The 115,343-nt window shown below is 66.4% G+C and carries 103 protein-coding genes (1 of these 103 running past the window's edge); 76 read left to right on the forward strand and 27 right to left on the reverse strand.

Features of this window, described 5'->3' with window-relative positions; genetic code table 11:
- The first annotated feature begins 153 nt into the window (after positions 1–153).
- The 17 genes from ACX1D1_RS15725 to ACX1D1_RS15805 all read left to right on the forward strand — a co-directional run bounded on the left by ACX1D1_RS15725 (position 154) and on the right by ACX1D1_RS15805 (position 15,076).
- On the forward strand, positions 154–1,089 hold the full coding sequence (locus ACX1D1_RS15725) for a ParA family protein (RefSeq protein ID WP_459056617.1): 936 nt from the start codon (positions 154–156) through the stop codon (positions 1,087–1,089).
- Positions 1,090–1,304: 215 nt separating this feature from the next.
- Positions 1,305–1,577, forward strand: coding sequence for a hypothetical protein (locus ACX1D1_RS15730; protein ID WP_459056618.1), 273 nt, complete (start codon positions 1,305–1,307; stop codon positions 1,575–1,577).
- A 285-nt stretch (positions 1,578–1,862) separates the two neighbouring features.
- Complete coding sequence (locus ACX1D1_RS15735) at positions 1,863–2,159, forward strand: hypothetical protein (RefSeq protein ID WP_459056619.1); 297 nt, start codon at positions 1,863–1,865, stop codon at positions 2,157–2,159.
- A 1-nt stretch (position 2,160) separates the two neighbouring features.
- Positions 2,161–3,981 (forward strand): hypothetical protein, encoded by a 1,821-nt coding sequence (locus tag ACX1D1_RS15740; protein WP_459056620.1) that lies wholly within the window; start codon positions 2,161–2,163, stop codon positions 3,979–3,981.
- A gap of 22 nt (positions 3,982–4,003) precedes the next feature.
- The gene (locus ACX1D1_RS15745; protein ID WP_459056621.1) at positions 4,004–4,366 is read left to right on the forward strand and encodes a helix-turn-helix domain-containing protein; all 363 of its coding nucleotides are present in this window, start codon (positions 4,004–4,006) and stop codon (positions 4,364–4,366) included.
- An 88-nt stretch (positions 4,367–4,454) separates the two neighbouring features.
- The gene (locus tag ACX1D1_RS15750) at positions 4,455–5,165 is read left to right on the forward strand and encodes an SAF domain-containing protein (protein ID WP_459056622.1); all 711 of its coding nucleotides are present in this window, start codon (positions 4,455–4,457) and stop codon (positions 5,163–5,165) included.
- A gap of 3 nt (positions 5,166–5,168) precedes the next feature.
- The gene (locus ACX1D1_RS15755) at positions 5,169–5,900 is read left to right on the forward strand and encodes a CpaE/TadZ family protein (RefSeq protein ID WP_459056623.1); all 732 of its coding nucleotides are present in this window, start codon (positions 5,169–5,171) and stop codon (positions 5,898–5,900) included.
- Positions 5,897–7,423 carry a TadA family conjugal transfer-associated ATPase gene (locus tag ACX1D1_RS15760; protein ID WP_459056624.1) on the forward strand — a complete coding sequence of 509 codons (1,527 nt, stop codon included), beginning with the start codon at positions 5,897–5,899 and terminating at the stop codon, positions 7,421–7,423. Before ACX1D1_RS15755 ends, ACX1D1_RS15760 begins: the two co-directional genes overlap by 4 nt.
- Positions 7,420–8,301, forward strand: coding sequence for a type II secretion system F family protein (locus ACX1D1_RS15765; protein WP_459056625.1), 882 nt, complete (start codon positions 7,420–7,422; stop codon positions 8,299–8,301). The genes ACX1D1_RS15760 and ACX1D1_RS15765 overlap by 4 nt, the downstream gene beginning before the upstream one ends.
- Entirely contained in the window at positions 8,298–9,185 is an 888-nt protein-coding gene (locus ACX1D1_RS15770) for a type II secretion system F family protein (RefSeq protein ID WP_459056626.1), read from the forward strand. The genes ACX1D1_RS15765 and ACX1D1_RS15770 overlap by 4 nt, the downstream gene beginning before the upstream one ends.
- 19 nt (positions 9,186–9,204) lie before the next feature.
- The gene (locus ACX1D1_RS15775; protein WP_175558290.1) at positions 9,205–9,381 is read left to right on the forward strand and encodes a hypothetical protein; all 177 of its coding nucleotides are present in this window, start codon (positions 9,205–9,207) and stop codon (positions 9,379–9,381) included.
- Positions 9,356–9,745: a TadE/TadG family type IV pilus assembly protein gene (locus ACX1D1_RS15780; RefSeq protein WP_459056627.1), complete on the forward strand. Its 390-nt coding sequence runs from the start codon at positions 9,356–9,358 to the stop codon at positions 9,743–9,745. The genes ACX1D1_RS15775 and ACX1D1_RS15780 overlap by 26 nt, the downstream gene beginning before the upstream one ends.
- 13 nt (positions 9,746–9,758) lie before the next feature.
- Positions 9,759–10,349 (forward strand): hypothetical protein, encoded by a 591-nt coding sequence (locus ACX1D1_RS15785; RefSeq protein ID WP_459056628.1) that lies wholly within the window; start codon positions 9,759–9,761, stop codon positions 10,347–10,349.
- Positions 10,343–11,263, forward strand: a complete 921-nt coding sequence (locus ACX1D1_RS15790) for a hypothetical protein (RefSeq protein ID WP_459056629.1) — start codon at positions 10,343–10,345, stop codon at positions 11,261–11,263. Before ACX1D1_RS15785 ends, ACX1D1_RS15790 begins: the two co-directional genes overlap by 7 nt.
- Before the next feature lie 5 nt (positions 11,264–11,268).
- Positions 11,269–11,694, forward strand: coding sequence for a TadE/TadG family type IV pilus assembly protein (locus ACX1D1_RS15795; RefSeq protein ID WP_459056630.1), 426 nt, complete (start codon positions 11,269–11,271; stop codon positions 11,692–11,694).
- Positions 11,695–11,765: 71 nt separating this feature from the next.
- Positions 11,766–12,149 carry a pilus assembly protein TadG-related protein gene (locus tag ACX1D1_RS15800; RefSeq protein ID WP_459056631.1) on the forward strand — a complete coding sequence of 128 codons (384 nt, stop codon included), beginning with the start codon at positions 11,766–11,768 and terminating at the stop codon, positions 12,147–12,149.
- A complete protein-coding gene (locus tag ACX1D1_RS15805; RefSeq protein ID WP_459056632.1) occupies positions 12,146–15,076 on the forward strand; it encodes a hypothetical protein in 2,931 nt (976 codons plus the stop codon). Before ACX1D1_RS15800 ends, ACX1D1_RS15805 begins: the two co-directional genes overlap by 4 nt.
- A 94-nt stretch (positions 15,077–15,170) precedes the next feature.
- On the opposite strand, the gene ACX1D1_RS15810 is transcribed toward ACX1D1_RS15805, so the two are convergent.
- The 4 genes from ACX1D1_RS15810 to ACX1D1_RS15825 all read right to left on the reverse strand — a co-directional run bounded on the left by ACX1D1_RS15810 (position 15,171) and on the right by ACX1D1_RS15825 (position 20,146).
- Positions 15,171–17,723, reverse strand: coding sequence for an NAD-dependent deacylase (locus ACX1D1_RS15810; RefSeq protein ID WP_459056633.1), 2,553 nt, complete (start codon positions 17,721–17,723; stop codon positions 15,171–15,173).
- Positions 17,720–18,838, reverse strand: a complete 1,119-nt coding sequence (locus ACX1D1_RS15815) for a hypothetical protein (RefSeq protein ID WP_459056634.1) — start codon at positions 18,836–18,838, stop codon at positions 17,720–17,722. The genes ACX1D1_RS15810 and ACX1D1_RS15815 overlap by 4 nt, the downstream gene beginning before the upstream one ends.
- 241 nt (positions 18,839–19,079) lie before the next feature.
- Complete coding sequence (locus ACX1D1_RS15820; RefSeq protein ID WP_459056635.1) at positions 19,080–19,295, reverse strand: hypothetical protein; 216 nt, start codon at positions 19,293–19,295, stop codon at positions 19,080–19,082.
- Between the two features lie 137 nt (positions 19,296–19,432).
- On the reverse strand, positions 19,433–20,146 hold the full coding sequence (locus ACX1D1_RS15825; RefSeq protein WP_459056773.1) for an HNH endonuclease: 714 nt from the start codon (positions 20,144–20,146) through the stop codon (positions 19,433–19,435).
- Here ACX1D1_RS15825 and ACX1D1_RS15830 point away from each other — a divergent pair.
- Positions 20,120–20,950, forward strand: a complete 831-nt coding sequence (locus ACX1D1_RS15830; RefSeq protein WP_459056775.1) for an FHA domain-containing protein — start codon at positions 20,120–20,122, stop codon at positions 20,948–20,950. The genes ACX1D1_RS15825 and ACX1D1_RS15830 overlap by 27 nt on opposite strands.
- 74 nt (positions 20,951–21,024) lie before the next feature.
- Positions 21,025–22,137 carry a dual specificity protein phosphatase family protein gene (locus tag ACX1D1_RS15835; protein ID WP_459056636.1) on the forward strand — a complete coding sequence of 371 codons (1,113 nt, stop codon included), beginning with the start codon at positions 21,025–21,027 and terminating at the stop codon, positions 22,135–22,137.
- Between the two features lie 67 nt (positions 22,138–22,204).
- Here the strand turns inward: ACX1D1_RS15835 and ACX1D1_RS15840 are convergent, their stop codons facing one another.
- Positions 22,205–22,594: a hypothetical protein gene (locus ACX1D1_RS15840; protein ID WP_459056637.1), complete on the reverse strand. Its 390-nt coding sequence runs from the start codon at positions 22,592–22,594 to the stop codon at positions 22,205–22,207.
- A 105-nt stretch (positions 22,595–22,699) separates the two neighbouring features.
- Between ACX1D1_RS15840 and ACX1D1_RS15845 the strand changes: the two genes are divergently transcribed.
- From ACX1D1_RS15845 to ACX1D1_RS15875, 7 genes are all read left to right on the forward strand, one after another.
- Positions 22,700–22,942, forward strand: coding sequence for a hypothetical protein (locus ACX1D1_RS15845; RefSeq protein ID WP_459056638.1), 243 nt, complete (start codon positions 22,700–22,702; stop codon positions 22,940–22,942).
- Between the two features lie 920 nt (positions 22,943–23,862).
- A complete protein-coding gene (locus tag ACX1D1_RS15850; RefSeq protein ID WP_459056639.1) occupies positions 23,863–24,291 on the forward strand; it encodes a hypothetical protein in 429 nt (142 codons plus the stop codon).
- A 311-nt stretch (positions 24,292–24,602) separates the two neighbouring features.
- The gene (locus tag ACX1D1_RS15855) at positions 24,603–24,761 is read left to right on the forward strand and encodes a hypothetical protein (protein ID WP_459056640.1); all 159 of its coding nucleotides are present in this window, start codon (positions 24,603–24,605) and stop codon (positions 24,759–24,761) included.
- Positions 24,762–25,153: 392 nt separating this feature from the next.
- Positions 25,154–25,711, forward strand: a complete 558-nt coding sequence (locus ACX1D1_RS15860; protein ID WP_459056641.1) for a type IV toxin-antitoxin system AbiEi family antitoxin domain-containing protein — start codon at positions 25,154–25,156, stop codon at positions 25,709–25,711.
- The gene (locus tag ACX1D1_RS15865) at positions 25,708–26,571 is read left to right on the forward strand and encodes a nucleotidyl transferase AbiEii/AbiGii toxin family protein (RefSeq protein ID WP_459056642.1); all 864 of its coding nucleotides are present in this window, start codon (positions 25,708–25,710) and stop codon (positions 26,569–26,571) included. Before ACX1D1_RS15860 ends, ACX1D1_RS15865 begins: the two co-directional genes overlap by 4 nt.
- Positions 26,572–26,606: 35 nt before the next feature.
- Positions 26,607–27,224 (forward strand): MucR family transcriptional regulator, encoded by a 618-nt coding sequence (locus ACX1D1_RS15870; RefSeq protein ID WP_459056643.1) that lies wholly within the window; start codon positions 26,607–26,609, stop codon positions 27,222–27,224.
- Positions 27,225–27,536: 312 nt separating this feature from the next.
- Positions 27,537–28,313, forward strand: a complete 777-nt coding sequence (locus ACX1D1_RS15875; protein WP_459056644.1) for a hypothetical protein — start codon at positions 27,537–27,539, stop codon at positions 28,311–28,313.
- Positions 28,314–28,745: 432 nt separating this feature from the next.
- Here the strand turns inward: ACX1D1_RS15875 and ACX1D1_RS15880 are convergent, their stop codons facing one another.
- Positions 28,746–29,180, reverse strand: coding sequence for a hypothetical protein (locus ACX1D1_RS15880; RefSeq protein WP_459056645.1), 435 nt, complete (start codon positions 29,178–29,180; stop codon positions 28,746–28,748).
- Positions 29,181–29,300: 120 nt separating this feature from the next.
- Between ACX1D1_RS15880 and ACX1D1_RS15885 the strand changes: the two genes are divergently transcribed.
- The 14 genes from ACX1D1_RS15885 (at position 29,301) to ACX1D1_RS15950 (ending at position 41,714) form a co-directional block, all read left to right on the forward strand.
- Complete coding sequence (locus ACX1D1_RS15885) at positions 29,301–29,465, forward strand: hypothetical protein (protein ID WP_459056646.1); 165 nt, start codon at positions 29,301–29,303, stop codon at positions 29,463–29,465.
- Positions 29,466–29,938: 473 nt separating this feature from the next.
- Positions 29,939–30,109, forward strand: a complete 171-nt coding sequence (locus ACX1D1_RS15890; RefSeq protein WP_458996601.1) for a hypothetical protein — start codon at positions 29,939–29,941, stop codon at positions 30,107–30,109.
- Positions 30,106–30,840, forward strand: coding sequence for a hypothetical protein (locus ACX1D1_RS15895; protein WP_459056647.1), 735 nt, complete (start codon positions 30,106–30,108; stop codon positions 30,838–30,840). Before ACX1D1_RS15890 ends, ACX1D1_RS15895 begins: the two co-directional genes overlap by 4 nt.
- Positions 30,837–31,169: a hypothetical protein gene (locus ACX1D1_RS15900; RefSeq protein WP_459056648.1), complete on the forward strand. Its 333-nt coding sequence runs from the start codon at positions 30,837–30,839 to the stop codon at positions 31,167–31,169. The genes ACX1D1_RS15895 and ACX1D1_RS15900 overlap by 4 nt, the downstream gene beginning before the upstream one ends.
- A gap of 2 nt (positions 31,170–31,171) precedes the next feature.
- Entirely contained in the window at positions 31,172–31,963 is a 792-nt protein-coding gene (locus ACX1D1_RS15905) for a hypothetical protein (RefSeq protein ID WP_459056649.1), read from the forward strand.
- A 3-nt stretch (positions 31,964–31,966) separates the two neighbouring features.
- A complete protein-coding gene (locus ACX1D1_RS15910; RefSeq protein ID WP_459056650.1) occupies positions 31,967–33,454 on the forward strand; it encodes a hypothetical protein in 1,488 nt (495 codons plus the stop codon).
- Positions 33,435–34,940: an SCO6880 family protein gene (locus tag ACX1D1_RS15915; protein ID WP_459056651.1), complete on the forward strand. Its 1,506-nt coding sequence runs from the start codon at positions 33,435–33,437 to the stop codon at positions 34,938–34,940. The genes ACX1D1_RS15910 and ACX1D1_RS15915 overlap by 20 nt, the downstream gene beginning before the upstream one ends.
- Entirely contained in the window at positions 34,940–36,424 is a 1,485-nt protein-coding gene (locus ACX1D1_RS15920; protein WP_459056652.1) for a putative type IV secretion/conjugal transfer ATPase, read from the forward strand. The genes ACX1D1_RS15915 and ACX1D1_RS15920 overlap by 1 nt, the downstream gene beginning before the upstream one ends.
- Positions 36,424–37,887, forward strand: coding sequence for a M23 family metallopeptidase (locus tag ACX1D1_RS15925; RefSeq protein WP_459056653.1), 1,464 nt, complete (start codon positions 36,424–36,426; stop codon positions 37,885–37,887). Before ACX1D1_RS15920 ends, ACX1D1_RS15925 begins: the two co-directional genes overlap by 1 nt.
- Positions 37,884–38,420, forward strand: coding sequence for a hypothetical protein (locus tag ACX1D1_RS15930; RefSeq protein WP_459056654.1), 537 nt, complete (start codon positions 37,884–37,886; stop codon positions 38,418–38,420). The genes ACX1D1_RS15925 and ACX1D1_RS15930 overlap by 4 nt, the downstream gene beginning before the upstream one ends.
- A 261-nt stretch (positions 38,421–38,681) precedes the next feature.
- Positions 38,682–39,122, forward strand: a complete 441-nt coding sequence (locus tag ACX1D1_RS15935) for a hypothetical protein (protein ID WP_459056655.1) — start codon at positions 38,682–38,684, stop codon at positions 39,120–39,122.
- Complete coding sequence (locus ACX1D1_RS15940) at positions 39,119–40,552, forward strand: type IV secretory system conjugative DNA transfer family protein (protein WP_459056656.1); 1,434 nt, start codon at positions 39,119–39,121, stop codon at positions 40,550–40,552. The genes ACX1D1_RS15935 and ACX1D1_RS15940 overlap by 4 nt, the downstream gene beginning before the upstream one ends.
- Before the next feature lie 15 nt (positions 40,553–40,567).
- Complete coding sequence (locus ACX1D1_RS15945; protein ID WP_459056657.1) at positions 40,568–41,125, forward strand: hypothetical protein; 558 nt, start codon at positions 40,568–40,570, stop codon at positions 41,123–41,125.
- 448 nt (positions 41,126–41,573) lie between these two features.
- Positions 41,574–41,714 (forward strand): hypothetical protein, encoded by a 141-nt coding sequence (locus tag ACX1D1_RS15950; RefSeq protein ID WP_459056658.1) that lies wholly within the window; start codon positions 41,574–41,576, stop codon positions 41,712–41,714.
- 284 nt (positions 41,715–41,998) lie between these two features.
- Here ACX1D1_RS15950 and ACX1D1_RS15955 read toward each other — a convergent pair whose 3' ends face one another.
- Positions 41,999–42,622 (reverse strand): hypothetical protein, encoded by a 624-nt coding sequence (locus ACX1D1_RS15955; protein WP_459056659.1) that lies wholly within the window; start codon positions 42,620–42,622, stop codon positions 41,999–42,001.
- Positions 42,623–43,496: 874 nt separating this feature from the next.
- Here ACX1D1_RS15955 and ACX1D1_RS15960 point away from each other — a divergent pair.
- Together ACX1D1_RS15960 and ACX1D1_RS15965 are read left to right on the forward strand one after the other, a co-directional pair.
- Positions 43,497–43,673: a hypothetical protein gene (locus ACX1D1_RS15960; RefSeq protein ID WP_459056660.1), complete on the forward strand. Its 177-nt coding sequence runs from the start codon at positions 43,497–43,499 to the stop codon at positions 43,671–43,673.
- A 168-nt stretch (positions 43,674–43,841) separates the two neighbouring features.
- Positions 43,842–44,879: a TY-Chap2 family putative peptide chaperone gene (locus ACX1D1_RS15965; RefSeq protein ID WP_459056661.1), complete on the forward strand. Its 1,038-nt coding sequence runs from the start codon at positions 43,842–43,844 to the stop codon at positions 44,877–44,879.
- An 88-nt stretch (positions 44,880–44,967) separates the two neighbouring features.
- On the opposite strand, the gene ACX1D1_RS15970 is transcribed toward ACX1D1_RS15965, so the two are convergent.
- Positions 44,968–45,963, reverse strand: a complete 996-nt coding sequence (locus tag ACX1D1_RS15970) for an SAM-dependent methyltransferase (protein WP_459056662.1) — start codon at positions 45,961–45,963, stop codon at positions 44,968–44,970.
- Positions 45,964–46,345: 382 nt separating this feature from the next.
- On the opposite strand from ACX1D1_RS15970, the gene ACX1D1_RS15975 reads away from it, so the two are divergent.
- Positions 46,346–48,106 (forward strand): BspA family leucine-rich repeat surface protein, encoded by a 1,761-nt coding sequence (locus tag ACX1D1_RS15975; protein WP_459056663.1) that lies wholly within the window; start codon positions 46,346–46,348, stop codon positions 48,104–48,106.
- Between the two features lie 684 nt (positions 48,107–48,790).
- The gene (locus tag ACX1D1_RS15980) at positions 48,791–49,684 is read left to right on the forward strand and encodes a hypothetical protein (RefSeq protein ID WP_459056664.1); all 894 of its coding nucleotides are present in this window, start codon (positions 48,791–48,793) and stop codon (positions 49,682–49,684) included.
- 612 nt (positions 49,685–50,296) lie between these two features.
- On the opposite strand, the gene ACX1D1_RS15985 is transcribed toward ACX1D1_RS15980, so the two are convergent.
- From ACX1D1_RS15985 to ACX1D1_RS16005, 5 genes are all read right to left on the reverse strand, one after another.
- The gene (locus ACX1D1_RS15985; protein WP_459056665.1) at positions 50,297–52,558 is read right to left on the reverse strand and encodes a hypothetical protein; all 2,262 of its coding nucleotides are present in this window, start codon (positions 52,556–52,558) and stop codon (positions 50,297–50,299) included.
- A 68-nt stretch (positions 52,559–52,626) separates the two neighbouring features.
- Positions 52,627–55,035: an RCC1 domain-containing protein gene (locus ACX1D1_RS15990; RefSeq protein WP_459056666.1), complete on the reverse strand. Its 2,409-nt coding sequence runs from the start codon at positions 55,033–55,035 to the stop codon at positions 52,627–52,629.
- 396 nt (positions 55,036–55,431) lie between these two features.
- Positions 55,432–55,779, reverse strand: a complete 348-nt coding sequence (locus tag ACX1D1_RS15995; RefSeq protein ID WP_459056667.1) for a hypothetical protein — start codon at positions 55,777–55,779, stop codon at positions 55,432–55,434.
- Between the two features lie 468 nt (positions 55,780–56,247).
- Positions 56,248–56,658 carry a hypothetical protein gene (locus tag ACX1D1_RS16000; RefSeq protein WP_459056668.1) on the reverse strand — a complete coding sequence of 137 codons (411 nt, stop codon included), beginning with the start codon at positions 56,656–56,658 and terminating at the stop codon, positions 56,248–56,250.
- Positions 56,659–56,764: 106 nt separating this feature from the next.
- Positions 56,765–57,397 carry a hypothetical protein gene (locus ACX1D1_RS16005; RefSeq protein ID WP_459056669.1) on the reverse strand — a complete coding sequence of 211 codons (633 nt, stop codon included), beginning with the start codon at positions 57,395–57,397 and terminating at the stop codon, positions 56,765–56,767.
- 210 nt (positions 57,398–57,607) lie between these two features.
- Here ACX1D1_RS16005 and ACX1D1_RS16010 point away from each other — a divergent pair, with 210 nt between their 5' ends.
- Entirely contained in the window at positions 57,608–58,618 is a 1,011-nt protein-coding gene (locus ACX1D1_RS16010) for a coiled-coil domain-containing protein (protein WP_459056670.1), read from the forward strand.
- Positions 58,619–58,640: 22 nt separating this feature from the next.
- Here ACX1D1_RS16010 and ACX1D1_RS16015 read toward each other — a convergent pair whose 3' ends face one another.
- Positions 58,641–59,642, reverse strand: coding sequence for a hypothetical protein (locus ACX1D1_RS16015; RefSeq protein WP_459056671.1), 1,002 nt, complete (start codon positions 59,640–59,642; stop codon positions 58,641–58,643).
- 39 nt (positions 59,643–59,681) lie between these two features.
- Here ACX1D1_RS16015 and ACX1D1_RS16020 point away from each other — a divergent pair, with 39 nt between their 5' ends.
- Complete coding sequence (locus ACX1D1_RS16020; RefSeq protein ID WP_459056672.1) at positions 59,682–61,082, forward strand: RNA polymerase sigma factor; 1,401 nt, start codon at positions 59,682–59,684, stop codon at positions 61,080–61,082.
- A 214-nt stretch (positions 61,083–61,296) separates the two neighbouring features.
- Here ACX1D1_RS16020 and ACX1D1_RS16025 read toward each other — a convergent pair whose 3' ends face one another.
- Positions 61,297–63,588: an AAA family ATPase gene (locus tag ACX1D1_RS16025; RefSeq protein WP_459056673.1), complete on the reverse strand. Its 2,292-nt coding sequence runs from the start codon at positions 63,586–63,588 to the stop codon at positions 61,297–61,299.
- Positions 63,589–63,902: 314 nt separating this feature from the next.
- Between ACX1D1_RS16025 and ACX1D1_RS16030 the strand changes: the two genes are divergently transcribed.
- Positions 63,903–64,517: a GIY-YIG nuclease family protein gene (locus ACX1D1_RS16030; protein ID WP_459056674.1), complete on the forward strand. Its 615-nt coding sequence runs from the start codon at positions 63,903–63,905 to the stop codon at positions 64,515–64,517.
- A gap of 34 nt (positions 64,518–64,551) precedes the next feature.
- On the opposite strand, the gene ACX1D1_RS16035 is transcribed toward ACX1D1_RS16030, so the two are convergent.
- From ACX1D1_RS16035 to mobF, 9 genes are all read right to left on the reverse strand, one after another.
- Entirely contained in the window at positions 64,552–65,457 is a 906-nt protein-coding gene (locus ACX1D1_RS16035) for a GIY-YIG nuclease family protein (RefSeq protein WP_459056675.1), read from the reverse strand.
- 147 nt (positions 65,458–65,604) lie between these two features.
- Entirely contained in the window at positions 65,605–66,528 is a 924-nt protein-coding gene (locus ACX1D1_RS16040; RefSeq protein WP_459056676.1) for a hypothetical protein, read from the reverse strand.
- Complete coding sequence (locus ACX1D1_RS16045; protein ID WP_459056677.1) at positions 66,518–68,569, reverse strand: N-6 DNA methylase; 2,052 nt, start codon at positions 68,567–68,569, stop codon at positions 66,518–66,520. Before ACX1D1_RS16045 ends, ACX1D1_RS16040 begins: the two co-directional genes overlap by 11 nt.
- On the reverse strand, positions 68,566–69,111 hold the full coding sequence (locus ACX1D1_RS16050; protein WP_459056678.1) for an NYN domain-containing protein: 546 nt from the start codon (positions 69,109–69,111) through the stop codon (positions 68,566–68,568). Before ACX1D1_RS16050 ends, ACX1D1_RS16045 begins: the two co-directional genes overlap by 4 nt.
- 542 nt (positions 69,112–69,653) lie before the next feature.
- Positions 69,654–70,442: a TY-Chap domain-containing protein gene (locus tag ACX1D1_RS16055; RefSeq protein WP_459056679.1), complete on the reverse strand. Its 789-nt coding sequence runs from the start codon at positions 70,440–70,442 to the stop codon at positions 69,654–69,656.
- A complete protein-coding gene (locus tag ACX1D1_RS16060) occupies positions 70,439–71,110 on the reverse strand; it encodes a hypothetical protein (RefSeq protein WP_459056680.1) in 672 nt (223 codons plus the stop codon). The genes ACX1D1_RS16055 and ACX1D1_RS16060 overlap by 4 nt, the downstream gene beginning before the upstream one ends.
- Before the next feature lie 108 nt (positions 71,111–71,218).
- On the reverse strand, positions 71,219–76,375 hold the full coding sequence (locus ACX1D1_RS16065) for a helicase-like domain-containing protein (protein WP_459056681.1): 5,157 nt from the start codon (positions 76,373–76,375) through the stop codon (positions 71,219–71,221).
- A gap of 77 nt (positions 76,376–76,452) precedes the next feature.
- Positions 76,453–76,833 carry a TnpV protein gene (locus ACX1D1_RS16070; RefSeq protein WP_459056682.1) on the reverse strand — a complete coding sequence of 127 codons (381 nt, stop codon included), beginning with the start codon at positions 76,831–76,833 and terminating at the stop codon, positions 76,453–76,455.
- Between the two features lie 103 nt (positions 76,834–76,936).
- A complete protein-coding gene (gene mobF, locus ACX1D1_RS16075; RefSeq protein WP_459056683.1) occupies positions 76,937–82,618 on the reverse strand; it encodes a MobF family relaxase in 5,682 nt (1,893 codons plus the stop codon).
- A gap of 117 nt (positions 82,619–82,735) precedes the next feature.
- On the opposite strand from mobF, the gene ACX1D1_RS16080 reads away from it, so the two are divergent.
- Positions 82,736–83,119 carry a hypothetical protein gene (locus tag ACX1D1_RS16080; protein ID WP_459056684.1) on the forward strand — a complete coding sequence of 128 codons (384 nt, stop codon included), beginning with the start codon at positions 82,736–82,738 and terminating at the stop codon, positions 83,117–83,119.
- Between the two features lie 433 nt (positions 83,120–83,552).
- Here the strand turns inward: ACX1D1_RS16080 and ACX1D1_RS16085 are convergent, their stop codons facing one another.
- Positions 83,553–84,614: a hypothetical protein gene (locus ACX1D1_RS16085; protein WP_459056685.1), complete on the reverse strand. Its 1,062-nt coding sequence runs from the start codon at positions 84,612–84,614 to the stop codon at positions 83,553–83,555.
- 123 nt (positions 84,615–84,737) lie between these two features.
- Between ACX1D1_RS16085 and ACX1D1_RS16090 the strand changes: the two genes are divergently transcribed.
- From ACX1D1_RS16090 to brxL, 7 genes are all read left to right on the forward strand, one after another.
- Complete coding sequence (locus ACX1D1_RS16090; protein ID WP_459056686.1) at positions 84,738–84,881, forward strand: hypothetical protein; 144 nt, start codon at positions 84,738–84,740, stop codon at positions 84,879–84,881.
- 269 nt (positions 84,882–85,150) lie between these two features.
- Complete coding sequence (locus tag ACX1D1_RS16095; RefSeq protein ID WP_459056687.1) at positions 85,151–85,786, forward strand: DUF1819 family protein; 636 nt, start codon at positions 85,151–85,153, stop codon at positions 85,784–85,786.
- A gap of 68 nt (positions 85,787–85,854) precedes the next feature.
- A complete protein-coding gene (locus ACX1D1_RS16100) occupies positions 85,855–86,382 on the forward strand; it encodes a DUF1788 domain-containing protein (protein ID WP_459056688.1) in 528 nt (175 codons plus the stop codon).
- Positions 86,383–86,386: 4 nt separating this feature from the next.
- Positions 86,387–89,863 (forward strand): BREX system P-loop protein BrxC, encoded by a 3,477-nt coding sequence (gene brxC, locus ACX1D1_RS16105; protein ID WP_459056774.1) that lies wholly within the window; start codon positions 86,387–86,389, stop codon positions 89,861–89,863.
- Positions 89,863–93,261: a BREX-1 system adenine-specific DNA-methyltransferase PglX gene (gene pglX / locus ACX1D1_RS16110; protein ID WP_459056689.1), complete on the forward strand. Its 3,399-nt coding sequence runs from the start codon at positions 89,863–89,865 to the stop codon at positions 93,259–93,261. Before brxC ends, pglX begins: the two co-directional genes overlap by 1 nt.
- Positions 93,254–95,749: a BREX-1 system phosphatase PglZ type A gene (pglZ, locus tag ACX1D1_RS16115; RefSeq protein WP_459056690.1), complete on the forward strand. Its 2,496-nt coding sequence runs from the start codon at positions 93,254–93,256 to the stop codon at positions 95,747–95,749. The genes pglX and pglZ overlap by 8 nt, the downstream gene beginning before the upstream one ends.
- A gap of 11 nt (positions 95,750–95,760) precedes the next feature.
- A complete protein-coding gene (gene brxL / locus ACX1D1_RS16120; RefSeq protein ID WP_459056691.1) occupies positions 95,761–97,899 on the forward strand; it encodes a BREX system Lon protease-like protein BrxL in 2,139 nt (712 codons plus the stop codon).
- 138 nt (positions 97,900–98,037) lie between these two features.
- On the opposite strand, the gene ACX1D1_RS16125 is transcribed toward brxL, so the two are convergent.
- Both ACX1D1_RS16125 and ACX1D1_RS16130 read right to left on the reverse strand, forming a co-directional pair.
- On the reverse strand, positions 98,038–98,505 hold the full coding sequence (locus tag ACX1D1_RS16125) for a substrate-binding domain-containing protein (RefSeq protein WP_459056692.1): 468 nt from the start codon (positions 98,503–98,505) through the stop codon (positions 98,038–98,040).
- A 55-nt stretch (positions 98,506–98,560) separates the two neighbouring features.
- Complete coding sequence (locus tag ACX1D1_RS16130) at positions 98,561–99,136, reverse strand: YbjQ family protein (RefSeq protein ID WP_459056693.1); 576 nt, start codon at positions 99,134–99,136, stop codon at positions 98,561–98,563.
- 196 nt (positions 99,137–99,332) lie between these two features.
- Between ACX1D1_RS16130 and ACX1D1_RS16135 the strand changes: the two genes are divergently transcribed.
- From ACX1D1_RS16135 to ACX1D1_RS16235, 21 genes are all read left to right on the forward strand, one after another.
- Positions 99,333–99,665 carry a hypothetical protein gene (locus tag ACX1D1_RS16135; protein WP_459056694.1) on the forward strand — a complete coding sequence of 111 codons (333 nt, stop codon included), beginning with the start codon at positions 99,333–99,335 and terminating at the stop codon, positions 99,663–99,665.
- Between the two features lie 15 nt (positions 99,666–99,680).
- Positions 99,681–100,154 carry a hypothetical protein gene (locus tag ACX1D1_RS16140; protein ID WP_459056695.1) on the forward strand — a complete coding sequence of 158 codons (474 nt, stop codon included), beginning with the start codon at positions 99,681–99,683 and terminating at the stop codon, positions 100,152–100,154.
- Positions 100,155–100,225: 71 nt separating this feature from the next.
- Positions 100,226–100,465: a hypothetical protein gene (locus ACX1D1_RS16145; RefSeq protein ID WP_459056696.1), complete on the forward strand. Its 240-nt coding sequence runs from the start codon at positions 100,226–100,228 to the stop codon at positions 100,463–100,465.
- A gap of 191 nt (positions 100,466–100,656) precedes the next feature.
- A complete protein-coding gene (locus ACX1D1_RS16150; protein ID WP_459056697.1) occupies positions 100,657–102,456 on the forward strand; it encodes a hypothetical protein in 1,800 nt (599 codons plus the stop codon).
- A gap of 469 nt (positions 102,457–102,925) precedes the next feature.
- Positions 102,926–103,861, forward strand: coding sequence for a ParA family protein (locus tag ACX1D1_RS16155; RefSeq protein ID WP_459056617.1), 936 nt, complete (start codon positions 102,926–102,928; stop codon positions 103,859–103,861).
- Positions 103,862–104,076: 215 nt separating this feature from the next.
- A complete protein-coding gene (locus ACX1D1_RS16160; RefSeq protein WP_459056618.1) occupies positions 104,077–104,349 on the forward strand; it encodes a hypothetical protein in 273 nt (90 codons plus the stop codon).
- Between the two features lie 285 nt (positions 104,350–104,634).
- On the forward strand, positions 104,635–104,931 hold the full coding sequence (locus ACX1D1_RS16165; protein WP_459056619.1) for a hypothetical protein: 297 nt from the start codon (positions 104,635–104,637) through the stop codon (positions 104,929–104,931).
- 1 nt (position 104,932) lies between these two features.
- Positions 104,933–106,753 (forward strand): hypothetical protein, encoded by a 1,821-nt coding sequence (locus ACX1D1_RS16170; protein ID WP_459056620.1) that lies wholly within the window; start codon positions 104,933–104,935, stop codon positions 106,751–106,753.
- A 22-nt stretch (positions 106,754–106,775) separates the two neighbouring features.
- Positions 106,776–107,138 carry a helix-turn-helix domain-containing protein gene (locus ACX1D1_RS16175; RefSeq protein ID WP_459056621.1) on the forward strand — a complete coding sequence of 121 codons (363 nt, stop codon included), beginning with the start codon at positions 106,776–106,778 and terminating at the stop codon, positions 107,136–107,138.
- Positions 107,139–107,226: 88 nt separating this feature from the next.
- On the forward strand, positions 107,227–107,937 hold the full coding sequence (locus ACX1D1_RS16180; RefSeq protein WP_459056622.1) for an SAF domain-containing protein: 711 nt from the start codon (positions 107,227–107,229) through the stop codon (positions 107,935–107,937).
- A 3-nt stretch (positions 107,938–107,940) separates the two neighbouring features.
- A complete protein-coding gene (locus ACX1D1_RS16185; protein ID WP_459056623.1) occupies positions 107,941–108,672 on the forward strand; it encodes a CpaE/TadZ family protein in 732 nt (243 codons plus the stop codon).
- A complete protein-coding gene (locus tag ACX1D1_RS16190; RefSeq protein ID WP_459056624.1) occupies positions 108,669–110,195 on the forward strand; it encodes a TadA family conjugal transfer-associated ATPase in 1,527 nt (508 codons plus the stop codon). The genes ACX1D1_RS16185 and ACX1D1_RS16190 overlap by 4 nt, the downstream gene beginning before the upstream one ends.
- Positions 110,192–111,073 (forward strand): type II secretion system F family protein, encoded by an 882-nt coding sequence (locus ACX1D1_RS16195; protein WP_459056625.1) that lies wholly within the window; start codon positions 110,192–110,194, stop codon positions 111,071–111,073. The genes ACX1D1_RS16190 and ACX1D1_RS16195 overlap by 4 nt, the downstream gene beginning before the upstream one ends.
- Entirely contained in the window at positions 111,070–111,957 is an 888-nt protein-coding gene (locus tag ACX1D1_RS16200; RefSeq protein ID WP_459056626.1) for a type II secretion system F family protein, read from the forward strand. Before ACX1D1_RS16195 ends, ACX1D1_RS16200 begins: the two co-directional genes overlap by 4 nt.
- A gap of 19 nt (positions 111,958–111,976) precedes the next feature.
- Positions 111,977–112,153 (forward strand): hypothetical protein, encoded by a 177-nt coding sequence (locus tag ACX1D1_RS16205; protein ID WP_175558290.1) that lies wholly within the window; start codon positions 111,977–111,979, stop codon positions 112,151–112,153.
- The gene (locus tag ACX1D1_RS16210; RefSeq protein WP_459056627.1) at positions 112,128–112,517 is read left to right on the forward strand and encodes a TadE/TadG family type IV pilus assembly protein; all 390 of its coding nucleotides are present in this window, start codon (positions 112,128–112,130) and stop codon (positions 112,515–112,517) included. Before ACX1D1_RS16205 ends, ACX1D1_RS16210 begins: the two co-directional genes overlap by 26 nt.
- Positions 112,518–112,530: 13 nt before the next feature.
- Positions 112,531–113,121: a hypothetical protein gene (locus tag ACX1D1_RS16215; protein WP_459056628.1), complete on the forward strand. Its 591-nt coding sequence runs from the start codon at positions 112,531–112,533 to the stop codon at positions 113,119–113,121.
- Positions 113,115–114,035 (forward strand): hypothetical protein, encoded by a 921-nt coding sequence (locus ACX1D1_RS16220; protein WP_459056629.1) that lies wholly within the window; start codon positions 113,115–113,117, stop codon positions 114,033–114,035. Before ACX1D1_RS16215 ends, ACX1D1_RS16220 begins: the two co-directional genes overlap by 7 nt.
- A 5-nt stretch (positions 114,036–114,040) precedes the next feature.
- On the forward strand, positions 114,041–114,466 hold the full coding sequence (locus tag ACX1D1_RS16225; RefSeq protein WP_459056630.1) for a TadE/TadG family type IV pilus assembly protein: 426 nt from the start codon (positions 114,041–114,043) through the stop codon (positions 114,464–114,466).
- Positions 114,467–114,537: 71 nt separating this feature from the next.
- Entirely contained in the window at positions 114,538–114,921 is a 384-nt protein-coding gene (locus ACX1D1_RS16230) for a pilus assembly protein TadG-related protein (protein WP_459056631.1), read from the forward strand.
- Positions 114,918–115,343: the 5' portion of a tetratricopeptide repeat protein gene (locus tag ACX1D1_RS16235; RefSeq protein WP_459056698.1), read on the forward strand. 2,535 nt of this gene lie beyond the right edge of the window; only the first 426 of its 2,961 coding nucleotides appear in the window; its start codon is at positions 114,918–114,920; its stop codon lies off the right edge, out of view. Before ACX1D1_RS16230 ends, ACX1D1_RS16235 begins: the two co-directional genes overlap by 4 nt.

Here is a 115,343-nt window from a genome sequence, read left to right on the forward strand (position 1 = left end):
GGACCCCACGGAGAGCTAATAGAACTAAAAGAACTAATAGTACTCAGGCGACACGCTGGCGCGGTTCGAGCTAGCAGACTCGATACCCCCTAGGCTGCGGTAGAACCATTGGAACTATTGGAACCATTAGAACTAGGCGTGAGGGGGTGCCCGATGGGCGTTGGACTCGAACGTGTTGTCGCGGTCGTCAACGGCAAGGGGGGAGTCGGGAAGACGACTGTCACAGCGAACCTTGGCGGAATGCTCGCTGTCAGCGGCTACCGAGTGCTGCTGGTCGACATGGACCCCCAGGGCAATCTGGCGGAGGAACTCGGTTACACGAGCAGCGACATCAACGATGACGGGCTGGCGCTGGCACAAGCGCTGACGTTCTCAGGTGTCGCCCAGCCAGTCAAAGGGATCCGAGAGAACCTTGATGTCCTGATCGGGGGACCCCACCTCGACATGGCGGCGGCCGGTCTGACTATGAAAGCGCAGAAGGATCCCACGGCGGCGAAGCTTGCCCTTGCGGTGGCGCTGACGCCGTTGGCTGCAGACTACGATCTGATCTTCATCGACTGTCCACCGGGGCAGGAGACCCTGCAACAGGCGGCACTGGCGGCGGCCCGTTGGGCACTCATACCGGTCAAGACTGATGCGTCATCTCGAAAGGGACTGCGTGACGTGGCACGCCGTCTCGACGCTGTCGTGGGGCTGAACCCGGATCTCGACCTGCTGGGCGTCGTGCTTTTTGGGGTCAACAGGTCAGCGAAGAGAGTCTCGGAGACGGCGCGCCAGGGAATCAGGGACGACCTGGGTGACGGGGCGCCGATCTTCGAGACTGCCATCCGTCACGCCGAGGCCGCAGCCCAGGAGAGTCGAGAGCGGGGACTCCTCGCGTTCGAGCTTGAAGAGGCTGTTCTCTCTGCCCCGAAGTGGTGGGAGATTCGCCGGGACCACGCGTTGCAGCAGGATGGCCCGCGTTCGCGTAGTGCGGTCGGGTTGGCGGAAGACTTCCAGTTGCTTGGCGAGGAAGTCGTGAAGCGAATCACCGAGAGTGAAGCGAGCCAGGTGGTTGCTGTTGCGGGAGCAGGGGAGGGGCTCCGATGACGGGGGAGGCGAGGCGCCAGCTGACAGGACTTCCACCGAGGCCGGCGCATCAGCCACCGGTCAATTCGCGCTTGATCAGGAAGAACCGGTCCGCCGGCGATGCTGTGACAACGCCCATGGTCCAGTCCGGCCCAGTCGCAGAGGTTGAAGAGCAACAGACTCCATCCGTATCCAGCTTCACCGAGCCTGCGACAAGAGTGTCTGAGGCCAACACCATGGCACGGACCACAGCCAAACCCGCGAAGAAGCCGGCTAGCAAGGTCAAGGTCGGGTTCTACATAGACGTCAACGATGCGGCCCGTTTGCGCGGTGCGGCGAGGTTCATTCCCAACGAGCTGCGGGCCGAGGGTGTCGACGGGTTCTCAGCCATGGCAGCCAAGCTCCTCATGGACGGACTGGCACAGCTTGAGCGCACCTACAACAACGGCGAACCTTGGCCGAGCATGCCACCGGGCGAGGAACTGCCACGGGGACGTACGGTCCAGTAGAACGCTGGTCCATCCGCTTCAGCTACGAGCCATCTCACCCGCGTCGCGCGAATCTCTAGGGGGAGTGCCTTCGACTCCGCTCTGCGCTGCTGGTTAGTACTAAAAGTACTAATCGCGTCCGCTCGTCTATCCCCACACAGCTCAAAGTCGATTACGCCAGCGCCCGCTTAGTCCGGGGTTCATATGTGTGGAGGTTTGCAGACAGGGCCTGTGGATAACGGGAAAAGTGGTCTGCCCTTTCCGATCAAGGGGTCAGCGGCGCAGGCGAAGCGAAGGGACGAAGAGATGATTGATGGCTCGTACGAGGTGTTCGTGTTGGTCGACGAGGCGTGCAACCTGATGGTGCACGACGACACGGTCACGGGGCTCACGGCGCTCGACATCGCCGCATGCCGTGCGATGGTCGTGGAGTTCGCGCAGGGCGCCACAGAGGTGGCCGTTGATGTGCCGGGCTCGGTGGCACAGTGCATTGACCAGGCCGCCCGACGGGCCGCGCTGTGGGATCCGGCCCAGCTCACGACCGAGGCCCTCCGCCTGGTGCTGTTGCTCTCAGACGTCAGCCGCGACCTGAACAGGGCATGACGTGGCCAGGTTCCACCAGGCCGTTCAAGAAGCAGCAGCCCACCTCGCCGGCGATCCCGTCTCCTTGGCCACCTGGGCCCACACGGTTCGCCGATGCGACCAGCTCCTGGCCGGTACCGACCCGGCGATGCGCAGCGCCGCGGCCCTCACCCCAGTCCTGACGACCGGGGACGCAGGCCTTCGACGGCAGGGTTTGATACTGGCGCTGGACGGCGATCCGGGACTGCCGGTGAGTGCGGGAGACAGGCAGGAGCTGCGTGTCGTGGCGCTGTACGTCACCCGCGCGGCGTCCCGCGAGGCAGATCCCTCCCAGCGACTGCTTCTGGCAGGGATCGAGCGGCGCCTGCTGGGAGGCAGTCCGGCCCGGGGGAGCTTCGAGGCGAGCCTGCGCGGCTGGAGTCATGCAGTGGCTGAGGCATCCGAGGCGATGGACCCTGTGGCGGCGCTGGCCGTGAGCAGAATCCAACGCACCCTCCTCGATGCGGGCGTCGAGGCGATGAACCGACTGGAAGTCGCCGACGGCGTCGGCCACGAACGCCTCCTCGCTGCTGTCGAAACCAGCAGGGACGCCTGGGCAAGGGCATACGACGCATGGTTGGAGATTGTCCCGAGAAAGGCTCTGTACATCGAAGGCCTCGACAGGGCCACCGTGGGCGTGCAATTGGCCGCGCGGGACGCCAGTGACATCGACAAGCTTCGAGGACTCTTGGTTACGGGGTTTGGTGGGAATCTGGCGGCCGCGATGGCGGTGACGCCTGCTGATATGCGGGTGGATTCTGATCTGGTGGCGCGTGCTGTGACGCTGGAGCAGCGCAGTGATCTGGCCGCAGCGATCCAGCCTCGGGAGTTCCGCGAGCCTGAACCTGTTGCGGTCCCGGTGGAGCCGAGTGTTGGCCCGGCGGTGAGGTTCACCACGTCGAGCGAGGCGGCTTCTTCGCCTCGCCCCGCGATGTTACGGCAGGGGCTGGAGGTGGAGACCGTCAATTTCGGGGAACGCGGCCGGTTGGAGGAACTCGCCGGTGAGAGGGATGCGGGGGTGATCGCTGGGGCGGCCCGTGCGGGTGTGGTGGAGGCGGTGGCGTTGGTGGGTGGTGCGACGGTCGCGGAGTTGAGTCGGCTGGTGGAGCGGGGGGAGCGGGCCCAGGCGGCGATCGCCGCCTCGGCGTTGCCGATTGTCTACTCCTGGAGTCGACGGTTCGCACCCGAGTTTCGACAGGAGTTCGTGTCGCGGGCGTCGCTGCAGTTGGCGGAGGTCGCTTCCAAGTGGGACCCTCGCGTGGCCGGGTGGTCGACGTTTGCCTATACCGTCGTCGACTACGCCTACCGCGGCGAGGCGCGCCGGCTGGGGACGTCTCGGGAGGTGACCAGCGAGGACGTGGGGCGGTGGGCGGGGGAGTCACCGTCACGCTCGACGGTGACCGTTGCGAGGTCTCCGGAGGCGGAGGCGCTGTGGGGGGCGGAGCGGGACCAGGTGGCCCGGTTGCTGGACCAGTTGCCGGATCGCATGCGTGTGGTGATGGAGGGCCGACTGGGATTGGCGGGGTCGGTGAAGACTTTCGCTGCTCTGGCGGAGGAGACGGGGGTATCGCCGTGGATCGTGTCGCGCGATGCGAGGGTGGGGACGCGGTTGCTGCGGGAACACCACCTGGCAGCGAAAGCCACGGAAGAGAACCCTTCTCCGGATTCGGCTCCGGTGACGTTGCGGCATCTGGCCCAGGTCCTGCAGCCTCCGAAGGAGGACAGGTCGCGGACATCGACCTCGGCGAGGCCGGAACACCGCTCGGGGCGACCTTCGAGGGACGTGCGGGGGGTGTCGCGGTGATTCAGGCCCTTATCCTGTGGGCATGTCAGTGGCAGAGCGGCTCCGTGAGGCGAGGCTGGCCGCGGGCCTTACCCAGGCGCAGCTGGCCCAGCGGATTGGTGTTGCTGACGGCACGAGGGTCGCGGCGTGGGAGCACGGACGCTCAACGCCTCATCCGGCGACCTGGGCCGCGGTGTGTTCACTGCTTGGGATCGACGTGGAGGAGGCGGGGGTGGTGACCCTGCGTTCTCTTAGACTGCGGCGAGGGTTGACTCCTGACGACGTGGCTGCGGAGCTGGGGGTTGCTGCTGGCACGGTGCGGCGGTGGGAGTCGGGGGCTCACAGGCCGCGGGCGAAGCACGCGGATCGGCTGGCGGAGCTCTACGGAGTCCCCACCCTCCCATAAGTGACCAAAAGTCACTAGTGATAGAAATACGTATCGGTTAGGTTTGCGCCATGGGACCACTGTGCCCGGGTTGATAGAGAGTGTGACCATGACTATGGCTCCAACAGGAGACGAACCAACCACCGCGAGGCCGCCGATCGTGGCGGCGCCGGCCGCCAGGACGCAGCGGCGGCCGTTGTTCGCGGTGTTAGCGGGGCTGCTGATCCTGCTCGGCGCGGCCGGGGGAGCATTGGTGTTCTGGTCGACCGGCTCCACCGTGGAGGCGGTCGCGGCCCGCGTCCCCGTGGCCCGGGGTGAGGTGATGACGGCGGAGATGTTCACCACCGTTCAGATCGCCCCCAACCAGCAGCTGAGTTACCTGGACGCCGACGAGCTGCCCGCCCTGTTGGGGAAACGCGCCGCCCATGATGTGGCGGCCGGGTCGCTGGTTGGCCCCACCGCCGGTGTCGAGGCCATGGTCCCGTCGTCGGGTCGCACAGTCGTCGGATTGTCTCTTCCGCCTGGTGCGGAGCCGGCGGTCCCGTTGCAGGTCGGGGACCGGGTCCGGGTGATCCTCACCGAACCGGCTTATGCCTGTGCGGCGGGGGAGTCCGGCACCATCGACACCCCTGAGGGCGCCATCGCCGCGCAGTGCACCGTCAACGTGGTGATCCCGGCCGTGGTGGTGGCCACCGCCCGCGATGAGGCCTCCGGCCAGGTCTCCGTCTCGGTGGACGTCGCCGAGGATGATGCACCGCGTACGGCGGCCGCTGCCGCTTTGGGTCGCGCGGCCCTGGTCCTCGACAGCCGGGACGCCTGACCAATGGCCGTTTACGCGCTCACCTCTGCCGCGGGTTCCCCTGGGGTGACCACCACCGCGCTGGGTCTGGCGTTGGAGTGGCCGAACCAGGTGCTGCTGGTCGACGCCGACCCCGTGGGCGGGTCGGCGATCCTGGCCGGCTACTACCGCGGCACCGTCGGGCATCCCGGCACCCTGGTCGAACTCTGGTCCGCCCACCGCCAAGGCGGGCTCGAGGACGCGGTCCGCGAGTTGCCGCTGCGGCTGTCGGAGACCGCCTCCCTGATCCCCGGCCCCGCCGGCGCCGCCCAGGCCGGCGGCCTGGTGGATCTGTGGCCGGCGCTGGCCGCGCAACTCAGGGTGCTGTCTCAGTTTGGCGTTGACGTCCTGATCGATCTGGGGCGTCTCGGTCACACGCATTTCGCGACCCCCCTGGCCAGGGCCGCCGACGAGCTCCTGCTGGTCATGCGTAGCGATCTGCCGTCGGTCGCGGCCGTCTCAGCCGCAGAGGTGCCTTCGGAGGCCCCGGTCCGCGGGCTGCTGATCGGCCCCAACCGGCCCTACACCGCCCACGCTGTGGCGTCGGTGATCAAACGCGAGATCGGCGTGACGTTGCCGTGGGCGCCGGAGGAGGCCGAGGTCCTCAGCCACGGCCAGCCCGAGCCGAAGCGTGGCCTCAAGCTCCGCAAGGCGCTGCGGCAGGCCGGCGAGGAGCTCCACACCACATCCATCACCGCCCTGGGGGTTTCAGCATGAGCGACGCACTGCAGGCCGCTGCCGAGATCGACCCGGCCACGCTGGCCCTGTTCACCCAACCGGCACCGCCGGCGGGCCGTACCCGTGGCAGCTTCCGGATGCTCACCGCGGAGGAGCCACGTCGCCAAGCCGCACGACACGAGCCCGCAACGCCGCCGGAGCTGGCGCGGCCGGTGCTGACGCCTAGGGTGCAGCGTCGCCTGGCGGGGGAGATCGACTGGGATCTGGTCGACACGCTCCGCGAACGGGTCTCGACGGAACTCTCGGAGCGCGACCCCGACCCCTCGACGCGCGAGGACATCGGCCGCGAGATCATCGCCGCGGTCCTGGAGGAGGAATCCCGCGCCTCCACCGTCCGCGGCCAACTCACCTGGACCCTCGACCACCAGGACCAACTCGCCCAAGCCCTGTTCGATGCCGTCTTCCGCCTCGGCCGGCTGCAGCCCTATCTGGACGATGACGCGGTGGAGAATGTGATCATCTCCGGCTTCGACAACGTGCTGGTGGAGAACAGCGACGGCGAGCTGGTCCCCGCGCCGCCGGTCGCGTCGAGCGATGAGCAGCTGATCGAGTACCTGACGTTCATGGCCGCCCACCAGCCGAAGCCGCGGGAGTTCTCCGAGGCGGCGACGAAGCTGCACCTGGCGCTGCCGAACCGGGCGAGGCTGTTCGCCTCGGCGTGGGTGACGTCACGGCCGACGGTGATCATCCGCCGCAACCGCCTCATCGACGCCGGCCTCCACGAACTCGTCGCCCTGGGTTCCTTGTCCTCGGTGGCGGCGTCGTTCTTGTCGGCGGTGGTGCAGGCCCGTATGTCGCTGGTGGTCTCCGGTGATCAGGGCACGGGGAAGACCACGATGCTGCGCGCGTTGGCCCACGAGTTGCCGGCACACGTGCAGATCGGCACCATCGAAACCGAGTACGAGCTGTACCTCAAAGACACCGGCGACCACCAGGTCGTCCACGAGTGGCAGGCCAACCCCGGCTCCGGGGAGATCGGTCTCAACGGCCGCCGCGCCGGCGAGTACACCGTCCGCGAGGCCCTCGAAGACTCCCTGCGAGCCAACTTGAGTTACACGATCGTCGGCGAGGTCCGCGGCTCGGAGATCGTGACCATGTTCAAGTGCATGCAGTCCGGCTCCGGCTCCATGTCCACCACGCATGCGAGGACTGCCGAGGGGGCGATCCGGAAGCTTGTCACCTGCGCGACGCAGGAGGGCGCCAACATCACCCGCGAATACGCGCTCAACGTGATCGCCGAGGACATCGACGTGATCGTCCAGCTCCAGGTCGAATCCGTCCAACAGCCTGATGGCACCTGGCGGAAACGCCGCTGGGTGTCCGAGATCATCGCCGTCGAACCCGGCGAGGACGCCAAGGGCTACGCCACCACCACCATCTTCGCCGCCGAACCGGGCAGCCACCGCGCCACCGCCCGCATCCTGCCACCGAGGTTCCGGATGCTGGAGCGGTTCGGGTTCGACCTGGCTGGCTTCAACGCCGAGCGGGGAACCCGCGCATGACTGTCCTGGCAGCATTGTCTGGTGCGTTGATCGTCGCCGGCATCCTCGGCCTGATCTACGCACTGACCCCCCACCCCGTCACCCCCGCGAAGGCGCCGCGGATCCGGCGGCGCCGCCGGCTGTCGAAGGTCCGGGTCGTCGCTCTCGCCGGGCTGGCCGCCGGCGCCCTGATCGCGGTGGTGACCGGCTGGCTCGTCGCCCTCGTCATCGCACCAGCCGCCTCGGTGATGATCTACAAGATGGTCACCGGTCGGGCGACGAACCGCATCGAGCGGCTCAACGCCCTGGCGGACTTCGCCCGCGCCCTCGGCGGCGTCCTGACCGTCGGCCGCGGCCTGGAGCAGGCGATCCTGCACGCCGCCCGCTCCGCCCCGGCCGCGCTGGCCCCCGAAATCGGCAGATTGGCTGCACGGGTCCGCGCGAACGTCGCCACCGCCACCGCGCTGCGCCTGTTTGCTGATGAGTTGGATGATGCGACCGGGGACCTGTTCGCCGCCACCCTGATCCTGGCCGCGGAACGCCGCGGCCCCGGTGTCGCGTCCGCGATGCAGGGCCTGGCCGAATCCATCGACGAGGACGTCAAGGCCCGCCGCCAGGTCGAAACCGAGCAGCAGAAGGCCCGCACCGCCGCCCGCATGATCACCATCATCTCCGCACTGCTGCTCGGGGGCCTGTTCCTGGCCGGCAGCTACGTCGAGCCCTACCGCACCCCCCTGGGGCAGGTCCTGCTGACCGTGTTCATGTCCCTGTACCTGGCCGCGTTGGTGTGGATGGGCCGCATCTCCGCCACCAAACCCCTGCCACGCTTCATCGGCACCGCCATCACCGCACAACCCGCCACCGACATCGTCGCCGCGAGGCAGGGTGGTGTGCGATGACCGCGCTGCAGCTGGCCATGCTCTCGGGCGCCACGATCACCGCCGGCCTCGTCCTGCTGGTGGCCGGCCTCGTGCCGGCCCCGACCAATCTGAAGGACGCCATCGGCCGCCTGCAACCTCGCATCACCCTCGACACCCCCACCGGGCCGAGCGTGGATTCGGAGGTGCGGCTCGGCCGGTGGGCCGAACGCCACCTTCCCGCGGTCATCTGGGGCGCAGCACCGGAGAAGGATCTCGCGCTCCTGGGTCGCACGAAGGCCGCGTTCTACGGCTCCAAACTGATCTCCGGCGTCCTCGGCCTCCTCGTCGTGCCCGTGATCAGCGCCGCCACGATGATGCTCAGGCTCCCGATCCCTGTCGCGGTTCCCGTCCTCGGCTCGATCGGGTTCGCGGCGATCATGTGGTTCCTGCCCAACAACGAGCTCCGCGACCAAGCCCGGAAGGCCCGCGACGAGTTCAGCTACGCCCTGGTGGCGTTCGTGGAAATGGTGGCCCTCGAGCGGCTCTCCGGCGCCACCGTTCCCGAAGCCTTGCTCCGCGCCGCCGACACCGGCGACTCCTGGGTGTTCCAACGCCTGGCCACCGTGCTGCGCCGCACCCAGTACACCGGCCAGAACCCGTGGGACGCGCTGGCAGACATGGGCCACCACTACGACCTGCCCGATCTGGTCGACCTGGCCGACATCATGCGCCTGGCCGGCGCCGACGGCACCCGCATCTACTCCTCACTACGCGCCCGCGGCGCCGCCATGCGCAACGCCACCCTCAACCAACAAATCAGCCGCGCCAACGCCGACGGGGAACGCATCGCCATCCCCGTCACCCTGCTCGTCCTCGTCCTGGCGATCACCCTGGTCGTCCCCGCAGTCCTCCGCATGATCTAACCCGAAAGGAAACACCGCCATGCTTGCCCTCTACAGCTACCTCACCGCCACCCTCCACACCCGTGTCCGGGTGCGGGATCAGCGGGGTCTGTCCCAGTCCACCGAGAACGCGATCCTCCTCGCAGGGGCCGTTGGGATCGCCGTCCTGATCATCTCCGCGATCACCGCATATGTGCAGGCCAACCTCCCCTCCTGACCAGGACCAACGGGGCCTCAGCTCCTCCGTCCTGGCCACCATCCTCTTCCCGCTCGTCCTCAGCTCCCTGTGGCTGACGATGCAGTGGGCCATGCTCACCTGGGCACAAGCAACAGCACAGGCAGCAGCACAAGACGGAGCCAGAGCCGCAGCAGCCCTCAACGCCACCGGAACACACGGTCAGGCCACAGCCACCCGAGCCGCCGACAACGGATCCATCGACAACCTCCACGTCACCGCCCAACGCGCCGCCCGACTCACCACAGTCACCATCACCGGCACAGCCCTACAAGTCATCCCCGGCTTCCCCGTCACCATCCAGGTCACGGCCACCTCACCCACCCAACGACTCACCCCATCCTGACGGAGACGAAGAGATGACGATCACACGACTCGCACCCGCAGCACTGGCCGCACTACTCCTCCTCGGCGCCTGCACCCCAGACCCCGCCGAGACCCCCACGCCTGTCCCGAGTGCTTCAACTGCGTCCCCGTCACCCACGCCCTCGTCGGCACCTTCGCCGAGCGCGTCGCCGACCCCGACCAGCACCCTGTCACCTGAACAGGAGGCGGCCCAGGCGGGGGCGGTGGAGTACTTCCGGGCGGTCAACGCCGTCCGTAGCGATCCCGACGCAGACTTCCAGCAGGTAGCCAACGCCACCACCGGAACCCATACCTCGGCCGAGGCGCAGCTCATCGGCGAGTACCGCAGCCAGGGCGTTGTCCAGACCGGCGAGAACGTCTACACCTACAAGGGCGTCGGGCCCGTCGTGGAGGCCGGGGGAGTGCGCTCGGTCGAGGTCCGTGTCTGCAGCGACAGCCGAGGCAGCGACATGGTCGACGCCAACGGCAACTCCGTCCTCGACCCTGCCCGGCTCCGTTTCGTCGACTTCAGGCTGGACATGGTCCAGGTGGGCAACAGTTGGCGAGTGAACGGCGGCCAGAGCGAGGCGGTCGAATCATGCTGAAGCGCCTCTACCCAATGGTGATGCTCGCCGCCCTACTCGTCGGCGTAGCAGTCCCCACGGCCTCAGCTGAAGGCACCGGCGGTGCCTTCCTCAACGAGCACACCATCATCGTGAGTGTCCAGGTCCCCGGCTCATCGGGGGGTGGTGGCCGCGGGCAGGGGAGTGCTGGTGGCGGCGGTTCGGCCCCGTCGGGTTGCTACACCGGTGGCGGTGCGGAGTTGCCCTGCACCCAGTGGGGACTGGTCTGGCGGCCCGACCTCGAGTGCTACGCCCGCGTCAAGCCATACCAGCCTCCGTTGACTGACCCAGTGTGGGAGGGCAACACGACCGGGACGATCATCGAGTGCCGGATCGGCACTGAGGGTGGGTGGAGCAACACCTGGGACCTGTGGGCGGCGTCGGCGCAGTTGGCTGCTCCGCCGGATCCAGCGGTCCTCGCGCAGAGGGCGGTGGAGCGGATGCAGCTCGAAGCGATCAGGATGGGCACCTTCCCCGAACAGGCCGAACGAGCCCCCCGGGATCTCGGCTACGTCGGGTGGAACTCGTGGATGTGGGTGTCGAACCCGTCGCCGTCGACGTGGGGCCCGATCACCCGATCCGTGTCTGAGGCCGGCTACACCGTCACCGCCACCGGCCAGGTCGACAAGGTCGTGTGGGACATGGGCGACGGCACCACCATCACCTGCGGCCAAGGCAAGCCCTGGCGCTCCATCTGGGTCCACAACGAGCCCTCCCCCGACTGCGGCCACATGTACGCCAAGGACGGCGAGTACACGATCACCGCCACCTCCCACTGGGTGGTCAACTGGTCCGGCATCGGCCAGAGCGGCACCATCACCACGCAGCTGACCGACACCGCCACCCTGCGGATCGCCGAAGTCCAGGTCGTCAACGTCGTCACCCCCGAAAGCTGACGACGATGAGGCGTGATGGGGAACGGGGGATGATGGTGGCCGTCGAAACCGCCATCATCCTGCCCGTCCTGCTGGCCATGGTCGGTCTGCTGGTCGTGCTGGCCACAGGAGCATTGGCGCAGATGACGGTGAACTCCGCCGCCTCCCAGGCCGCCCGCGCCGCCTCCCTCGAACGCGACACCGCAACCGCCACCGCCACCGCACGCCAGGTGGCCGCCTCCACCTTGACCGAGTCCGGCACCACCTGCCGCACCTCCAACGTCGCCGTGAACGCCGCCGGCCTCCGCGCCCCCCTCGGCACGCCGGCCGTCGTGTCGGTGACCGTGACCTGCACCGTCGACCTCCAGGTCGGCCTGCCCGGCTTCCCCGCCACCCGCACCCTCACCGCCACGAAGACCTCACCGGTCGACACCTACCGGAGCAGACGATGAACCCCCGTCACGCGCTGACCCGCCCCGGTCGGGGTTCTACTGGGCATGGGAAGCAGCGTGGGGAGCGGGGAATGGTGTCGGTGTGGGTGTCGGTGGCTTTGGTGGCGTTCATCGTGACCATCGGCATCGGGATCGACTTCGCCGGCCACGCCGGCGCCGCCCAGCACGCGCGCGCCGTCGCCGACGAAGCAGCACGCGCCGGCGGACAACACCTGACCCTCGACTCCGGCCGGGCCCGCCCCGATGTGCACACCGCCATCGCGGCCGCCAACACCTACGTCGCCGCCTCCCCCTACACCGGCTCCACGGCGATCCGCGGCGGCGACACGATCACCGTCACCGTGCGAGGGTCCTACGACTGCCAGTTCCTCTCCATCATCGGCATCACCACCCTGCGCGTCGAAGAAACCGGAACCGCGACCGTGAAATCCGTCCTCGGAGGAACCGAACAATGACCCGCACCCTCCGCACCCTCCGCACCCTCCGCAGCCTCGCCGCCATCCTCGCCATCGCCGGCATCGTCGCCGGCGCCCCCTGGCTGCTGATCCAACTCGGCCAACTCCCCGGCTTCCTCCCGAGCTGGGATCGCCTCGCGGGGATGCTGCTTGCCCCCGACTCCGGCCGCTTCCTGCTGGTCCTGGTCTGGGCCGCCGCCTGCGTCCTGTGGGCCTGGCTCACCATCCTCATCCTCATTGAGGCTGTGGCGTTGCTGCGCGGGGTGAAAGCGCCGCGTCTGCCGGCCGCGTCGATGCCGCAAGGCCTGGCCCGGGCCCTGGTCGTCGCGGCCGCCGCCGCGTTCATCGCCACCCCCCTAAACGCCGGCGCAGCCCAACCAGACACCCCCACAGTCGCCGTCCCGGCGCCGGCTGCGGTGCCGGCGGCGGTGGCGCTGCCCAGCCAGGACCCCCGCCCCACACCCCCACCCGACGTGGCCCCGGCAGAGTCGGTCACGGTCGAGGAGGGCGACACCCTGTGGGATCTCGCCGAGGAGCACCTCGGCGACCCTGGTCGGTGGCCCGAGCTCTACGACGCCAACAAAGGCCACCCGCAGCCCACCGGGCACGTCCTTCAGGACCCCGACCAGATCGACGTCGGCTGGACCCTCACCCTCCCCGGCCAACCAGCCCGAGCAGCTGCAGCCGAACCACCGCTCGAGACCGAGCCCGAGACGACTCCTCGCCGCGAAGCCGCCATCGCACTGCTCCCCGCCGAAGACACCGCCCCCGTTGAGTCGCCGCCCGCCGCCACCCCGTCGACAGCACCTTCGGTCTCCACCTCCGCCACGCCGTCCGCCGCCACGCCTACGGCGATCTCCTCTGAGGCGACGGTGACCCCGCTCCGCGCAGAAGCCACCGCCGTGGACATCGCCGACAGGGTCGAAGCCCCGATGTATGCGTGGGAGGTCGCAGGGCTCCTCGGCGCCGGCACGTTCCTCGGCGTCGGGATCTCCACCCTGCTCGCCGCAGCGCGGAGGGAACAGTTCCGCACCCGCCGACCGGGGAGGATGATCGCCACCCCCGACCCGGTGGTGGCCCCGATCGAGCAGACCGCGCAGCTGGCCACGAGCCTCTCAGGCCTCCTGGTGGCCCGCCTCGACCAGGTGCTGCGCCGCCTCGACCCCCACACCACCCTCACCGCAGCCGTCGTCGCCCGCGACGCTTCGATCGTCGTGCACACCCCCGACCAGCTCCCCGCCCCCTGGATCCACGACCGGGACGGGTGGCTGCTGCCCAACACCGCCCCCGTGGAGACGGTCGGGGACCTGGTCCCGGACCGGCCGTGCCCCTGGCCGCTGCTGGCCACCATCGGCGCCGACACCTCCGACCGGGTCGTGCTCCTCAACCTCGAACACGCCGGCCTCGTCACGGTGTCCGGGGATCCGGTGATGAGCGCCGACTTCACCCGCTACCTCGCCGCCGAACTCGCCATCAACCCGTGGTCTGACAGGGTCCGGATCGCCTGCGCGGGTCCCGCCACCCAGGTCATCGGCATGTCCCCCGAACGCCTCGACGCCGACCTCGACGAGATCCTCACCATCGCCACCACCAACGCTGAACGCGCCGCAGACAACGCGGTGTCCGCCTCTGAGGCCCGCGCCGTGCAGGCCGGCGACGAAACCTGGCCGGCGGCCGCCGTCATCACCGGCAAGCCATCAGAGGATCTCGAGGAGCTCGCCGCGCTCATCACGAACCACCCCCACCAGACCGGCACCGCCCTCCTCACCCTCACACCCAGTGGAGGGGACCTGGCGCTAACACCAGCCGGACGCATCCGCGGTTTCGGGTTCGAGCTCACAGCTGTCGGGCTCACCGAAGACGAAGCGGCCGGCTGCGCCGACCTCCTCGCCGCCGCCACCCGCCCCGACACCCACCCGGCGCCGGCCGATCAGCTCGTCGACGTCACCGGCAACCTACTCCCCGAGCATCGCGCTGACCGCGACAACGACGACACCGACACGGTCGAGTCGGTACTCCCCGAACCCGACCAGGACTACATCGAAGCCGCCGCCGTCACCGCCGATGACCTGATCACGGTGGCACCAAGGGTGCCCGAGCCGGTCGCCGAGGCGCTGCAGGAGCGGGATCCGGACCTTGATGCGCAGGTGCGGGCCTGGTTCTCGCCGCGCTGCCCCTACCCCCGCCTGTCCCTCCTCGGTCCCGTGACCGCTCGCTGCCACGGCAAGCCGCTGGCCAAGCAGAAGGCCTACTACACCGAAGCCCTGGCCTACCTCGCCCTCCACCCGCACGGGGTGACCGGAGACCAGGTCGCCGCAGCCCTCGGCGTCACCGTCGAACGGGCCCGCACCGTCATCTCCACCCTGCGCCTGTGGGTCGGCACCAACCCCGCCACGGGCACCCCCCACCTCCCCGACGCCAAGAGCTCCCCACAGGCCAAAGCCAGGGGAGTAGGTCTCTACCTCGTCGAAGACCTCCTCGTCGACGCCGACCTCTTCCGCCGCCTCCGAGCCCGCGGCCTCGCCCGCGGCCGAAATGGCATCGCAGACCTCGAAACCGCGCTGCAGCTGGTCACAGGCCGACCGTTCGACCAGCTCCGCGCCGCTGGCTGGACCTGGCTCATCGACGGCGACCGCGTCGACCACCACATGATCTGCGCCGTCACCGACGTCGCCCACATCCTCGTCACACACCACCTCCAGTCAGGTGACCTCGACGCCGGGAAACACGCCGCCACCATCGCCCTGACAGCAGACCCCGACTCCGAAACCGCACGCCTCGATCTCGCCGGCATCATGGTCCTAGACGGCCACACCGGCTCCGCGCGCCAAATCCTCGCCGACGCCCTCGGCGACAACGCCGAGCTTGATCTGAGCGAGCGTGCCACCGGCATCCTCAACGGCAAAGACTGGCTGAAAACCGGGTGAGAGATCCGAGGAGGGTGCTCGTCACAGACGGTGGTTCGGCAAACTGGCCGCCGGGCAGGTCACTCCCATGCCCTGCGGGCGGGGTCAGCCTCCGCTAGTCACGATTCTGGAGGTAGGTCACCATGGCGTTCCAGTTGGGGAACTCCGGCGTGCCGAGTGCGATGATCTGGCGCCCGTTCCCGCTCGTCCTCAGCTCCCTGTGGCTCTTCGGTGCGACGACGAGCAGGTCCCAGCCTTGGAGCTTGCTTCTGGACCAGTTCATCATGAGCTGGTCTGGCCACAGGCCCTCATCTGAGCCGAAATACTGCACATACCAGCGCCAGAACGTTGGCGCGTGGCCGTCGAGTGGCATCCCTTCGGGGGCCAACAGGACGACGTTGTAGTCGAGATGATGCAGTTCGGACACAGCTTCCCAGGCGCCTGGGAGCAGGCCCGGAACTTCGTCTCTCGATTCTGGAGACCAGACGGAGAAGGATGCATCTGCGAGTGCTTCGGTGGATATGTAGAGGTTCTCCAGCCGTCCGGCCCGGTTGAGTCGAGCGGCGCGATGCTCGTCCCGCTGCTTAGCAAGAGTCTGTTCGAGTGCGTGCTCTTTGACCCGGATCTGCTCCTCGACTTTCGCCTGTTGTTCGTAGCGAGCCAGGTCGTCCAGGGATAGCGCTTCCAGTTCTAGGCGGAAGCGACGTGAACTCTTGACCTGCAACGCGGCGTCCGCGAGAAGCAATTCGGGGGGCTCCCCGTCGTAATCCCAGTCCCAGTCCGAGTCGCGATGCTCATGGGTGTAGGTGGTGCGCAGCTTCTGTCGCAGCGACCCGATCTGGCTTCTCCATTTGTGCCTCAAGGGGGTAGGGAGTTCTGCGAGCAGATCGTCGAACGCTGCGAGTTCGTCCCTGAAGAGCTGTTCGACCAGTTGGGGCACGCCAACCGATGCCGTGTCGAGCGTCACCTGGTCGTACCCCGTGGGGTCGTTGGGCTCGTCGAGGTTGATCAGTTTCGTGTTGGCGCCGTTGGCGCGGGCCCTAGCCGCAAGACCCGCTGCGGGAGACACTGTGCCTGAGGTGCCGACCACGACGAACAGTTCGCATTGGTCGGCGGCCTTCTGGATTTCTTCCCACCGGTACACGGGCTCCCCGAACCAGACGATGTCGGGTCGAAGTGCCTGCCTTCCGCATGTTGGGCAGGGTGGGTTGTCAGCGAGGTCTGCTGTCCAGCGATGGCGGGTGCCGCAATCGGTACACCAGGCGTTGTTCAGTTCACCGTGCATGTGAATGACGTTGGTGGAGCCCGAGCGTTCATGCAGGTCGTCCACGTTCTGGGTGATGATCAGGACGTTGTTTCCTTCGATCTCCTCTAGGAGGGAGAGTGCACGATGTGCGGCGTTGGGTTCTGCTGCGAGCGCGGCCCGCCGCCGGATGTCGTAGAAGTGGTGGACGAGTTCCGGGTTGTTGGCGAATCCGTGGGGGGAGGCGACCTCCTCGATGCGGTGGTTCCGCCAGAGCCCGTTGGTGTCTCTGAAGGTCGAGAGGCCTGACTCTGCCGAGATCCCGGCTCCGGTGAGCAGGACGATCGCGGGCGCCGCTCGCTGTCCTTCTCGGGACTGGCTGTGTCGGGTTGGGTGAAGGGTCGGGGTCTTGTCGGTATCCGGAGAGCGCTTCTCCATGCGATGAGTTCCTTGTCCTTCTGTGGGAGCGGGATCTGGGTGCTCCCATGTGCGGGCTGGGTGGGCGCCCTCTTCGATGAGGTGTGTTGGGTGGGCTGCACCGTCAAGGTAGTGACTTCCGCCACTCGTCGTCGGGAAGGCGGTACGGGTCGGTGTGGAGGGCGCGCCGCTACCCAACGCCGTGCCGGGCTCAGGATCGGTGAGGCTGTGTTCTGGCTTCACTACACTCAGGGTGTCGACGGGCCCGAGTCGTAGATAGCGGGCGAGCTCGGCGATGGAGCCGCCGACGCGCGGTAGTGCATCGAGGATCTCGAAGCTGTGTGGATCCTCGATGCCGCCGAGGTCTGCGGCGGCCGCCAGGAGTTCGATGGCTTCGATCAAGGTTGCGAAGGTCAGATGGACGCGGCCGGCCTCGTCGAGCACTACGCGAGGCACACCGTCTCTACTGATCAGCCAGAGCGGCTCGTGCCACACCGATCCCTCGCCCCAAGAGATGCCCGAGATTTGGTCGACGTACCACCCGACGGTGGTCGCGAGCGACGGGAAGTCTTTGGTCAGGCTGAACGCTGAGAAGGTTGCATCGGCGTCATCATCGGTCTCGAGCAGCAGCTTCGCGGGACGAGCGGACCAGGAGTTCTCGGTGTCGTCCTGCAGGTGCGCGATCAGCTCGTAGATCGCTGCCTTCTCTGTCAGTTGCTCTCTTTCAGCAGGTGCGCCCCAGCACTCGAGCCAGTCCGTGACTCCAAGTAGTCTCGCGCTTCCTGACTCGGTGACGTCGTCCCAGTCGATCTCACGAATCGGCGCAGACCGAGGTTCCCATGTGGGTCCCTGATCGTCGTCGAAATGGAGGGCCGCCCCGTGAGGGCCGTCGTGGACGACTAGGTGGCCTCCGTCGCCTGGGTCGACCCAAGAGATGTCCAGCCATGGGCGGGAGCCGACGATGTGACTGGCGACATGCCACGCCTGGCGAACGGTCTGGCGATTCACGTTGGGTTACCGTCGTCGTTGTGTGCCTCGGCCCACCTACGGAGTTGCGTGACGGGGGGTCGAATGATGTCTCCGTGGGAACGGTAGACCCAGTGCCTGGGCATTTGGCCTTCAGGGCCGCGATACCCGCGGTAGTACACACCCCAGGCCGTGCCCTCGCAGATGAGTTCCTCACGGAAATCGGGGTGCCAAGCGCTGAGAGAGCCGTTGTCCTCGAGCCGGGCGACGATCTTGGCGATCTCGAGATCGCCCGAGGGCTCTGTACTCGACCACCGTGACGCCTCCACGTAGACCTCGAAGCGGCCGTGGGGGTCGCTCAGATCGTCGTCGCGGACGATCCCGAACAGTCGCCAGTCTGTTCCCTGCGACTCGACCCGGGTGAGGGTTACGGTACGACGGTCGAAATCGTATTCAGAGACCCAGGTGCCGACACCGCATCCGGCGGAGCCAGTCTCATCTCTGTCGGCCTGCGTGGCACGGTCAAGCCCCATCGGAGGGTCCTGCGCTTGCGAGGTGTCAGCGGTCTGCGGCCCTGCGTCGGTCCACTCTGCGTTGCGCGGTCCTCTCCGTCGCCATCCGGAGAAGGCGGCCTCGGCCTCCGCTCTGGTGAAGAGATGCACTCCCGTCCTGCCGGGGAGTGTCATGGCCGGCACGATCTTCCCGGCGGCCAGCCACCGCATCACGGTCTTGCGGCCGACCCCGTGAGTGTCGACGATCTCGCTGATTGAGATGAGGTCTGGGGCCGGTGGCCGGCTGTCTTCTTCGAGGGAGAGTAGCGCAGGGTCGTTGTCAGCCTGGTTGAACTCCCGCCAGTGAAACTGCTTGTCCGCCGGAATCAACCCATTCGACCCGGCCACGACCAGCCCGTTGTCCTTTCGCGCCAAGAAGCCCACGTGCTGCCCTCCGGCAAGCATGGCAACCTGGGATGCGGTCGCCCAAGGAGTCACGCGAAGCTGGTCTCGGCCGCAAATGACGTCGAGGTCATCGTCGGAACCTTCGCGGGTCGGGAACACTCCCGTGGGCACGGCGTCGGGGCCGTCCGCTTCGATCTCGAACGAGGCGCGCGCCGAACCGCCACCCCCGTAACCATCGAAGTGGATGGCCAGAAACCTCATCGTGACTCACTCCCCAGCGCAACGATGGCGAGAGGGGCGTGTGCCGGCTCTGCTCGTGCCCATCTAGTATCGCCTCCGTGTCGCGCACCCGATCCCTGCGTGGCTCATTGGCACCGTCCACGGCATTGCGGCCCCGCCGCCGGGCTGCTTCTCACAGGCTGGCCTTGACATTGAGGAACCTTTTTCGTGCTGTGGACTGTGACGGCGCTGACCGCGCTTGTGGCCCGGTGCGAGAGGCGGGCTAGACGCTGGCGATGTACGAGATGTGCCCCGTGATCTGCACTGCCTGACCGAAGGAGTCGTGAGCGGAGATGTCCATCGGTCTGCCGACGCTCATGCCGCCTAGATCCTGGGCCAACTTCAGGAGCTGTGGATACGCCGGGACACCGAAGTCGTCGTCGTCTCGCGGCATGATTGTCACCATGGCGGTCTCGCGGAGGTCGAAGACGTAGGTCACCCCCGATGCCTGGACTAACCACTGTCCGACGCACTGCCCGCAGAAGCCGACTACCCCTGTGTGTTCACAGACGGCGCCTGCTCCCCTTTGGGGTGAGCTGGATGTCTGCCGCCGGGCATGGTCATTGCGACGGTTGTTCACGTCGACGGCCTTTCGGTTGTCGTCGGCTTCGCATGGAGCCCCCCGCTCACGGGAGCGCTGGCTGGCGGGAGGGCCTGGTTCGAAGGACTAGGCGCGAGCCTGGCGGGGTCGGTTGCGATCAGCTGGGCCGACACGCGGACGTCGGTTCCCTGCGGGAAGTAGGCCCGGCGCCGCCTTTCCAGGGACAACAGGTACCACCACGGCGGCCTGGCGGCTCCCTTGTTCCGGTTGTGTTGGCCGCACAGTGCCTGGCCGTTGCTGGGGACAGTGGGTCCACCGCGTGACCAGGGGTACACGTGGTCGGCCTCTGTCGCGGCGGCGCTGCACCGCCCCCAAACCAAGAAGGCGGCGCCTTCACACCTATGGCCCGCGCGTGACATCACAACTCGCCGCGAAGCATGCTTAAACCCGCGCCGATCGTCCCTGCGTTGGAAGAAGCGGGGGCCTCTTCCCGGCAACGGGCAGCTCACCACCAGCATCAAGACCGTGATCGCAGCGAAGTGCGGCAGTAGTGGGATGAACACCGTGAGCGCTGTCGCGAGCACCGTCTCCCACTCCACGTCCGACACCCCCTCAAGGTCAATTGCGTGACACACTAACCGGCCAGTTGGTCTTCCGCCTGTAGAGGTCGACGTATCGGCCAAGCCCTCGGCGGGACGCCAACGTCGAGCATGATGGGTGCCGTGTCCCCTTCCACTCCTCCCAGCCATATGAACCTTCCCCTCAACGCCGGGATGACGTTGACCGTGTTGATCGATGACGCTCCGACGGCTCACGTTGCACTTCCTTTGGGGCGATACATCGTGGGGCGCCACGCCGACTCATGCGTCCTGCTCGACGAAGCGTGGGTCTCGCGGACACAGGCAGAGATCCTGGTGCTCGAGACCGGGTGGGTCGTGACCAACGGGTTCCGCACCCGCATGAAGGCTGAGTCCAACCTGATCAAGGCCGAGGCCGGGATGGGGGGCGCCGTGTGGGTCCCGACCAGGGGCACCATGAGGCTGTGGTGGCCGGAGCTGCCCCACGAACTGGTCCTACAGGTCAACGCGCCGGTGGAACAAGCTGCCGCTCTTCCACTTCGGCCAGGGGTTCGCGTACCCAAACTGGCCGGCGTGGGCACCGTGATGCCGCAGCGCGTCCGGCCGGTGCAGGGAGCCGGCCTCCAGGCGCGCCTTCGTGAGCGTCTCCAGGGGCTCGATGGGGAGCCGGCGCCAGGCGATCAACTCGCCGAGCGGCCGTTCGAGCTGTTTCAGAAGCAGCGGTTGGCTGTGCTGTTTCGCCACGAGATCCTCGGAAACGCCCGCCCGAGGAACCTGTACGCGGTGGCCGCCACCTCTCTGGGGGTGTCGCAGGCGTCTCTGAAGCAGCTGGTCCATCGGACGTTGCAGCGTTTGAACAGCGGCAGGGCGGTCCCCTTGGTCAGCGTCCATGCCCTCGGGCACTACCTGGTCCACACCGCCGAAGAACTGACCGCAGACGATCTCCCCGACAGTGACTCCGCGTTACCCAGGTAACGCCGAAACTGGGCCTTGACAAGGTAGAAGAGCAGACTGGAGGTATCGGTTCACCACCTGATCGGGAGCACCTCATGGACACCTTCACCACCGCCAACGCCACCTACATCGACCCCCGTCTCGCGGTCGGCGGTGACCTCGATGAGATCAGCCGCCATCGTGCTCGTGCTCAGCTCGACGAGCTCGTCGGTCACGGCATCACGCACATCCTCGACCTGCGCATCGAGTACAGCGACGAGGAGCTGGTGGCGGACCTCGCCCCGAGCATCTCCTACCTGCATCTGGGTGTCGACGACGCAGGCCAGAGACTGCCGGGGGAGTGGTTCGACGCTGGCGTCCGGTGGCTGAATGAGGCAATGGCCCATCCCGACACCAAGGCTCTCGTGCACTGCCACATGGGGATCAACCGCGCCCCCTCGATGGCGTTCGCCTACCTGCTCAACCAAAGCCGCGGCGTCCGGGACGCGCTCGACACCATCCGTCGCGCGCGCAGTATTGCTGTGATCGATTACGCCGCCGACGCGCTCGACTGGCACCACACGCGCACCGGGGCCTCCGCTTCACGCCGCGCCAGCGACCAGGCCGCACTCGACGCGTGGCGCGCCGACAATCTGATCGACATGGAGCAGACCATTCGCGGTGTCCGGGGCGATGAAGTGCGCCGGTCGACCTCGGCCGAGCTTGCCCGGATGTTCACCAAGTTCGGCAACGACGACCAGGCCGACGGGTATCGGACATGGCTGTTCCAGATGAACAAGGACTATGCCGAGGACGCGCGCGCCGACGCCGAGGCCGGAGTTGACAGGTGGATCATGCCCATCGGCCGGCACGAGGATCAGGTGCTGCCCGGCGACCTGGTGCTGCTCTGGGAAATGGGCCCCAAGGCCACGGCCGGCCTGTTTGGGTGCGGCCTCGTTTACGAGGTGGGCGTCGATGCCCTCCGACCGCGCGACTGGGAGAACCGGACGGGACCGGAGGAATCCTCAGAGGCGGTCGAGATCGATTTCCTGGCAGTGGTGCCTGGGCTGCTGCTGACACGACCGCAACTGAAGGAGACCAAGGAGTTCTCCGACGGCTCGTTCGACCTGTTCAAAATGGCGCAACGCGCCAACCCGTTCCCGGTCGAAGGCGCACACCTTGCCCGGATGGGCGAACTGCTGGCAGTCAAGGCAGGGACAAGATCCTGAAATCACGCGGGAGACTGGTGGGCTGCAGGTATAGAGGCCTGCCACGGCGCAACGGTGCGGAACGTCCTCATGTCGCTCCTTCGAGGAGCCTCATGATCCGGAGTTGGCCGAGCGCGTTCATCAATGCCTTGGCCTGTTCCTCGGGGGTCATGGCCCACAGCTGACTGCCGCCGGGTGCAGGATCCTGCCCTTGGCTCCATGGGCCGATGTACTCCGCAGTCTCCTCCGTGAGCGCGGAACTGGCGAGTTCGCTCATCGTCAACGGGAACTCCAGTTCCGTGCCCAGCGCACCCTGGTCGCCGTGCACGATGACCTCGATGCAGCCGGGGGAGCCGTCCTGCGGGTAGGTCAGATCCACCGGTCGCCGGAACAGCAACATCAGCAGATCCTCGAGGTCCTCGACGCCATCGAGATCGAGGACGTCCAGCAACTGCTGCACGTCCGCGCACTGCCTCACGAACCTTGTATCTCCTGTCAACACCAGGTCTGCCCTTCCCTCAGATCACAGTAGACACCGTGACCAGTTGCCCGGATGGAGAAGAGGGGTGGAAAGGTTGGCCAGGTGATGTATCTCAACACCGCTGTGGCCCGCGAAATCAGCACAGAACTCGCACGCCAGGAGATGAAACCGAAGGTCCTCACGTTCTGGCTGGGGGTCAGCGACAAGAAGGCCGCGGCACTGTGCAAGGGCAACGCTGTGTGGACCATGGCCGACCTGGAAGCTGCCGCCGAAGGACTAGGCATCGATCTCTCCGAAATGGTGACGCGCTGCGCCACCCGGCTCAAGCAGGAACACCCCCACTGAAACGACCAAACACCGCCCCCCTGTCGGCCACCCAGGAAGGCCTGCCGGCTGAGGCCTCGGTGCGGACTGGGATTGGATCGAGGCGGTCACCCCCCGCAGGCGAGGATCTGTCGGTCTTCGACGCTGTCGCGCCACGCACCGACTGCTGCCATTCCGGCACTGCGACCGACCTCAGGGTCGGGGGGTCGGGAGTGGTTGACCGCACCGCGGATCGAAACCGCGCGCCGGGATCATGGTCCACGAAGGCCAACCACCTCCGCCCGCCCCAATAGTCGGCACCCTCGGCGACGACGCCGACTCCGACCCGACACCACAGCTACCCCGCGGACGCCGTGGCCGCAGCTCCGAACCACGAGAAAGTTCTAGGCCGTCGGTTACGCGCTGGCTGATGCGGGTCCGGGTTCTAAGAGCAGGACCAGCAAAAGACAAAGGGAGAAGGGGTGAGCGTGCCGTGTCGAATGCGCAGCAGCTGATTGTGACCGCGAAGAGCGGGGCGGAGGTTCGTGCCCAGTTGGTGTTCTGGACCCGCCAGTTACAACGCGCCTTGGACGCGCGCCGCCGCCTGCTGGGAGTTGCCGCCGCTGGAGTTGAAGGCCGCGCTAGAGGAGCAGCGATGACCGCCAGGTCGGAATCTGACGAGGGGACGTCGGTGGATCTCGGCACCTGGACTCCCCAGGCCCCGTCCGATAGTCCGCTGGTGGTGGCGCCGTGTTCGGTGCCGCGGCGGGTGGCGACCGGGGTTCCGGGCCGGTCCCTGCCGCGCCAGGGTGGCTGGCGCGGCGGGTCGCCACGCACCGGCGGTGTGTGTTGGTCGTCCCGGAGACTCCGGCGCTTCGCCTCGCCGGGCTTACCGCTCAGCCGCTTCCTCGGCTGCTGCACACCGCAGAGGCTCCCGTCACTGATCTTCTGGAGGACTTCTCATGATCCGTATCTCGCTGTGTTTCGAGCCCGCCCGCAAGGGTGATGGTCCGGTCCGCCCGATCGCTCCGCTCTCGGCCACGGCCGTGAGGGAGCTGACGCAGCTCCTGAACCATGAACTGAACCTGACACCGAGGTATCGCAGCTTCGCCCTCCGGGAGGATCCCCGGGTCCGGCTCCTGCTAGAGCCGATCGGACCGTCGGCGGCCCCCGACGCGCCGGTCGTCAGCCATCCACCCGAGTACGTCGACGAACTCGTCGAGACCCTGCTGACGGAGCTCCTGCCCGTCCTCTCCGCCCAGGATCCCGGTCTCCCGCTGCTCGCACCAGATCTGTGGATGCGCCGTTTCGTACCAGTCGACCCAACTCCGGACCTCGAGCCCGCCACGCTCAGAAGTGCGTCACGGCCTCGACGGTCACCGCCGGTGTAGCGCGTTGGCCGTGCAGGGCCGAGGGGGTCGACGGATGGGCGGAGACCGGGGCCCGAGCCGGCGTCGACGTCCGAGGGCTTCCGTAGGCTCGAGGTATGACCCTCACGCACGTCGCATCTGGCCGGGACTCGCCCCCCTTGTGGCGAGTTCGGGGGGACGCGGGTCGATTCGAGCCGATGGCCCATGGGTGGGATCGGTGCTTCCACACGATCCAGAGGACATGCCTGGCGTCGCCGCGAACGTCAACAGCGGCTGCGGCATCGACATATCCACGCCGCCTCCATGACATTCATCAGAAGGGAAGACATCACATGCCCACCGAGAAGAAGAGCAAGCCCCGAAAGCGTAAGACGCCGCTGCTGGCCGATGGCCGCGAGGAGATCTTCATGCCGGAGTGGCTGAAGACAGGCAGCTACAACCTGGTGCGCGTCGCAGACGAGAAGCCTCCGTCGAAGCCGTTGGCGAAATGACTCTCGCCCTCCGTGGGGCACGGGGCGGTCGGCGCAGTGCGCCATGGAGGGTTTGCGCTCGGGGGTGGGGTGGATGGTGACCGCCGCGGGCTGCTGGTGTGCGCAAGCCCGGCTATCCCCTATATAGGGCCCTATGTAGCGCCTATATAGGGCGCAGTATGGCCCCCTATATAGCGGTCGGCTCCAAGACGGATCGACAAGCTCTCGGCTCAGAGGAGGGCAGTGGCGAGCTCGGAAAGGGCGGACCGTCCAGGAGGTGTGCGCCGGTCCCGGATGGATTACTCCTGCTCTGACGAGCGGCCCGGGTCCCGTTCTGCACACCAGCACAGTGAGCTGATCTGTCATCAGGTAGCATTAGCTGTCTACGGATCGTTTCAAGGGGGGTGAGTGGGGTGGGGGCACTGACACCGGCTACGGCGCACCAGGAAGGGCTGTCTCGGAGTGGTTTGTATCGGGCTGCCCGGGATGGGCGGTACGAGCGGATCGCGCGGGGGATCTACGTGCCGGTTGATGACGCAGGCGTGGACTGGGACCTGGTCGAGGCCGCGAGGCGGCGTCCGGATGCGACGGTCTGTCTTGCCTCGGCGCTGGCCCATCATGAACTCACTGACGAGATTCCGGCCGGGTTGGATGTGGCGATCCCTCGCGGGTCGAGGATCCCTGCCGGCAGCGGTTCCATCGTGTGGCATTCCTTTGACCGTGACACGTTCGGTGTGGGACGCGAGGAGGTGCCCATTCCGGGGTCGGATCTGCGGATCGGGTTGTACTCGGCCGAGCGGTCGATCGTGGACGCGTTCCGGCTCCGCGGCGCGGTGGGCTACGAGCTGGCACGGGACGCGTTGAAGGAATGGCTGCGGCAGGGCGGGACACCGGCCCGTCTGGTGGAGCTGGCCCTCGTGTTGCCGCGTGCGAAGGCGCCGACGTTGGCGGCGTTGGAGGCGTTGACGTGAGCACGGGGGAGGAGGTGTTCCGACGTTTGCAGGCGGCGGCGCGGTCGACGGCGTCGAAGACCGGGAGCCCGGCGCCGACTCAGGAGTATCTGACCCGGCATGTCCTGGAGTCGTTCCTCGACCGGCTGACACGCAGCCGCCATGGCGATGCTTTCGTGATCAAGGGAGGGATCCTGCTGGCCTCGTACGGGTGGCGGCGAGCCACCAAGGATGTCGATGTGAACACGATCTCTGCGGATGTGACGCCAGCACATCTGGCCGAGGTGGTGCGGGACCTGGCCGCGATGGAGCTCGACGATGGGGTTGCCTTCGACGTGGGCAGCATCGAGGTGGCCGAGATCCGCGAGGAGGCTGACTATCCCGGGTTCCGGGTGCGGGTCGGGGCCAGGCTCGGGGTGTGGCACGGTGTCGCGGCGTGGGATGTCTCCACCGGGGATCCGATCGTCCCGCCACCGAGGATGGTGCGCATCGACCGTGTAGACGGGGATCCGATCGAGGTGCTCGGCTATGCAGCTGAGACCAGCATCGCGGAGAAGGGGGTGACGATCCTGGAGCGCGGGATTACGAGCACCCGCTGGCGCGACTACGTCGACATCGTCCAGCTGGATGGTCAGGGAATCAACCGCGACGATCTGCGCCTGGCCGCGGAGGCGGTGGCTGCCCACCGGGGTGTGCTCCTCCAACCGGTCAGCCGCGTGCTGGCGGGCTACGGGCAGGTTGCCCAGGCCAAGTGGGCCGCGTGGCGCCGCAAGGAACGACTCGAGGCCGTCACGGACGAGCTCCTCGACGACCAGATCGCGCGGGTGGCCGCTGTCCTCGACCCGATCTTCAGCCCTCCGAGCACCCAGGAGGATCCGTGACCGGGGGCGTGTCGCGGTGTGGGGCGTTCGGATGCATGACGCAGACACCTGATCCGCTGTGTGTTTTCCACGCGAGGAGGGTCAAGCGGGGTTTGGGGCTGCCGACCGCGGCCGATCTGAGGGTTGGGGACCCGAGTGGTCACGGCTTCTGGGGGGTGGTGGACCGCACCGCCGATGGGGTCTTGTGTCATGAGTGTGGGCAGCGGTTCGCCAGTCTCGGTATCCATCTGGCCCGTGCCCATGAGCTCACGGTCCGGGTGTATCGGGATCGGCACGGGATCGCCGACGAGGAGTCGTTGGCGGTCGTGTCGGCGGGGCGGCCGCGGCGTCGTCCGCATCCGTGTGGCCGGTGCGGCACGATCCTGACGGTGCCGGGGAAGCTGTGTGACGACTGCCGCGCCGCGCGCCTAACCGAGCTCGAGAACCGCCAGACGGCTTTGGCGGAGCCGACACCGGCCAAGGCGCGGTGGCGGCGCCTGACCGGCGAAGAACGCGACGAGCTGTTGCGTGCGGCGCCCGAGCAAACACCGTCGTTGATCGCGTCGCTGCAGCGGAGCCGGGTCACATCGGCCGAGATCGCCGCAGTCCTGGGCCGTAGTCAGAAATGGATGGCGCGCACTCATCCCCGCCCCGACTGGGGAACCTCGAACTGAGGGACCGTAACCCGTGTTGTGCACATTGTTGTCCACCGCGGTGGGTGAAACGATCACAACGCCCCGGGGGCCCCGGGAAGTGGGCGTCGGCGCGGCTGAGAGCCCCCCGAAGCACGTGGCACCACCCCTAGCTGCATGCCTCGGTGAGTGGCTGTCCAGCGGCCTGGTGGAGTTTCGGGGGTAGGTTCATCGCCCCTAGCCAGACGCTGAATTGGGGTCGCGTACCCCTCGTGGGGCGGGTTCTGGGGGTAGGGAACGGGAGAGGTGCCCGCGGGAGGTTCATCGCGAACCAACCGCGAAAGGACACCTGCGATGAGCGTGCGCGCCGCCCTTCATCTCGACAACCTTCTTCAGGCCGCCGACGACACCTGGCCGCAGTGGACCAGGACCGAGCCGCTGCTGGCCCGGTTCGCCTCGCACCGGGAGGTCGCGCAGTGGCGGATCGATGATGTCGACTGGCAGGAGGACCGGGAGATGTTCCTCGCGTTGGGCCGGCTGACGTTGGTGGAAGAGTCAAGGGTCGCCGCGACAGCGGTGCTGGTGTTCCTGGTGCTGCCCGCCTGTGAGGCCACCGTCATGCGGCGGGCCTCCCTGACCACTGACGTGAGGCACCTGGAGGATGTGGCGGCTGGCTATCTGTGGACCGAGGTGGCGCAGTATCCGTGGGACGATCCGATGAAGGGCTGGATCCCGCAGGGGGTCGCCCGCCGGGTCGGTCGGGCGATCGACCGCGACTTCGGCTGGGGAGAGACGGCGGAGCGGATCTGGCGGGATCGGGCCACGCTGGACTTCGAAGCGGTGGAGCGCCTCAATCATCGCGGGGCCTACACGAGGCCACTGCACACCACCGACCTGTACTGGTGGGCGCTGACCGAGGCGGGGCTCAGCAGGGAAGACATGGATCTGCTGGTCGCGCTGGCGGTCACCGCCCACGAGGACGGGATCACGTCACGGTCCAGCGCGGGAATCACCGCCCGCTCCGCCTGCGTGCAGCTGGTCCAGCCCGGACAAACCGTCGACCAGCTGCAGTACCGCGCCAGGAAAGCCCTGACGGTCCTCCGCGAAGCAGCCCGCAGCACCGCCGCCTGACCCTCCGTTTTCGTCCGGCTTGCTCGCGCACACTGAGCGGCTGCACCTCTTTGACCTCCACGGTCACCGTGGGCGCCCGAATTGGTGAGGCGAGTCGGTGTTCGGCTTGTTGGAGATGATCTAGACCATGAACCCACGTCGTGCAGCGGTAGTAGCCGGAGCCATGACCGCCACTTGCGCGGTCCTCGCCGGCTGTTCGCCTGGCACTCAACCTGCCGGCAGCCCCGTCCACGTCCCCGACGATGGTGACAACCAGCGCTGCGCCGGCCTCACCCTCCACGACGCCGAGCCCATCCCCGGCGCAAAGTGGACCAAAACCCCCGACCAGATTCTTCACCGAATCGACCGGAAACGTAAACATGTCTCAACGACGGGCCACTAGCGGGAGTGGGGACCTATGGGTCTAAATATCGACCTGATCCGCTCCAGAGGTCAGTTAACGACGTAGTTTTCCAAAACCTGGTCGTGCGTCATCTCACCAGCTGCAATGGGCTCAAAGTCAGGGCGCGTGAACTCGGTACCGTCAGGCTCTCCAGTCCAGTAAGAATCGGGGTTCAGCGACTGCCACAGGAACTCATCGTCCTCATCAAGATCTCCTGTCGAGGAGCGGAACACGACCATGTCGTCGTCCTTGCGGGCCAGCATGCCAACGTTACCGGATCCGGTAATGGTAGCGATCACGTGTGCGGTGATATCTGGATCAGTCTGAAGCAAGTGGCGAGCGTCCCTGATGACGATCTGAGACACCCCTGCGATTGGGTACACTGCCTCCACACGGGACTGTGGATCAGCTGCCTCAATCTCGAAGGAGGGGCTGACGATACCCTCTCCGAGGTAACCGTCGTAGTGGATGGCCAGAAACCGCATGGGTAGTCTCCTAGTTGTGTCGAAGGTGTCTCAAGTTTAGTTAGCACGGGTCAGGAAGCCACCGATTCGGTCGCTGTACTCGTTCGGCTTCGGAACAACAACCTGATCCGCAAGGGGTATGTGATCTTCCGTGACGCGGTGATCGCTGAGCCGACCACTGAGACCGATGGAGTCACCACCTCGGAAATCAACTACTGCTTCGACCCCGCACACTTGCAGACCGTCGATATCGACACCGGCCAGCCCGGCGAGAGCGTCATCCAGCCCGATCAGGTCAGACGATGAAGGTCATGGTCCTCATGGAGCAGATGCCCGACGGGAGTTGGCGGGCGGCGCTGTCCGAGACTGAGTTGGCTCCGTGCTGAGAGCCTTCGATCACGGGCGGCTTCTTCCTACACTGCTGCTGGCATGACGCCAGGGGTGTGGACGACGCTCGAAAAGGGGTCACCAGATTGTTCCTAGCGTGTTCGTGATGGAGTGCCCGCCTCGGGTCGGTGCTTGACGCCGGCTCGCCGTCATTGCTGCTGTGGACACTCCGGCCCGCACTGGCTTGTCACACCCACCCGGCCCTTCTCCATGGAGAACCCTGCCTGCACCTCCCACGGTCAAGCAGCCGCTGGTTAGCCGGCCTTCCTTCCCTGCCCCGCACGTGGTCTCTGTCTGCGTGGAGTCGCTGGAACTTGTTTACGCGCTGGCCGGGATTGGTCCGGGTTCATAGGGGGCAGGACAGCACGAGGACAGCGAAAGGGGCCACGGAGATGTCGGATGAGGAGACGCAGCAGCTGATCGTTGCTGCGAAGGGCGAGGCGGAGGCCTGCGACCAGTTGGTGTTCTGGACCCAGCAGCTGCAGCACGCTCTGGATGCCCGCCGGCAGCTGCTGGACGTTCCCCCGGAGGAACTGAAGGCCGCCCTGGAGGCGCAGCGATGACCACCGCCACGTTCTCGCTGGCTGAGCTGCGCGCCGCCTACACCGCCCTCCACGCCGGAGCCTTCACCACCGACACGACCCCCCAACCCGAAACGGCCGCCGCCGCGACGGCGGAGCTGCCGGCCGCGGCTGAGGCGGTGGTGGGTGTGGTCGGTGTCTCGGGTGGGGTGGGGACCACCACGGTGGCGTTGGCGATCGCCGAGGCCCTCGGCGCCGGCCGCCTGGTCGAGCTCAGCGTGCCGCACACCTCTGGCTTGGCGGTGGCGTCGACGGCCGAGCTCGGCACCCAGGACGGCTGGAGCGTCGGGTCCCGCGACGGGCTGCGGCTGGAGCGCCGCGCCGACCCCGACGCCACGATCCTCCCCGACACCGCCGCTGGGCTCACGGTTCTTGACCTCGGCACCTGGACCGAGCCTCAGCCGGCGGTGTCTGTGTTGGTGGTGGTGGCTGCGTGTTCGGTGCCGAGTGTGCGGCGTCTCAACGCACGCCTCGACACCCTCGACGGCCTGCGGGTCGTGCCGGTGATCACCGGGGTCCCGGGTCGGGCACTGCCCAAACCGGTCGGTTCGGTGTGCGGCCCGAGGCTGCCTGCCGCAGCAACGGCCGGGCGGCTGCTGCTGGTGCCGGAATGCGCGTCTCTTCGGGTCGGTGGGGTTACTGCCGATCCGCTTCCTCGTCGGCTGCAGTCCGCGGTCGACGTCATCAAGTCGTGTGTGGAGGAAATCTCATGATCATTCAGTTCGTAGCCGAGGCCATGGCGTTGGGTGTGGTGGTGCCGTTGGAGGGGAGGGGGATGGTGTGTCCGGTGGCGCCGGCGGGGGCGCAGGTCCTGGTCGATGAGTTCCTGGGCTGGTTCTCGTGGGCGTTGGTGTGGGTGGCCTTCCCGGCGGGAATCCTGGCCGCGGTCGCGGCGGTGATCATGGGCAAGGTGTTCTCGATGCCGCACGTGTCGAAGGGCGGCCTGATCGGGGTGTTCGTCGTCCTCGGCGCCGCCCTGCTCTACCTCGTGATTCCGGGGATCCTGTCGGGGTTCCTCGGCGACGGCTGCGTCACCCGCTAACCATGATCCGACCCGATCGCGCGCACCTGACCCTGCTGGCCGCCGTCACCTCGGTGGCATTGCTGCTGCTCTCCGGCCTCGGGTTCGCCGTCTACTTCGCCATCGCCGACGACCCCACCACCCCCACGACGGCGAGGGTCGTCGAGACGCTGCCGGCCGGCGGCGCCTCGGTCCGCGATGAGATCGCCGCCGACCCGATGCTGGCGGTGGCGCCGTCGGATGCCACCGGCGGCACCCCAGCGATTGGCCCGTTGCCGACGATCGACATCCCCATGGGGGACCAGATCGGCGCGGAAGGGATCCCGACCGGCTACCCGCAGACGCCGGAGGGGGCGATAGGGCAGTTGGGGGAGATCCTGGTCTCCGTCCTGAGCTCCATGGATCTGGCCCATGCGCAGCGGGTGCAGCAGACCTGGTTCGAGGACCCCACGAGCTCGACGGACTCGGCGGGCTCGTCGGGGTCGTGGCCGGTGCTGGGGTTGATTCAGTCGTTCCTGACCGCCGGCAAGATGCCGGCAGGTCTGCAACCCGGCGCGTCGCTGACCGTGATCCCCTCGGCAGCCCAGGTGAAGGGCTCCGATAGCGACGGTTGGCATGTGGTGTGTGTGTTGGTGGAGATCACCTACACGTTCCGCGACCAGGCCCGCCTCGCCTATGGACACTGCGAACGCATGACCTGGCAAGAAGACCGCTGGCTGATCGCGGAGGGGGCGCATCCGGTGCCGGGGCCGTCGACGTGGCCGGGCACCGAACTCGCCGTCAAAGCTGGCTGGCTCACCTGGCGGGACGCCTGAGCCATGTGGGAGCAGATCGGGGAGTTGTTCGGTGATCTGGCCGCCGCCGGGGGCCAGATTGTGGTGGACGCGTGGGTGGCGATCTGCATGGCGGTGTGGGGCGCCGGGTTGTGGGTGATGCGCGCGATCCTGCAGCTGGGGGACTGGTTCCTCACCCCCAACCTCAACCCCGACGGGTCCGCCTCGGCGCTGTGGTCGGTCTACGGCCTCACCCTCTGGCTCGGCCAGTCCCTGGCCCTGATCCTGCTGATCGTGCAACTGGTCGGCACCGTCCTCCGCCGAGACGCCCTCTCCCTCGCCGGTGCGGTGTGGGGGGCGGTGAAGTTCCTGCTGGTATGCACCCTCTGGTACACCTACGGCGCCGCCCTGGTGACCGCCGTCGAAGGGCTCAACACCGCGCTGCGGATCCAGTTGCTGGGCACAGCGGATCTGGCCGAGTGGGAACCTGCCGGGTTGGACTTCACCGAGGGCGTGATGACCGGCACCACCGCCACCGTGCTCATGTTGCTGGGGTTGGTGTTGTGGCTGGCCGCGTTGGCGCATCTGGTGGTGATGCTGGGCCGGGCGGTGTCGCTGATCGTGATCGCCGCCACCGCACCGATCGCCGCGGCCGGACTGATGTACAAGCCGTTCGAATCGTGGTTTTGGAAGGCGTTTCGCTGGTTCCATGCCGCCGCCATCGCGCCCTTGTTGATGACGCTGATGCTCGGGTTGGGGGTACAGCTGGCCACCGGCGTCTCGCTCGGATTGGAGGACTCCGGCCAGGAGGCCGTCGCCTTGGCGTTGCCGTCGGTGGTGATGATCGCGGTGGCCGCCCTGTCGCCGGTGGCTCTGTTCCGGTTGTTGGCGTTCGTGGATCCGGGCACCACCAGCGGCGCCTCGTTCCGCGCCGGCCTCGCCGGCACCACCGGCGCCTCCTCGGCCGCCGACTACGCCCACACCGCCGTGACCCGCAGCAGCGGAGGCTCTGGGGGTGGGGGAGTTGCTGGTGCGGGCGAGTCAGCCACGGCGAGCCGTGCCGCGGCGGCGCAGAGCTCCAGCCTCAGCCCCGCCGCAGCGGGCGCCGGCGGCGGCGGAGCCGGTGGAGCCGCCGGGGGAGCCGCGGGCGGCTCCGCTGGTGCTGCTGGGGGAGCTGCAGCCGGCGCGGGTGCTGCGGCTGGTGGGGGAGCGGCCGGCGGTGCTGCTGCTGGTGTGGGTGCGGTGGCGGGTCCGGTGGGTGTGGTGGCGGCCGGGGTGATCCTCGGCGCGAAGAAGCTCGTCGACGGTTTCCAGCAGGTCGGCGCCCGCGCCACCGGCCTGGTCAACGACACCACCTCCGGCATGGGGGCCGGCGACCCGTCCTACCCGTACGACCCGGCCGGCGACATCCGCCGCGCTCCTCATCCGGCGCAGGTCGCCACCACGACGACATCGACCCAGCCGCAGCGTGCGGCGCAGCCTCCTGTGGCTGTGAGAGAAGCGGAGGACCACAATGGCGGCCAGAACCTTTGACGCGTTCACCACCCCGAAGGCCGGCGTGATCTGGGGCCTGACCGTCCCCCAACTGCTGTTCCTATCGGTGGCGACGTTCCCGGCGTGGATGGCGATCAGCTCCCAACGCTGGCTGGCCGGGATCATGTGGGTGCCGGTGTGGCTGCTGCTGCTGTTCCTCACCGTCGTCCCCCTCGGCGGCCGCCCCGCCGTCGGCTGGCTCGCCGCCGCTACGGCGTTCGCTATCGCCGGCCTCGCCGGGTGGCTCACCTTCCGGTCGAAGGCTGCCACCGGAACCCTGCGGGACCTCGGCGAGCTGGACATGCCAGGCTCCCTGACCGGGGTCGAGGTCCTCGACGGCCCACCTGTCGGACTCGCCCAGCGGCGGGTGGCGGTGATCAAACATGCTGCGGCCAGGACGTGGGCGATCACCGCCCGGATCGAGCATGACGGGATCGCGATGGCCACCGACGCCCTGTGCAACCGGTACGCCGACGGCCTGACCGAACTGCTGGACACCGCGGCCCGGGGGGAGTTGATCTCCGAGATCCACCTGATGGTGCGCACCACACCGGATGATTGCACGGAGCGGGAACTGTGGCTGCGCGCCAACACCGTCGCCGATGCGCCGGTGACGTCGGTGGCCACGCAGATCGAGCACCTGCGCTGGTCCCAGGCAGGGGTCCGCACCGAAGCCTTCATCACCCTCGTCATCCCCGACAACCGCCTCAGCCGAGAGGCGCGCCACATGGGCGGCGCCACGGATGGGCGGATGAACACCCTCCTCTCGCTGGCGGCCGAGATCGGGGCAGTGGTCACCGGCCCTATGGGCGCACGCGACATCGAATGGCTCACCTCCCCAGAGTTGGCGCAGGTCGTGCGGCTCGGGTTCGCCCCCGGCGACCGCGCCGGCCTCGTCGCCGCCGCCCACGACGCAGCCACCGATCCGACGATGTGCGCCTCGGTGCCGTGGAGCTTGGCGGGACCCTCGCAGGCGTATGCGGCGGTGAGGCACTATGCGCATGATGCGTGGGCGACGGTCACCTCGACGGTGAAGCTGCCCGAGCGCGGTGCGACCATGGGCGGCTGGGGACACGTCCTGGCCCCCAGTGAAGCCGTGGAGCGGCGCAGCGTGGCGATCGTGTTCCCGATCGAGAAGCAATCCGCTGCGGATCGGAAGGCGGCGCAGCAGGAGTTCGGTCAGAGCCTCGGCCAGGGGTTGAAGGACCGGCTCGGGGTCCGCACCGGCGCCAAGGACCACCGCCGGCAGGCGAAACTGGACCGGGTCGAGGTGCAGCTCGCGATGGGCGCCACCATGAGTCACCCCTACGCCCTCTGCTCGGTCACCGTCCCCGCGACGGCTCCGGTGGCTGAGTTCGGCCGCCGGTTGGATGCGGCGATCCGCCGCGGCGGCATGGCCCCTCAGCGACTCGACATGTCCCAGGACCTGGCCTTCGTCACCGCCACCCTCCCACTCGGCATCAGCCTCACCACCAGGCACCAGTGATGGCCCGCAGCATCAACCGCCTCCTCGCCGACTTCGGCCACGACCTCCCCACCAAACCAGCCACCGTGGATGAGCGGCCGGCCCGCGAGTTCACCACCGCCCCGCCGTGGCGCGGCCGACCAGTGAAGGGGGCGGGGTGGGTGGCGGCGCGGCCTGCAGTGAAGCGGTACCAGATGACCTCCGACCAGGCCGGCGTGTTCTGGCCCTTCCTCACCGCCAGCCCTCTGCCGCCGACCGGGGCCCCGATGGGCACCGACATGAGCAACGGCGCCACCTTCTACGTCGACCCCCACGGCTGGGTCCTCAACGACTCCATCCCGGTCACCAACCCGAACATCTTCGTGTTCGGGAAACCCGGCCGCGGGAAGTCCGCGTGGGTGAAAGCGTTCCTCAACCGAATGTTCGCCTTCGGGTACCAGGCCCTGATTCTGGGAGATCCGAAGGACGAGTACGAGCTGATGTGCCGCCACTTCGGCGTCGAACCCTTCGCCATCGGCCCCGGCATGCCCACCCGCCTCAACCCCCTCGACCCCGGACCGCTGGCCACAGGCTGGGGCCAGTTGGACCGGGTGGAGCAGGAGCGGCGTTCGGCGGTGATCTTCGGACGCTGGCTCGTCCTCCTCCGGTCGCTGATCGGCTCCCAGAGTGTGGGCGACAGGAAGGTGGCGGTGGGACCGACGGAGGAACAGGTCCTCAAAGCCGTGCTCCACGAACTCACCCACACCGATGCGGACAGCCGAGCGTTGCGGCCGATCGTGATCCCGCAGGTCTGGCAACAGTTGCACTCACCCAGCGACCAGCTGATCGCCGAACTGCGCTACCCGGACCGGCACACCTTCCTCGACGACACCCGCCTCCTGCGCGACGCGGTCGCGCAACTCATCTCCGGTGTCTTCGCCGGGATCTTCGACGCCCCCACCACCGTCACCATCGACTGGAACGCGCCGATCCAATCCCTATCGCTGTCCCGACTGATGCCGTTGGGTGACGACGCCGTCGGGATGGCGCTGATGTGTCTCAACTCCTGGGGCACCGCCATGCGCCAAGTCAGTGGCCGGCGGCGGATCAACGTCCGCGACGAAGTCTGGCGACAACTCCGCCTCGGCACAGGCGCGGTCTCCTCCTTCGACGCCGATCTGCGCCTGTCACGCTCGCACGGCGATATTGAGATCGCCAACGCCCACAAACCCTCCGACTACCTGGGGGCGGGGCATGCCGGGTCGCAGGCGCAGCAGATCGCCAAAGACCTCCTCCACCTCGGCGACATCAAGGTCCTCTTCGGCCAGGACGCCGAGGTCGCAGACGACCTGGAACAGCTCCTCGACCTCGGCCCGGTCGCCCGCGACATCGTCACCGGCTGGGCCATGGGCGGCAAGGGCCGAGCCCTCATCGCGGTGGGTCCACGCCTCCACAAGGTCGCGCTGACCCTCCACGCGGATCTCGAGCTGCCCTTGACCGACACCAACCAGAAACTCCTGACCTGATGTGGAAGGCCTTGGCCGTCATCGCAGCGGCGTTGACGGTTCCGCTGGCGCCGATCCTGGTGTTCGCCGGGGCGCTGACGGGGCCGCAGGTTCAGACGCAGACCGTCAGCGCCACGTGCGCAGGCTGGGCCGGTGACACACCCGCCAGCATCGAGTTGGATGCGTCGCAGATGAACCGCGCCGCCCTCATCTACGCCGCCGCGCTCGACACCGGTGTCGGTCCCGCGGGCGCGGTGGTCGGGATCGCAACCGCCATGCAGGAATCCGCCCTCGGCGCCCACCCCGCCAGTCGCACCCCCAACTCCGATGGCGACGTCGGCCTGTTCCAGCAACGCTCCCTGGTCGGCTGGTACGCCGACGGCACCACCCAGGCCGAGAACCTCCGCATCTTGGCCGACGACGCCTACCAGGCCCGCACCTTCTACCAAGGCCACACCACCACCACCGGCTGGCACATCCCCGGACTCACAGACATCGACGGCTGGCAACAACTCACCGTCGCCCAGGCCGCGCAGAAGGTCCAGGTATCGGCCTACCCCGACGCTTACGCCCAACACGAAGGCCTCGCCCGCACACTCGTCGCCCTCTTCGCCGGTCAGCCCGCAGGTCTCGCCAACTGCGGAACTCTCGACGGAGACCTGGACTGTGCGCCGACGGGAATGCCGTCTGAGCAGGGCCAAACCCCCGACGCCCTGCGCGTGATGCGCTGCATCCACAGCCGCTGGCCCCAGATCCGGTCACTGCTCGGCGTCCGCCCCGGCGACCCGAAAGATCACGGTTCCGGCCGCGCCGTCGATGTCATGATCCCCAACTACTTCTCCCCAGCCGGCATCGCTCTCGGCACCGAGATCGCGGAATGGGCCCGCACCAACGCCACCGCCTTTGGGGTCACCTATGTGATCTGGCGCGAACACCTCTGGTCCGTCGCCCGCGCCGACGAAGGGTGGCGACGCTGCGGTCAGGCCGCGTCCTGCTACACCGGCCCCAACCCGGCGGCCGCGCACCTGGACCACGTCCACATCTCCGTCCACGGCACCCAAGGAACCGGCACCACCACCCTCGGATCAGGTTCGGTGGTGTTGCCCGTCGACCAGTACCGCCTCACCTCCCGCTTCGGCGACACAGGACCCCGGTGGAAGAAGGCCCACACCGGCCTCGACTTCGCCGCCCCCACCGGCACCCCCATCAAAGCCGTCACCGACGGCACCATCACCCGCGCCAGCGTCGCCGGCGCCTACGGCAACCTCACCACCCTCACAAACTCGGACGGCACCGTCATCTATTACGCCCACCAATCCGCCATCCACGTCGCCGTCGGACAACGCGTCACCGCCGGCACCGTCATCGGCAGGGTCGGCGCCACTGGCAACGTGACCGGACCCCACCTCCACCTCGAAGTCCGCGTCGGCAGTATCCCCACCGACCCTGACCGCTGGTTCCGCACCCGAGGACTCACCCCATGACCCCACACCCAGCCGCCCGCCTCCTCACCGTCACCGTGCTCATCGCGCTGCTCGTCGGCTGCAGCTCCACACCGAACCAGATACCCACCCCGGTCGAGACCACCGCAGTTCGGGTTCCCTCGCCCGTGGTGGTGGGGGAGAGCGGCCCGGCCGAGGGCTGGGTGGGCGGCGACGAACTCGACGCCACCACGCCGATGGCCGACGCGCATCCCCACGACCCGCCCGAGGATGCCCAGATCGTCGCCGCAGTCACCGCGGCCGGCGAGTTCGTCGCCGGCTGGTTGACCGTCGACCAGCAGCTGAGGCGTGAGCGCCTCGAGGGTGTGGCGGCGGAGGCGCTGATCGCCGCCTTCGACGACCCCCGCTTCACCCCCGCCCCCGGCACCCAGCACGGCCCAGCCCATGTCGTCGAAGCCGATCCGATGCAGATCACCACCCGCCACCGCCTCGACACCGGCGACGTTGTCGACGTCACCCTGATCCTCGACCCCGACAGCACGCATGGCTGGATCGCTATCGCCATCACCACCTGACAAGCACACCCAGTCCCGGAGCTGCGCAGGGTCGGGCGGTGCGCTCGAATGGCAGCCGATGGTAGGTATCCACGATTTGCCCCAGCGGGGTAGTGTCCGGAGCCACACCCAAAGCGGTGTCGACGTCCATCGACACCATCCAGCGGAAGCCTCCAGCGACCCCCCATCGCCGGAGGCTTCCGTGCACTCCAGCCCACGAACAATCCTTCCTGTCTGTTGTGCTCACGCTGTGGACCGGTCTCGTCCGGGTTCTTCAGGGGTATGACAGATTCGCAGCACGACGACGGCTACGCCTGGACATGGGAACCCGCCGTCGGCGCCCTCACCACCGTCGCCCTCCTCGGGGTGGTCGCCGTCCAGGCGGGCCGCAGCCTCACCCTCGCCGCTGCTGGCGCGGGCTGGCACTGGCCCCCCTCCACCGCACTGGTCACCAGCAGCTGGGGCATCCTCACCGGCGACCTCCACGCCGGCCTCGCCACCCACGGCACTGCCGCCGTCTGGGTGGCGTGGGCGATCGCCGCGGCACTGTTCATCGCCGGCCTCACCGCCGCCATCGTCCTTGCGTTGCGGGTCACGGCCGGCCGCCGCTTCAAGGGCATGGCGACCACGGGGCAGGCGGAACAGCTCCTCGGCCTGGGCCGGCTCCGCGCGCACCGGGCCGTGATCCGCCCTGACCTGTACCGCAAGGGCCACCGGCGATGAGAAGGCGGTTTGAGCCCACTGCGGTGGGGTGGCGGATCGGGACCAGCAAGGTGCCTGTCGGGGTGGCGTTGTGGCAGCCGTGGGACCGCACCGCCGGCGTCATCGGACCCCAAGGCTCCGGCAAGACCCTCGACATCCTCACCCCCGCCCTCCTCCAGGCCCCCGGCGCCGCCCTCGTCACCCTCACCAAACCCGACGACCTGCTGCTGACCCTCGTCGCCCGCCAAGCCAAGGGCCCGGTGGCGGTGCTGGATCCGTTCGGCGCCGCACCAGGGTTACCGGAGTTGATCTGGGACCCGATCGACGGCTGCGTCGACGCCACCGTGGCCGAGAAGCGCGCCAAAGCGTTCTGCGCCGGCACCCTCGGCAGTGGTGGAGACGGTGCCGACTCGGCCGCCCGCTTCTACGCGGCCGAAGCCGCGAAAGTCATCCAGTGCTACCTCCACGCCGCCGCACTGGCCGGCTACACGTTGAACGACGTCCTCGGATGGTCCGCCAACCCCCGCACCGCCACCCTGCCCTCGGAGATCCTGCGCTCGCACCCGATGGCCGAACCGAACTGGTCCGGACTCCTCGCCGGCGCCGTCAGCAACACCGACGAACGCACCGCCGGCAACACCAAATCCACCGTCGACCAAGCCCTCGCCCTCTTCGCCACCCGAGACCGACGCGAACGCTGCGTGCCTACTGAAGGCCGGCCCGCCGTCGACATCGCCGACCTCATCCGCAGAAACGGCACCATCTACCTGCTCGGCCGCGAAGACCCCTACGTGTCAGCCTCCCCGCTGATGACCGCCGTCGCCGAACACGTCCTCGACACCGCGCTCCTGTTGGCGAATGAGAGTGGGTTCGGCAGGTTGTGTCCGCCGATGCTGGCCTGCCTCGACGAGCTGCCCTCCACCGCACCGCTGCCCACCTTGGCGACCAGGATGGCCAACGAACGGGCGTTGGGGATCTCGTTCATCTGGGCCTCCCAAACCTGGGCCCAACTGACACGCATCTTCGGGGAACAGCAGGCCCGTGCGATCAAGGACCTCACCAACTCTCTGATCATCTTCGGCGGCTCCAAAGACGCCGGCTTCAACCGCGAGATCAGCGACCTCCTCGGCACCAGGCGCATCACCCGCCGCAACCAGCAACACGGCGGCCACGGCTCGATCTCCACCCACGGCGAAGACACCCCCGTCATCCGCCCCGAACAACTCCGCGAACTCCCCACCCGCACCGCGCTGGTCGTGGCCGAGAACGGAAAGCCGATCATCGCCACCCTCCACCGGGCCATCGACGGCAAACCCGGCAAACGCCTCCTGGCCCAGCAGCAGGAGGCCCGCCACCTCATCGCCACAGAGACGGATGTCCATCTTATGAGTGCGGGGGAGAGGACCGCCATGGCGCACTCCTACGCCCGCCAACTCGGTCTCACCGACTGAAAGACCTGAATCGCTATGAGTCAGCTACTGCCATTTCCCGACCTCACGCAACGGATGCTCGCCGCCTACATCGACCTCGCCGCGTTCGCCCGCGGGGGAGAGGCCGCCGAGGAGATCATGGCCACAGGTGAGATCCTGCCCAGGACCTGGGACATCACTTCGATCGCCGACGCGGATCTGCGCTGGGACTGCTGGACCTGGCTCGAGGCGTTCGTCGTCTGGCTCAACTCCCAGCACGCCTGGTACAGCGCCGACCACACGCCGGGCTGCTGGCCTGAACACCCACCCCTGGTCCGGGAACTCGGCACTCTCGCCTTCCTGCGGTTCCAGGCCGGCGAAGCCACCGGACCGATGCCGCTGGAAGAGTGGCACCGCTACGCCCTGCCCGGCTACCTCGACCGGACCCGGGATCAGCGGCGTGCGTGCGAGGAGAAGCACCAACCCTGGCCCGGCCGAGCAGCCCACACCCGCCACACCAACGACGACGCAGCGGCCCGGCGCCTTCGCGTCTTCAGCGCCGATGTCGACAGCACCCCTGTCGTGGAGCAGAAGGTCCACCTGCAGCCTCTGTAGGTGCGAGACGAAAATGGGGGCCGTCAATGCCTCGACGGTGCTGGCCTACAAGAAGGGCAGCACCGCGCCGTGTTCCTCGGCGAACTCGGCGTGGTCAACTGGCTGGAGCTGAAGGGAGCCGACCGGTTCCCGCCCGCTGCTGGTGGTCGTCGATGAGGTGACGGGGCTGCTGATCCTGCTCGGCGCGGCCCGGGGGAGCATCCGCTGGTCGTGGAGGTGCTGGAGAAGAACCTGGCGAAGATGCGTATCTCGTCGTTCATGGCGAAGATCATCTCCGAGATGCGGTTCGTTGGTCTGCGGGTGCTTCTGTCGACCCAGGTGTCGAACCAGGCCACCGGCATCCCGCCGTCGCTGAAGGCGCGGATGGGCAACTTTTCGTGTTGCAGGGCACCAACCCGTCGAAGCCTGCCCGGATGCAGACGGTCAACTGCACCGGGAGGACCCTGCTGTGTCGTCGCCGGACGGGGCGCAGCAGTGGTATCGCGGCGGGAGGCTGCACCGCGAGGATGGGCCAGCGTTGACGTTCCACGACGGGGCCCAGTTGTTCTACCGCGGCGGCGGCTGCACCGCGAGGACGGGCCTGCTGTGACGCACCCTTCAGGCCGTCGGGCGTTCTGGCTGAATGGGGAGGTGGTAGCAGGGCAGCAGTTCGCACTTCTGCACCCGAGGTGTTTCAGACGCGCTGTGCCCAGTGCGGGCGGGTCATCCGCGGGATGCCGCAGTACGCGATGGTGCGCGAGGGCACCGGCTGGTGACGTTGGACGACCTCGCGGTGTGCATCGAACGCCCGAACTGGCTGGGGCGGGGGCGCCGGAGACTGCCCGGGCACGGGTTAGGTGCGGGCGGCGAATTAGTTCGAACTAGTTCTGGTCTTCAGCCGGCTGTGGCCTCCTTGTGCTGCGTGTCCAGCAGCCTTTTCACCGAGGTGGGGGTTTCGCCCTCCCGCAGGCGTTTCGCAACTGTCCAGCCGTACAAGCTGGTCCCCAGGTCGGGCGGGGTCAAGCCGGCGTTGCGAAGGGCGGCTGCTCGCTTGGCTTGGCCCTTTCGGAGCCCGTGGTCGATCCACACGTCTCGCTCGATGTCGCTGAAACCGTAGAGCTTCCACTCCTGTTCGTCCCAGGGGGCCTTGGCGTCGAGCCTTGGGTTGTCCAGCCCGAGGGACCGGTCGGGGGGGCCGAACTGGCCCGATGTCGGCGTGGAGCCGCGACGATCGAGGCGCGGTTGGCGACGCAGAGTGTCGCTGGGCTGCGTGTCGAGGATCTCCCACTTTCCCTTTGGATGTGGCGGGTCTGCGGGAAGTTGAAGGCCCAGGTGCTCGGCTACCCGTTTGGCGACGGGCTCGACGATGGACTTCATGGCGGGGGAGTCGACGTACTCGCCGATCTCCTGAAGGGCTTCCAGGATGGCGGGGGTTGTTGCGCCGAGTTCTTTGGCGAGTTGCTGCGAGCTTCGCAGGGTGTTGCTTGATGGTGTGGACAGCTTCTTCTTGAAGACCACGCGGTTCCTATCGGTCGAGGGACCTCCCCGCATGAACGTCTTGAGGAATATCGCACATTGCGCGGAGTGTTGCCGGGCTCGACCATATAGATCGGCGTCGACGATTGGAAGGCGCTTGTGGGATATCGCACGCCTGCAACACGGGCCCGTCGGTCCCGCCGTGTGGCCCGCAGGCGTCTCTGACGCTGATCGCATCCACGCTCACCCGCGGCGCCCTGAAGTCGGCACCCGCGCTACCACCCAAGCGCCGCCGGGCCGACCCGGGACGGCAATGCTGCTCCTGTCGAACGCAAGACAGGAGTGCTCCTGCTCAACATGGCTCATGGGGACTGCCCCAGAGGAACATCGGCCCCGCACCTCCCCGGAAGTTCTCCTGGTCGGGGGACTCGTCAAGGAAGAGCTACTGCATGAAGATGTTGAACCCCACGGTGGCGAATCCAGGCGTAGACAGCGTGACGAAGAACGTGATGTTCTGACCAACGGCAACCCGGGACGATCGACCTGAATGGGTTGTCGCTACGGGAGCCGCCAGCAGCTACCGGGTGGGCGGCGCTGAAGGGCGGTGCTAGCTCCGCCCTTCATCGCGGCAGCGAGACGTTGAGCGTCGCAGGCAGGCCACCAGGAGGTCTTGGAAATGACGTTCTCCTGTCGCGAGGCCGCCAGCAGGGCGTGGTGACCGCGAGTCGCTCCATGACTCGGACCGTACGCGGGGGCGCCGGAGTCGTTCATGTGATGGACTGCCCCGTGGACGTGGATCGCCCCACGGCGCTTGACCGGATCATGCTGCGCCGAGCAGAGGTCACAGACCTGCTCTCGGGCCACGGCCTTCCACAACGCACGGGTGGTCGGCTGGGCTGGAGGCGACGGCGGGACCGTGGCCGGCGTTCCGGCCGAGATAGAGGTCGACCTGCCCTCCCGACGGATGACCGGCGGCGATCTGGCCCGACTCGGCAACGAGTTGACGGCGTTGATCGGCTTGGAGGTGGTCGTCTGGGCCGTGCCCGTCGGGCTGGCGCGGGTGCCACCAGGAGAGAAGATCCGCTGCCTGTGAGCTGCGACGACCTTCGGGTGCGCCGCACGTCTTCGGCCGCCGACACGCCAGCCGTCGGATCCACGCTCACCCCACGCTCAGGTCAGGTGGCCGAACGTGGCTGAGTCGGTTTCATGCAGCGGGCGCGCAGCTGCGTGATGATGTGGTCATGACCTGTGGGGCTATCGGATGACAGCACGTGACGAGATACTCGAGGCTGCCGAATCGTTGGCTGCCTCCAGTCCCGACGGGACATTCAGCCCGGCAGACGTCATTGAGTGGCTCCAGCGGCGCGGCACCAAATTGATGGAGAGCACGATCCGGACGCACGTTGTGTCGCGGATGTGCGCCAATGCGCCAGTCCACCACACCGTGGTGTACACCGACCTCGAGCGGGTGAGCCACGGCAGGTACCGGCTGTCAGCCGGTTCTGCAGACATCGCGGGGAGACAGCGGGTGTGGCATGACGCCCGCATCCACGAGGTGGGCGAGAGCACTTTCGTGCCGACCTTCGCCCTGCGCCAGGCACTTGCCTGGTGGGTCGGAGCCGAACTCGTGCGCCGACATCCTGACTCGATTCGCCTCATCGAGGTGTTCCCGCACCAGTACGGACCGGCTCTCACAGTGTGGGAGAAGAGCGACGACGCTCACGCACCTGGACGCGGTCTCGCGTTCCTCACACTTGGCGAGAGCTTCCACGTCCAACCCCTGCTGGAGCCGGCGCTGGACGGCCGGCTCAACTGGCTCGACGTCCTGCTCGCGCCGAATCGTCGCCATGACGTCGTCGAACGGCTGGAAGCTCAACTCCAGCTCACACCGCCCACATCAACCCCCTCCGCCACGGATTCCAGCATCGGACCGCGTGTGATCGCAGCGTTCCTTCAGCGGACGGCCTTGGACCAAGACCGCTGGGTGATGACCAACGGCGCATACGAGGACGACGACGGCGCGGGTGTCAGCGACCGACTGTTCGAGTCGATGCCGGAGGTGGCGCTGGATGCAACTCGGCACCTACCCGAGCTGCATCCCCTCGGGCTTTCGCAGTCGCGCTACTGGTTCCTTTGCCCGATCAAGAACGGCGAGGCCGGTCCACCGGTGCGAGCCGTGGATACCACCGCCGGGGTTGTCTGGCTGGAGGGAGAGCGCGTCTCCATGATGGACGAGTTCCGTGCCTGCGACCGGAGTCTGGATCGCCTGGTCTCGTCCCTCATGCCGCCAGCTCTGTAGCAGGTACCTCAGGGTGATAACGAGTGGTGCGAAGGGCCGAAGCCGTTGGCTGCTCTGATCTGACTGGCCGTTGGGCTGGAAGGGGTCGTCAGTGGTCTTCGACGGGTTTGGTGACGGAGTAGACGCAGTAGACGCCGTCGGTGGGACGTTTCGCGGTCACCGGGCCGTCTATGCCTGCGGCGGCGAGGAGATGGAGCATCTCGTCGATGCTTCGGGGTTGGATGTGTGGCCACTGAATGACGTTGAGCGTGAATGCCAGTTGGGGGTGCGTGTCGAGCATGTTGCCGACCACCAGCACTCCGCCAGGCCTGACCAGGTCATACGCGTTCCGCAGGAACGTGACTGCGCCCGCCATCGCCGAGGAGGTCCGGATCAATCGTCCGTAGGTGTAGACCCAGTCGTGTGGTTTGAGGTACTCGAGGATCCCGATCGCGTCCACCACGTCGAACGAGGCGCGGCGTAGTCGCAGTCCCAGCAAGCCAGTCAGCCCCCGCGGATGCAGGATGTTTCCTCGTCGAAGCCGTACCTTGTCGGCGATGCCGAGGGTATTGGCGTAGGCGTCTGCCAGTCTGAGCGCGCGCGGATCGATGTCTACCAGCGTGACCTTGGGTGCCAACGCACCGCGCCGTGCGGCGGCTTGAAGAACTGGTTGAGCGGCTCCGCAAGCCAGACTGAGCCAGTCCCGAGAATCCGCGTGAGCGTCAAGAATTGAAGCCAACGCAGCCGCTCGACTACGAATTCCGCGCGCGTCGGCGCAATTCCTAGTCCACCGGCGGAACCGAGATCCAATCGGAGTGCCATCCGGCAGGTCTTCGGCGAGGGGCTCATAGAAGGGGTGGAGAGCTGCGGCGGTGGGGACCATGTCCAGCCAGGCACCCGAGGCTGGCACCGCACTTAGCAGCGCCTGGGTGGCAGGATTCGTGCGATCGATATTCCCGGGCCGCTTGCGCGCGAGATCGACTCTGGCGTCGCCGTGGAACCCCATGAAGGACAGCTCCTCGATCTCGGCGGTCACCTGTTCCAGGTGATCGTCGACAAATGGGTCATCGAAGCTGAAGTCCTGCACGTCGATCTTGGCGTTCATGGACATGCTTGAACTGGCCAACGGATATCCCCCGATCGTGCCGTTGCTGCCCACCTGCTGGGCCCACTGTGGGCTCTTCGCAGATGTTGAGGGCACGCTAGCAGGGACGACGGTGCCGTTTCAGGCGGGGGGTTAGTGAGGTCACTGGTCCGAGCGCACCTGCACGTTTCGAATGCGAGTCGGGTTGACCAAGTTGCGGTGCTGATTGCGCGCATGTACCGGATGGCAACGCACGGACATTCGGGCACGTTGCTGTTGTGCTTTTATCCATAAGATAAGGCTGCCCTTGCCCAGTGATCCCAAGATCTCACAGCGCCGGTGAGGCAGCTCCGAAAGGCATAGGGTTCTGGATGACGATGAAGTCGCTACCTTGGGGGTTCTCATGCACGTTGCCATTAGGGCGCTCGCGCGCGCTCTCGCTTGTCTGCTGATCGGGCTGCTGCCGGTCTTGTTCGCGTCCACGGCTCAAGCGGCTGAGCCGTACTCCGGCTTGGCCGGCGGAGTTCGTGCTGCGGCAAGCAAGGCGACACTCGAACCGGGGCAGGTCACGATTGAGCAGAGCGGCGATGTTCTGAGGGCGATCGAGGGTGCATGGACTCCGACCCCGGCCTCATTCACCTACCAGTGGTTCCTGTCCGGCATCAAGATCCGGAAGGCGACCTCTCAGACCTATGGGCCGGACGCTCCGGGGCAATACACCGTCACAGTCACCGGCACGCTCCCCAGGTACGCCAAGACTTCTGCGAGCTCGAGTCCCTACGACTTCCCAGCCCCCTTGGCCCCAGCCCTGAACTCGCTGGCTCCCTCGGCGGGGCCAACTTCGGGCGGCACAGAAGTCACGGTGACGGGGTCCAACCTCTTGGGCGCCACCGGCGTGTCCTTCGGCGCGGCGCCTGGGACGAACATGGTGGTCGATAGCGACACATCCCTCCGAGTTCTGACCCCAGCGCATGCGGCTGGAGTCGTCGACGTGACCGTGACAACATTAGACGGAACAGCCACGCTGGCCAGCGCGTTCACCTTCACCCAAACCGTGCCGCCGCCGGGAGAATGTGCGGATCCGATGGTCCTCACCATCGACACCACGGCCCCAGACGCCACGACGTCGATCCGATTCATGGTCGAGGGAGGAACCAGCCCCGTCAGCATCGACTGGGGCGGAGCGGGCACACCCAGCAACACCAGCGGTGGCCCCGGCCAGTTGCAGACCTTCCCCACCTCCCCAGGCGAAGTCACCTACACCTACTCCGCCAACGGCACATACAAGGTCAAGCTGTGCGGTTCCGTCCCTCACTTCATGACCAACGACAACCCCAACGGGCTCGACAAGGATGAGACGGGCCTCCTACGGTTCTTCTACACCTCGCTGGTCGCCGTCGACAGCTTCGGGTCGGTCGGACTGAACGACCTCAGCTATGGGTTCACCAACGCGACCAATCTGGCCAGCGTGCCCACCATCCTCCCCAGCGCCGTCACCAGCCTCAGCGCGGCCTTCCAGCGCTCCAGTTTCAACAGCCCGAACATCACCACCTGGAACACCGCCAACGTCACCGACATGGGGGCGATGTTTGAGATGAATCATGCCTTCAATCAGCCCATCGGTAGCTGGAACACGGCCAACGTCACCCACATGCAATCTATGTTCAACGGAGCTTCAGCGTTCGACCAGCCGATCGGCAGCTGGAACACCGCGAATGTGATACTGATGTTCGAGATGTTCAGCGGGGCGTACGCGTTCAACCAACCACTCGGCGGTTGGAACACCTCCAACGTCCTCAATATGAGCAAAATGTTCAGCTCTGCGTCGTCGTTCAACCAACCGCTCGACACCTGGAACACCGCCAATGTGAAATTCATGGGCTATATGTTCCAGGTGGCGTCGTCGTTCAACCAGCCGCTGGGTGCATGGAACGTGACCGGAGTGGTGGACGATCCCTTCTTTGGAATGTCAGAATTGTTGTGCGGGTCAGGCATGTCGACAACTAACTATGACTCGACGCTCATCGGATGGGCAGCCCAGCCGGTCCAGAGCATGGTCAGCTTGGACGCGTGCACGATCAAGTACTCGTCGGCCAGCGCTGCCGCCAGACAATCACTGATCACCAATCACCAATGGGTGATCACCGACGGCGGCCAAGCCTAACTACGAGGGAGCCCTGCGGACATGCCAGGTGTCCGCGGGGCCTTGCCACCGGTGAAGCCGTCAACGGTCACTATGGAGCGCTCGCCGCCACACGGAACGGGCTCGCCAACGGCCACCGTAAAGTCTCGTAGGCGCTCTTTATTACATCGGATTATCCAGAGAATCCGATGCAATAACTCCTTGGCCCTTGACACCGTCTCCGCAGCCGATCGCCGACTGCGACGGCTGCTGGCGTCGCCTAGTTCATGAGCCACGACCGCCGCGGCCCAAGTTCCGCGATGGGGAGCCTGCGTGTGGGCAGGGTCAGACTGATTCGTGACGGACTCGGGTCGTTACCCGCGGGTGGCGAGTAGCATCCGTGTCGTTACTACTACCCGTCGGGGGCGGGGCCGGGTGCTGCACATTGAAGCTGGCGTGCACCGGGGTGAGGGAGGCGCGATGTCCGAACGTAAAGATGGAGACTGGGAAGAGTTCCTTCGCTGGAAATCCGAGCAGCAACACAACGCTGAAGCCGCACCCGGCACGTCTGGCCAGTCCGTGGGAGAGCCGACTAGTGAGCCTAGACCCGTGGATTATGCGCCGCCTCACAGCCAAAGGCCTATACAACCGAGCCCCGCTGCAGACACATCGCTGCCCGGCGGCGCAAAGACAAGGTGGTTGACCCCAGCCGCCATCGTCCTGAGCGTGTTGCTGCTCGCAGTCGGAGGTGGGGTCTGGGTTGTTCACAGTCAGAGAGAGCAGGCCCAGGCAATCGAAGCGGTGGAGGCATCCATCCTGACCATCGGAGCTGTCACAGTCCAAGACGCAGACGTGATCGCATCTGCGAATGAAGCGTACGAAGCCCTAGATCCTGACTTGGCGACGAGGGTGACGAACGCCAGCGTGCTCGGCGACGCTATCGACGAACTGAGGCTTCAACTGGAGGACGTCTCGGCCGTCCAGGAAGCTATAGACAGGGTGGTCACTAGCTCCAACTGCTCCAATGTGCTCTTCGCCGTACCGAAGTATGAACGGCTGGATGATGCCCAGAAGGACATGCTCCGAGGCGCAGATTCGGTCCTCGACGCGGCGGCTAAGTGCGAGGAGGAGTCAGATGCCGTGGCGGTCTCGGAGCCAAGCGGGCAGCCGCCGCAGACGTCGACGGGTGTGCTCCTGGCGAGGGCAGAAGAGGCGGAGCGCAAGCGGAATCTGCTTCGGCTCGAGGGGGAATGGTGGGAGGGGCCAGAAGAGACGTCCGCTGGGCAGTGTGAGCACTGGATCTACCCAGACTTCACCAATCTGTCGGAAGATTCCATGCAATACGTGGAGTTCAGTGTGAGCCTTCTCGACGAGGCTGGTGTCGTCCAGAAAGACGTCAACGATGTTCAGGAGCACACACTCCGGGTCGTCGGACCGATCGGTCCTGGCGCACGCTATCGCCAAGCTGGTAGCGGATTCGCGTTCACTTACGATTGCCTTGAGTTATCCGGCCTTCGACTGAACTCTGTCATCATTCAATGGGCGAGCGGTTCGCGCGACACAATCGGTGATGGAAACGTGAGATGCGCCAAGTCGTGGGGCGGGGACTGCGAGGGGTAACCAGACCGAAGTAGCGCGTGCGGGTGTATGGCTTGCGCGTTCGATACGCCCATGCACGCTGCCCCAAGCCAATGTGACCGGCTAGTCGAGGGACCGCTAGTCTCTGCTTGTGGATTCTTCACAGTCGACCCGATCTCCGCTCCGGAGACCGGGATTCTGGGTCGCTGGGGCTGTCATCGGTGCCGTCGTCCTTGGCAATGCCACCGCATTTCCCGCTGGCCGATACGAGTGCTCGTGGAGCGGGGCACGACCGAGTGATGAGCTCGCAGGGGACCTTGTGGTGACAGTCGGAACCTGGCCAGGGACGTATCCGTTGAAGGCCAGGATCCACACGTTGGCGGGCCCTGTCACCATCGACTACTGGACTCATGTCCACTCTGCGTGGGCACGAGAGCTCCATGCCACCATTCCGATCGGATCTCACGACTACCAGGCGCTCTGTGAGTTGATGTGAGCCGTCCGGAGCGTTTCCACCGCCTTGGGGTGCGTACTCGAATGGTCGCCCCGGCTGATCGGCGAAACGGCCGAGATCTCGGCTTTCGTCATTGACCGATAACCTTGATTATGTCAGTTCAGGCGAGACGAAATGTGTTGAGTGCACCACGGTGCCTGTCAACCTGAGAACTCCCACACAGCGCTCTCCCCCACAGAGTTGGCGTAGGTCAGCCGCGCGGACCGCTCGGTGCGGGTGGCTGGGAAGTCGAGGAATCCTGAGGCGCAGTCGCCAACGTTGAGCCGAGCCTCGGCCGGGTAGGGGGTGTATTGGGTACTGGGTTGAGCCTGGAGTGTTCGTCCTTCGGTGGTGACCAGCTTCCAAGGGTTGGGAGAGACTCGTGTGGTGCCGTCGTCGTCGGGGTCGGCCGGCTTCAACAGGCAGACTTCGACATCGAAAGTGGGTCGAACTGCATATTCCACCGACTCGGGCTTCAGTTCCACGGTGAAGTGGTCGAAGACGACCTTTCCCGAGACGCCGTAGATCACGACATGCTTGGGCTGATTAGAAGCCTCAGACCCTGCCGGGTTTGGCTTGGGGACACTGCCCGGGGTGCTTGATGTCCCCAATGAGGCTAGGAGCGCAGTGGCGACTCGTCGCGCCTCGTCGCTCGCTCCTCGGCGCAGCCCGAGTTCCTGTCCGGACGCGTAGTACGAGGATATGAGTTCCCCGCGGCGAACGATCAGAGACTCGCTGCCCCATGGCTGGAGATCTGAATCTTGAACGACATAGGTACCTACCGCCTCATCCCAAGGTCCGACCGGGCGGTCGGTTGTGGCGGTTGTCTCGGCGTAGGGCCCAACGCCGCTCGTGCATGCTGTTGCAGCGTTCGCGACACCGCTCATGTACTGTTTCGCGGCTTCGTCATCGGGGAAGACAATAACCGCCTCAGCGACGTAGTGCTCGTCGCCCTCCTCTCCGTAGCCGCCTCCACTCTCACCGGCGCGGCTTGCCACTCGACGCTCGTATCCCCGTAGCGGGAGCGGCTGTCCCCAGCACACCTTGAACGGCTCGAGACGGCCGTTGTCGGTTGCTTCCCTGTTGACCACGATCCACCGGAAGTCGGCGGGAAACGCCCCAACTGGACTGGCTTCGTCGGCGTCGCTCGTGACGTGCATCAGGACCTCGTTCGACTGGGTGAGCTCTCCGATGATCCCCCAGACCTGAGTGACCAAGAGGCCGATGAGGGACGTGATGATCCCCACCGCCACGCCCACCACAGCACCCGCGGCGCCACCCACGATGGCTCCGAAGAGGGTCCCAGAGCAAGCGAGAACGGTGTTGCCGATCGCCCCCAGCCGACCACTGATGTCAAGGGATCCTTCGATCACTCCAGCCAGGCATTCCCCGGCGTGCCGAATCGCATCGGCGTTTTCCGCCTTCGTCAGCGCTGCGTCTAGCCAAGTTGCCGGGGTCTGGCCTGATGCCATTGCAGCCGCTGTGTCAATGGCTGCGACGAGTACCGCGATCAGTCCAAGGCCAGGATCCACCCGCGCCCCCGTCCACGCATCTTCCATCCCGGCGGTCAGCTCTATCGACGCGTTCCCGCCGGGGACGAGCACTGTTTCTGCTCGGAAGTCATTCTCGTGGGCTGAGTTGTAGGCGAGGAGCGTCAATATTGATGCCAAGTCCGGCGCGGGCTCCCCCGCGCGACCGGTGCCGTGGCCGCTTTGAGGGCGGTACCTCCAAACAAAAGGCGAGTCGCTGTAGATGGATGTGACCACCTTTCCTTCAGATCCATCGACGCAAGCGAACACGCCACCCTTCGCGGAGACGTTGAAAGTCCTGCCGCCAACATGTGCTGGCTCTCCGACGCAGGCGGGCTTCGGAAATCCGACCTTCAGAAACTGTCTGACGTGGTCAACGAACCACTTGCCGATCTCGTCACCCCAGCCGAACCATCCTCCGCTGAAGTGTGGGAGCCTCACTGAGGCTGTGTTCCCGGTGACGGTGACGGGCAGGCCTTCCCATGCCCCCGTGTCGCTGCGCTGGGTCACGAAGAAGAGCGTCTCGAAGTTTCGAGTAATACCTGAGAGGTCCAGTTCCACCGTCACCGGAACAAGTGGTTGGGATCCATCCTCGAACGCGACATCAAAGGCCGCCTCAAGCTCGACACCCTGGACTTCCTTGAGCGGGTCGTCCTTACGCGCCTCAAGGCGCACCTCGGTCCCATCCGGTGCCACACCGGAAGGCCCGGTTATCGTCACGCGGTCAAGGTCGACCACGAAGCCATCATGCTTCACGGTCGCCTCCGGCCCAGCCACGCGTAGTGGACCCACGGAACACCCCTGCGTGACCAGCGCAACTACCGCTACTACCGCAAGCAACCAACGACAGTGATGCCTCAAGACTCCCACGTTCCGCCCCCTCTCGACGGTCACGGCACCGACACTAGACAACCTAGACCGAATCTGAGACCGCGGGTGCCAGCGGCTCGGTGGGAGGTGGTTCAGGGTTCGCGGGCCACTTTGATGACGAGTCTCCCGTCGTCGTCCAGCCCCTCAAAGCTGATCGTCACGTTGAACCAGCGCAGCAGGACCGCACCAGGATTGGGACTGCTGTTCCGTGTGACGACCGCCAGGCTGCCCGAGTAGTTGATGGCGTTCTTCGGGACGATCTGCCTTGTGTTGGCGTCTGGGTCGAGGCGGAGTTCAACTGATCCTCCTCTGGCTGAGAGATAGAAGACGTCCTCACCCTCCCCTTTCCCCAGGGGGAGGACGAGGAGTTTCGTGCCGTCGCCAGTCAGGTTCGCGAGATGGAACTCGGCCGTCCCAGGGGCAACCTCTGCTGTTTCGACCTCGTCCTTGGATAGCAACCCCAACTGGTTCAGCTCTGGCGCCGTGAAGGTGTCTGTCTGGGTGTAGGCCATGACTGACGACGAGTCTTGGGTATCGACGAACTCGCAGCCGGCGAGCGTCACGGGATCTTCACAGGAGACCTCTCCTGCGTGCTTCAGTCCACGATCGTGTCCGTACTCGTGAACGATCACGTGCACCAGATCCGCCGCACTCGCCAGGGCTGACCATCCGACGACCGGCATCGTCTCAGCAGTGTCGTATCCTCCGATCGGCGATTCGTCGTTGCGGCACATCGCGACCTGCGCGATCACCACGTTGATGGCGCTCTCAACCTGCTGCGGCGTGGCCGCGTCCTCGATGAGCTGCGGGTTCTCGTAGTAGTCGCTGCACTTCTCGGAGGATGTCAGCGGTGTGGTCGCGATCGACACCTGCACCCGCGTGTCGAGCCTGCCCCAGGTGCTTCCCTGGATCCCGACGCGGATTGCGTCCAATAGCGTCGTGTCGCTGGCCATGAGTTGCTCGGCGATGGCTGCCTGGTTCGCCTGTACGACCGGGTCCACTCCGCTGGTGACGTCGGCATCTGACTTCAGGATGATCAGATTGAGCCTGGCTGTCTGGGGTGTGGAGGCTGACGGGCTGGGCCACCGGACATCGACGACGGGGACCCCAGTGGTCTCTGTGGCCACCCCGCCCAGCTGGTCGGCACCGTTCTGGCCCCAGCATCGGACCGCGCCCTCGACGCTGAGCGCGCAGGTGTGCCCACTCCCGACGGTGACCGCGACTGCCCGCAGCCCCACCCCGGCCACACTGAGCGGTGCTCCACTTCGAGTAATCCCGGAGCGTAGGACACCGGAGTCGTCGAAAGTGGGAAGGGCGCTCTGCCCCAGCTGGCCCCCAGTGTTTTCCCCCCAGCAGCTCACCTCGCCGGAGGTCGCCCAAGCGCAGGTGTGCTGGCCCTGGCCAGCCGTCACCCCGACCATCGGCGTATCGAGCCCGACCACATCCAACGGCACGTCGCTGAACGCGACGCCCGCCACGAGGCGCCCGTTCCAGTCATGGCGCGGCACGGCCCCGACCCCCAATTCGCCGAAGGTGTTGGCGCCCCAGCACTTGACGCCGCCGGCAGTCATCACTGCGCAGGTGTGAGTGTTGCCGGCCGACACAGACGCTGCCCCAGAGCCGAGGCCCACGACTTCCGACGGAGTCACCCTGCCCCGATCGAGGCCGTCGTCCGCAGGCTCCTGCCCGTCCTCGGTGGCACCCTCGTCAAGAGTGAGAGGCGTTCCGTCGCCCAACTGGCCGGATGCATTGTCACCCCAACACTTGACGTCGCCACCATCCGTCACCGCACACGTGTAGCCCGAGCCGGCCGACAGCCCAACCACACCCGTGGACAGACCCGTCACCGCCACTGGAACGGTGCGGTCGACCCTGGTCCCGTCTCCGAGCTGGCCGCTGGCGTTCAACCCCCAACATTTCACGGCGCCGGTGCTGGTGAGAGCGCACGTGTGGCCACCCCCCGCCGAGACCGCCGCCACACCAGTGCCCAGGCCGATCACCCCGACCGGCACGACGCTGTCGAGCCTGGTGTCATCACCGAGTTGGCCGTTGCCGTTCCTGCCCCAGCACTTCACCCCACCCTCCGACGTGACGGCGCAGGTGTGAGCACCCCCGCTCGAGACCCCCAGCACTCCGGAACCCAGACCCGCCACTTCCACGGGTTCCACGTAAGGCGAGCGGATGCCCGCACCGAGTTGCGCGGCCGAGTTCTCGCCCCAGCACACGACCTGACCGGCCGGTCGCACCACACAAGTCGTGACTCCCCCACTGGACAAGCGCGGACCAACGACGCTGGCGACGGCCCCCGATGAGCCTGGCGACGACACCGAGCCCGGCGTCGAACTCGCCCCTTGCCCCGGCCCGCTGTAGTCGATTCCACACCCCCCGGTACCTACGACGAGAGCAATGAGGACCGCAAGCGCCTGCTGCCGACACCCAGCGGCGCCTTCCCGGAACGCATGCCTCACCAGGCCACCCCCTCGACCGGACCAGCGGGGCACCTCAGTAAGTCCCGCAGCGGTCTTCTATTCCGCACACTATGGCAAGCGACAGCTCGCGAGGTTCGTCTTTCGAAAGATCTCCCTCGCGTGACCCCATAACCGCGCCGCCGGGTGAGTAGTCGACATGGTGACTCTTCGAGCTCCTCGCGCAACGTCGCGTTATTGCCGAGCCTTTCAAGACCTGTCGCTCGTCGTCGCATGCCGAATGATCAAACGATCAGCTACCGCTGTGCGGTATCGACATGAAACCCTGAGGGGAACCGATATGTCGAAGGTGCCTCTCGCTTTTACGGACATGTCACTTTCACAAGCAACATCATCCGCAGCCAGAGGCACCTTCCACGTCATCCCGTTACGGACCAGGGGGCACCCGTCAATGAGAGCGAGGGGCTCTAGCTAGCGGTAGCAGCGCCAGGCGTCCCAACTGTCGCTGACTCGGCCGGAGTAGGCGTTGCTGCTCCACCAGTAGGGCTTGGGGTACTGCTGGCGGCAGGCGAGGTTCATGTCGACGCTGACCAGCACACCGTTGATCTTGGCGCAGCGCCAACCGTCCCATCGGTTGTTGATGTTGACGGCCTTGCTAGCGACGTAGGGGTTCCCCGACGGCACGTTGACTTGGCAGTAGCGCGCGACGCTGACCCCTCCCAAGAGGGTTGCTGCCGACGCAGGTGGTGCGGCTACGGCGCTAGTCAACAGCAATGCCGCGGTTGCGATCGCAACCTTCTTGAATGCAACTCGGATCATCTCTACAAATCCCCCTTCAGTGATGCGGCAAGACCCCCCTGCCCCATGGTCCCTACAGATATCACTTCGACTCATCACGGGAGGATCGGGACAAAAAACTTTAGCTAGTTGGCTAGACCTATGGCTGCCCTATCCATGGTGTTCTCGCAAGAGGGCTACAGACAGATAGGCCATGGCCCATTCAGCTCAGGACAACGTCCATGAGAAGCTGGCCTAGCCACGCTGAAGCGGTGACCCAGTAGGGAAGTATCCACTGGTTCGCGGCTTGGGCGACCGGCATGAGCCATCCGCCGAAGATTCCAAACAGCAGGAGCGCAGCCATCCCCGTCGTGGCGCTGTGACCTCGCGATCGAGTCATTTCATCTCTTCTCTGTCGATTCCCACGGTGTGCCGCGAGCCGCGGAACCCAGGTAGTCCCGCAGACTGGGACTATACCCGTTCTAGGCGTCCTAGTCCAGCAGTCCGGGACTATGGTCGGTTGGGTTCCTCCTCTGCATCAACGGCGCCTGCCTGAACCGCGCTGTCCACGACTGCGTTGAGGTTGATGGTTACTCCAGGGAGCTGAAAGCTGTCGGGGTGAGTTCCGAATGCTGTCCGGAAGAGGGAGATGCGTCGATAGATCGCTGAGCGGCTCATCCCCAGTTGAGACTGCAGCCCCTCGAAACCACCGCAGGTATGCCACGCGATCCAGAAGCCGATGGAGTCGAAGGTCGCGCCGCGCGCCAATGGCGTGATGATCGGAGACAACGGCTTGGCGAGAGCCTTGGAGATGGGGAGCCCCACGGCCGAGACGTAGCCGTCCCATGCTTGCTGCAGACGCCCTCGTGCGATTCCTTCGCCGTCGGGTGACGGGCTTCGCTGCTGACGATAATCCGGCACGTGTGCCACCTCCTAGTCCCAGGTAGACAGACTAGTGCCCTCGCGTCTCCGCAGCGCGCTAGAGACCTCGCCGAGGAGAATCGGGGATGTTCTGCGACGCCGCCAACTACTCGACAGGTACGGCGAGATAGCGGAACCGGCCGCGCGTTCCGGGCAGCTCGGAGTAGTCCCGCCAGGCCAGCGTGTACATGCCCGCCAGGTCGATGGGTGTGGTGCGGCTAGCGCTTGTCCCTGGTCCGGTTCTCGGGCCCCAGGCGCGCGCGCCGGTGAGAGTCAGCCCGTCGTGGAGACGAAACGCGTCTGCATTCGTGACGCGATCGTGTGTCGGGGCTCGCCAGTACGAAGGGTCGTTGGCGAGAACGAGCACGAGGCCGGCCTTCGCGTATCCAGCGGCCATGAGCTTCTCGACGCGGGCGATGTCCTTGACGCAGTCGTAACCGCGAATGTCCTGGGCTGACTGCCGCAGCAGGGCGAACTGTTCCCCATCGACTTCGCCCTCCCACTTGTCGGTGAGGTACTTCAACTCGATCGCGAGGGACCCGCCGTCGGTCGGATCAGTGACAAGTAGATCGAGGTGGGTGCCCTTCACCGGCCGGGTCTCCAGCCGCACACGAAGGCCGGGATGCGCCACGTGGATCGCCCACGCCAGCGCCTGCTGGAAATCGGCTTCGGAGTGGAAGACGGGACGCTCCCCCGCGAGGCCGGGCAGTAGCGCGATCACATCATCGGCACGGAACATAGACCCTTCCTACACCCGTACCGGCCTCCAAGCGCACAAACCGGGGTCGATGCCGCCTGGGGGCGCATCGTTCCACCCGGGTCGCCAAGTGCCAGCTCCGGTCGGCAACGCCGGGCAGGGTACGCCGGCCAGGCATCGTCCTTCCTCACTCCGGCTTTAGTTACGTTGCGTTACGTCATTACGTTACGTGCCGCGTGGTATGGTGACGTTATGACGCAGCAGACTGATCAGCGGATGTGCCGCTTCCCGGGGTGTGAGCAGTCGGCGGTGCCGTCCGATGGCACGGGCCGTCCGCCGGAGTATTGCGACGACCCTGGTCACACTCGGGCGGCTGCGTGGCGTGCGCGGCAGAAGTTGGCGGAGGGGCCTCGACAGGTTGAGGCGTATCCGGTCGACGCGGCGCGGCAGCGGGCGAGCATGATCACCGGCCAGGTCACGGGGATGATCGAGCACCTGGGCCAGCAGCTCAGCGTCCTGGTCGACGAGCTCCGCACCGTCGGGGACCCGGAAGTCGTCGAAGCGCAGCTCGAAGCGGTCTCCAGCGAGGCCGCCGAGCAGGTCGCCAGCGCCAACGCCCGCGCCACCCGGGCCGAACAGACCCAGCGACGCGCCGAAGCGGAGAAGGCCGAAGCGGACGCCGCCGCCACCGAGGCCACAGTGGCTCTCGAGCAGCTCACAGCCACCCTCGACCAGGTACGCCTCGACCTCACGGAGACGACCCGGGCCCGTGACCAGCTGTCCGGTGACCTCGCCGCTTTGCGTGCCGCGATGGACGCCGAGCAGGAAGCAGCCCGGGAGGTCCAGGCCCAGTTACGCAGCGACCTTGCGGCTGCCCAGGCCGAATTGCGGCACACCGTCGAGCAGCGCGACGCTGCCATCGTCCGCGCCGACGAGACGCAACGCGCTCTCATGGCGGCCGAGTCACGCGTCGAGTCGGTGACCGCTGAGGCGGAGACCCTCCGGTCAACGGTGGGTGAGCTGCACGGTGTGGTGGCGGGGTTGACTGCGGAACGTGACGCTGCGCGCGGGGAAGCGCAGCGCGAACGTGTCCATTCCGACCAGCGCGTGGCGGACCTCCAGGTCGCGTTCGAGGCGCAGCTCAGTCATCGCCAGGCCGAGATCAATCAGGCCAGGGAAGAGGCGCAGGCTCATCTTGAGCGAGCCATCCGCGCGGAAGCACGCGGGACCGCGTCCAAACGTCGTCAGGGTCCTTCGACCTGAGAAGCGGCCTGACCGAGCCGAGTCATCGCCACTGTTCGTCGATGGGCTGAACGCCGTTGGCCGCGGCCCGGTGGAGATCGCGGGCTGCGAAGAACAGGCGGCGCCGGGCCTCGTCGGTCCTGTCTGTCACCAGCGCGGTCCACAGGGCGGTCATCTGGGGGTGCTGGACCAACGCGCACCGCCACGGGTCGAACACCCACACGCTGGATCCGCGAGCTTGGGTGTGTTCGACATGGAAGAGCCGTCGGGCATTGCCTGCGTCATCGGGGCGGGCCAGCTTGCCGGCCACGATTTCGCCCAGTCGCATGACGAAGCAGACCGCTGCCAGGTCGATGAGCGAACTCTCCTGCCATGGCAGCGTCTCCTCTTCGATGAGTAGTGAGGCGGCCTTGGCTGCGGCAGCCACCGTCGCCACATTTCCCTGCCGTCGAACACGGATGCCGTCCGGGGCGCCGCGGCGGATCTCGTCCGGGAGGGTGTCCCACGTGGAGTAGGTGATCGACCCGGAGTGGGTTGCCAGGTAGCCGTCGCCGTCTGTCAACCGCACCTCGGTGAGGGTGTCCCACTTCGGCAGGAGGGCATCGGGGAGGCGGGCGCCGAGCAGCGCGGCCATCCTGTTGGCGGTGGTCTTGGCTTTGACGATGCCGCGCAGCGTCTGGGCCCGCACAGCCAACTCCCTCGCGTGGGTCACCAGGTCTGTCGCGGAGGTGGTGGTGGGGTCGACGAAGGCGGAGAGGCCGGTGACGAGCATGCTGCCCCCGAGGCCGGGGATGTCGCGGAAGTCGTCACTGGTGGCGAACCCTGCTTCGATGAGCGCCGATCGCCGCCCGGGATGCAGACGTGTCGGCACCGCCAGCCACGGCCGGTCGGACTGAGGGTCATGACCATGACCGGGCTGTACTCCGGTGGCGATCCACCCGGGGACACCGCCCATCCGCCAGTAGTTGCCGAGGCGGTCAGCCCCGGCCAACTTCAGCAGCTCCCCCAAGGGGTCGGTGATTCGCCAATCCTTCAGTGGAAACATGTCCCGCTCCATCATCTGGCTCCATTTCGATCCGTCTACTTGTTTCGACGCACGGGCACCGGGATTGTTAACGAACATCTAGATTCATGGAGCATGGGGGGCACGGACGAGACCGACGGTGACCCGTTTGCGCGCTGGTCAGCCGATGCGCATCGGATCGCCGCGCGACTCATCATGGATCGTGGGCTGGCCGAGGATTTGGCGCAGAGTGCCCTCAAAAGGCTGTGGGGACTCGAGGAGGTTCCCAGGAACGTTCCGGCGTGGTTGACCACCACCATCCGCAACCTCGCGATCGACCGTCACCGCCGCGACCTGTTGCGTCCAGGAATCCCCGATGACGGGTTGGCTGACATGGCGGCATCGAGGACCGTTTCCGGTGGCGTTGTTGAGCGCGCCTACATCCAGCAGGTGTTGGACGCTCTCCCCCACCAGCACCGCGATGCGCTGCTGCTGTCAGCTGCAGGGTTCACCAACGCCGAGATCGCCGAGGAACTGGGGCTCGCTTCCGCGGCCAGCGTCGCCGCGATCCTGTCACGGCTGCGCCGGCACCTCCGCGAGGAACGCGACCAGGCCGCGACAAGCCACACCCCCTCCCCCGGGCCCCGTCCCAGGGCCGCTGTAGCGTCAAGGAATCATCACCCCGGCAACGAGGCAGGAGTATCAATGAACCAGGTTCCCGTCGAGGTAGCGGAGCGGATCCGCCAAGCACCCGTGGATGATCACTTCGTGATCCCCGGTGCGACACCGGTGCCCTTCTTCGGGAACCAACCCGGTGCCCGTGTCGCGACGGTGGGCATCAACCCCAGCAGCCGCGAACTCCTCACCGACCAGGGTGTCGAACTCGACGGTCCCCGCCGACGTTTCGAGACCCGACAGAGCCTCGGCCTGTCGGACCCAGCCGCTGAGTTGAGCGACGACCAGGTCGCGGCGGTCTATCAACGCTGCCTGGACTACTTCAACGACACCAACGTCGCCTACTGGACCTGGTTCAAGCAGCTCGAGTCGATCATCGGCCCACTCACCAGCGCCAGTTACCTTGATGGAACCGCCTGCCACCTCGATCTGGTTCAGTGGCCCACCAAGCCAGTCTGGAACGGCATCACGGACGTGCGAGTGCGGGAGGCGTTGGCCGAAAGAGACCTCGAGTTCCTCCTGGGACAGCTGAGCGCGCCACAGCTGGAGATCGCCTACCTCAACGGCTCACAGGTCCACAAGGTCCTCAGCACCCTGATCCCCCTCGAAACGAGGAAGGCAACCTTCCGCGAGGGGATGACCCGCACGTTCTACCGCGGGCGATACGGACACACCGCCATCGTCGGATGCTCAGCCTTCATCCAGAACGCACACATCCGAACAGAGGAAAGGCCCGGCTTCGTCGCATGGATCGTCGCCGAATGCCGCAAGGACCTGCGCGGCCTCGGGAGAGAAACCGACGCGTGAGCCGCGGCCAACCAGCGGCAACACGCACGTCAGCGCACCGTGTGCTTGGCGTGAGTGTGGACAACACTTGGGCAGCTGAGTATTCGCAGCACTGCAGGCTCTCTGGCGAGCTCGGGAAGGCAGACGGACACCGCAGCCTGGCTGCGCAGTGACCGCATCACGTCTCCCTTCTCAACCGGTCGTGCCGGCTCGGTTGCCCGATCTGACCTCGCGGTCAGGGCCGGCGGGAAGCGACCTCTCGTAGCCTGTAGCCGAGTTTCTGGAACTCGGCGGGGACGTCGGTGACGGTGGCCGCTGCTGCACGTATCGCCTGAGGGCTGACGTCGGCGCCGTAGGTGCGGGTCAGCCAAGTCTTGAAGTCGTGCAGGCCCTTCGAGCGGTCCAGGCCAGGCCTGGCTGCGTCATGCTCAGCGCGTAACTCAACCCACGACTTGTGCGCTTTCGGCACGATGGCCTCGGCCGGCAGGTACTCGACGATGTCTCGTGCGGCCAGTCCATATGGGAGGAGTCTCTCGCTGATGCCCTTCTTCAACGCTCTGGCCAACCAATGGGAGATCCACTGGTACTCCTCGCCTTTCCGGCCCCGCATCTGGCCGGTGAGGTAGTCGATGGCTAGGTCGGCATCCCCGCTCAGGTAGCGTTCTTGAGCCTCCTGCCAGGTTGCGTCGATCTCGCTGGCCGCCACGTTGTCCAGCAGCGCGACGACATGCGCGGTGGTCATGTCGAACAACAACTGGCTCTCGACAGTTGAGGGAAGCTTGGCTCCTCCGCGCATCGCGACGATCTTGACTCTCGACGATTCGATTACATCTGGCAAGAGTGCGCGGACCACAATCTCGTCGTGTTCGCCCTCGACCAACAGGAAGATCCGGTACATGCCGATAAGGTCCGAGGGGAGGAGACCCAGCTCAGCGTAGGACTCCTCGAGGTCGAACTTGGGCATCTGGCTGGCCGAAGTGGGCCCCCCTCGGTGACGGTGGACGTGGATCAGGCTGACCTCGGGCCGGTTCAGGATCTCGGGCGAGTGGGTGGCTACAACGACTTGAGGACCGGCGACGGTCAGGCCGTCCAGGCCGTGGGCCATGTGCCGCTCTGCCGCCCGATGCAACGCCGCTTCCGGCTCGTCAATGATCACCAGATCCGCTGGCCGGAACCGCTGCTCCAACCAATCCCAGTTGGGTGCCGGCACGTGACCTTCATCTTCGTTGGGAGATGGGATGGGGACGCGGTCAAGTGCTCGGCGTATGGCGATGCGTGCCCAACGGCTCTCAGCGGTGGACAGATCGGCGATCGGTACAGCTTTCTCCCACGCGGCGTCGGGGGTCTCCAGTTCGCGGTCCTTCAGTAGGGGCAGTGTGGCAGGGCTCGTCCAGACTAGGGGTGAAGAGGTGAGCCATTTGTGTGGTGGGGCTAGCGTGAGTCGCAGCTCGGGCCCATCCTGGAGCAGGCTGGTGAGGATCTGGTTGGCTTCTTTGGACAGGGCTGTTACCCAATCCCGCATTCGGGGTTCCAGGGTGAACGAGTCGGGTGAGGAGTCCCAGCCTTGGACGAATCGCCACTGGTTCAGCACGATCGAGAATCGCTGTGCTGTGAACGCATCGAGGTCCTGGTCGATGGTTTCGTCTTGGAGTACCCAGGGGATGTGGTCTACTTCCGCGATTCGAGCCATCGGGATGGGGAGCCCGTCGTTCACCATCTTGGTGAGTCGCTCATGACTGTCCAAACCCAGCAGTGTGTCATCTGTGAAGATCCAATCACGATCCCATTGCCAGGAGGCGACTGGAAGGTTCAGCCAGTATCGAGTCAGACCGTCAGAGGCCCAGGGGATCAGGTTCCCCTCGTGGGTGTTCCACCAGTGGTCGGCCGTGACGGCGCCGCTCACCCATTCGGCCACAGCTAACTCGATGGCATAGTCTTCCCGGATCGGCGGCCGGTCGGCCACCTCTCTGAGAAATCTCCTCACCAATCCCACCAACAGCTCGACCTGGACAGCACTGGGTGTGCCGGTGGGGGTGTCGTCTGCGGAAAAGATTGCTTTGATGAGAGGGCGTCCTGCTAGAGCGATCCGATCGAACTGCTCGATGGCTTCTGCTGTCACGGGGGCGCTCGAGGAAAGGTCCGCGCCTGGTGCGGCGCAGACCCACACGTCCCACCTCGCCTCCGTGATACCGGTCGGCACCAGCGCCAAGTATCCTGACCGCGCGAGTTCCTGAACCAGTTCTTCCGGGACCTCAAGTCGCTCGCTCGCAGGGGGCCGGTAGTGACGACCACCCTGCACGAACCACCGCCGGATAGCCTCACCTAGGGCGTCCTTGCTCCACCAGTTCTCGCGCTGAGTCCGATCGCCTTGATCCAGCCAACGGACCCGGGCGTCGTTGATGATGATGTGAGTGCCAGGAGATGCTCGACCGGACAGCGCGTCACGAAGAGCCGCCAAGATCTGGGACTTGCCGGCTCCGTTGCGTCCGTAGAGCGCGGTGACACCCTCACCCAACTCGACGGCCACATCCCGCAGCGGGCCCGCATCACTCCTGAGACCCACCACTCGCGGCCGGCCAGCAACCAGTGCACCCTCATCGCCACCCATTCCATACCTCCAGATCAGGCGACAGCCCATGGTCACCATCGGCACCGGGCACACAGCAGTATGGAGTCTATCGACCGTGCCTGCCTGGCTCCGGGGGATCCTGACCTGCACAGATCCTGCTCAACATCCCGGCATCGAGGGCGTCCTCCAGCAGCCGGGTGGCCGGAAACCCCTTCTTCCGTTCGCATGCAGTGACGTCTGCGGGAGAGCCTGCGCGGCAGTAGCCTCACTCCATGCTTGGCGGACGCGATCATGTTGCTGAAGCGATGCGGGCGCTGGCGGGTCAACGCTGGCCGGTCGCGGAGGCGGTCAACCACGTCACTGCGGTGCCCGGTCTGTACGCGATCTACGGCCATGAACAGGTTTGGGGTGACCTCGGGTTGCCCTATCGAGCAGAGACGCCGCTCTATGTCGGGAAGAGCGAAGACAACTTGGTGAGCCGCGAACTCGGGACACACTTCGCTGTTGGCACTGGTCGAGCGCAGACTGGCAGTTCCACTGTCCGGCGCTCGTTCGCTGCGCTGCTGCGTGGTGAACTGGGTCTGCACGGTGTGCCTAGGAACCAGAAGGACCCGGGCCACTTCGACAAGTATGGACTACTGCCGGATGCTGATGCCCGGCTGACCGCGTGGATGCATGCGCACCTGACCGTCGCCGTGTGGCCGGCGCCTGCTGACCTTGATCGCAAACTCAAGAACGTCGAAGACGAGATCATCGAGGCGTGGGAGCCGCCCCTGAACCTGCGCGGTAACCCTCACCCCTCGGCCGAGCTCCGAGCTGCAAGGAAAGAGATGGCCACGGAGGCAGCAGCTTGGGCAGCCCGGGAGGGCATCAGCGGACACACTTGAGGCCGCCACGGCCACATTGCCTGTCGCGTGCGGCTCATTCCACGCCGCGGCTCTCCCAGTCGCCGAAGGTTTCGCCTTCGGTTGAGATCCAGGCTGCGCGGCCGTTGCATGACCGTCCGAGTGCGATCGCGCCTGCCGTCGATGGGGAAGTGAAGACCACGTCGCGGGACACCAGGCCGGTGCCGTTGACGACCGTGATGGTGCCGTTAGCGACCAGCTTTGCGTGGAGCGCGCTGTAGGAGGCGTAGGCGCGAGCGGTGCTGGGACTGTATCTGGCGCTCTCGCGAACGTTGCCGACCACGGCTGAGCCGGCCAGCATGGTGAACTCGCCATCGATCTGCTGGGCCTTGGCGTCCACACCTTGCTTGGCGTTGACGAGTCGGAACAGCGGCGAGATCAGCTGGTCAACCAGACTGGGACCAGGTGCTTTGAGTTCACGAACGCGGATCGCGTTGACGCCGAGCACTGGCAGTACGACTTGTACTTGTTCGATGAAGTACTCCATGTCGGACCGGTCTGCCTCGGGCAGTGGTGCCGGTGGTGGCTGGGTGCCGTTCTCCAGCTCCACGCGGGCGGCGCGTGTGGCCAGGTCGATCAGTCGTGACTCCAGGTAGCGGACGTGTCCTTTGGTGAGGTTCTCGTCCTTCGATGTGACGACCACTGCCCGATCCCAGAACTCTTTGCCGCGTTGGTGGGATCGGAGCCGGTCGGCGACGTCTTCGGCTTCCCCGATGTAGCAGCGGACTCCGCCGATAGCGGCCTCGTCGTCGCCCAACAGAAGGTAGACGCCGGGCCGCTGTGCCTCGGATCGTTTGAGCAGGTCACCGAGATCGGATCGCCGGCCTGAGAGCACATGCCCGGTCCAGTTTGTGATCTCGGCCGTGGTCAATCCGCCTGGCGTTCCGTCGACCAGGAAGAGCTTCAGTTGTCTGCCACCCATGCTGGCAGCGTACCCAGACACCTGTCCTCGGTGATGGCGCCTCGGGGGCACAGGAGGAACGCGATCTCGAGCAGGTCGAACGTCGGGGCCGAGACAGCAGGCTGCCTGATCTTCTGGGTGGTGGGTCGTCTAGCGGGTGATGGGGTTTCAGGCGGGGGTGGCGGCTAGTACTGATCGGTCTCCGAACCGGAACAGGGTCAGGTGGAGCGGTTGGGTGGGAAAGAAGTCGGCGGCGTTGTGGTTGTCGCGACCGAGGGTGCCGAATTTGAAGGGCTTGAGGGCCTGGTGCAGCAGTGCTGTCAGCGCGGCAGGGTCGGCCAGTTCTTCGCGGAGCTGGTCCATCGTGGGGAGATGTGAGGGGTAGGGGGTGTCGGTGTCGCCATCTTGGAGGATGGTCGATCCGGCGAGTACGCCCTTGACGCCGTCGAACCGGATCTGCAGTTGGAATCCTGTGGTGGCGTGGGAGCTTGGTCTGAGTTCGAGATGGATGTTGGAAACATCACAGTTCTCGGTGGGGAATCGAACCATGAGGGCGTAGGTGCGGCCCCCGACCCGGACGGGTTGCGTGGTCAAGTCCACGGCTTGCCGGAGGTAGGTGATGCGTGAGCGTGCGACTCGGGCGAAGGCCATGCGTCCGCTGGGGTTGAGGATGATCGGGTAAATGAAGAGGCGGGCGAGGTTGACTCTGGTTGTTGTTCCGTCGCCGGCGGGGAGCCGCCAGTTTGTGAGGTCTGTGTCGCCGTCAGCTAGCAGTGTCTGGTAGCTGCGGTCTGCCGCCCACCCGAGTTGTGTCAGTACCTTCTGGGGGGAGGCGACATCGGGGTTGCTCAACACCTGCCCTAACCCGTCGGAGACCGGGGACCCCTGGAATGAGATGTCGTTGAAGACGTTGTCGAACAGGTCTTCGGGGTAGTAGCCGGGAGAGTGCCAGTAGGCGCGGCATCCCAGCATCGACAGCAGGTCCGCTAGTTCGAGTGCTTCGGCCTTGTCGCGGACGTGGAAGACCCCTGTTGTGCCGGGGTACTTTGATGTTTCCAGGTTGATGACGACCCAGGACTTGTCAGTTGCCATGCTGGGCTCCTTCCGGGTTGGGGCGATGATCTGCCAGGGTGCTGGCGTCGGTGGCCGCAGGGGTGGTCATGGTGCCGTCTTCCGTCGGTGAAGGGGTGGCGCTGGTGGGGGTCGCTGGTGGTTCTGGGGGGGTGAGGGGGGCGTTGTGACGGATGGCGTCGAGGAGGGTGGTGCGGGCGGTTGCGGCTCGGGCTGCGAGGTCCTGGGCTGTTGAGTGGAGAAGGTCCAGTGCGGCGGCGGCTGTTTGGATGGAGGTCTGGTCGTCTGGGGGGATGATGGGGATTTCGAGGTCGCGCAGGGCTGCTCGGCGGATGGTGGTTCCGGTTTGGAAGCGTCTGTTCCAGGCGCCTGTGAGGGCGGTGGCGAGGTAGGCCGGCTGCAGGAGGTCTTCCTTCACGATGCGCAGTCGGTAGACGCCGGTGGCGGGCAGGTGGCCACCTGTGGTGTCCACTCGTGCGCGGATGGTGTGCATGGTGGTGACCAGGACGTCGCCCTTGTGGGTGAGGTCTGGGTGCTGGTCGTGGCCTTCGGGTAGCGCGGTTCTGCGCAGTGTCGCGTCGCGTACGTCGGCGGCGGTCGCGATCCGCTCCTGGAGTTCGGGGGCCGCGTCGGCGTAGCGTTCCGCCGGTTTCCCGGTGGACTGCTCCAGTACCCCTTCGTCGAGGAGCTCTCCCACGGTCATGACGCGCGACTTGGGCAGGTTGGTTGGGCCGGGGAAGGCCGACAGGGTCTGGATCTGGTCGGCGGTGGCGTGGATAGTGCGTCTCGCCTCGGTGTAGGTGGCGGCTATCTCGCTAGGGGCGATCTCGGTTCGGGTGAGCCAGAGACGCGGCGAGAGTTGGGAGTCCTGGGCGAGGACGTCGGCGATGGGGATGTCCACATGCGGGACCCCCCTGCGGGTGGCTGGGTCGTTCAGCCAGCCCGCTGCCAGGTCTTCGGGTGCGGATTCTGCTGAGGCGTCGATGAAGAGGATGCGCGGATCGGGGGCGGTGTGGGGGCGGCGGACCACCCACAGGGCCAGGGGAATGGTGATGTTGGGCAGCAGTTTGCCGGGCAGCCCGATGATCGTCTCCACGCAGCCCTGTCGCACCAGCTCTGCGCGGATCTCACGCTCGTTGTCGCGGCTGAGAACAGCGTGGGGGGTCAGCACGTATCCGCGTCCGGTCTCGGACAGGTGCGCCACGACATGCTGCAGCCAGCCGGTATCTGCGGAGGTGAGCGGCGGGGTACCGAACTCGAAGCGTGGATCGGTCAAGCGGGTGGGGGTGTCGGGGGATCGGAGCCCGAACGGCGGCTCGAGGATGATCACGTCGGCGCGAAGCTCAGGATCGGCATCCTTGGCCAGGACGTCGGTGTGGGCCAGCTCCAGTTGGACGTCGTGCAGCTCGGCGCGCTGGCCGGCGATGCGCAGGGCCCGCTCGTTGAAGTCGTGGCCCACGATTCTGTCTGGTGCAGCGCCGAGGGTGACGGCCTGGAGCAGCGCTGCGGCGATCCCACACGCCGGGTCATACAGCGTCCCACCGGGTCGCGCTGCCGCAAGGTTGGCGAGCAGTGTGGCGGTGCGGGAGCCGACGAACCCGAGATCGGCTCCGCTTTTGCCCTGGGACTTAGACAGCCGCTCCAACGCGTAGTCAGCCACAGCGTGCAGGTTGCCCATGTCGACCGAGTCGATCGCCTCCTGAACCCGCTGACGGGTCTTGTGGTCGACCTCACCCCAGGCCGGCTCCTCGCTGCTGCCGGTCTTGCGTGCTACCAACAGCGACAGCAGCAGATCGGTGGCCTCGTCGACCGACAGGCTCCCCCGCAGCACGTTCATCGCCGCCCACACCCGAGACTCGCCGGCATCCTGCTTGAGTTCGATGCCGCGGCCCTTGAGCCACTCCCCCACTTCCTCGACGGAGAACAGGGGCTTGGAGGCAGATCCGCCTACCGGTTGCGGGAAGTCGGCCGACCGCTTGCGCCAGTTGCTCACCGCGCCGCGGGAGACGCCGGCCAGGTCGGCGATGTCGCTGGGTGAGACCCAGCCCTGCTCGGGGCTCATGCCGCACCGTGGGCGGTGTCGGCTTCGGCGAGGAAGAAGACGGTGTGTGCTGCGGCCATACGGAGACGCCGTGAACATCCGTCGGCGTGGGCAACCACGGTCACCGAAACCCCCTGGGCCCCGAGACCGGCGACGGCGTCGGTGAAGATCCCGTCGCCGGACACGAGCACCACCTCGTCAAAGCGTTCTGCGATGCGCTCATCGGCGATCACCTCGAGCAGCGCCAGGTCGGCCCCGTTGTCGCCGGAGCGGACCACCAACCGTGGCCCGGGCCATCCCCAGCCAGTGGCGAGGAGCCCGACATGGCTGGTCGCGATGATGATCTGCTCCTGACCGTGCAGTGACACGGCCTCCAGCAGGGCCTGGCGGGCGTTGACTGCCTGCTCCTCGACCAGGACAGCGCCCCGGGCGATGTTCTCGATGTCGACCAGCACCAGGCGGCGGCCGCGGAGTGCACGCTTCTTGACGGGCGGCTGCGGTGCCGCGGGGGTGGCCACGACGCTCGGCGTGGCGGGGACGATGTGGATCAGATTTTCGCTCATGGGTAGACAGTAGCACCCACCCCGACATCGTGTCAAGTGTGAATCTGGTTCACGGCCTAACGTCCGAGGGAAGAGTTCACGGTGATGTGTCAAGCCCGTATTAACCGGTTAATTGGGCTGGTCGGGGTGTCCCAAGCTGGGACACCCCGCGAACGGCGATCCGGGTGAATCAATGTGAATCACCCTCGGTTGCCCTTTGCATCGTCCCATGATGAGACGACACAAAGGAGTGAAAATCAGATATACACCACATGTGGCAGGCTACCGGCTTGGTGTCCGCAAGGGCGGCGTCATCCGTCGCCTGGCTTTGACGATGCCGCGAAGGCAGCCGACTCTCGTACGTCACCAGGTCTGTCGCCGAGTGGTCATGGGGTCGGCGAACGAATCGAGGGCCGGTCTATGCACTCAGTGGTTCATGATCTGCATCAAGCGGGTTAACCGGTTAATTCCCCCTGTGCCTCGGTGACGGTCGCTCCACACATAGCTCGGCTTCGGACCCCCGAGAGCTTCACGGGCTACTGGCAGGAGGTCTGCTCGAGGGTTCAGACGCGTCTGAAGGATCGTTTGAAGGGATTGGCTGCCCACACGTCTGCGCGGCCTCGTTGGAGGTCCAGAGCGCAGCGGAGTCGATGGGCGATCGCTGGCGGGTCGGGGAACATCGAAAACGCCGCCCCCGACTCGCGGCTCTTCAGGTAGAGGGACAGCTCGGAGTCGTCCCAGTGTGTGGTTCCGTCGTCGTAGGGCGGACCGAGGTAGAGCACCTTGTAGAGGAGCCCGTCTCCATGGATGAGAACGGCTGTTTCGGCCTGGTGCGGGTAAATCAGCATCTGCCGGCGCTCGACGAGGCTGTCCGCGAATTCGGGGTCAAGCGTGAGCAGCTCCGCGATCAGCGGGTCGTCCTCGACAGGCATCTGGGTGCCTTGCGGGAGTTCCAGCCCCAACGACTCAGCGAGCTCGTGAGGTCTGGCGTTGAGTACCTCGACCAGGGCTCTCACGGTCGCCCGGGCTGCTGCCTGGAGTTCGTGATCGTGGCCATGTTCCAGGCCGATCCACCAGTTCGGCATGTCGTGGTCGGGCGGGGTGAAGCCGAGCTCGCCGAGCCACGCCTGGTCGAAGTCGGAGACTCCCCGATCAAGCAGGGCGGCACCAGGGACCTCGATCAGTACGGCGTCTCCCTCATGGGAGGCCATCTGGTAATACATCTCCTCGGCAGGGGCCACGACCTCCACAGTGAGTGACCGACCGGTGCCCCGGATTCCGACCAGCTGCTGCGCGATCGCTGCGGTGAGACTGTCGAGGAGCAGCATCCCTGCCTGCGTGGTGTTGGTCACATGTGCTCAGTTGCGGCGGCTGGTGTCGCGTCGACAACGGGGAGTTCGAGGAATCGGAGGTGAACTTCGATCTTCTCGGCCGTCAGATCGGTTGGTTCGATGATCTCGTAGCGGCCCCCGCAGATCAGCTCGAGTTCCTCGGCCACGATCCCGGAGTGGATCCAAGCCGGGATGGCTGGGAATGGGCCGTGAACGATGAAGGTGAACCTGTCGCCGTAATGACGTGCGATATCGGGATCGAAACTGGCACCCCACAGCGGCATGGTGATCTCGCCTGTGGCCAGTGACTGGAGGATCTGCTGGTCCTGGGTGCCCTTCTTGATGCCGCGACCGACCCAGCTCGACCCGGTGTTCAACTCCTCGGCCCATTCGGCCGGCGTGCGCAGTGGACTCGCAGCCAGGGCATCCAGGAGCGTCCTGGCGCGCTGCGTCGTGGGCTCGTCTCTCCGTGCATCTTCTTCGTACTTGTCGATGAAGTCAGCCCGGAAGTAGTGCCTGATGCCGGTCAGATTCCGAGCTGCCGCCCGGATCGGTGACGATCCCCCCGACATGCCGCCCTGCCACGCCACACACGCATCCTGCAAATCCATGTCCAACCCCCGTTTCCACCCGGCACCTGCAGGGCTTGCTCTATATCTATCGCACGGGCCCGACATTGGCTTCTCCATCCTGGACTTGCTCCACCACCCCGCCCCGGTGGGGAGGGGCGTCGTGGTTGGCCGACGCCGATTCCGTTCCGAGCCGAGGCCCCGACGAAGACGAAGACACCGCTCGACCTATCTGGGTGGCGCGTGCCGTGGCGCCGTCGGCCGGGTGTGACCCATCGGATGCTGGGTGGTGGGGCCGCTCGGCGGGGGTGTGGTTCGTTGTCGGAGGTTGGTTTCGAGGGCGCGGTGGATGGCCTGGGGGTGGAGGCCTTTGAGGCGTGTGGAGAGGTGGTCGAGGTCGGCGCCGAGGTGGGCGAGTCGGTTGAAGTGGCCGCGGGTGGTGTCGCGGTCGGGGTCGGTGAGGAGGGCGGGGTTGGTGGCGTGTGCCCAGTCGTTGAACCGGTCCGGCGGATTCTCGTCCTGGGGGTTGGTGAGGGGGGTTTGGTGGGTGAGTTGTTCGTTGATGGTGGTGTAGCGCTGTCGGGCGGTGTCGAGGTCGTCCTGGTGGGGGAAGGGTTGCCCGTGGAGGGCGGTGGCGTGCGCGTGGCGGGTGTGGTGTTCGGCCAGTGTTTCTTCGTGGTGGGCGATGAGGGCTGGGAGGGCGCGGCTGATCAGGTTCTCGAGTTTGGTGAGGGTGCCTTTCTGCGGGTTCCCGAGGTCCGCATGCGGGATCGTGACGGCGGGGGTGTCGCCGGCGGCGGTGAGGGTGAAGGCGATGTTGCCGTTGCCGAGTGCGGTCATCTGGATCTGGTGGCCGCCGAGCTCGGCGATGAGGCCGAGGTCGAGGTGCTGGTCGGGTCGGAGGTTCAGCTGGGTGAACATGGCGTGCAGCTCGTCGGCGGCGTCGCCTCGTTTGGTGTGGCGCTGACCGTTGAGAGTGACGTGGAACGCGTCACCAGCTGTCGGGATCGTGAGTGCGGCGGCGGCGTGGAGTTCGGGGAGCCGGCCGGTGAGGTGCTCGATGGTGTGCTGGCTGCTGCTGATGGTGTGTCTGAGCGCGATCTGGGTGTGCTTGTGCGCTTCGGCGAGGCGGGTGAGACGGGCCAGGTCGTGTTGGGCTTGGGCGTGTTGGAGGAGGAGGGGGTTACCGGAGGCGATGGCTTTGAATTCGGCGAAGCTGAGGGTGGCTTCGGAGACGTCTTCGATGTCGCGGGCGCCGTCCAGGGTGCCGCGCATGATCTGGTCGATGAAGCGGCCTTTGCGTTCGAGGGTTTGCCACATGTAGGTGTCGAAGGAGCCTTCGGTGATGACCTGGGTGATTTGGACGGTGGTGTTCTGGTTGCCTTGGCGGATGGCGCGGCCTTCGCGTTGGGTGACGTCGGCGGGTCGCCAGGGGGCGTCGAGGTGCATGACGTGGAGGGCGCGGTCTTGGACGTTGGTGCCGGTGCCCATTTTCGCGGTGGAGCCGATCAGCACGGCGATCTTCCCGCTACGGGCGTCGGCGAACAGGCGGGCTTTGGCCTGGTCGGTGGTCGCTTCGTGGATGAACCGCACCGATCCGGGTGGGAGTCCGTTGGCGTGGAGTTGGTCGCGGAGCTCGTGGTAGATGTTCCACTGGTCGCTGGGGGTCGACAGGTCACAGAACACGATCTGCAGCCCGCCGCGGATCGGGGATGGCTGGCCGGTGGCCGGATCCAGATACTCCTGGTTTTTGGTGGTGTGCCAGATGCGGGTGAGTTCGGCGGCGGCGATGTCGACTTTGCCGGGTTCGTGGAGGAGGGGGTGTTGGTCGGGGTCGGTGACCAGGCGCATGTCGAGGGCGGCGAGGCGGCCGTCGTTGCCGATTTTGAGCATGTTGTCGTCGCGGGGGTCGACCTGTCGGCCGGCGATCAGGTCGACGCGGTCGGCCAGCTCGTCGATGTAGCCGGCCAGGGCGTCGGATTTCGCGACGGTGAGCAGTTGCGGGAGGGGGGTGCCGTCGTGGCGGGGGGTGATGGTGGGGACGGGCAGGTTGAGGTCGGCGGCGGTTTTCACGTCGCCGAAGGAGTGGAACATGGTGAGGAGTTCGGGGACGTTGGTGAAGCGGGCGAATCTGGCGCGGAGTTGGAACTTGTCGCCGGTGATGTTGGTTTCGAAGCCGGTGACCACTTCCCCGAAGGTCGCGGCCCAGGAGTCGAAGTCGTTGATCCCGGCGTCGGTGAGGAGGTGGGGGGCGAGGTAGTGCTGCATGACGTACATCTCGGTGACGGAGTTCGCGATCGGGGTGGCGGTGGCGCCGGTGATCACGCGATGCCCGTAGCGCTCACGCAGGAACCACAGTTTCGCGTCGAGGTCCTGGGACCGTTGTGAGCCGTCGATGGAGGCGCCGGGGATGTTCGAGGCGACGCGCAGGTTCTTGTAGTCGTGGAGTTCGTCGATGACCAGGTAGTCGATGCCGGTTTCTTCGAAGCTGATCCCGGGGTCGCGGGGCTGGTCGAGTTTGGCTTTGAGTTTCTCTTCGGCGCGCAGGATCTGCTTCTCGATGGCCTTGACGCGAGATTCGGCCCGGCCACCGGCCTCAGCGACCCGGACCAGCGCGGCACGCATGTCGCGGGTCTGGTCGGTGAGGTAGTCCAGTTCCCGGCGCGGGTCCAGGGAGATGGCTTGGAAGGCGGTGCGGGTGAGGATGACCGCGTCCCAGTCGTTGGCGGCGACGCGGGCGACGAACGCGCGGCGTTTGTCGGCGGTGACCTCATCGGCGCCGGCGGCCAGGACGGTGGCGTGGGGGTAGAGCTGCATCCAGTCGCGGGTGAACTGCGCCAGCAGGTTGTTGGGCACCACGATCGCGGGTTTACGGATCATCTGGAGGCGTTTCAGTTCGGTGGCGCCGATGATCATCTCCGCGGTCTTCCCGGCCCCGACGACGTGGAACAGGCCCACGGATGGCTCGTTGAGCATCCGCGCGACCGCCGCCCGCTGATGCGGCCGCGGGGTGAACGAGTTCACCAAACCGGGAAACGTCAACTGCTGGCCTTCGGCGCTGTAATCGCGCAGCACGATCGAGTTGAACCGGCGGTTGTACTCGGCCTGCAGCCGCGCACCACGCTCGGGGTCCTCCCACACCCACCCGGCGAACCGCTGCGCGAGCAGTCGGGCTTTCTCCTGCGCGGCCTCGGTCTCGGTGGCGTTCAACGTGTCGATCTTGCGTCCGTCACGGTCGGTGTGGGAGTCCTTGACCAGGATCTGCGTCTGGGTCAGCAGACGTTGGATCAGTTCGGGGGCAGTCAGCCGGCGGGTCCCCCAATCGTGGGTCGCCGACATCGACCACTTGTTGCCCTCGACCACCCACTCGGAGCCATGAATATGAGTCACCTTCGCCTGCCGATCCTGGAGGACTTCGCGCATGAACAAGGTGTGATCCTCGGCCGGTATCCACACCGCCCCCAGCGCGGCGGTGATGTCTCCTGGCCCCAGGTCGGGGGGCAGCACGGCCCGCAGCGCGGCCACGTTGTGCTGCCAGCGGGGATCGACGGTGGCCGCCTGCCGGGCGAGGTCGAGTTTCTCGCGGACGTTGCCGGAGAGGTACTCGGCCCGCAGCACCACACCGCTGCTGTCGCCCTCGGGGGTGGGGGTGTCGAACACCAGATCATCAATCCGTTGTCGTGCCTGGGTCTGGTCGCAGCCCAGCAGGGCGGCGATGGTGGGCAGGTCGACGCGGCCGAGGGTGTCCAGGCTGACACTGACCGCATCCGAGGGTGTCTCGGCCGAGGTGATGGGTTCCCGGGGCACGATCTGCCGGGCGGTCAGCAAACCCGCGGGTAGAGCCAGGCCGGTGTCGTCGTCGAAGCGTTCCAGGGCTGTGACCAGCGGACCGTAGGGGTCGAGGCGGGTCACCAGCCGCACCGCCGCCGGTATCAACCGCGCCGGTCTGCGGGTCGGGTCTTTCGGCTGCGTCAACGTGAACCGGTTGATCGGCCCGAACGTCTCGACGTAGCGTTCCCATGAGCGCAGCAGCCTTCTCCGGTCCTCCTCCAACCCGGGATCACCATCGGCGGCGGTGGTCTCGCCCGCGATCACGCCTCGGGCCTGGTCCCGCAGCTCGAGCAGGGCCCGCACCTCCACGTGTTGCCTGGCCGGGACCTCCACCGCCACATTCACGCCCTCGGAGACCACGGTGAAACGGCCATCAGGGTGCGCGGTCAGATGCCCATCCCGCTCAGCCACCACCCCCTCCCCCACCATCACCACGCGCGCGTCGTCTGGGGTGGGCGTGAACGTCCAGCCCCTCTCGCGGGCCTGACGGGTGATCCCGGCGAGGGCGTCTCGGAGGGCTTCGCTGGTGTCGATGCCTGGGGTGGGGGTGATGTGGAGGCCCGCGACACCGTGCATCCCGACCCGGCATTCCGGCTGGCCGAGCACCAGAGACGGGGTGGCGGTGAGGCGACGGTTGATGTGCAGAATCTCCTCGGTGCCGTGGGGTCCGGGGAGGGTGACTGGGTCGGTGAAGATCCAGTCGTCCTCTCCCGGAGTCTCTCCTTCGACGCGGCGGCGGAGGATCAGGAGGTCGGTGACGGCCTCGGTGCCGGCGGCCGCGGTGTGGGCGCCGGTGGGGAGCCGGATGACGCCGACCAGGTCGGCGAGGTGGTGCAGGTCGCGGCGATGGGCCGGGTCACGCGAGTCGAGGGTGTAGTGGCTGGTCAGCACCGCCACCAGCCCGCCGGGGCGGGTCAGCTGCACCGACTTGGACAGGAAATGGTTGTGCATCACGTAGTGGTGCGGGTTGTGCAGCGGGTCATGGAGACGGACATCAGCGAACGGCACGTTCCCGACCACCGCGTCGAAGTAACCGCCCGGCAGGCGGGTCTCGGCAAACGACTCGGCACGTATCCGCGCCGCCGGATACAGCAGGCCGGCGATGGCGGCGGTGGTCGGGTCGAGCTCGACCCCCATCATCGACACCGCCTCCGGGGCGGTCCCGATGAACACCCCCGCCCCACAGCCCGGCTCCAACACCCGCCCCCCACTGGTGGGGGCGCCGAGCTCGACCAGCGTGTCCCAGATCGCGCGGGCATACTCCACATGCGTGTAGTGCGCGTTGATCGTGGTGCGGCGCGCCGCATCATAGGCGGCCGGGTCCAGCAGCTCCCGCAACATCTGGCGCCGCTGCGCATGATCCGGGCGGGCTTCGTCGAAGATCTGCGACAGGCCCTGCGCCCCCCACGACCCCCACCGGGCCAACACCTCCTGCTCCCCCACCGTCGCAGGCCGGCCCTCGGCCTGCACCCGGTGAAGAACGCGGATCGCGGCCACGTTGGCATCGAACCGGGCCACCGCCCCCGACGGCGCCATACCGTCCTGCCCACCCACCCGAAACCCCACCACCGCGCCGGCCACCGGCCCGGTGTCGGCTGCCGCGCCGGCTGCGGTCGCGGGTGGGGTGGGGGTTACTGGTCCTCGATCAGGCCCGTCTTGTCGTGGATCGCGTGGTGAGTGTCCATCAGCAGCTGCAGGATCGAAGAGGTCTGCGGGTCGAAGCCCGCGTTCTCGTCGTCGTCCTCCTCCAGGGTTTCCGGTTCCGGGGTCAGCATCTCGGCCCGGACGATCTCCTCGGCCTGCATCCGGATCGCGTTGAGTCGACCCACCTTCTCCCAATAGGTTTCGCCCTGCGGGTCGGGGCCCTGCATCTGCTCGGCCAGCCACACCACCCGCGTCTGGGCTTCCTGCCCCAACGTCGAGAAGAAGTGGTTGGGATCCTCCAGCGCCGCGTACCTGGCCGGGGCCAGCATCTGCCACGACTGCTCCGCGAGCCGGCCGTACTGATTCATCAACGGACTCCTCATCTGCGCTGAGCCACAACTCCTCAAGCGAGGGCTGGACAAAACGGGATCGACTTCTAGACGCCATGCCTTCGAAGAACCCCAACTCAGGTCACACACCGCGTGAACCATCATCGCGACCCACCCCTCTCCTCATCCGTAGCGCCATCATCTCTGCCTGCCCCGACACTTCCTGGTCGATCGGGGTGCTGTGCTGACGCAGCACGTTACGCAGCCCCACCGCCACCCTTCGCGGGTCACGGCCTGCCATCGCGGCAGCAAGGGCGGTGAGGTCGGTGCCGGCGGCCTGCAACCGTGCCAGATCCGCCTGCACACTCCCCCACCCCTCACCCAACAGGGCCGGGTTCACGGCCTGGGCCCAGGGACGCCAGTCGACCTGAACCGCCGCCCCCGGCCGGTGTTGTGCCAGGGTCGCGGCCGCCACTGCGGCCGGTACCTTCGCCAGGCGGCGGGCCAGCAGGGTGGTGTCGGCGCCGGCGTTGTGGAGTTTGTCGAGCCGGGCGGCGAGATGCGGCCACTCCCCCACCCCAGCCAGGCCCGTGTTTTCGGCCCAGCGTTGCCAGCGCTCGGCGGTGGGCTGGTCGAGGCGGCGGCGCATCGCCCTGGTCTGTTCGCGTGCGTGGTCGGCGGCCGCGACCGGGGTGGTGGTCCAGGCGTTGACCTGCGTCACCAGGTGCCGGGTCTCCTCCTTCGGCACCTGGGCCTGGTGTTGCTGCCAGGTGGCTGGGGGGCGGGCGGCGATGATCTCGGCGACCTGCCGGGCGGCGTCGGCGGGGGTGAGGAACGTGACCCGGTCACGGATCATCAGGTCTCCCTGAAGTGTGGTGGCCGTGGCCAGAGCGTCGTGGAGGGCGTCGGGGCCGTGCTGTTGGAGTAGCTGTGCTGGGTCTCCGCCGGCTGGGAGGAGCAGGCGGCGTGGGTCGCGGCGGTGCTGTGCGAGGAGCCAGAAGGTGTTCTCGGCTGCGACGTGGCCGGCGTTGTCGGCGTCGGTGGCGATCAGCGGGGTGGGTCCGTCGCGCAGCAGCAGCGTCTGTTCCGGGGTCAGTGCGGTTCCCAGCGGTGCGACGCCGATGAAGGCGCCTTGGCCGGCGAGGGTGACGGCGATCGCGTCCATCGGGCCCTCCACAATCACCGGCGTGGCGGTGCCATGGAGGTGGTGGTGTCCGTAGAGGACGTCGCGTTTCGCAAACAACGCGCTGGCGGGGCTGTTCACATATTTGGGGCCCTGGTCGTCGCCGACGTCGGGATGCCGACGCCCGACGAACCCGACGATGACGCCTTCATGGGTGATGGGGAGGATGGCGCGGTCGCGGAATCGGTCGACCACCGTGCCCTGCCTCGTGGTGGTGGCCACCCCCGCCGCGAGCAGCTCGGCGGTGTCGAATCCTTGCTTCCGCAGTGCACTGACCAGGGAGGTCCAGCCCGCGGGCGCGTGACCGACACGGAACCTGGGGTCGCCGGCGAGATCTTCCCCGAACCTCTCCGAGAAGTAGCCGTGGCTCCAGGAGCCGGGCAGTTGGGTCTCGAAGAACGCGGCCGCGGCCTCGGTGACTTGGGCGAGGCGTTGCGGGGTGTGGGGGGTCTCGGCCCAGCGGTCGGCGGCCGCGAACCCCTGCCGCAGCTCGACCTCGGTGAAGTCCGGATCGGTACGCTCCCGCAAACTCGCCGCCTTGACGAGCTCGGCGGTGCGGGTGGACCAGTCGATGTCCTCAATCCCCTCAGGCGGCAGCTCATCGGGATGAGGCGGCTCCACCTGCTCCTCCGGAGGGGTGTCTGTGGCGTGGTGTGCGCGCCACAGCATCGCCTGACATGAATCATCGAACCCCGACACATCCCCCACCGGCGTGATCAGCGCCTCGACGGTGAGTCCCTGGTTGGTGCCGTGGGTGATCGCCGCCGCGAGGTGCGGCCACCAGGGGCTGGCCTCCAACTCCGCGGCCGCCTCATATCCGAGCCGATCCACCAGATCCGATTCCCAGGCGGGGAGGGTGGGGCCGTCGGCGGCGGCGAGGTGGCGGGCCAGCCGCCACCACAACGCGGCCGCGGGTTGTTCCGCGGGCAGCGGTCCGTCGGCGACGGCTGCGGCGAGGTGCTCGGTGACGGGCACCCCGGCCTGATGCAGGGCTGCGAGGCGGTGCGCCAGGACGGTGGCGTAGGGGTCGCGGGGCAGGTCGTCGCGGACGTCGCGCAGCAGATCGGTCCACACCCCCACCGGATGCGCCGGCCGCAACCGATCCAGGAGACGCTGCTGCCAGCGGTGCGCCGCGGCGCCGAGCTGGGGAGGGCCGGTGGGGCGCCGGTCTGCGCGGTCGACCTGCCACGCCGCCCGCCACACCTCCACCTCCCCCACACTCGATGCCGTCAGCGTCTGCCCGGGCAGCGCCCACACCGGCCGCGACACCCCGGCCGCGGCATCGCGCATTTCGCCGGCGAAGTCCTCCACCAGGGTGTGGCGTGCGGCCAGGTACGGTCCCCACTGCGGGTGCGCGGTGAGGGTGGCGGGGATGGCGGGGAGCCACGGCAACGGCCCCGCACCCGCGGGGTCGGGGAGTCGCCAGGTCAGCACCGCCGCCGGATCCGCAGCCGTCCCAAGCTCGCGGGCATCGACCGCCGCCCGCAACACCTCCAGCGGCGACACGGCCCCGTCCGCGGCCAAGATCAGGAGGTGGGACCGCAGCGTGGGCCACGCCGGGCAGGACGTCAGCTGCTCCACCACCTGGTCGGCCTGCTCATCCAACTCTGTGGCGGCGTCGGCGTGCAGCTGTTCGATGGCCACGGTGACCGCGTCGGTGTAGCGGGCGGCCGCGAGCCCCAGGCGCGTGTACGGATCGGTGGCGTGGCGGGCTTCGGTGGTCACCGATCGGGAGGATCCGTCCCGGGCCAGAATCTGCTCCAGGATGTCGCCGGCGGTGACCGGCCGCAGCGTCGCGGGATGGATCGGGGCGTTCTCCTCTCCCCCGTCGACGACCTGCACATAAGCCTGGTTCGATTCGCGGCCGCGGCTCATCGCCACATACAGCTGCTGCCTCGCCTCTGCCCCGGTCAGCACCGTGTGGGTGGTGTCGACCGTGATCCCCTGAGCGCAGTGCACCGTCACCGCGTACCCCAACTCCACATGCTCGGCTACATAGCCCGGCGGCAGCAGAACCCGCAGCCCTGTGCTGCGGTGGACTGCTCGGAGTGCGCCGGCCGGGTCGACGCCGGTGACGGTCCACCGGTCGCCGTTCTTCACCCAATCCGTCGCACTCACACTGAGCCGCCGGTCGTTCATCCGGGTCACGATCACATCCCCCACCGACGCCACGTTCCCATCCGATAACCCCACCACCGCTGGCGTGTCGTCGGGGGTGCCGGTGAGGCGGTGGTCGCGGGCCCACCGGTTGAGTTGGGCGACGCTTTCTCGGGTGCCGGCAAGCATCACGCTGTCGAGCCCTGCCGCACGGTCGTGGAGCCATCCGGTCAGCGCGTCGCGCAGGACGGTTTCCTCGGAGCCGGCATGGATGCGTCCCTGGTCGAGGTAGAAGCCCAGGGCCTCGAGCCGGCCCTCCCGCAGCGCCAGGGAGGCTGCTGCTTCGGCGGGGTCAACGAAGCGCATCACCTCGGTCAGCTGCACCGCGCCGTGGGTCTCGGTGATGTCACGCAGCACGCCGCCGGCGCCGACCGCGGCGAGCTGCTGATCATCACCGATCAGCCGCACCGACGCCCCCCGCCGCATCGCGAACCCGACCACTACTGCCAGTGTGGGGGTATCGGCCATGCCGGCCTCGTCGATGATCAGCAACGTCTCAGGTCCGATCAACTCCTCCACTGCGCGCGGGTTGTGGTGGAGGTCGTGGGCGATTTTCGCCAGCGTCGCCGAGGCCCCGACCTGCTCCCCCAGCATCCCCGCCGCGACCGCGGAGGGTGCGAGACCCAGCACGGTGCCGCCGCTTTCCCGCCACGCGCCGGCCAACACCGCCAACGCTGTGGTCTTGCCTGACCCGGCCGCCGCCAACCCCACCTGCACCCGGCGACCGCTGGTCGCCATGCGCCGCACCAGCTGGATTTGCCCCGCGTTCAACGTCACTCCGCCGGCGGTGGAGGCCAGCAGCGCCACAGTGACGTCGACCTCCTCGACCCGCCGCCCATCGGTCATCCCAGCCGCGGCGGTGATGACCTGCTCGGCCTCCACGACGGCGGTGGAGGTGAACCGGCGGCCACCGACGGTGCTGTAGACACTCTCCCCATCACTGCGCCGCAACAGCTGCGGATCACTGACCGGATCACTCCAGCCGGCCACCGGCAGACACCTGGCGGTCGCGGCCGCCAGCAGCGCGGCGGTCAACTCCTCCGCCTGCCGCGGGTCCGTGGCGCGTTCCCGGGCACGGCGCGACGCCTCGGCCTGCAGGTGCCACACCGTCCACGACGCCCGCGACGCACCCATCCGGGCCACCATCTCCTCGGCCACAGAGTCGACCCACTCGGTCGTGACCACAGGCCCCGGGCTGCCGCCGGCGGCGGTCACGTCGGTGAGCATCCGGGCCACTCCATCGTCGCCGAGGACGGCAGCCGCTTGGGTTGCCCAGGTGGTGCGCTGCTCGGCCAGGGAGCGGGGTTCATGCTTGGCCTGCCTGGTTTCCAGGGTGGCCTGCTGCGCCAACGCGATCGCCTCGGCCGGTGTCGGCGGCCGGCCATGAGCGTGCTGGAAATCGACCGCCAACTCCGCCTGACGGGCCTCGATCGCCGCCCGCCGGCTCGACCACGCCTCCCGCAACCGGGCCGGGACACCCACGATCTCCCGCACCGCCCGCTTGCCCGGATCCCGCGCAGTCTCAGCGGCGAAACGGACCCCGAGCCGGTCCACCAGGTGGGCCTCCAGCTGCGTGTTGTACACCTCCGAGATGCTCACCATCCCCGCATGCAACGGTCGCCCGTCGACCGCCAACCACGCCCCATCCAAGGTCTGGACCTTGTTCGCGATCGCGACATGGGTGTGGAGATTCGGATCCCCAGCCCGCGAATCGCGATGCGTGAACGCGGCCGCGATCAGGCCGGTGACTTCGACCTGCCGCACCCCGCCATGCCCACGCCTCGAGAACAGGACCCGCTCTTCCAGATACCGCAGCGCGTCCGCGACCGCCGCGTTGTGGGCCTCCTCGATCTGCGCCGCTACCTGCTGCGGCGCCACCGCCCACAGGGCAGAGACGGATTTCACCGGGGTGAACGTCACGTCATAGCCGGCGCACGCAATCGTCGGGTTCCTCGTCAACGTCGCGACCTCCGACGACAACTCCACCTCGCTCGGCGCCCTCCCCATCCTCTGCTGGAAGCCGGCAGTGGCGAGTTCGTTGCGGATCTCGGCCCTTACATCCACCGGCACCGTCCCATCACTGCCCAGCCCGTTGGCCGCGGCCCACTGACTGCACCGGATCGCGACCTGCTGCTGGAACACCGTGGCCGCCGTCCGAACCTGGAACGGCGACCCCAGGCGGGCCGCCTTCCGGACCTGCGCCGGAGTCGCGCCGGCCGGGAGAGCAGCCAGCCGGGCCTCCATATCCGGATGGAAACCCGCCCCGAACAAGGCACGCATCTGCCCCTCCGACACCGCACCACCCGGCTCCATCTCCAACGCCTCCAGGCCCGCCCCGACCCACCGACCCGGCACCTCACCCTTCTCCGTGTAGTAGCTCGTCAGCGACGCGTGACCCTTCTCCGTCGAATCCTGCGCAGCAACCTGCCGGGTCAGGTAGTCATAACCCGACCCGGCAGTCAGCTTGTGCAAAGACGCCGTCACACCCCCTACCAACCCCGGCTCGACCCGGCCACAGCGTGAACCAACTTCCGCTGAATCTCATGGGACTGAAGCCCGGGAATCACGCGAGGGGCGGCCGCCGAGGAGCAGACTCGTCGCATGAATCCCGAGCTGGGCGCCGACTACCAGCTGCTCGCAGCCGTAGCGCAGGCCGTCCAGGTCCTGGCATGGGTCGCCATCCTCGTCGGAGCGTTCTTACGCGAGAGCGGCACCCGCGAGTACCTCAGCAAGGGCGCCGAAGGCCTGGGATGGGTCGCCCTGATCGGCTCCGGAATCGTGGGCTCGCAGATAGCCGCCCAGCAGGCGCTGAACTGCACTCTATTGGGGCAAGATTGCATCGAGTCAGACGCTCAAGCCGGGGCCTACCTCTGGGAACACCTCCTCAAAGGCATCGTCTACGACGCGGTCATCGGCGGCGTCGCTGAGCTCGTCGGATGGTCCGCTGCCCGGCTACGGAAGAGGCGACAAACCTCCGGACCATGACGCGCAGACCCGCGAACGCGAACGTACCCCCAGTCGATCATCTGCCCAGGCCAGCCACGCTTGATGTTGCATCAGATGCAACAACACGGGCTTTCTTCCGATGGTGCAAGAGGTGTGTCGAACTTCAGGAGGGGGGTACCTGGCGGCGGTCGGACAGAGAAGCGGACTTCCGTCTTTGACACAGGACGTGTCAGTGCGCCGCGAGACCATGACGAACGTGGGGATGCTGCAACCGGGAACCTCGGAGTACGAGGCGTTCCTGTCGCGCGATCAACGGATCGTGTGCGCGCGACATGAGGACTGTGTCGCGTTCGAAGGTGGGCTGCGGTGCCCATGATCGTGGGTCTGAAGTACTCGCCCTCGATCTCCTGAGGGAAGCGGAGTGCGGCACCATCTCGATCCAGAGCTCGTCTAGCTAGTGCTAGGGAAGAGGTTACCAGTCGGTTGTAGCCTCCAGCCCGACTCTCTCGGCGAGCAAGGAGAACACTCCTGACTCGTCGAGACGGTAGGGCACGTCTGGCGCACCGAATCGTTCTAGCAGGGCATCGAAGTTTTCGCCGGTGCGGAGTCGATCCAAGTCGACGAGCGCAGCTTGCATGCTCAACTCGGAGTAGAGGAGAAGCCACTGCAGCGGCGCTGCGCTGCCTTCGAGCTGTTCTGAGTTGAACATCCAGTGCAATCGGGAATAGGTGGCATTGATATTGATCAGGCCGCTGAGGGAAGTCGCCATGCCGCCATAACTGTGTTGGACGAAGGCAGCAACTGGCCCTGCGCACGTCACCAGACTCAGGCCGCGGCCGAACAGCCCGTGCCCCGCCCGGCTCATCGCAAAGAACGGGCCGGTCTCCAAGAGCCTCCTGGCCACCTGTTCCGCGTCGAACAGGTAGAGCGCGAAGGGCTCGATGTAGGTGCTGCCCCAGTGCCAAGGGGCGTAGGTGTAGACGCTTGCCGTCTTGAAGGAGTGTGCCCGATTGGGAGGCTTTTCGACAGAATCCTGGAGGGCTGGTACCGCCTGCCCAAGCGGGGGCATAGCGATACCAGCGCGGTTTAGCGTGTTCGCAAGATCCGCCGCGCCGCCCTCGCGGCTCTCCCACCCCGAGGCGATCAGCTGCGCAAGATATCCAGCTCGCCAAGCTGAGTTGTCTCGGTCCCACTCGCCACTATCAGGATCGAACTCCACAAGGAGGCGGATATCCGTCCCCTCGTAGGGGTCCCAGCCGACCAGCAATTCACCGATCGGCAGCCTGGGGTGGGCCTCGACGAACGCCAAGGCTTCGGCCTCTTCCGTGTCGACGGCGATGTAGAACGTTATGACGACGAGGCCCTTGTCGTTTGCTGCTTCGCGCCGTGCCGCTATCGTCCGCACATTGGCCGTCCCATGCAACCCTTCAAGATCGAAATCGACCTGACCAGACTTGGAGACATTCGATATCTGAGCCCCGATCCGTTGGATGACGGCCTTGATGCGCTCCGGCGCATCGAACCTCAACTCCATGGCTGCTCCGCTCCGCTACCGAACTACGGTGATGCAAACTAAGAATGCCGCGTTCGCAACCCAGGCGTTGGCCATTGCCAACTACCCAACACGGGCCCACCCAGGGCGACTGGCCAGGGCCCGATGGCCGAGCGCTGGTTGCCCAACGCCGGCCACATCAAGACGATGCCGGGATGCAAGACCGACGTCCGCGACGCGGAGTGGATCGCGCAACTGTTGGAGCACCTGCTGTGGGCGCTCTTGTTCGTGCCTCCAGTGATCCCGTAGTTGCGGCTGTACCCGGTTTCCGGATCCAGCTGGATGGGGATCGACCAGGGAGTCCATCACCCACAGCACGGGAACGCGGACGGGGGCTGGAGCCACCTTCTCGCTTGATGGCCGAGATCACAAGAAGTGTCGTGTGTGCCCGCTAGGGTCGTTGTGGAAGTTGCAGCCGATTGGGGCCACGAGTGGGAGCCGCCGCGAGACGGTTCCGTAGATGGCAGCACCATCGGCTGACGCGACCCTAAGGATTACCTGAACAGTGGAGGGGGCCGATGAACAACGCCGAACCGGGGGTTGCTTCTCCGCGGTATGCCTTGTCCTTCACCACGGGTGCCCTTCTCGCGCGTGAGGCCGCACTGCTTGCGCCGGTGTACGTCCAGCACCGTGACTGGGAAACGGTCCGGCGCATGGCGGTGGAAAGCAACGTGCTGCAGGTGAGGACCCACAGCACTGGGATCCGCCTCGTTCGGGAGACGGTCAAGCGTCTTTCGGCGTTGACCGACGACGAGGTGGCACTCGTGACCGAGGTCACCGCGTCCGAGCGGAACCACCTGATGTGGGCTGCTGCCTGCCGCCGGTACGAGCTCATCGGGGAGTTCGCCGAGGAAGTGCTGCGCGAGCGGTTCCTACTCCTGGCGCCGACTCTGGATCAGCAGGACTTCGATAGCTTCGTCCGGAGTAAGGCGTTGTGGCACGAGGAGTTGGTGGAGATCAAGGACTCGACGTTGCGGAAGTTGAGGTCGAATGTGTTCGGAATGTTGAAGGAGGCAGGGTTGCTGTCGGTGGCTGGGCGCATCATGCCCGCCCTGTTGTCGGAGCGACTCGCTCTTGCGCTGGGCTCTCACACTCCGAGCGATCTCCGATTCTTCCCGATCCGGCCGATGGCTGGAGAGGTGACGGCGCTGTGATTCCGAGAACACTCCCCGAGCAGGAGGAGCACCTGGTCGCTGTTCTCAGGGGCGATCGCTTCTTGCAGATGGAAGGCCTGGGCAATGAGGTTCCCTTCTTCATCTACCCCTACCCACCTGAGGCGGCGCTTGAGGTGGCGGGGGCGAAGAAGCGGGTCAAGAACCGGCTCGCCGCTGTTGGGGTGAAGGTTTTCGAGATCAACCTCTACGACTTGTCGGTCGAGCTGCTCAAGGGGCGAAAGGTCTGGGATCGGGTGTTGGCGGTCGAGCCCGACCAGGACAAGGCCGACTTCCGCGAGTTGCTCCAGGGGATGCTCGACCCGCAGCTTCACATCGCCCCGGCGATCCGAGACCGGCTGGCGCAGGAGGAGTTTGACATCTTCTTCCTCACCGGTATCGGTGAGGTGTTCCCTTACATCCGCTCCCACAACGTGCTGAACAACCTGCAGTCGGTGGTCAAGGGAAAGCCGATGCTGATGTTCTTCCCGGGCCGCTATGAGCAGTCCGACACCTTGGGCTCGTCGCTGGTGTTGTTCGGCCGGCTCAAGGACGACCAGTACTACCGAGCCAAGAACATTTTGGAACAGGAGGCATGAGCTGATGCAGCTCGACCAGATCTTCGCCAAGGACATCCAGCGCCCGATCGAGGGCGTCATCAAGGCTGATGACGCTGCGCATCTGGCCACCGAGGTCGACGAGTATGTGCTGACCAACGAGGCCGCCAAGGGGATGGAGATCCTGCTGGAGGAGTACACCTCCTACACCAACGGCAACGGCGTGTGGATCTCCGGCTTCTTCGGCTCTGGCAAGTCGCACATGCTCAAGATGCTCGCCCACCTCCTGGGCGACGTCGAAGGACAGGACTTCTCGCGCCAGAACGTCTCCGACAACTTCCGATCGAAGGCTCCTGACGCTTTCCTTCCGGGGCTGCTGAACAAGACAGACCGGATCCCCGCCAAGAGCCTGCTGTTCAACATCGACCAGAAGGCCACCCTGATCAGCAAGGACCAGAACGACGCCCTGCTCAAGGTGTTCGTCAAGGTCTTCGACGAGTCTCAGGGCTACTACGGCAACCAAGGCCACGTCGCTCGCTTCGAGCGCCAGCTCGACAACCGTGGCCAGTATCAGGCCTTCCAGGAGGCATTCGAGCGCATCTCGGGTATCCCGTGGGCCCAGGGGCGCGAACAGACAGCGCTCGAGGGGCCGAGCATCGATCGTGCCTTCACCGAAGTCGACGGCCAGCCCCACAGCGGGGTCATCCAGCAGTACAGCGCCTCTTACTCGGTCTCGATCGAGGATTTCGCCGACCAGGTCAAAGCCTGGCTGGACAAGCAGTCAGACCCGACCTTCCGCCTGAACTTCTTCGTCGACGAGGTGGGGCAGTTCATCGGCTCAGACACCAAGCTGATGCTCAACCTGCAGACCATCGCCGAGTCGCTCAACACCAAGTGCGGCGGTCGGGCATGGGTGTTCGTGACCAGCCAGGAGGACATGGAGAAAGTCCTCGGCGACCGCACCCGCCAGCAGGGCAACGACTTCTCCAAGATCCAGGCCCGGTTCAAGACCCGGCTCAAGCTGACCAGCGCTGATGTCGAGGAGGTCATTCGCAAGCGGCTGCTGGAGAAGAACGATGTCGGGGTTGGTGCGCTGTCGGTGATCTACGCCGAGCAGCACGCCAACTTCAAGACCCTGTTCAACTTCGTCGACGGGGCCAAGAGCTACCGCAACTACACCGACGAAGCCCACTTCGTCGGCACCTACCCGTTCGTCAGCTACCAGTTCCCGCTGTTCCAGGCTGCTATCCAGGGCATCTCTGATCACAATGCATTCGAGGGTCGCAACAGCTCGGTCGGTGAGCGTTCGATGCTCGGCGTCGTCCAGCAGGTCGCCAAGGACATTGGCAACGTCGAGGTCGGCCACGTCGCCACGTTCGACAGCATGTTCGCCGGCATCCGCTCCTCACTCAAGGCTGCGGCTCAGCAACAGATCCTGACTGCCGAGCGCAACCTCGATCACCCCTTGGCGGTTCGGCTGCTCAAGGCGTTGTTCCTTGTGAAGTATGTCGAGAGCTTTCAGGCGACGCCCCGTAACCTCACGGTGCTGGTGTACGACCGCTTCGGCCTCGACCTGCCAACGCTGTCGGAGCAGGTCAAGGAAGCACTGACCGTTCTGGAGACGCAGACCTACGTTCAGCGCAGCGGCAACACCTATGAGTACCTGACCAACGAAGAGCAGGTCATTGAGGAGGAGATCAAGAACGTCGAGATCGACGGCTCGGAGGTTAGCGGTCGGCTGTTCAAGATCCTGTCCGGCGACGTGATCAAGACCAGCAAGATGCGCTACGCCAAGAACGTGCAGGACTTCCCGTTCGGATTCAAGCTCGACGACCAGGCCCACGGCTCCCAAAAGGAGCTGGCGGTGCATTTCATCTCCCCGGAGTACCCGTACTCGCCTGAGGAGATCCGCATGCACAGCGCGGGCAAGGACGAGCTGCGCGTCATTCTCGAGCCCGATGCGAGGGTGCTGTCGGACCTGCGGCTGCTGATCAAGACCGAGAAGTACATCAAGCGCAAGCAGGGCGCGTCGATCTCGGCCATCGAGGGCCAGATCCTGCAGACCAAGGGTGCGCAGAACACCGGGCGGGAGAAGGAGCTGATTGAGCGGGTCAGGGCCTCGGTGGGTAAGTCGGTCCTGGTGATCAACGCCGCCGACATCACTTCCAGCTCGCAGGACGCGCTAGTTCGGGTGACCGAGGGATTCCAGGAGTTGATCAGCCGCACCTACACCCAGCTCAAGCTGCTCGACGGTCGAACCTACAGTGAGCAGCAGGTCGCCGGGGCAGCCAACCCCGACAGCGGCCTGTTCGACGCAGCTGAGGCCAGCAAGCTCTTCTCGCCGTCCGAGGAGGTGCTGTCCTTCGTCCTGCGCAAGGAATCCCTCGGCGAGCAGGTCACGGTCAAGACCATCGTCGACACCTTCACGGCCAAGCCCTACGGCTGGGACCTGGCCTCGATCGAAGTCCTGATCGCCTACCTGATCGGTACCTCCAAAGTCACTCTCACCGTTGACGGCTACCTCCTCAAGCGTTCCGAGGTCGCCACGGCGCTGCGCAACACCCAGAAGCACGCCCACGGCGTGGTGTCGCCGCAGAAGACCTTCGACGAGCGGAAGGTCGCAGCCTTCCGGAAGTTCTGCACTGACTTCTTCGACGAGCCCAACGCCCCCAAGGATCCGCTGGAGTTGGCCCGCCATGGAGCTGACAAACTGAAGGCCAAGCGCGACGAGCTCAAGGCCACCATCACCAGCTCCAGGTATCCGTTCGTCAACCAGCTCTCTGGCCCGATCGACCTGCTCGACCAAGTGGTCGGGAAGCCGAACGACTGGTATCTGACCAACTTCAACCTAAGCGATGACCTGCTCGACGCCAAGGAATCGACCATCGATCCGGTTCAGGCCTTCCTCAGCGGCGGCCAGAAGGCCATCTATGACGACGCCCTCGCACTGCTGGCCACCCACAGTGGCAACGTCGGCTACCTGCCCTCCGGCAGCGAGGCCACGGTACGGGCGGCCCTCGACGACACGAACGCCTTCCGCGGCAACAAGATGGCCCAGCTCAAGGAGGCCACCAACCATCTGCTCTCTCAAATCGACCAGGTCGTCACTACCAACCGGGCCAGCGTGATCAAGGCGATCCAGGGACGTAGAGACGAGATCGAGCACAGCGCCTTCTACTCCAGGGCAGCGCCTGACGCCCAGAAGAGCGTGCTGCAACAGGTCGACCAGACGATCTCGCATGTCCGCGCACAGAACCAGATCGCCCTCATCAGGGAGACCGGGTCGAGCTTCGAGGAGACCGTCTACCCGACCCTGCTCGACCAACTTGTCGCCTCCCATCAGGGTGCGGCAGGCGGTGGTGACACGCCACCGCCCCCCAAGCAGACCGTGTCGGTCAAGACCATCTCCGCTACCGGGGTCTCCGGGGTCCTGGAAACGGAGGCGGACGTTGACCACTACCTCGACGCCCTGCGCTCAGCGCTCGTGAAGACCCTCAACGACGGAAAGCGAATCTCTCTCTGATGGAAACCGCGCCGCTGAAGTCGTTCGCGACATGGGCACGCAAGGAGCTCATCCGCGAGGTGACAGCCCGCATTGCCGTTGTGCTGGCGCCTGCCTCGGCCGAGGGGGTTGAGCAGCCGAGGGCCGTGGAAGCCCTGGAAAAGGCTGTCGCGGGGGCCGGTGGGGGCGACACGGGGAAGGCTGCCGTCGCCGAGAAGGTCGCCTACACCTGGTTCAACCGGATCGTCGCCCTGCGCTTCATGGACGCCAACGGTTACAGCAGTGTCGGTGTCGTCTCTCCTCAGGCCGGCGTCGAGACCGGACAGCCCGAGATCCTGGCCGAAGCCAAGCGAGGCAACTTTGAGTCCGAGGTGGTCGGCAACAAGACCCGCGAGACCGTCACGGGCCTGCTCAACGGTAGTCGCCGCAGCGTGGACGCCCAAGGCGAGGCCTACGCCCTGATGCTCGCCGAGTACTGCCGCCACTGGAACCGCGCCATGCCGTTCATGTTCGAGCGAGAGGGCGACTTCACTGAACTGCTCATCCCTGGCAACCTGCTGGCCGACGATTCGGTCCCGAGCCGGGCGGACAGGGTGCTCACCAGGGACGTCTGCAGCGACGTCGAGGTCATCGGCTGGCTCTACCAGTTCTACATCTCGGAACGGAAGGACGAGGTCTTCGCCGGTTTCAACAAGAACAAGAAGGCCGGCGCCGACGAGATCCCCGCAGCCACCCAGCTGTTCACACCGCACTGGATCGTCCGCTACCTCGTCGAAAACTCTCTTGGCCGGCTGTGGATGCTCAACCGCCCTGCTTCGCACCTGGTCGATCAGATGGACTACTACATCGCCCCGGTTGACGAGGAGACCGACTTCCTCAAGGTCTCCCGGCCCGAGGAGCTCAAGGTCGTCGACCCGGCGTGCGGCTCAGGGCACATGCTGACCTATGCCTTCGACCTTCTGTACGCCATCTATGAGGAAGAGGGCTACGCGCCCGCCGACATCCCCAGCCTCATCCTGAGCAACAACCTCTACGGCATCGAGATCGACCCACGCGCTGGTGCACTGGCTGCCTTCGCTCTGACAATGAAGGCCCGCGCCAAGCAGCGCACGTTCTTCATCAGGCAGGTCGAACCCAACGTCTGTGTCCTCGACCCCATCCGCTTCACGCTGGAAGAAATCGACTTCCTACTGACGCGCAGTGGTGACATGCACGCCGAGGCAGCCTTCTGGAACCAGTTCGAGCACGCAGACACGTTCGGATCGCTGATCCAGCCCGACCTCGGGCTGGTCCATGGCCTAAAGCGGCACCTCTTTGAGCTCGATGATGGTGGCGACATGATCTGGGCCGACGTGCGTCAAAGGGCGGATCGGGTGGTGCTGCAGGCCGAGTACCTAACGCAACGCTACGCGATCGCGATCGCGAACCCGCCCTACATGGGTGGAGGCAACATGGGCCCCTCGCTGGCGCAGTTTGGCAAGGCGAACTACGCGGCGTCGTGGTCGGACCTTTTCGCAATGTTCATTGAGAGGAGCCTGGCTCTCGTCGAGCGGGATGGGCGCGTGGCAATGATCACCATGCAGTCGTGGATGTACCTGACGTCATTTGAGAAGTTGCGCTCGCGGCTTCTTTCCGCGTCCTCGATCGACTCGTTGGTGCACCTAGGTGCCGGGGCCTTCTCAACCATCGGCGGTTCTGTGGTGTCGACCTGCGCATTCATACTGCATGCCGGACGCGTCACTGAGCACGCCGGTCTGTACGTCGACCTCACCAACTCGCCGGGCGAAGCAGGCAAGGAGTCAGGCCTCCGGTCCTCGTTGTCGGTGGGGGCAGGTCGCACGTTCCTCGTCTCCTCTCCTCGCTTCCAGCTCGTTCCAGGGGCACCCATTGCATATGACCTTGAGGAGCGTCAGGTCTTCACTCGCCAGAATCTCGGTGAGCGTTTCCGTTCCGCTGGCCGTCTGAAGACCCACGACAACGCGCGCTATGTTCGCAGCTGGTGGGAGGTCGACGCCAAAGACACCAAGTGGCGGTTCCTTCACAACGGAGGCAGTCGGTCGGCGTTCTATGGCAATGACGAAGAGGTCGCTGATTGGTCGGCGAGCGCCCAACGGAATTACTCAGGGCATGGTGGGATGCCTAAACAGGAGGCGATGAGCCGACAAGGGATCACATGGACGCTCATTGGTTCCGCAGCAGGTTCGTTCCGTCACCGGGGTGCGGACGACTTGTTCAGTTCCGGGAGCCCAACCATTGTTTGCGACAACAACGAGGAGTCCTGGTCCTACTTGGCGGCACTAAACTCCACGGCTGCGGCAAGGCTCCTACAGGCAATCAACCCAACGATGAATACTGTGGTTGGCAACATTCTCTCGTTGCCCACCCTTCGATCCAATTCCCTGGAGCAGCTCGCTCCGCTGGCCACAGCCTGCTACCAACTTTCTGTCGAGCGCTATCGTGGCCGTGAGACCAGCCCTCGCTTTGTCGCTTGCACTGCGCTCCTCCACGACCCAGGCGAAGCAACCTTGAGCACTGTGGCGATGCGGGAACGCGAACGGGCCACAGGGCGAGGTGACGCAATGACAACGTTCTTGAGAGAGATAGATGCGATCGTCGGGGCGGACTGGGGTGTGGTCTGTCCCGCGAGGAAGGCTTTCGCAACTCCGAAGATTGTCGAGTGGAACGAGGAACTAGCCCGCGACCTTGTTTCCTACGCCCTCGGGTGCATGTTCGGTCGCTATAGCTTGGACGAGCCGGGGCTCTTGCTGGCCGAACACGGCGCCACCGTGCAGGACTACCTGGCCAAGGTACCGAGCCCGACGTTCGCTCCGGATAAGGACAACGTCATTCCAATTGTGGACGGCGACTGGTTTGAGGACGACGTAGTCGCGCGCTTCCGCACCTTCCTCCGGCTGGCCTTCGGTGAGCAGCATTTCGAGGAGAACCTTCGCTTCGTCACCGAGTCGCTGGGTGTGAAGGACATCCGTGACTACTTCGTGCGGTCGTTCTACAAGGACCACGTCCAGCGTTACAGGAAGCGACCGATCTACTGGCTGTTCTCCAGCCCTAAGGGGTCGTTTAACGCCCTGATCTACATGCACCGCTACACGCCGTCCACCGTTTCGACGGTGCTCAACGAGTACCTGCGGGAGTTCACGGCCAAGCTCTCGTCGAGCCTGCAGCAGCAGGAGCGCCTGGCGGCTGGTGGTGGAACGCCGCGTCAGCAGGCGACCGCGCAGAAGGAGGCCGACCGGCTGCGCAAGGTCCTGCTGGAGCTCGAGGAGTACGAGCACGACGTGCTGTACCCACTGGCCTCCCGTCAGCTCGCGATCGACTTGGATGACGGCGTGAAGGCGAACTATCCGAAGTTCGGTGCCGCCCTGAAGAGGATCCCCGGACTTGAGGCCAGCGATGAGTGACGCCGCCGCGGTCCGGCCACACCTGCTGCGTTGGTTCGACAGCCGTCGGGTGGTCTTCTGGCATGACCCGGAGGGGCAGTACACGGCCGATATCGACAGCCTCGACCTGCCGGGGATCCAGACGATCCGTGTCGCTAACGATGAATTCGCCGTCAAGAACCGGTTGTTGCACCAAGAGCCGGAGGGCAAGTTCCTCGTCTATCGCTCGGGTCAGGTGCCGAGCGGTATCGGGGATTGGTTGCTCGATCTGGAGTTGGCCTACGGGGTCTTCACGGCGGACCGCACCGCACTTGTCGCGCAGGAGCTCGGGCTGGTGGGCAAGGGCATCGACGAGGTGGTGCAGGCGCACGAGAAGTTCTTCAACGCCGCAAGGCGTGTCCAGAGCCTGAAGGCACTGCTCAGTCCGGAGGACGATGCGGCTCGGCTGCGGGCCAAGATCAGCGCCGTCGTGCTCGGCCAGCGTGAACACAGTCTGCTGGAGATTACGCGCACCTTCCTGGCCGAGAACGCGAAGGGATCGCAGGCCAAGTACGAAACCCTCGCCGACTACGGTCTCGACAGCTTCTACTGGCAGGGCGTGGCACGCATCTACGGCTACGAATCATCCGAGGCGAGCATCGACGATCTGGTGCTGTGGGTCTTCCAGCGAGCTCTTGAGGGCTTCAAGTCGGACCGCTTGGGCGGGCTGCAGAACATCCAGCTCGATTTCGGCAGCCTGCGAAACGACCGGCGTAGCCAAGAGGCCATGTCCACGCTCGCCAAGCGGGCCGCCAGGGACTTGGACTACAAGTCGAAGATCGAGGACGTCAGCTTCCGTGACCTGATCAGTGTCGACCTGTTCGAGGAGACCGACCAGAAGATCATCAGCGATCTGGCACGGGAGGTGGCCGAGCAGACCGTCACGCCGCGTGAAGTGGCCGAGGTGGTCCGGGCCCGGCAGAGCAGCGTCTGGATCGACAACTATCGGCGGCTCTACACGGCTGTTTCAAGCGCTTCGGAGCTGTTGGGCGAGCTGGCCTCGCTGAACCTGGCTATGCAGTCGTTCGACGACGGTCTGGAGCGCTACCGGCGCGAGTGGTTCCGCATCGATCAGCTGTACCGTCAGTTCGTCGTCGCTGCCCGCGCTGCGGAGTACCCCAAGCCCCTGGAGACGCTGCGTGAGCAGGTTGAGAAGCGCTACACCCACAAGTACGTCTACGAGCTGGGTATCGCTTGGCAGCAGCAGGTTGACCAGGTCGAGACGTGGCGCTCGACCGCGCTGCGTTCCCAGACCGACTTCTATGCCCGATGGGTCGAGCCGCTGGTGCGCGACGGTGACAAGAAGGCTGTCGTCATCATCTCCGACGCCATGCGCTACGAGGTGGCTGACGAGCTTGGCTCGCTGATCAGGCAGGAGGATCGCTTCGACGCGACCCTGGAGGCGGTCCTTGGGGTGCTGCCCAGCTACACCCAGCTCGGTATGGCCGCCCTGTTGCCGCACTCGACGCTCAAGCACTCGGCCGACGCCAAGGCGGTGTTGGTCGACGACCGGCCGACCTACAACACCACTCTCCGGAGCAAGATCCTCGAGGCTGTGGGTGGGTCGGCGATCCAGGCCGAGGACTTCAAGGCCCTCACCGCCGACGAGCGGCGCGAGCTCTACAGGGCCAACCGGGTCCTGTACGTCTACCACAACAGGATCGACGCCACCGGGGACAAGCTTGGCACCGAACGTCAGGTGTTCGAAGCTGTCGAAGACTCGCTTAGCGACATCGTCGACCTGGTGAAGAAGCTGGCCAGTGCCAACGCCACCAACATCTTCATCACGGCCGACCACGGCTTCCTGTTCCAGGACGAAGCGCTGGCCGACCCCTTCTTCCTGTCGACCAAGCCACAGGGCGACGACCTCAAGTACGTCAACAAGCGCTTCGTGCTGGGCACAGGCCTCAAGGTCGATCCCGCCTTCACCACCTTCAAGGCTGCCCAGCTCGGGCTGGACAGCCAGCTGGAAGTTCAGATTCCCAAGTCGATCCACCGCCTGCGGCTGGCCGGAAGTGGCTCCCGGTTCGTTCACGGTGGGGCGACCTTGCAGGAGATTGTCGTCCCCGTGCTGGCGGTCAACAAGAAGCGCAGGAGCGACGTTCGGCCGGTGAATGTGAAGATCCTCCCGGAGTCGGACAAAATCACCACCGGGCAGGTCGTCGTCCGCTTGTTCCAGTCAGAACCGGTCAGCGACAAGGTCCAGCCACGCTCCCTCCGAGCGGGGCTCTACGCCGGCGAAACGCTGCTCTCCAACCTCGTCAACCTGACCTTCGACGAGATCTCGACCGACACGCGTGACCGGTACCAGAGCCCGCGGATGCTGCTCAGCCAAGACGCCAACGACTATAACAACCGGGCTGTCGAGTTCCGCCTCGAGGAACGCATCCCCAACACCAACCAGTGGCACGTCTACGAGAAGACCATCTACACACTGAAGCGTTCCTTCACGTCAGACTTCGACTTCTGAGGAGAGGCGAGATGACCGAAACCCAGAACGAGCCCCACGACGCCGGCCAGCCGCCACAGAGCGACCTCGACTACAAGATCAACCTCCTCTTCGGCGGCGTCGTCGTCCGCAAGGATCTGGTCAAGGCCGTCAAGGGCAACGCCATCGTGCCGTCCTACGTCCTGGAGTACCTCCTGGGCCAGTACGCCGCCTCGGACGACGAAGCCACCATCCAGGCCGGCATCGACACCGTCCGCCAGATCCTCGCCGACCACTACGTCCACCGCAGCGAATCCGAACTGGTCAAATCCAAGATCAAGGAACGCGGCCGCCACCGGATCATCGACAAGGTCACGGTCACCCTCAACGAGAAGGCGGACGTCTACGAGGCCGAGTTCGCCAACCTCGGCATCAAGGGCGTCATCGTCGACTCGCCAATCATCAAGGCCCACCCCAAGCTGCTCGTGGGCGGAGTGTGGTGCATCTGCGACATCGAGTACTTCCACACCGACGACCAACGGGCTGTTCCCTGGATACTGGGCTCCATCAAACCCATCCAACTCTCGCGATTCGACGTGGACCAGTACCTGGAGTCCCGGCGCGGATTCACCACCGACGAGTGGATCGACCTGCTCATGCAGTCGATCGGCTTCAACCCCGAGATGTTCAGCAGACGCGGAAAGTTCTTCCAGCTCGTGCGCCTCATCCCGTTCGTCGAACGGAACTACAACCTAGTCGAGCTCGGCCCCAAGGGCACCGGCAAGTCCCACATCTTCTCCGAGTTCTCACCCCACGGGATGCTCATCTCAGGCGGAGAGGTCACCGTCCCCAAACTCTTCGTCAACAACGCCAACGGACGCATCGGCCTCGTCGGCTACTGGGATGTGGTCGCGTTCGACGAGTTCGCCGGCAAGAAGAAGCGCACCGACCGGGCGCTCGTCGACATCATGAAGAACTACATGGCGAACAAATCCTTCTCCCGGGGTATCGAGACCCTGGGCGCGGAGGCGTCCATGGTGTTCGTCGGCAACACCTCACACACCGTGCCCTACATGCTCAAGAACTCCGACCTCTTCGACGAGCTGCCCGAGGCCTACCACGACCCCGCCTACCTGGACCGTCTCCACCACTACATCCCCGGCTGGGAAGTCGACATCATCCGCGGCGAGATGTTCTCCAACGGCTACGGATTCGTCGTCGACTACATCGCCGAAGTACTCAAATCCATGCGCTCCCAGGACTACTCCGACCGCTACCAGCAGCACTTCACGCTGTCATCCGACATCTCCACCCGAGACCGCGACGGCATCCACAAGACCTTCTCCGGCCTGATGAAGATCCTCTACCCAGACGGCCACGCCAGCAACGAGGAGATCGAGGAAATCCTGCGATTCGCCATCGAAGGCCGAAAGCGCGTCAAGGACCAGATCCTCCGCATCGACTCCACGATGCCCGAGGTCAAGTTCGGCTACCTCGACACCGAGGGCTCCTGGCACAGCGTCGCCACTCTCGAGGAAGACGAGTATCCGACCCACTACCACCGCGGGCGCAAGCAGGACACTGAGCCTCCCGAGACACCCTCCGATATCGACCCGCTCGGCGGTGCCCCAACCCCGACCGGCGTGCCTTCGGCCGACCACAGTGCCGCGCCCGAGCCGGCCCCCGAGCTCTTCCAAGGGCACCGGGAGTATCACGAAGGCCAGCGGGGCGTTTCGTACGGCGGACTGCTCGTCCCGCATCTCCGTGGTGCCTCGCAGATCACGATCGTCGACCCCTACGTGAGACTGTTCCACCAAGCCAGGAACCTGATGGAGCTCGTCGAGGGCATCGCACGCGGAAAGGACCCAGCCGATGAGGTCACACTCAAGCTCGTGACGGTCGAGTTCCAAGACGACCCAGTCAAGCGCCAGAAACAGTATGAGTACCTGCTTCAGATCCAGAAGAGCGCCGGCGTGCTGGGGATCGTCCTCGACGTCCAGTTTGCCGAGCCCCAGGCCATCCACGACCGGTCGATCACGACCGACACAGGTTGGAAGATCCTACTCGGCCGCGGCCTCGACATCTTCCAGCGGATGTCCGACAGCCCATTCGACCTCGCCACCAAGCACCAGAAATACCGCGAGGTCAAAGCCTTCGGCATCACCTACATCCGGGACCTCAGTGGAGACTGAGGAAGGCATATAGGTCAGGCGTTCTTCAGAGATCCCCTCTTCTAAGATCGTTGTGTCGCTGTAGCCTCATCGTCGGCTGTGGGAATTGACGGTGCCGCATACGCGCGGAGTGATCGAGGGTGCGCTTCCTGGGCTCGGTCAGCGTCTGATGCGCGCTACTGACCCTCCGAGGAGTAGTTCGGCGTCAAGCTGGAGGGTCTCGACGGCAGCGTGCGGCGTCCTGAGGCGGGCGAGGATTTGGCGAGCCGCTGCTCGCGCGAGTTTCGAAGTTGGCTGTTCGATGGTCGTGATGCGGGGGATGAAGAGACCTGCAAGATCGCCGACGTCGAAGCCGATCAGGGAGATATCGCGGCCTAGCCCCAGTCCTGCCTCTGAGATGGCCTTGAGTGCTCCCAAAGTGAGCTCGTAGTTGACGGTGAACAGTGCGGTGGGACGGGTGGGGCCGTAAAGCACCTTGATGGTCGCCCGCGACGCTTCGTCGAATGTCGGTTCGCAGTCAGGTACCTGTTCTGGGGTCAGCGTGACTCCGGCCTCCTCGAGGGGGGTGGACCGGGGGCTCCTTCCCTCGGCCACCCTGTGGCGCTTCACTGCTCCGTTCGGCTTCATCAAGACAGGAGCTCGCCTAGCAGGGGTGTGGATGTGGCGGAGCGTTAGCCGTCAATCACAGTTCAGTGACATCGTCGAGCTGGAGTTCAACGCCGTCGATGCCTAACTCCCTGGCCTTCCTGTTGAGGAACTCCACCATCGACCGAGGCCCATACATGCGTCGCCACCCACGCGCCTCGGACATGATCTCGGCGTCGTGGAGAAGAGCCTCCAGCGAGTAGACCCGCTCCCGTCGCTCAGCAGCTGCGGCCTCTTCGGCGATCTCCCGGGCCTGACGTTGCTCTTCCTCGGACTCCAACTCCTGCGGGGTCCTGATCAGTACGGGGGTACCGGTGACCATCAGCGTCATCATCTGCACGCCCTTCCCCGACAACTCTCCAGGGGTGAAGGAGATACCAAGCACGCAGTTGGCGCCGAGGGTCGTGGCCTGCTCACTCAATTCTTCCCTGGCCAGCCCGTACATCCGGTCCATGTATTCCTGGTAGGTCCTGGAACGTCCGCCGAAAGTGTCGGAGAAGCTGGCGACCAGGTCGCTGATGATGTTGGTGCCGAGGACGACGTTGGCCGCGATGGGGTGGAAGTAATGAAGGATCCGGTAGCCCTCAACGCTGTGGGTCGTGGTCAAGATCACACGAAGAGGCTAGCGCCAATGGACACGTGGCAGGGTATCCAGGCAAGCCAGCGCGGGTAAGCCAGCTCAGGTCTGTTTGTGGGCTAGAAGCCCTTCAGATCTCCGAAACTGTCGTCCCACTGTGGTGGTGTTGGATGCGGGTTCTTCTATTCGATGGGGCTCAAGGAATGCCCCGCGACGAGGAAGGCGATGAGTGATGGCACAGAATCCACGTCTGGAGGCGCGCCGGCTGGTGCAGGAGCAGCTGCTGAGGCGCCGTGAGGAGGCTGCAGCGCGTGAGGCCAGGATCCGGGAGCATGCGTTGGTGGCGACGGCGGCCGCGGTGGAGCGGCAGCAGGTCGTGGAGGACACGGAGCGCCGGATCGGCCAGGCCCTGCACGCACTCACGCAGGACGTGTCGGTGCCGGAGGCCGCGGCATTGTGTGGGCTGGAGGTCCGTGAGGCCAACCGGCTCCGACGCTTGCAGCAACACCACCATCACGATCCCGCGGCCTCTCCCGGTCCGGCGTCCTTGGCGCCGGGCATCTGAGCGAGGGGCGGGGTTGTGTCGTTGACGGCGGAGGATCTGGCTTCGGAGGTGCTGGTTGGCCGGTTCCGGGCGAAGCTGCGGGTGCTGCAGGGAAGTGACTGTGTGTGGTGGGCGGGGGCGATCAGCCGCAATGCCGGCCACGGCCGGTTCTGGCTGGGTCCTCGCCGCGCCGTGGTGGCACACAGGTACGCGTTCGCACTGGCGGAAGGCTTCGACGCGTTGGTGGGTGTGGAGGTGCTGGCGCATGAGTGTGACAACCCTTTGTGTCAGCGGGTAGGGACCGGTCATGTGGTGGCGTCGACCAGGTCGCGGAACCAGACGGACTGGGTCACACGGGGTGCGGTGTCGGCGGGCAACTACATCGGCCCGGACTCCTCGTTCGATCGGAGTCTAGTGATGCGAAACCTGCTGCTGCTCGACACGGGCGCGGCCGCGCGGCATTTGGCCTCACTCCCCTACCGCCACGGCGTCCAGCTTCCGCTGTGGTGATCTGGAAGTTGTGGGCGTGTCTCGCATCAGTTTTCGGTTACATGTATACGAATCACACTAGTGTGATTCGCATGACTGCTCCTCGTCGCCCGCGGAAGTCCATGGTGGACCCCATCCAGATTGGTTTACTCGTCGACTCCGCTGCTAACCATCGCCTGTCGGCGCTGGCGGCGGCTGCTGGCGCATCACGGTCGCTGTACGCGCAGCGACTAATCGAGAACGTGCCCCTCGACGCCAACGGCGTGCCCACGTGGTGGCCGGCCGAGGAGTACCCCCACCACCCTGAGGAGACCCTGCCCATGACCGGGTAAAACCCCCTGAAATGACAACGAGCCCCGCGCCAACGGGGCTCGTACAAGTCATCAAGTTGTGAGGCTCGAGCTGCGAACTCTTGCCGGAGGACTTTTCCCTCGAAACCAAATCGTGAACCAGGACCCGAGAGGAGGTCTTGTCGTTGAGTATAGACAGTGAAGTCGTTTCTGCCTACCCCCGTGGGGTCGGCGTGTCGCGTGTCGCGGCGTGGGACCTCGCGGTGGCGATCTCCCCCCGGGACACGCTGCGGGTGCAGCTACCTGACGCCTCAGGCGGGTTCTCCTCGCAGTACATCGGCCGCGCCTCGATCGACGGGCCGGCGCCGGAGGCCCCCTGGGCAGTGCACCTCACCGACACGGCCGGCCGGTTCCACCTGGTCGCCTTCGACCTCGACGGCAAAACCGAGGCCGCCGCCCGACAGGCCGTCGCGGACAGGGACAGGATCACCGGCTGGCTGGATCAGGTGGGCATCGAGTACCTGGTGTGCGCCTCGGGCGGCATCGGGCAGGGCTGGCACATCTGGGTCGCGCTGTACGACGGGGTGCCGGCTTCGGTGGTGCATGCGGTCACCGATCGGGTGAAGGTCGCCTGCCAGTCCCTGGACCGGGCCCCGCTGGGGAACCTGGTCACCGGCTGCGTCCGCCCCCCAGGCGCCCCCCACGCCTCCGGCGGCACCTCCCGGATCGTGACCGGCGACCCGCAGACCCTGACCCGCGCCACCACCACCGCCGACGACCTCCACCGCCTGGCAGACCTGGTCGCCGAAGACGTCGCCGCCCTCCCCCAGCTGACCCGCCTCGACGACGACATCCTCGCAGGACTCCCCCGCGACTCCCACGGCCACCCCTACCTGACCGGCGCCCTCCGTCCTCTCCCTGCCGCGGTGTCGGCCGCGATCGGGCAGTACCCCGTCGACGCCTCCTCCCACCTGTTCACGATCCTGCTGTCCATGGCCCGCTCCCGCCGACGCTTCGACAACGTGATCGGTCTGCTGCACTCCCCCGGCCTGGAACACGTCCGGACCCTGCGCGACCCCCACACCGGCCACCGCACCCCCCGCCCCACTGCCGGACCCCACTCCCCGATCGCCACCCTGACCCGGCAATGGCGCCGCGCTGTGGCGGTTGTGGCCACCACCGGCGACCGGCACGGCTCCGACCACACCTTCCTCGCCCGCGCCGAACAGCTCGCCCTCGATGTCGAGGGCAGGCAGCAGCGCGCCGACGCCTCCCCCACCCGCTGGCGCGGCCCCCACGGCGCCACAGACCGACGCGTCCTCGACGCCCTCCACCTGATCGCACTCGACGCCGTCACCCCCGACGTCGACGCCTCCATCCGCCACCTCGCACTGCGCACCGGGATCTCCCGTGAGAACACCCGACTGGCGCTCCACCGGCTCCAAGCAGACGGCTGGATCCAACTCGTCATCCCCGCCGCCGGCACCCACGCCGCCACCTGGACCATCGACCCCAAACGAGATATCCACAGCACCCTGGAGTCTCTTCGGTCACAAGCGGTCCCACCGCGCACCCCACCCCCGGCCACAGGCACCACCCGCGACCGCCTCCGCACCACCCTCACCGCCCGCCAGGACGCGGCCCGACACGACCTGTTCACCCGACGGGGACTCGGCGTCGAAGTAGGAAACACCTACGCCCGCCGGCACGACACTCCCCCACCCCAAGCCGACGCGCTCCAGGACCTCGCAGACGCCGGCCTCCTCCACCCCCACACCCCCGCCCACCTCGACGCCCTCGCCCAGGCCCGAGGCGTCCACGGAACCCTCGCCAGACGCGAAATCACCTACAGCATCGAACAAGCGATGTGGCGCTGGTGGATCGTCGAACTCCAACGCACCAGAGAACGACACCGCCACCAACCCGCCCTCGGCGACAAAGGCCCCTGGAGCCAATGGGGCAAACACCCCAGACGACCCGACGGCCGAGCCACCTTCAGACAAGCACGCCTCCAGCTGCTCCTCGCAGCCTGACCACCAACCACACCCATGCACCCCCACTCCCCCACCCACCCCTCCGCCGACGAGCCGGACTCGGCCACAGCCTCGAAGGCAAGCGGTGCGAAGCACCGCGCGGCAGCACCAAGAACCCTGGCTACGGCGACATGCCTCTTCGACCGTTCCTTAGATGACTAGTTCTAATGGTGCTAATAGGGGTATTGGAAGAAATAGGGATAGAACTATTAGGGATAAAGGGTCTGTGACCGTGTGTGAGCGGGACCTACGCGTCATGGGCGCCTCGTGAGGGGCCGCCCAGCTCAGGGGCGATCGAGCGGAATGACTGCATGTGGGACCCCACGGAGAGCTAATAGAACTAAAAGAACTAATAGTACTCAGGCGACACGCTGGCGCGGTTCGAGCTAGCAGACTCGATACCCCCTAGGCTGCGGTAGAACCATTGGAACTATTGGAACCATTAGAACTAGGCGTGAGGGGGTGCCCGATGGGCGTTGGACTCGAACGTGTTGTCGCGGTCGTCAACGGCAAGGGGGGAGTCGGGAAGACGACTGTCACAGCGAACCTTGGCGGAATGCTCGCTGTCAGCGGCTACCGAGTGCTGCTGGTCGACATGGACCCCCAGGGCAATCTGGCGGAGGAACTCGGTTACACGAGCAGCGACATCAACGATGACGGGCTGGCGCTGGCACAAGCGCTGACGTTCTCAGGTGTCGCCCAGCCAGTCAAAGGGATCCGAGAGAACCTTGATGTCCTGATCGGGGGACCCCACCTCGACATGGCGGCGGCCGGTCTGACTATGAAAGCGCAGAAGGATCCCACGGCGGCGAAGCTTGCCCTTGCGGTGGCGCTGACGCCGTTGGCTGCAGACTACGATCTGATCTTCATCGACTGTCCACCGGGGCAGGAGACCCTGCAACAGGCGGCACTGGCGGCGGCCCGTTGGGCACTCATACCGGTCAAGACTGATGCGTCATCTCGAAAGGGACTGCGTGACGTGGCACGCCGTCTCGACGCTGTCGTGGGGCTGAACCCGGATCTCGACCTGCTGGGCGTCGTGCTTTTTGGGGTCAACAGGTCAGCGAAGAGAGTCTCGGAGACGGCGCGCCAGGGAATCAGGGACGACCTGGGTGACGGGGCGCCGATCTTCGAGACTGCCATCCGTCACGCCGAGGCCGCAGCCCAGGAGAGTCGAGAGCGGGGACTCCTCGCGTTCGAGCTTGAAGAGGCTGTTCTCTCTGCCCCGAAGTGGTGGGAGATTCGCCGGGACCACGCGTTGCAGCAGGATGGCCCGCGTTCGCGTAGTGCGGTCGGGTTGGCGGAAGACTTCCAGTTGCTTGGCGAGGAAGTCGTGAAGCGAATCACCGAGAGTGAAGCGAGCCAGGTGGTTGCTGTTGCGGGAGCAGGGGAGGGGCTCCGATGACGGGGGAGGCGAGGCGCCAGCTGACAGGACTTCCACCGAGGCCGGCGCATCAGCCACCGGTCAATTCGCGCTTGATCAGGAAGAACCGGTCCGCCGGCGATGCTGTGACAACGCCCATGGTCCAGTCCGGCCCAGTCGCAGAGGTTGAAGAGCAACAGACTCCATCCGTATCCAGCTTCACCGAGCCTGCGACAAGAGTGTCTGAGGCCAACACCATGGCACGGACCACAGCCAAACCCGCGAAGAAGCCGGCTAGCAAGGTCAAGGTCGGGTTCTACATAGACGTCAACGATGCGGCCCGTTTGCGCGGTGCGGCGAGGTTCATTCCCAACGAGCTGCGGGCCGAGGGTGTCGACGGGTTCTCAGCCATGGCAGCCAAGCTCCTCATGGACGGACTGGCACAGCTTGAGCGCACCTACAACAACGGCGAACCTTGGCCGAGCATGCCACCGGGCGAGGAACTGCCACGGGGACGTACGGTCCAGTAGAACGCTGGTCCATCCGCTTCAGCTACGAGCCATCTCACCCGCGTCGCGCGAATCTCTAGGGGGAGTGCCTTCGACTCCGCTCTGCGCTGCTGGTTAGTACTAAAAGTACTAATCGCGTCCGCTCGTCTATCCCCACACAGCTCAAAGTCGATTACGCCAGCGCCCGCTTAGTCCGGGGTTCATATGTGTGGAGGTTTGCAGACAGGGCCTGTGGATAACGGGAAAAGTGGTCTGCCCTTTCCGATCAAGGGGTCAGCGGCGCAGGCGAAGCGAAGGGACGAAGAGATGATTGATGGCTCGTACGAGGTGTTCGTGTTGGTCGACGAGGCGTGCAACCTGATGGTGCACGACGACACGGTCACGGGGCTCACGGCGCTCGACATCGCCGCATGCCGTGCGATGGTCGTGGAGTTCGCGCAGGGCGCCACAGAGGTGGCCGTTGATGTGCCGGGCTCGGTGGCACAGTGCATTGACCAGGCCGCCCGACGGGCCGCGCTGTGGGATCCGGCCCAGCTCACGACCGAGGCCCTCCGCCTGGTGCTGTTGCTCTCAGACGTCAGCCGCGACCTGAACAGGGCATGACGTGGCCAGGTTCCACCAGGCCGTTCAAGAAGCAGCAGCCCACCTCGCCGGCGATCCCGTCTCCTTGGCCACCTGGGCCCACACGGTTCGCCGATGCGACCAGCTCCTGGCCGGTACCGACCCGGCGATGCGCAGCGCCGCGGCCCTCACCCCAGTCCTGACGACCGGGGACGCAGGCCTTCGACGGCAGGGTTTGATACTGGCGCTGGACGGCGATCCGGGACTGCCGGTGAGTGCGGGAGACAGGCAGGAGCTGCGTGTCGTGGCGCTGTACGTCACCCGCGCGGCGTCCCGCGAGGCAGATCCCTCCCAGCGACTGCTTCTGGCAGGGATCGAGCGGCGCCTGCTGGGAGGCAGTCCGGCCCGGGGGAGCTTCGAGGCGAGCCTGCGCGGCTGGAGTCATGCAGTGGCTGAGGCATCCGAGGCGATGGACCCTGTGGCGGCGCTGGCCGTGAGCAGAATCCAACGCACCCTCCTCGATGCGGGCGTCGAGGCGATGAACCGACTGGAAGTCGCCGACGGCGTCGGCCACGAACGCCTCCTCGCTGCTGTCGAAACCAGCAGGGACGCCTGGGCAAGGGCATACGACGCATGGTTGGAGATTGTCCCGAGAAAGGCTCTGTACATCGAAGGCCTCGACAGGGCCACCGTGGGCGTGCAATTGGCCGCGCGGGACGCCAGTGACATCGACAAGCTTCGAGGACTCTTGGTTACGGGGTTTGGTGGGAATCTGGCGGCCGCGATGGCGGTGACGCCTGCTGATATGCGGGTGGATTCTGATCTGGTGGCGCGTGCTGTGACGCTGGAGCAGCGCAGTGATCTGGCCGCAGCGATCCAGCCTCGGGAGTTCCGCGAGCCTGAACCTGTTGCGGTCCCGGTGGAGCCGAGTGTTGGCCCGGCGGTGAGGTTCACCACGTCGAGCGAGGCGGCTTCTTCGCCTCGCCCCGCGATGTTACGGCAGGGGCTGGAGGTGGAGACCGTCAATTTCGGGGAACGCGGCCGGTTGGAGGAACTCGCCGGTGAGAGGGATGCGGGGGTGATCGCTGGGGCGGCCCGTGCGGGTGTGGTGGAGGCGGTGGCGTTGGTGGGTGGTGCGACGGTCGCGGAGTTGAGTCGGCTGGTGGAGCGGGGGGAGCGGGCCCAGGCGGCGATCGCCGCCTCGGCGTTGCCGATTGTCTACTCCTGGAGTCGACGGTTCGCACCCGAGTTTCGACAGGAGTTCGTGTCGCGGGCGTCGCTGCAGTTGGCGGAGGTCGCTTCCAAGTGGGACCCTCGCGTGGCCGGGTGGTCGACGTTTGCCTATACCGTCGTCGACTACGCCTACCGCGGCGAGGCGCGCCGGCTGGGGACGTCTCGGGAGGTGACCAGCGAGGACGTGGGGCGGTGGGCGGGGGAGTCACCGTCACGCTCGACGGTGACCGTTGCGAGGTCTCCGGAGGCGGAGGCGCTGTGGGGGGCGGAGCGGGACCAGGTGGCCCGGTTGCTGGACCAGTTGCCGGATCGCATGCGTGTGGTGATGGAGGGCCGACTGGGATTGGCGGGGTCGGTGAAGACTTTCGCTGCTCTGGCGGAGGAGACGGGGGTATCGCCGTGGATCGTGTCGCGCGATGCGAGGGTGGGGACGCGGTTGCTGCGGGAACACCACCTGGCAGCGAAAGCCACGGAAGAGAACCCTTCTCCGGATTCGGCTCCGGTGACGTTGCGGCATCTGGCCCAGGTCCTGCAGCCTCCGAAGGAGGACAGGTCGCGGACATCGACCTCGGCGAGGCCGGAACACCGCTCGGGGCGACCTTCGAGGGACGTGCGGGGGGTGTCGCGGTGATTCAGGCCCTTATCCTGTGGGCATGTCAGTGGCAGAGCGGCTCCGTGAGGCGAGGCTGGCCGCGGGCCTTACCCAGGCGCAGCTGGCCCAGCGGATTGGTGTTGCTGACGGCACGAGGGTCGCGGCGTGGGAGCACGGACGCTCAACGCCTCATCCGGCGACCTGGGCCGCGGTGTGTTCACTGCTTGGGATCGACGTGGAGGAGGCGGGGGTGGTGACCCTGCGTTCTCTTAGACTGCGGCGAGGGTTGACTCCTGACGACGTGGCTGCGGAGCTGGGGGTTGCTGCTGGCACGGTGCGGCGGTGGGAGTCGGGGGCTCACAGGCCGCGGGCGAAGCACGCGGATCGGCTGGCGGAGCTCTACGGAGTCCCCACCCTCCCATAAGTGACCAAAAGTCACTAGTGATAGAAATACGTATCGGTTAGGTTTGCGCCATGGGACCACTGTGCCCGGGTTGATAGAGAGTGTGACCATGACTATGGCTCCAACAGGAGACGAACCAACCACCGCGAGGCCGCCGATCGTGGCGGCGCCGGCCGCCAGGACGCAGCGGCGGCCGTTGTTCGCGGTGTTAGCGGGGCTGCTGATCCTGCTCGGCGCGGCCGGGGGAGCATTGGTGTTCTGGTCGACCGGCTCCACCGTGGAGGCGGTCGCGGCCCGCGTCCCCGTGGCCCGGGGTGAGGTGATGACGGCGGAGATGTTCACCACCGTTCAGATCGCCCCCAACCAGCAGCTGAGTTACCTGGACGCCGACGAGCTGCCCGCCCTGTTGGGGAAACGCGCCGCCCATGATGTGGCGGCCGGGTCGCTGGTTGGCCCCACCGCCGGTGTCGAGGCCATGGTCCCGTCGTCGGGTCGCACAGTCGTCGGATTGTCTCTTCCGCCTGGTGCGGAGCCGGCGGTCCCGTTGCAGGTCGGGGACCGGGTCCGGGTGATCCTCACCGAACCGGCTTATGCCTGTGCGGCGGGGGAGTCCGGCACCATCGACACCCCTGAGGGCGCCATCGCCGCGCAGTGCACCGTCAACGTGGTGATCCCGGCCGTGGTGGTGGCCACCGCCCGCGATGAGGCCTCCGGCCAGGTCTCCGTCTCGGTGGACGTCGCCGAGGATGATGCACCGCGTACGGCGGCCGCTGCCGCTTTGGGTCGCGCGGCCCTGGTCCTCGACAGCCGGGACGCCTGACCAATGGCCGTTTACGCGCTCACCTCTGCCGCGGGTTCCCCTGGGGTGACCACCACCGCGCTGGGTCTGGCGTTGGAGTGGCCGAACCAGGTGCTGCTGGTCGACGCCGACCCCGTGGGCGGGTCGGCGATCCTGGCCGGCTACTACCGCGGCACCGTCGGGCATCCCGGCACCCTGGTCGAACTCTGGTCCGCCCACCGCCAAGGCGGGCTCGAGGACGCGGTCCGCGAGTTGCCGCTGCGGCTGTCGGAGACCGCCTCCCTGATCCCCGGCCCCGCCGGCGCCGCCCAGGCCGGCGGCCTGGTGGATCTGTGGCCGGCGCTGGCCGCGCAACTCAGGGTGCTGTCTCAGTTTGGCGTTGACGTCCTGATCGATCTGGGGCGTCTCGGTCACACGCATTTCGCGACCCCCCTGGCCAGGGCCGCCGACGAGCTCCTGCTGGTCATGCGTAGCGATCTGCCGTCGGTCGCGGCCGTCTCAGCCGCAGAGGTGCCTTCGGAGGCCCCGGTCCGCGGGCTGCTGATCGGCCCCAACCGGCCCTACACCGCCCACGCTGTGGCGTCGGTGATCAAACGCGAGATCGGCGTGACGTTGCCGTGGGCGCCGGAGGAGGCCGAGGTCCTCAGCCACGGCCAGCCCGAGCCGAAGCGTGGCCTCAAGCTCCGCAAGGCGCTGCGGCAGGCCGGCGAGGAGCTCCACACCACATCCATCACCGCCCTGGGGGTTTCAGCATGAGCGACGCACTGCAGGCCGCTGCCGAGATCGACCCGGCCACGCTGGCCCTGTTCACCCAACCGGCACCGCCGGCGGGCCGTACCCGTGGCAGCTTCCGGATGCTCACCGCGGAGGAGCCACGTCGCCAAGCCGCACGACACGAGCCCGCAACGCCGCCGGAGCTGGCGCGGCCGGTGCTGACGCCTAGGGTGCAGCGTCGCCTGGCGGGGGAGATCGACTGGGATCTGGTCGACACGCTCCGCGAACGGGTCTCGACGGAACTCTCGGAGCGCGACCCCGACCCCTCGACGCGCGAGGACATCGGCCGCGAGATCATCGCCGCGGTCCTGGAGGAGGAATCCCGCGCCTCCACCGTCCGCGGCCAACTCACCTGGACCCTCGACCACCAGGACCAACTCGCCCAAGCCCTGTTCGATGCCGTCTTCCGCCTCGGCCGGCTGCAGCCCTATCTGGACGATGACGCGGTGGAGAATGTGATCATCTCCGGCTTCGACAACGTGCTGGTGGAGAACAGCGACGGCGAGCTGGTCCCCGCGCCGCCGGTCGCGTCGAGCGATGAGCAGCTGATCGAGTACCTGACGTTCATGGCCGCCCACCAGCCGAAGCCGCGGGAGTTCTCCGAGGCGGCGACGAAGCTGCACCTGGCGCTGCCGAACCGGGCGAGGCTGTTCGCCTCGGCGTGGGTGACGTCACGGCCGACGGTGATCATCCGCCGCAACCGCCTCATCGACGCCGGCCTCCACGAACTCGTCGCCCTGGGTTCCTTGTCCTCGGTGGCGGCGTCGTTCTTGTCGGCGGTGGTGCAGGCCCGTATGTCGCTGGTGGTCTCCGGTGATCAGGGCACGGGGAAGACCACGATGCTGCGCGCGTTGGCCCACGAGTTGCCGGCACACGTGCAGATCGGCACCATCGAAACCGAGTACGAGCTGTACCTCAAAGACACCGGCGACCACCAGGTCGTCCACGAGTGGCAGGCCAACCCCGGCTCCGGGGAGATCGGTCTCAACGGCCGCCGCGCCGGCGAGTACACCGTCCGCGAGGCCCTCGAAGACTCCCTGCGAGCCAACTTGAGTTACACGATCGTCGGCGAGGTCCGCGGCTCGGAGATCGTGACCATGTTCAAGTGCATGCAGTCCGGCTCCGGCTCCATGTCCACCACGCATGCGAGGACTGCCGAGGGGGCGATCCGGAAGCTTGTCACCTGCGCGACGCAGGAGGGCGCCAACATCACCCGCGAATACGCGCTCAACGTGATCGCCGAGGACATCGACGTGATCGTCCAGCTCCAGGTCGAATCCGTCCAACAGCCTGATGGCACCTGGCGGAAACGCCGCTGGGTGTCCGAGATCATCGCCGTCGAACCCGGCGAGGACGCCAAGGGCTACGCCACCACCACCATCTTCGCCGCCGAACCGGGCAGCCACCGCGCCACCGCCCGCATCCTGCCACCGAGGTTCCGGATGCTGGAGCGGTTCGGGTTCGACCTGGCTGGCTTCAACGCCGAGCGGGGAACCCGCGCATGACTGTCCTGGCAGCATTGTCTGGTGCGTTGATCGTCGCCGGCATCCTCGGCCTGATCTACGCACTGACCCCCCACCCCGTCACCCCCGCGAAGGCGCCGCGGATCCGGCGGCGCCGCCGGCTGTCGAAGGTCCGGGTCGTCGCTCTCGCCGGGCTGGCCGCCGGCGCCCTGATCGCGGTGGTGACCGGCTGGCTCGTCGCCCTCGTCATCGCACCAGCCGCCTCGGTGATGATCTACAAGATGGTCACCGGTCGGGCGACGAACCGCATCGAGCGGCTCAACGCCCTGGCGGACTTCGCCCGCGCCCTCGGCGGCGTCCTGACCGTCGGCCGCGGCCTGGAGCAGGCGATCCTGCACGCCGCCCGCTCCGCCCCGGCCGCGCTGGCCCCCGAAATCGGCAGATTGGCTGCACGGGTCCGCGCGAACGTCGCCACCGCCACCGCGCTGCGCCTGTTTGCTGATGAGTTGGATGATGCGACCGGGGACCTGTTCGCCGCCACCCTGATCCTGGCCGCGGAACGCCGCGGCCCCGGTGTCGCGTCCGCGATGCAGGGCCTGGCCGAATCCATCGACGAGGACGTCAAGGCCCGCCGCCAGGTCGAAACCGAGCAGCAGAAGGCCCGCACCGCCGCCCGCATGATCACCATCATCTCCGCACTGCTGCTCGGGGGCCTGTTCCTGGCCGGCAGCTACGTCGAGCCCTACCGCACCCCCCTGGGGCAGGTCCTGCTGACCGTGTTCATGTCCCTGTACCTGGCCGCGTTGGTGTGGATGGGCCGCATCTCCGCCACCAAACCCCTGCCACGCTTCATCGGCACCGCCATCACCGCACAACCCGCCACCGACATCGTCGCCGCGAGGCAGGGTGGTGTGCGATGACCGCGCTGCAGCTGGCCATGCTCTCGGGCGCCACGATCACCGCCGGCCTCGTCCTGCTGGTGGCCGGCCTCGTGCCGGCCCCGACCAATCTGAAGGACGCCATCGGCCGCCTGCAACCTCGCATCACCCTCGACACCCCCACCGGGCCGAGCGTGGATTCGGAGGTGCGGCTCGGCCGGTGGGCCGAACGCCACCTTCCCGCGGTCATCTGGGGCGCAGCACCGGAGAAGGATCTCGCGCTCCTGGGTCGCACGAAGGCCGCGTTCTACGGCTCCAAACTGATCTCCGGCGTCCTCGGCCTCCTCGTCGTGCCCGTGATCAGCGCCGCCACGATGATGCTCAGGCTCCCGATCCCTGTCGCGGTTCCCGTCCTCGGCTCGATCGGGTTCGCGGCGATCATGTGGTTCCTGCCCAACAACGAGCTCCGCGACCAAGCCCGGAAGGCCCGCGACGAGTTCAGCTACGCCCTGGTGGCGTTCGTGGAAATGGTGGCCCTCGAGCGGCTCTCCGGCGCCACCGTTCCCGAAGCCTTGCTCCGCGCCGCCGACACCGGCGACTCCTGGGTGTTCCAACGCCTGGCCACCGTGCTGCGCCGCACCCAGTACACCGGCCAGAACCCGTGGGACGCGCTGGCAGACATGGGCCACCACTACGACCTGCCCGATCTGGTCGACCTGGCCGACATCATGCGCCTGGCCGGCGCCGACGGCACCCGCATCTACTCCTCACTACGCGCCCGCGGCGCCGCCATGCGCAACGCCACCCTCAACCAACAAATCAGCCGCGCCAACGCCGACGGGGAACGCATCGCCATCCCCGTCACCCTGCTCGTCCTCGTCCTGGCGATCACCCTGGTCGTCCCCGCAGTCCTCCGCATGATCTAACCCGAAAGGAAACACCGCCATGCTTGCCCTCTACAGCTACCTCACCGCCACCCTCCACACCCGTGTCCGGGTGCGGGATCAGCGGGGTCTGTCCCAGTCCACCGAGAACGCGATCCTCCTCGCAGGGGCCGTTGGGATCGCCGTCCTGATCATCTCCGCGATCACCGCATATGTGCAGGCCAACCTCCCCTCCTGACCAGGACCAACGGGGCCTCAGCTCCTCCGTCCTGGCCACCATCCTCTTCCCGCTCGTCCTCAGCTCCCTGTGGCTGACGATGCAGTGGGCCATGCTCACCTGGGCACAAGCAACAGCACAGGCAGCAGCACAAGACGGAGCCAGAGCCGCAGCAGCCCTCAACGCCACCGGAACACACGGTCAGGCCACAGCCACCCGAGCCGCCGACAACGGATCCATCGACAACCTCCACGTCACCGCCCAACGCGCCGCCCGACTCACCACAGTCACCATCACCGGCACAGCCCTACAAGTCATCCCCGGCTTCCCCGTCACCATCCAGGTCACGGCCACCTCACCCACCCAACGACTCACCCCATCCTGACGGAGACGAAGAGATGACGATCACACGACTCGCACCCGCAGCACTGGCCGCACTACTCCTCCTCGGCGCCTGCACCCCAGACCCCGCCGAGACCCCCACGCCTGTCCCGAGTGCTTCAACTGCGTCCCCGTCACCCACGCCCTCGTCGGCACCTTCGCCGAGCGCGTCGCCGACCCCGACCAGCACCCTGTCACCTGAACAGGAGGCGGCCCAGGCGGGGGCGGTGGAGTACTTCCGGGCGGTCAACGCCGTCCGTAGCGATCCCGACGCAGACTTCCAGCAGGTAGCCAACGCCACCACCGGAACCCATACCTCGGCCGAGGCGCAGCTCATCGGCGAGTACCGCAGCCAGGGCGTTGTCCAGACCGGCGAGAACGTCTACACCTACAAGGGCGTCGGGCCCGTCGTGGAGGCCGGGGGAGTGCGCTCGGTCGAGGTCCGTGTCTGCAGCGACAGCCGAGGCAGCGACATGGTCGACGCCAACGGCAACTCCGTCCTCGACCCTGCCCGGCTCCGTTTCGTCGACTTCAGGCTGGACATGGTCCAGGTGGGCAACAGTTGGCGAGTGAACGGCGGCCAGAGCGAGGCGGTCGAATCATGCTGAAGCGCCTCTACCCAATGGTGATGCTCGCCGCCCTACTCGTCGGCGTAGCAGTCCCCACGGCCTCAGCTGAAGGCACCGGCGGTGCCTTCCTCAACGAGCACACCATCATCGTGAGTGTCCAGGTCCCCGGCTCATCGGGGGGTGGTGGCCGCGGGCAGGGGAGTGCTGGTGGCGGCGGTTCGGCCCCGTCGGGTTGCTACACCGGTGGCGGTGCGGAGTTGCCCTGCACCCAGTGGGGACTGGTCTGGCGGCCCGACCTCGAGTGCTACGCCCGCGTCAAGCCATACCAGCCTCCGTTGACTGACCCAGTGTGGGAGGGCAACACGACCGGGACGATCATCGAGTGCCGGATCGGCACTGAGGGTGGGTGGAGCAACACCTGGGACCTGTGGGCGGCGTCGGCGCAGTTGGCTGCTCCGCCGGATCCAGCGGTCCTCGCGCAGAGGGCGGTGGAGCGGATGCAGCTCGAAGCGATCAGGATGGGCACCTTCCCCGAACAGGCCGAACGAGCCCCCCGGGATCTCGGCTACGTCGGGTGGAACTCGTGGATGTGGGTGTCGAACCCGTCGCCGTCGACGTGGGGCCCGATCACCCGATCCGTGTCTGAGGCCGGCTACACCGTCACCGCCACCGGCCAGGTCGACAAGGTCGTGTGGGACATGGGCGACGGCACCACCATCACCTGCGGCCAAGGCAAGCCCTGGCGCTCCATCTGGGTCCACAACGAGCCCTCCCCCGACTGCGGCCACATGTACGCCAAGGACGGCGAGTACACGATCACCGCCACCTCCCACTGGGTGGTCAACTGGTCCGGCATCGGCCAGAGCGGCACCATCACCACGCAGCTGACCGACACCGCCACCCTGCGGATCGCCGAAGTCCAGGTCGTCAACGTCGTCACCCCCGAAAGCTGACGACGATGAGGCGTGATGGGGAACGGGGGATGATGGTGGCCGTCGAAACCGCCATCATCCTGCCCGTCCTGCTGGCCATGGTCGGTCTGCTGGTCGTGCTGGCCACAGGAGCATTGGCGCAGATGACGGTGAACTCCGCCGCCTCCCAGGCCGCCCGCGCCGCCTCCCTCGAACGCGACACCGCAACCGCCACCGCCACCGCACGCCAGGTGGCCGCCTCCACCTTGACCGAGTCCGGCACCACCTGCCGCACCTCCAACGTCGCCGTGAACGCCGCCGGCCTCCGCGCCCCCCTCGGCACGCCGGCCGTCGTGTCGGTGACCGTGACCTGCACCGTCGACCTCCAGGTCGGCCTGCCCGGCTTCCCCGCCACCCGCACCCTCACCGCCACGAAGACCTCACCGGTCGACACCTACCGGAGCAGACGATGAACCCCCGTCACGCGCTGACCCGCCCCGGTCGGGGTTCTACTGGGCATGGGAAGCAGCGTGGGGAGCGGGGAATGGTGTCGGTGTGGGTGTCGGTGGCTTTGGTGGCGTTCATCGTGACCATCGGCATCGGGATCGACTTCGCCGGCCACGCCGGCGCCGCCCAGCACGCGCGCGCCGTCGCCGACGAAGCAGCACGCGCCGGCGGACAACACCTGACCCTCGACTCCGGCCGGGCCCGCCCCGATGTGCACACCGCCATCGCGGCCGCCAACACCTACGTCGCCGCCTCCCCCTACACCGGCTCCACGGCGATCCGCGGCGGCGACACGATCACCGTCACCGTGCGAGGGTCCTACGACTGCCAGTTCCTCTCCATCATCGGCATCACCACCCTGCGCGTCGAAGAAACCGGAACCGCGACCGTGAAATCCGTCCTCGGAGGAACCGAACAATGACCCGCACCCTCCGCACCCTCCGCACCCTCCGCAGCCTCGCCGCCATCCTCGCCATCGCCGGCATCGTCGCCGGCGCCCCCTGGCTGCTGATCCAACTCGGCCAACTCCCCGGCTTCCTCCCGAGCTGGGATCGCCTCGCGGGGATGCTGCTTGCCCCCGACTCCGGCCGCTTCCTGCTGGTCCTGGTCTGGGCCGCCGCCTGCGTCCTGTGGGCCTGGCTCACCATCCTCATCCTCATTGAGGCTGTGGCGTTGCTGCGCGGGGTGAAAGCGCCGCGTCTGCCGGCCGCGTCGATGCCGCAAGGCCTGGCCCGGGCCCTGGTCGTCGCGGCCGCCGCCGCGTTCATCGCCACCCCCCTAAACGCCGGCGCAGCCCAACCAGACACCCCCACAGTCGCCGTCCCGGCGCCGGCTGCGGTGCCG

The sequence above is a fragment of the Tessaracoccus luoxuelianae genome (genome assembly GCF_054483915.1).

What these genes read in the sequence shown, in the direction of transcription:
- ACX1D1_RS15890 (WP_458996601.1), top strand. Translation starts at nt 29,939, where the DNA reads ATGTCGGATGAGGAGACGCAGCAGCTGATCGTTGCTGCGAAGGGCGAG.
- ACX1D1_RS16180 (WP_459056622.1), top strand. Translation starts at nt 107,227, where the DNA reads ATGACTATGGCTCCAACAGGAGACGAACCAACCACCGCGAGGCCGCCG.
- ACX1D1_RS16015 (WP_459056671.1), bottom strand. Translation starts at nt 59,642, where the DNA reads ATGTTTCCACTGAAGGATTGGCGAATCACCGACCCCTTGGGGGAGCTG.
- ACX1D1_RS15745 (WP_459056621.1), top strand. Translation starts at nt 4,004, where the DNA reads ATGTCAGTGGCAGAGCGGCTCCGTGAGGCGAGGCTGGCCGCGGGCCTT.
- ACX1D1_RS16215 (WP_459056628.1), top strand. Translation starts at nt 112,531, where the DNA reads ATGACGATCACACGACTCGCACCCGCAGCACTGGCCGCACTACTCCTC.
- brxC (WP_459056774.1), top strand. Translation starts at nt 86,387, where the DNA reads ATGCAGCTCGACCAGATCTTCGCCAAGGACATCCAGCGCCCGATCGAG.
- ACX1D1_RS15755 (WP_459056623.1), top strand. Translation starts at nt 5,169, where the DNA reads ATGGCCGTTTACGCGCTCACCTCTGCCGCGGGTTCCCCTGGGGTGACC.
- ACX1D1_RS16100 (WP_459056688.1), top strand. Translation starts at nt 85,855, where the DNA reads ATGGAAGGCCTGGGCAATGAGGTTCCCTTCTTCATCTACCCCTACCCA.
- ACX1D1_RS16210 (WP_459056627.1), top strand. Translation starts at nt 112,128, where the DNA reads ATGTGCAGGCCAACCTCCCCTCCTGACCAGGACCAACGGGGCCTCAGC.
- ACX1D1_RS16200 (WP_459056626.1), top strand. Translation starts at nt 111,070, where the DNA reads ATGACCGCGCTGCAGCTGGCCATGCTCTCGGGCGCCACGATCACCGCC.
- ACX1D1_RS15725 (WP_459056617.1), top strand. Translation starts at nt 154, where the DNA reads ATGGGCGTTGGACTCGAACGTGTTGTCGCGGTCGTCAACGGCAAGGGG.
- ACX1D1_RS15935 (WP_459056655.1), top strand. Translation starts at nt 38,682, where the DNA reads ATGACAGATTCGCAGCACGACGACGGCTACGCCTGGACATGGGAACCC.
- ACX1D1_RS15895 (WP_459056647.1), top strand. Translation starts at nt 30,106, where the DNA reads ATGACCACCGCCACGTTCTCGCTGGCTGAGCTGCGCGCCGCCTACACC.
- ACX1D1_RS16060 (WP_459056680.1), bottom strand. Translation starts at nt 71,110, where the DNA reads ATGGAGAAGCCAATGTCGGGCCCGTGCGATAGATATAGAGCAAGCCCT.
- ACX1D1_RS16195 (WP_459056625.1), top strand. Translation starts at nt 110,192, where the DNA reads ATGACTGTCCTGGCAGCATTGTCTGGTGCGTTGATCGTCGCCGGCATC.
- ACX1D1_RS16160 (WP_459056618.1), top strand. Translation starts at nt 104,077, where the DNA reads ATGGCACGGACCACAGCCAAACCCGCGAAGAAGCCGGCTAGCAAGGTC.
- ACX1D1_RS15910 (WP_459056650.1), top strand. Translation starts at nt 31,967, where the DNA reads ATGTGGGAGCAGATCGGGGAGTTGTTCGGTGATCTGGCCGCCGCCGGG.
- ACX1D1_RS15765 (WP_459056625.1), top strand. Translation starts at nt 7,420, where the DNA reads ATGACTGTCCTGGCAGCATTGTCTGGTGCGTTGATCGTCGCCGGCATC.
- ACX1D1_RS15855 (WP_459056640.1), top strand. Translation starts at nt 24,603, where the DNA reads ATGCCCACCGAGAAGAAGAGCAAGCCCCGAAAGCGTAAGACGCCGCTG.
- ACX1D1_RS16125 (WP_459056692.1), bottom strand. Translation starts at nt 98,505, where the DNA reads ATGAAGCCGAACGGAGCAGTGAAGCGCCACAGGGTGGCCGAGGGAAGG.
- ACX1D1_RS16070 (WP_459056682.1), bottom strand. Translation starts at nt 76,833, where the DNA reads ATGAATCAGTACGGCCGGCTCGCGGAGCAGTCGTGGCAGATGCTGGCC.
- ACX1D1_RS16185 (WP_459056623.1), top strand. Translation starts at nt 107,941, where the DNA reads ATGGCCGTTTACGCGCTCACCTCTGCCGCGGGTTCCCCTGGGGTGACC.
- ACX1D1_RS15815 (WP_459056634.1), bottom strand. Translation starts at nt 18,838, where the DNA reads ATGAGGTTTCTGGCCATCCACTTCGATGGTTACGGGGGTGGCGGTTCG.
- ACX1D1_RS15900 (WP_459056648.1), top strand. Translation starts at nt 30,837, where the DNA reads ATGATCATTCAGTTCGTAGCCGAGGCCATGGCGTTGGGTGTGGTGGTG.
- ACX1D1_RS15875 (WP_459056644.1), top strand. Translation starts at nt 27,537, where the DNA reads ATGAGCGTGCGCGCCGCCCTTCATCTCGACAACCTTCTTCAGGCCGCC.
- ACX1D1_RS16085 (WP_459056685.1), bottom strand. Translation starts at nt 84,614, where the DNA reads ATGGAGTTGAGGTTCGATGCGCCGGAGCGCATCAAGGCCGTCATCCAA.
- ACX1D1_RS15940 (WP_459056656.1), top strand. Translation starts at nt 39,119, where the DNA reads ATGAGAAGGCGGTTTGAGCCCACTGCGGTGGGGTGGCGGATCGGGACC.
- ACX1D1_RS15930 (WP_459056654.1), top strand. Translation starts at nt 37,884, where the DNA reads ATGACCCCACACCCAGCCGCCCGCCTCCTCACCGTCACCGTGCTCATC.
- ACX1D1_RS16010 (WP_459056670.1), top strand. Translation starts at nt 57,608, where the DNA reads ATGACGCAGCAGACTGATCAGCGGATGTGCCGCTTCCCGGGGTGTGAG.
- ACX1D1_RS15780 (WP_459056627.1), top strand. Translation starts at nt 9,356, where the DNA reads ATGTGCAGGCCAACCTCCCCTCCTGACCAGGACCAACGGGGCCTCAGC.
- ACX1D1_RS15805 (WP_459056632.1), top strand. Translation starts at nt 12,146, where the DNA reads ATGACCCGCACCCTCCGCACCCTCCGCACCCTCCGCAGCCTCGCCGCC.
- ACX1D1_RS16080 (WP_459056684.1), top strand. Translation starts at nt 82,736, where the DNA reads ATGAATCCCGAGCTGGGCGCCGACTACCAGCTGCTCGCAGCCGTAGCG.
- ACX1D1_RS15850 (WP_459056639.1), top strand. Translation starts at nt 23,863, where the DNA reads ATGATCCGTATCTCGCTGTGTTTCGAGCCCGCCCGCAAGGGTGATGGT.
- ACX1D1_RS16220 (WP_459056629.1), top strand. Translation starts at nt 113,115, where the DNA reads ATGCTGAAGCGCCTCTACCCAATGGTGATGCTCGCCGCCCTACTCGTC.
- ACX1D1_RS16040 (WP_459056676.1), bottom strand. Translation starts at nt 66,528, where the DNA reads ATGGCAACTGACAAGTCCTGGGTCGTCATCAACCTGGAAACATCAAAG.
- ACX1D1_RS15775 (WP_175558290.1), top strand. Translation starts at nt 9,205, where the DNA reads ATGCTTGCCCTCTACAGCTACCTCACCGCCACCCTCCACACCCGTGTC.
- ACX1D1_RS15970 (WP_459056662.1), bottom strand. Translation starts at nt 45,963, where the DNA reads ATGAACGCCAAGATCGACGTGCAGGACTTCAGCTTCGATGACCCATTT.
- ACX1D1_RS16145 (WP_459056696.1), top strand. Translation starts at nt 100,226, where the DNA reads ATGACTGCTCCTCGTCGCCCGCGGAAGTCCATGGTGGACCCCATCCAG.
- ACX1D1_RS16035 (WP_459056675.1), bottom strand. Translation starts at nt 65,457, where the DNA reads ATGGGTGGCAGACAACTGAAGCTCTTCCTGGTCGACGGAACGCCAGGC.
- ACX1D1_RS15880 (WP_459056645.1), bottom strand. Translation starts at nt 29,180, where the DNA reads ATGCGGTTTCTGGCCATCCACTACGACGGTTACCTCGGAGAGGGTATC.
- ACX1D1_RS15975 (WP_459056663.1), top strand. Translation starts at nt 46,346, where the DNA reads ATGCACGTTGCCATTAGGGCGCTCGCGCGCGCTCTCGCTTGTCTGCTG.
- ACX1D1_RS16155 (WP_459056617.1), top strand. Translation starts at nt 102,926, where the DNA reads ATGGGCGTTGGACTCGAACGTGTTGTCGCGGTCGTCAACGGCAAGGGG.
- ACX1D1_RS15730 (WP_459056618.1), top strand. Translation starts at nt 1,305, where the DNA reads ATGGCACGGACCACAGCCAAACCCGCGAAGAAGCCGGCTAGCAAGGTC.
- brxL (WP_459056691.1), top strand. Translation starts at nt 95,761, where the DNA reads ATGACCGAAACCCAGAACGAGCCCCACGACGCCGGCCAGCCGCCACAG.
- ACX1D1_RS16030 (WP_459056674.1), top strand. Translation starts at nt 63,903, where the DNA reads ATGCTTGGCGGACGCGATCATGTTGCTGAAGCGATGCGGGCGCTGGCG.
- ACX1D1_RS15790 (WP_459056629.1), top strand. Translation starts at nt 10,343, where the DNA reads ATGCTGAAGCGCCTCTACCCAATGGTGATGCTCGCCGCCCTACTCGTC.
- ACX1D1_RS15785 (WP_459056628.1), top strand. Translation starts at nt 9,759, where the DNA reads ATGACGATCACACGACTCGCACCCGCAGCACTGGCCGCACTACTCCTC.
- ACX1D1_RS15835 (WP_459056636.1), top strand. Translation starts at nt 21,025, where the DNA reads ATGGACACCTTCACCACCGCCAACGCCACCTACATCGACCCCCGTCTC.
- ACX1D1_RS15905 (WP_459056649.1), top strand. Translation starts at nt 31,172, where the DNA reads ATGATCCGACCCGATCGCGCGCACCTGACCCTGCTGGCCGCCGTCACC.
- ACX1D1_RS15735 (WP_459056619.1), top strand. Translation starts at nt 1,863, where the DNA reads ATGATTGATGGCTCGTACGAGGTGTTCGTGTTGGTCGACGAGGCGTGC.
- ACX1D1_RS16190 (WP_459056624.1), top strand. Translation starts at nt 108,669, where the DNA reads ATGAGCGACGCACTGCAGGCCGCTGCCGAGATCGACCCGGCCACGCTG.
- ACX1D1_RS15760 (WP_459056624.1), top strand. Translation starts at nt 5,897, where the DNA reads ATGAGCGACGCACTGCAGGCCGCTGCCGAGATCGACCCGGCCACGCTG.
- ACX1D1_RS15915 (WP_459056651.1), top strand. Translation starts at nt 33,435, where the DNA reads ATGGCGGCCAGAACCTTTGACGCGTTCACCACCCCGAAGGCCGGCGTG.
- ACX1D1_RS15750 (WP_459056622.1), top strand. Translation starts at nt 4,455, where the DNA reads ATGACTATGGCTCCAACAGGAGACGAACCAACCACCGCGAGGCCGCCG.
- pglX (WP_459056689.1), top strand. Translation starts at nt 89,863, where the DNA reads ATGGAAACCGCGCCGCTGAAGTCGTTCGCGACATGGGCACGCAAGGAG.
- ACX1D1_RS15825 (WP_459056773.1), bottom strand. Translation starts at nt 20,146, where the DNA reads ATGGCTGGGAGGAGTGGAAGGGGACACGGCACCCATCATGCTCGACGT.
- ACX1D1_RS15920 (WP_459056652.1), top strand. Translation starts at nt 34,940, where the DNA reads ATGGCCCGCAGCATCAACCGCCTCCTCGCCGACTTCGGCCACGACCTC.
- ACX1D1_RS15795 (WP_459056630.1), top strand. Translation starts at nt 11,269, where the DNA reads ATGAGGCGTGATGGGGAACGGGGGATGATGGTGGCCGTCGAAACCGCC.
- ACX1D1_RS16045 (WP_459056677.1), bottom strand. Translation starts at nt 68,569, where the DNA reads ATGAGCCCCGAGCAGGGCTGGGTCTCACCCAGCGACATCGCCGACCTG.
- ACX1D1_RS16090 (WP_459056686.1), top strand. Translation starts at nt 84,738, where the DNA reads ATGGCCGAGCGCTGGTTGCCCAACGCCGGCCACATCAAGACGATGCCG.
- ACX1D1_RS16175 (WP_459056621.1), top strand. Translation starts at nt 106,776, where the DNA reads ATGTCAGTGGCAGAGCGGCTCCGTGAGGCGAGGCTGGCCGCGGGCCTT.
- pglZ (WP_459056690.1), top strand. Translation starts at nt 93,254, where the DNA reads ATGAGTGACGCCGCCGCGGTCCGGCCACACCTGCTGCGTTGGTTCGAC.
- ACX1D1_RS15945 (WP_459056657.1), top strand. Translation starts at nt 40,568, where the DNA reads ATGAGTCAGCTACTGCCATTTCCCGACCTCACGCAACGGATGCTCGCC.
- ACX1D1_RS15870 (WP_459056643.1), top strand. Translation starts at nt 26,607, where the DNA reads ATGACGCAGACACCTGATCCGCTGTGTGTTTTCCACGCGAGGAGGGTC.
- ACX1D1_RS16005 (WP_459056669.1), bottom strand. Translation starts at nt 57,397, where the DNA reads ATGTTCCGTGCCGATGATGTGATCGCGCTACTGCCCGGCCTCGCGGGG.
- ACX1D1_RS16050 (WP_459056678.1), bottom strand. Translation starts at nt 69,111, where the DNA reads ATGAGCGAAAATCTGATCCACATCGTCCCCGCCACGCCGAGCGTCGTG.
- ACX1D1_RS16165 (WP_459056619.1), top strand. Translation starts at nt 104,635, where the DNA reads ATGATTGATGGCTCGTACGAGGTGTTCGTGTTGGTCGACGAGGCGTGC.
- ACX1D1_RS16230 (WP_459056631.1), top strand. Translation starts at nt 114,538, where the DNA reads ATGGTGTCGGTGTGGGTGTCGGTGGCTTTGGTGGCGTTCATCGTGACC.
- ACX1D1_RS15925 (WP_459056653.1), top strand. Translation starts at nt 36,424, where the DNA reads ATGTGGAAGGCCTTGGCCGTCATCGCAGCGGCGTTGACGGTTCCGCTG.
- ACX1D1_RS15995 (WP_459056667.1), bottom strand. Translation starts at nt 55,779, where the DNA reads ATGATCCGAGTTGCATTCAAGAAGGTTGCGATCGCAACCGCGGCATTG.
- ACX1D1_RS16095 (WP_459056687.1), top strand. Translation starts at nt 85,151, where the DNA reads ATGAACAACGCCGAACCGGGGGTTGCTTCTCCGCGGTATGCCTTGTCC.
- ACX1D1_RS16135 (WP_459056694.1), top strand. Translation starts at nt 99,333, where the DNA reads ATGGCACAGAATCCACGTCTGGAGGCGCGCCGGCTGGTGCAGGAGCAG.
- ACX1D1_RS15770 (WP_459056626.1), top strand. Translation starts at nt 8,298, where the DNA reads ATGACCGCGCTGCAGCTGGCCATGCTCTCGGGCGCCACGATCACCGCC.
- ACX1D1_RS16225 (WP_459056630.1), top strand. Translation starts at nt 114,041, where the DNA reads ATGAGGCGTGATGGGGAACGGGGGATGATGGTGGCCGTCGAAACCGCC.
- ACX1D1_RS15965 (WP_459056661.1), top strand. Translation starts at nt 43,842, where the DNA reads ATGACAGCACGTGACGAGATACTCGAGGCTGCCGAATCGTTGGCTGCC.
- ACX1D1_RS15800 (WP_459056631.1), top strand. Translation starts at nt 11,766, where the DNA reads ATGGTGTCGGTGTGGGTGTCGGTGGCTTTGGTGGCGTTCATCGTGACC.
- ACX1D1_RS16205 (WP_175558290.1), top strand. Translation starts at nt 111,977, where the DNA reads ATGCTTGCCCTCTACAGCTACCTCACCGCCACCCTCCACACCCGTGTC.